This is a genomic window from Corynebacterium sp. 21KM1197 (assembly GCF_033783015.1).
Lineage (GTDB): Bacteria > Actinomycetota > Actinomycetes > Mycobacteriales > Mycobacteriaceae > Corynebacterium.
Genome location: NZ_CP123907.1, coordinates 227,380 through 339,870 on the forward strand (window position 1 = coordinate 227,380; position 112,491 = coordinate 339,870).

General features: G+C 64.9%; 109 protein-coding genes and 4 tRNA genes (1 of these 113 only partly in view). 85 read left to right on the plus strand and 28 right to left on the minus strand.

Going from position 1 to position 112,491, the window contains the following annotated elements:
* Positions 1-150: 150 nt before the first annotated feature.
* Complete coding sequence (locus OLW90_RS01090; RefSeq protein ID WP_319650467.1) at positions 151-1,359, plus strand: MFS transporter; 1,209 nt, start codon at positions 151-153, stop codon at positions 1,357-1,359.
* 10 nt (positions 1,360-1,369) lie between these two features.
* Positions 1,370-2,302: an NAD-dependent epimerase/dehydratase family protein gene (locus OLW90_RS01095; RefSeq protein ID WP_319650468.1), complete on the plus strand. Its 933-nt coding sequence runs from the start codon at positions 1,370-1,372 to the stop codon at positions 2,300-2,302.
* Here the strand turns inward: OLW90_RS01095 and OLW90_RS01100 are convergent.
* Genes OLW90_RS01100 through OLW90_RS01120 form a run of 5 tightly spaced genes read right to left on the minus strand, consistent with a single transcriptional unit; the run spans position 2,299 to position 6,574 of the window.
* Positions 2,299-3,273: a DsbA family protein gene (locus OLW90_RS01100; RefSeq protein ID WP_319650469.1), complete on the minus strand. Its 975-nt coding sequence runs from the start codon at positions 3,271-3,273 to the stop codon at positions 2,299-2,301. The genes OLW90_RS01095 and OLW90_RS01100 overlap by 4 nt on opposite strands.
* Before the next feature lie 18 nt (positions 3,274-3,291).
* Positions 3,292-3,645, minus strand: a complete 354-nt coding sequence (locus OLW90_RS01105) for a DUF2304 domain-containing protein (RefSeq protein WP_319650470.1) — start codon at positions 3,643-3,645, stop codon at positions 3,292-3,294.
* A complete protein-coding gene (locus OLW90_RS01110) occupies positions 3,642-4,331 on the minus strand; it encodes a glycosyltransferase family 2 protein (protein WP_319650471.1) in 690 nt (229 codons plus the stop codon). Before OLW90_RS01110 ends, OLW90_RS01105 begins: the two co-directional genes overlap by 4 nt.
* Before the next feature lie 13 nt (positions 4,332-4,344).
* Positions 4,345-5,175: a glycosyltransferase gene (locus OLW90_RS01115; RefSeq protein ID WP_319650472.1), complete on the minus strand. Its 831-nt coding sequence runs from the start codon at positions 5,173-5,175 to the stop codon at positions 4,345-4,347.
* Between the two features lie 10 nt (positions 5,176-5,185).
* Complete coding sequence (locus tag OLW90_RS01120; protein WP_319650473.1) at positions 5,186-6,574, minus strand: hypothetical protein; 1,389 nt, start codon at positions 6,572-6,574, stop codon at positions 5,186-5,188.
* Between the two features lie 255 nt (positions 6,575-6,829).
* Here OLW90_RS01120 and OLW90_RS01125 point away from each other — a divergent pair, with 255 nt between their 5' ends.
* Complete coding sequence (locus OLW90_RS01125; protein WP_319650474.1) at positions 6,830-7,285, plus strand: hypothetical protein; 456 nt, start codon at positions 6,830-6,832, stop codon at positions 7,283-7,285.
* Between the two features lie 202 nt (positions 7,286-7,487).
* Positions 7,488-8,213, plus strand: coding sequence for a class F sortase (locus OLW90_RS01130; RefSeq protein ID WP_319650476.1), 726 nt, complete (start codon positions 7,488-7,490; stop codon positions 8,211-8,213).
* 332 nt (positions 8,214-8,545) lie between these two features.
* Here OLW90_RS01130 and OLW90_RS01135 read toward each other — a convergent pair whose 3' ends face one another.
* Together OLW90_RS01135 and OLW90_RS01140 are read right to left on the minus strand one after the other, a co-directional pair.
* Positions 8,546-9,643 carry an alpha/beta hydrolase family protein gene (locus OLW90_RS01135; protein ID WP_319650477.1) on the minus strand — a complete coding sequence of 366 codons (1,098 nt, stop codon included), beginning with the start codon at positions 9,641-9,643 and terminating at the stop codon, positions 8,546-8,548.
* A gap of 118 nt (positions 9,644-9,761) precedes the next feature.
* Positions 9,762-10,520: a hypothetical protein gene (locus OLW90_RS01140; protein WP_319650478.1), complete on the minus strand. Its 759-nt coding sequence runs from the start codon at positions 10,518-10,520 to the stop codon at positions 9,762-9,764.
* Between the two features lie 510 nt (positions 10,521-11,030).
* Between OLW90_RS01140 and lpdA the strand changes: the two genes are divergently transcribed.
* The 9 genes from lpdA (at position 11,031) to OLW90_RS01185 (ending at position 19,611) form a co-directional block, all read left to right on the plus strand.
* Positions 11,031-12,440 (plus strand): dihydrolipoyl dehydrogenase, encoded by a 1,410-nt coding sequence (lpdA, locus tag OLW90_RS01145; protein ID WP_319650479.1) that lies wholly within the window; start codon positions 11,031-11,033, stop codon positions 12,438-12,440.
* 372 nt (positions 12,441-12,812) lie between these two features.
* Entirely contained in the window at positions 12,813-13,568 is a 756-nt protein-coding gene (locus tag OLW90_RS01150; RefSeq protein WP_319650480.1) for a succinate dehydrogenase cytochrome b subunit, read from the plus strand.
* Positions 13,569-13,599: 31 nt separating this feature from the next.
* On the plus strand, positions 13,600-15,594 hold the full coding sequence (locus tag OLW90_RS01155; RefSeq protein ID WP_319650483.1) for a fumarate reductase/succinate dehydrogenase flavoprotein subunit: 1,995 nt from the start codon (positions 13,600-13,602) through the stop codon (positions 15,592-15,594).
* Positions 15,594-16,343 carry a succinate dehydrogenase/fumarate reductase iron-sulfur subunit gene (locus tag OLW90_RS01160; protein WP_319650484.1) on the plus strand — a complete coding sequence of 250 codons (750 nt, stop codon included), beginning with the start codon at positions 15,594-15,596 and terminating at the stop codon, positions 16,341-16,343. The genes OLW90_RS01155 and OLW90_RS01160 overlap by 1 nt, the downstream gene beginning before the upstream one ends.
* A 65-nt stretch (positions 16,344-16,408) precedes the next feature.
* Positions 16,409-16,747, plus strand: coding sequence for a hypothetical protein (locus OLW90_RS01165; RefSeq protein WP_319650485.1), 339 nt, complete (start codon positions 16,409-16,411; stop codon positions 16,745-16,747).
* Positions 16,748-16,948: 201 nt separating this feature from the next.
* Positions 16,949-18,319 carry a DUF445 domain-containing protein gene (locus OLW90_RS01170; protein ID WP_319650486.1) on the plus strand — a complete coding sequence of 457 codons (1,371 nt, stop codon included), beginning with the start codon at positions 16,949-16,951 and terminating at the stop codon, positions 18,317-18,319.
* 68 nt (positions 18,320-18,387) lie between these two features.
* A complete protein-coding gene (locus OLW90_RS01175; RefSeq protein ID WP_319650487.1) occupies positions 18,388-18,870 on the plus strand; it encodes a hypothetical protein in 483 nt (160 codons plus the stop codon).
* The gene (locus OLW90_RS01180) at positions 18,863-19,174 is read left to right on the plus strand and encodes a DUF2516 family protein (RefSeq protein WP_319650488.1); all 312 of its coding nucleotides are present in this window, start codon (positions 18,863-18,865) and stop codon (positions 19,172-19,174) included. The genes OLW90_RS01175 and OLW90_RS01180 overlap by 8 nt, the downstream gene beginning before the upstream one ends.
* Positions 19,174-19,611, plus strand: coding sequence for a hypothetical protein (locus tag OLW90_RS01185; RefSeq protein ID WP_319650489.1), 438 nt, complete (start codon positions 19,174-19,176; stop codon positions 19,609-19,611). Before OLW90_RS01180 ends, OLW90_RS01185 begins: the two co-directional genes overlap by 1 nt.
* On the opposite strand, the gene OLW90_RS01190 is transcribed toward OLW90_RS01185, so the two are convergent.
* Genes OLW90_RS01190 through OLW90_RS01200 form a run of 3 tightly spaced genes read right to left on the minus strand, consistent with a single transcriptional unit; the run spans position 19,584 to position 21,704 of the window.
* Positions 19,584-20,360, minus strand: a complete 777-nt coding sequence (locus OLW90_RS01190; protein WP_319650490.1) for a DUF2993 domain-containing protein — start codon at positions 20,358-20,360, stop codon at positions 19,584-19,586. The genes OLW90_RS01185 and OLW90_RS01190 overlap by 28 nt on opposite strands.
* A gap of 27 nt (positions 20,361-20,387) precedes the next feature.
* Positions 20,388-21,200 carry a class I SAM-dependent methyltransferase gene (locus OLW90_RS01195; RefSeq protein ID WP_319650491.1) on the minus strand — a complete coding sequence of 271 codons (813 nt, stop codon included), beginning with the start codon at positions 21,198-21,200 and terminating at the stop codon, positions 20,388-20,390.
* Positions 21,201-21,704 (minus strand): DUF2505 domain-containing protein, encoded by a 504-nt coding sequence (locus tag OLW90_RS01200; protein WP_319650492.1) that lies wholly within the window; start codon positions 21,702-21,704, stop codon positions 21,201-21,203.
* A 24-nt stretch (positions 21,705-21,728) separates the two neighbouring features.
* On the opposite strand from OLW90_RS01200, the gene OLW90_RS01205 reads away from it, so the two are divergent.
* Positions 21,729-22,823, plus strand: coding sequence for a UDP-N-acetylmuramate dehydrogenase (locus tag OLW90_RS01205; protein WP_319650493.1), 1,095 nt, complete (start codon positions 21,729-21,731; stop codon positions 22,821-22,823).
* Positions 22,824-22,864: 41 nt separating this feature from the next.
* A complete protein-coding gene (locus OLW90_RS01210) occupies positions 22,865-23,536 on the plus strand; it encodes a hypothetical protein (RefSeq protein ID WP_319650494.1) in 672 nt (223 codons plus the stop codon).
* A gap of 125 nt (positions 23,537-23,661) precedes the next feature.
* Here the strand turns inward: OLW90_RS01210 and OLW90_RS01215 are convergent, their stop codons facing one another.
* The gene (locus OLW90_RS01215; RefSeq protein ID WP_319650495.1) at positions 23,662-25,377 is read right to left on the minus strand and encodes a long-chain-fatty-acid--CoA ligase; all 1,716 of its coding nucleotides are present in this window, start codon (positions 25,375-25,377) and stop codon (positions 23,662-23,664) included.
* Between the two features lie 246 nt (positions 25,378-25,623).
* On the opposite strand from OLW90_RS01215, the gene mshA reads away from it, so the two are divergent.
* Genes mshA through OLW90_RS01235 form a run of 4 tightly spaced genes read left to right on the plus strand, consistent with a single transcriptional unit; the run spans position 25,624 to position 29,661 of the window.
* A complete protein-coding gene (mshA, locus tag OLW90_RS01220) occupies positions 25,624-26,889 on the plus strand; it encodes a D-inositol-3-phosphate glycosyltransferase (RefSeq protein WP_319650496.1) in 1,266 nt (421 codons plus the stop codon).
* A 55-nt stretch (positions 26,890-26,944) separates the two neighbouring features.
* Positions 26,945-27,694, plus strand: coding sequence for a phosphoglyceromutase (locus OLW90_RS01225; protein ID WP_319650498.1), 750 nt, complete (start codon positions 26,945-26,947; stop codon positions 27,692-27,694).
* Between the two features lie 15 nt (positions 27,695-27,709).
* Entirely contained in the window at positions 27,710-28,960 is a 1,251-nt protein-coding gene (locus OLW90_RS01230; RefSeq protein WP_319650500.1) for a sensor histidine kinase, read from the plus strand.
* Positions 28,957-29,661, plus strand: a complete 705-nt coding sequence (locus OLW90_RS01235) for a response regulator transcription factor (RefSeq protein WP_319650501.1) — start codon at positions 28,957-28,959, stop codon at positions 29,659-29,661. The genes OLW90_RS01230 and OLW90_RS01235 overlap by 4 nt, the downstream gene beginning before the upstream one ends.
* Positions 29,662-29,667: 6 nt before the next feature.
* Here the strand turns inward: OLW90_RS01235 and OLW90_RS01240 are convergent, their stop codons facing one another.
* Positions 29,668-30,579, minus strand: a complete 912-nt coding sequence (locus OLW90_RS01240; protein ID WP_319650502.1) for a hypothetical protein — start codon at positions 30,577-30,579, stop codon at positions 29,668-29,670.
* A 34-nt stretch (positions 30,580-30,613) separates the two neighbouring features.
* On the opposite strand from OLW90_RS01240, the gene OLW90_RS01245 reads away from it, so the two are divergent.
* From OLW90_RS01245 to OLW90_RS01265, 5 genes are all read left to right on the plus strand, one after another.
* Positions 30,614-31,561 (plus strand): Ppx/GppA phosphatase family protein, encoded by a 948-nt coding sequence (locus OLW90_RS01245; protein ID WP_319650503.1) that lies wholly within the window; start codon positions 30,614-30,616, stop codon positions 31,559-31,561.
* Positions 31,558-33,327 (plus strand): hypothetical protein, encoded by a 1,770-nt coding sequence (locus OLW90_RS01250; protein ID WP_319650505.1) that lies wholly within the window; start codon positions 31,558-31,560, stop codon positions 33,325-33,327. The genes OLW90_RS01245 and OLW90_RS01250 overlap by 4 nt, the downstream gene beginning before the upstream one ends.
* Before the next feature lie 188 nt (positions 33,328-33,515).
* Positions 33,516-34,349, plus strand: coding sequence for a pyrroline-5-carboxylate reductase (proC, locus tag OLW90_RS01255; protein ID WP_319650506.1), 834 nt, complete (start codon positions 33,516-33,518; stop codon positions 34,347-34,349).
* Positions 34,350-34,555: 206 nt separating this feature from the next.
* Positions 34,556-34,747, plus strand: coding sequence for a helix-turn-helix domain-containing protein (locus OLW90_RS01260; RefSeq protein ID WP_055122352.1), 192 nt, complete (start codon positions 34,556-34,558; stop codon positions 34,745-34,747).
* Positions 34,748-34,954: 207 nt separating this feature from the next.
* Positions 34,955-35,056 (plus strand): 30S ribosomal protein bS22, encoded by a 102-nt coding sequence (locus OLW90_RS01265; protein ID WP_003855542.1) that lies wholly within the window; start codon positions 34,955-34,957, stop codon positions 35,054-35,056.
* Between the two features lie 205 nt (positions 35,057-35,261).
* Here the strand turns inward: OLW90_RS01265 and OLW90_RS01270 are convergent, their stop codons facing one another.
* The 3 genes from OLW90_RS01270 to OLW90_RS01280 all read right to left on the minus strand — a co-directional run bounded on the left by OLW90_RS01270 (position 35,262) and on the right by OLW90_RS01280 (position 37,404).
* Positions 35,262-35,669, minus strand: coding sequence for a hypothetical protein (locus OLW90_RS01270; protein WP_319650517.1), 408 nt, complete (start codon positions 35,667-35,669; stop codon positions 35,262-35,264).
* Positions 35,669-36,196 (minus strand): ImmA/IrrE family metallo-endopeptidase, encoded by a 528-nt coding sequence (locus OLW90_RS01275; RefSeq protein WP_319650518.1) that lies wholly within the window; start codon positions 36,194-36,196, stop codon positions 35,669-35,671. The genes OLW90_RS01270 and OLW90_RS01275 overlap by 1 nt, the downstream gene beginning before the upstream one ends.
* A 149-nt stretch (positions 36,197-36,345) precedes the next feature.
* Positions 36,346-37,404 carry an HAD-IB family hydrolase gene (locus OLW90_RS01280; RefSeq protein WP_319651802.1) on the minus strand — a complete coding sequence of 353 codons (1,059 nt, stop codon included), beginning with the start codon at positions 37,402-37,404 and terminating at the stop codon, positions 36,346-36,348.
* 24 nt (positions 37,405-37,428) lie between these two features.
* Here OLW90_RS01280 and OLW90_RS01285 point away from each other — a divergent pair, with 24 nt between their 5' ends.
* The 24 genes from OLW90_RS01285 to OLW90_RS01400 all read left to right on the plus strand — a co-directional run bounded on the left by OLW90_RS01285 (position 37,429) and on the right by OLW90_RS01400 (position 61,690).
* A complete protein-coding gene (locus OLW90_RS01285) occupies positions 37,429-37,671 on the plus strand; it encodes a glutaredoxin family protein (RefSeq protein WP_319650520.1) in 243 nt (80 codons plus the stop codon).
* Between the two features lie 94 nt (positions 37,672-37,765).
* Complete coding sequence (locus OLW90_RS01290) at positions 37,766-39,097, plus strand: glutamyl-tRNA reductase (protein WP_319651803.1); 1,332 nt, start codon at positions 37,766-37,768, stop codon at positions 39,095-39,097.
* Positions 39,098-39,118: 21 nt separating this feature from the next.
* Positions 39,119-40,021 carry a hydroxymethylbilane synthase gene (gene hemC / locus OLW90_RS01295; RefSeq protein WP_319650521.1) on the plus strand — a complete coding sequence of 301 codons (903 nt, stop codon included), beginning with the start codon at positions 39,119-39,121 and terminating at the stop codon, positions 40,019-40,021.
* Between the two features lie 67 nt (positions 40,022-40,088).
* Positions 40,089-40,493: a hypothetical protein gene (locus OLW90_RS01300; protein ID WP_319650523.1), complete on the plus strand. Its 405-nt coding sequence runs from the start codon at positions 40,089-40,091 to the stop codon at positions 40,491-40,493.
* Positions 40,494-40,701: 208 nt separating this feature from the next.
* A complete protein-coding gene (locus OLW90_RS01305; RefSeq protein WP_319651804.1) occupies positions 40,702-42,390 on the plus strand; it encodes a bifunctional uroporphyrinogen-III C-methyltransferase/uroporphyrinogen-III synthase in 1,689 nt (562 codons plus the stop codon).
* Positions 42,391-42,404: 14 nt separating this feature from the next.
* Entirely contained in the window at positions 42,405-43,448 is a 1,044-nt protein-coding gene (gene hemB / locus OLW90_RS01310; protein WP_319650525.1) for a porphobilinogen synthase, read from the plus strand.
* Between the two features lie 97 nt (positions 43,449-43,545).
* The gene (locus OLW90_RS01315; protein WP_319650526.1) at positions 43,546-44,094 is read left to right on the plus strand and encodes a hypothetical protein; all 549 of its coding nucleotides are present in this window, start codon (positions 43,546-43,548) and stop codon (positions 44,092-44,094) included.
* 231 nt (positions 44,095-44,325) lie between these two features.
* The gene (locus OLW90_RS01320; RefSeq protein ID WP_319650527.1) at positions 44,326-44,733 is read left to right on the plus strand and encodes a hypothetical protein; all 408 of its coding nucleotides are present in this window, start codon (positions 44,326-44,328) and stop codon (positions 44,731-44,733) included.
* Between the two features lie 90 nt (positions 44,734-44,823).
* Positions 44,824-47,424, plus strand: coding sequence for a heavy metal translocating P-type ATPase (locus tag OLW90_RS01325; protein WP_319650531.1), 2,601 nt, complete (start codon positions 44,824-44,826; stop codon positions 47,422-47,424).
* A 15-nt stretch (positions 47,425-47,439) separates the two neighbouring features.
* Positions 47,440-48,510, plus strand: a complete 1,071-nt coding sequence (gene hemE, locus OLW90_RS01330; protein ID WP_319650533.1) for a uroporphyrinogen decarboxylase — start codon at positions 47,440-47,442, stop codon at positions 48,508-48,510.
* Positions 48,511-48,515: 5 nt separating this feature from the next.
* Positions 48,516-49,907 (plus strand): protoporphyrinogen oxidase, encoded by a 1,392-nt coding sequence (locus tag OLW90_RS01335; protein WP_319650535.1) that lies wholly within the window; start codon positions 48,516-48,518, stop codon positions 49,905-49,907.
* A 657-nt stretch (positions 49,908-50,564) separates the two neighbouring features.
* Entirely contained in the window at positions 50,565-50,735 is a 171-nt protein-coding gene (locus tag OLW90_RS11625) for a toxin-antitoxin system HicB family antitoxin (RefSeq protein WP_413464481.1), read from the plus strand.
* A gap of 239 nt (positions 50,736-50,974) precedes the next feature.
* Entirely contained in the window at positions 50,975-51,277 is a 303-nt protein-coding gene (locus tag OLW90_RS01345) for an urease subunit gamma (protein ID WP_319650537.1), read from the plus strand.
* A gap of 12 nt (positions 51,278-51,289) precedes the next feature.
* The gene (locus OLW90_RS01350) at positions 51,290-51,613 is read left to right on the plus strand and encodes an urease subunit beta (RefSeq protein WP_319650540.1); all 324 of its coding nucleotides are present in this window, start codon (positions 51,290-51,292) and stop codon (positions 51,611-51,613) included.
* Complete coding sequence (ureC, locus tag OLW90_RS01355) at positions 51,610-53,337, plus strand: urease subunit alpha (protein ID WP_319650541.1); 1,728 nt, start codon at positions 51,610-51,612, stop codon at positions 53,335-53,337. Before OLW90_RS01350 ends, ureC begins: the two co-directional genes overlap by 4 nt.
* 9 nt (positions 53,338-53,346) lie before the next feature.
* On the plus strand, positions 53,347-53,802 hold the full coding sequence (gene ureE, locus OLW90_RS01360; RefSeq protein WP_319650542.1) for an urease accessory protein UreE: 456 nt from the start codon (positions 53,347-53,349) through the stop codon (positions 53,800-53,802).
* Positions 53,802-54,485, plus strand: coding sequence for an urease accessory protein UreF (locus OLW90_RS01365; RefSeq protein WP_319650545.1), 684 nt, complete (start codon positions 53,802-53,804; stop codon positions 54,483-54,485). Before ureE ends, OLW90_RS01365 begins: the two co-directional genes overlap by 1 nt.
* Before the next feature lie 38 nt (positions 54,486-54,523).
* The gene (gene ureG / locus OLW90_RS01370; RefSeq protein WP_319650548.1) at positions 54,524-55,153 is read left to right on the plus strand and encodes an urease accessory protein UreG; all 630 of its coding nucleotides are present in this window, start codon (positions 54,524-54,526) and stop codon (positions 55,151-55,153) included.
* 55 nt (positions 55,154-55,208) lie between these two features.
* The gene (locus OLW90_RS01375; protein ID WP_319650550.1) at positions 55,209-56,069 is read left to right on the plus strand and encodes an urease accessory protein UreD; all 861 of its coding nucleotides are present in this window, start codon (positions 55,209-55,211) and stop codon (positions 56,067-56,069) included.
* A complete protein-coding gene (locus OLW90_RS01380) occupies positions 56,069-57,076 on the plus strand; it encodes an urea transporter (protein ID WP_319650551.1) in 1,008 nt (335 codons plus the stop codon). Before OLW90_RS01375 ends, OLW90_RS01380 begins: the two co-directional genes overlap by 1 nt.
* Positions 57,066-58,097: an iron ABC transporter permease gene (locus OLW90_RS01385; protein WP_319650556.1), complete on the plus strand. Its 1,032-nt coding sequence runs from the start codon at positions 57,066-57,068 to the stop codon at positions 58,095-58,097. Before OLW90_RS01380 ends, OLW90_RS01385 begins: the two co-directional genes overlap by 11 nt.
* Positions 58,098-58,116: 19 nt before the next feature.
* Positions 58,117-59,127 carry an ABC transporter substrate-binding protein gene (locus OLW90_RS01390; RefSeq protein WP_319650561.1) on the plus strand — a complete coding sequence of 337 codons (1,011 nt, stop codon included), beginning with the start codon at positions 58,117-58,119 and terminating at the stop codon, positions 59,125-59,127.
* A complete protein-coding gene (locus OLW90_RS01395; protein ID WP_319650566.1) occupies positions 59,124-59,879 on the plus strand; it encodes an ABC transporter ATP-binding protein in 756 nt (251 codons plus the stop codon). The genes OLW90_RS01390 and OLW90_RS01395 overlap by 4 nt, the downstream gene beginning before the upstream one ends.
* A gap of 98 nt (positions 59,880-59,977) precedes the next feature.
* Positions 59,978-61,690: an ATP-binding protein gene (locus OLW90_RS01400; protein WP_319650567.1), complete on the plus strand. Its 1,713-nt coding sequence runs from the start codon at positions 59,978-59,980 to the stop codon at positions 61,688-61,690.
* 397 nt (positions 61,691-62,087) lie between these two features.
* Here OLW90_RS01400 and OLW90_RS01405 read toward each other — a convergent pair whose 3' ends face one another.
* Entirely contained in the window at positions 62,088-62,537 is a 450-nt protein-coding gene (locus tag OLW90_RS01405) for a DUF2283 domain-containing protein (protein ID WP_319650570.1), read from the minus strand.
* 66 nt (positions 62,538-62,603) lie between these two features.
* On the opposite strand from OLW90_RS01405, the gene hemL reads away from it, so the two are divergent.
* From hemL to rfbA, 10 genes are all read left to right on the plus strand, one after another.
* Positions 62,604-63,932, plus strand: coding sequence for a glutamate-1-semialdehyde 2,1-aminomutase (gene hemL, locus OLW90_RS01410; RefSeq protein WP_319650571.1), 1,329 nt, complete (start codon positions 62,604-62,606; stop codon positions 63,930-63,932).
* Between the two features lie 145 nt (positions 63,933-64,077).
* Positions 64,078-64,686 (plus strand): histidine phosphatase family protein, encoded by a 609-nt coding sequence (locus OLW90_RS01415; protein ID WP_319650572.1) that lies wholly within the window; start codon positions 64,078-64,080, stop codon positions 64,684-64,686.
* 40 nt (positions 64,687-64,726) lie between these two features.
* A complete protein-coding gene (locus OLW90_RS01420; protein WP_319650573.1) occupies positions 64,727-65,332 on the plus strand; it encodes a TlpA disulfide reductase family protein in 606 nt (201 codons plus the stop codon).
* 4 nt (positions 65,333-65,336) lie between these two features.
* Entirely contained in the window at positions 65,337-66,122 is a 786-nt protein-coding gene (locus OLW90_RS01425; RefSeq protein WP_319650576.1) for a cytochrome c biogenesis CcdA family protein, read from the plus strand.
* A gap of 30 nt (positions 66,123-66,152) precedes the next feature.
* A complete protein-coding gene (locus tag OLW90_RS01430; protein WP_319650578.1) occupies positions 66,153-67,772 on the plus strand; it encodes a cytochrome c biogenesis protein ResB in 1,620 nt (539 codons plus the stop codon).
* A gap of 60 nt (positions 67,773-67,832) precedes the next feature.
* Complete coding sequence (ccsB, locus tag OLW90_RS01435; protein WP_319650579.1) at positions 67,833-68,840, plus strand: c-type cytochrome biogenesis protein CcsB; 1,008 nt, start codon at positions 67,833-67,835, stop codon at positions 68,838-68,840.
* Positions 68,841-69,174: 334 nt separating this feature from the next.
* Entirely contained in the window at positions 69,175-69,423 is a 249-nt protein-coding gene (locus tag OLW90_RS01440) for a helix-turn-helix transcriptional regulator (RefSeq protein WP_319650581.1), read from the plus strand.
* Positions 69,424-69,512: 89 nt separating this feature from the next.
* Positions 69,513-70,517: a dTDP-glucose 4,6-dehydratase gene (gene rfbB / locus OLW90_RS01445; RefSeq protein ID WP_319650582.1), complete on the plus strand. Its 1,005-nt coding sequence runs from the start codon at positions 69,513-69,515 to the stop codon at positions 70,515-70,517.
* Between the two features lie 10 nt (positions 70,518-70,527).
* Positions 70,528-71,160: a dTDP-4-dehydrorhamnose 3,5-epimerase gene (gene rfbC, locus OLW90_RS01450; RefSeq protein WP_319650584.1), complete on the plus strand. Its 633-nt coding sequence runs from the start codon at positions 70,528-70,530 to the stop codon at positions 71,158-71,160.
* The gene (gene rfbA, locus OLW90_RS01455) at positions 71,157-72,038 is read left to right on the plus strand and encodes a glucose-1-phosphate thymidylyltransferase RfbA (protein WP_319650587.1); all 882 of its coding nucleotides are present in this window, start codon (positions 71,157-71,159) and stop codon (positions 72,036-72,038) included. Before rfbC ends, rfbA begins: the two co-directional genes overlap by 4 nt.
* A gap of 6 nt (positions 72,039-72,044) precedes the next feature.
* Here rfbA and OLW90_RS01460 read toward each other — a convergent pair whose 3' ends face one another.
* Positions 72,045-72,353, minus strand: coding sequence for a hypothetical protein (locus tag OLW90_RS01460; RefSeq protein ID WP_319650589.1), 309 nt, complete (start codon positions 72,351-72,353; stop codon positions 72,045-72,047).
* 36 nt (positions 72,354-72,389) lie between these two features.
* Between OLW90_RS01460 and OLW90_RS01465 the strand changes: the two genes are divergently transcribed.
* Positions 72,390-72,692: a DUF4229 domain-containing protein gene (locus OLW90_RS01465; protein WP_319650593.1), complete on the plus strand. Its 303-nt coding sequence runs from the start codon at positions 72,390-72,392 to the stop codon at positions 72,690-72,692.
* A 111-nt stretch (positions 72,693-72,803) separates the two neighbouring features.
* Positions 72,804-73,775: an enoyl-CoA hydratase/isomerase family protein gene (locus tag OLW90_RS01470; RefSeq protein ID WP_319650595.1), complete on the plus strand. Its 972-nt coding sequence runs from the start codon at positions 72,804-72,806 to the stop codon at positions 73,773-73,775.
* 417 nt (positions 73,776-74,192) lie between these two features.
* On the opposite strand, the gene OLW90_RS01475 is transcribed toward OLW90_RS01470, so the two are convergent.
* Positions 74,193-75,827, minus strand: a complete 1,635-nt coding sequence (locus tag OLW90_RS01475; RefSeq protein ID WP_319650598.1) for a hypothetical protein — start codon at positions 75,825-75,827, stop codon at positions 74,193-74,195.
* A gap of 43 nt (positions 75,828-75,870) precedes the next feature.
* On the opposite strand from OLW90_RS01475, the gene OLW90_RS01480 reads away from it, so the two are divergent.
* Positions 75,871-76,089: a DUF4177 domain-containing protein gene (locus tag OLW90_RS01480; protein ID WP_319650601.1), complete on the plus strand. Its 219-nt coding sequence runs from the start codon at positions 75,871-75,873 to the stop codon at positions 76,087-76,089.
* A gap of 9 nt (positions 76,090-76,098) precedes the next feature.
* Here the strand turns inward: OLW90_RS01480 and OLW90_RS01485 are convergent, their stop codons facing one another.
* The 3 genes from OLW90_RS01485 to OLW90_RS01495 form a co-directional block, all read right to left on the minus strand.
* Positions 76,099-77,052, minus strand: a complete 954-nt coding sequence (locus OLW90_RS01485) for an AEC family transporter (protein ID WP_319650603.1) — start codon at positions 77,050-77,052, stop codon at positions 76,099-76,101.
* 19 nt (positions 77,053-77,071) lie between these two features.
* Positions 77,072-77,968, minus strand: a complete 897-nt coding sequence (locus tag OLW90_RS01490) for a 1,4-dihydroxy-2-naphthoate polyprenyltransferase (protein ID WP_319650607.1) — start codon at positions 77,966-77,968, stop codon at positions 77,072-77,074.
* A gap of 272 nt (positions 77,969-78,240) precedes the next feature.
* Positions 78,241-78,822, minus strand: a complete 582-nt coding sequence (locus OLW90_RS01495) for a DUF417 family protein (protein ID WP_319650608.1) — start codon at positions 78,820-78,822, stop codon at positions 78,241-78,243.
* Positions 78,823-79,140: 318 nt separating this feature from the next.
* Between OLW90_RS01495 and OLW90_RS01500 the strand changes: the two genes are divergently transcribed.
* Positions 79,141-80,028, plus strand: a complete 888-nt coding sequence (locus OLW90_RS01500; protein ID WP_319650609.1) for a glycosyltransferase — start codon at positions 79,141-79,143, stop codon at positions 80,026-80,028.
* On the opposite strand, the gene menE is transcribed toward OLW90_RS01500, so the two are convergent.
* Genes menE through OLW90_RS01520 form a run of 4 tightly spaced genes read right to left on the minus strand, consistent with a single transcriptional unit; the run spans position 80,025 to position 83,461 of the window.
* A complete protein-coding gene (gene menE, locus OLW90_RS01505) occupies positions 80,025-81,164 on the minus strand; it encodes an o-succinylbenzoate--CoA ligase (protein WP_319650612.1) in 1,140 nt (379 codons plus the stop codon). The genes OLW90_RS01500 and menE overlap by 4 nt on opposite strands.
* Positions 81,165-81,183: 19 nt before the next feature.
* Positions 81,184-81,648 carry a DoxX family protein gene (locus tag OLW90_RS01510; RefSeq protein ID WP_413464495.1) on the minus strand — a complete coding sequence of 155 codons (465 nt, stop codon included), beginning with the start codon at positions 81,646-81,648 and terminating at the stop codon, positions 81,184-81,186.
* Entirely contained in the window at positions 81,645-82,580 is a 936-nt protein-coding gene (locus OLW90_RS01515; protein ID WP_319650618.1) for a 1,4-dihydroxy-2-naphthoyl-CoA synthase, read from the minus strand. The genes OLW90_RS01510 and OLW90_RS01515 overlap by 4 nt, the downstream gene beginning before the upstream one ends.
* Complete coding sequence (locus OLW90_RS01520) at positions 82,577-83,461, minus strand: DUF559 domain-containing protein (protein WP_319650620.1); 885 nt, start codon at positions 83,459-83,461, stop codon at positions 82,577-82,579. The genes OLW90_RS01515 and OLW90_RS01520 overlap by 4 nt, the downstream gene beginning before the upstream one ends.
* A gap of 245 nt (positions 83,462-83,706) precedes the next feature.
* On the opposite strand from OLW90_RS01520, the gene OLW90_RS01525 reads away from it, so the two are divergent.
* From OLW90_RS01525 to OLW90_RS01550, 6 genes are read left to right on the plus strand one after another with little or no spacing between them, the layout of a single operon-like run.
* Positions 83,707-84,693 (plus strand): o-succinylbenzoate synthase, encoded by a 987-nt coding sequence (locus OLW90_RS01525; protein WP_319650621.1) that lies wholly within the window; start codon positions 83,707-83,709, stop codon positions 84,691-84,693.
* 5 nt (positions 84,694-84,698) lie between these two features.
* Complete coding sequence (locus tag OLW90_RS01530; protein WP_319650624.1) at positions 84,699-85,274, plus strand: hypothetical protein; 576 nt, start codon at positions 84,699-84,701, stop codon at positions 85,272-85,274.
* A complete protein-coding gene (gene menD, locus OLW90_RS01535; RefSeq protein ID WP_319650626.1) occupies positions 85,271-86,899 on the plus strand; it encodes a 2-succinyl-5-enolpyruvyl-6-hydroxy-3-cyclohexene-1-carboxylic-acid synthase in 1,629 nt (542 codons plus the stop codon). Before OLW90_RS01530 ends, menD begins: the two co-directional genes overlap by 4 nt.
* A complete protein-coding gene (locus tag OLW90_RS01540; protein ID WP_319650628.1) occupies positions 86,896-87,333 on the plus strand; it encodes a DUF3592 domain-containing protein in 438 nt (145 codons plus the stop codon). The genes menD and OLW90_RS01540 overlap by 4 nt, the downstream gene beginning before the upstream one ends.
* Positions 87,334-87,374: 41 nt before the next feature.
* Positions 87,375-88,559 carry a glycosyltransferase family 1 protein gene (locus tag OLW90_RS01545; RefSeq protein WP_319650631.1) on the plus strand — a complete coding sequence of 395 codons (1,185 nt, stop codon included), beginning with the start codon at positions 87,375-87,377 and terminating at the stop codon, positions 88,557-88,559.
* Positions 88,560-88,570: 11 nt separating this feature from the next.
* Positions 88,571-89,260, plus strand: a complete 690-nt coding sequence (locus OLW90_RS01550; protein WP_319650632.1) for a demethylmenaquinone methyltransferase — start codon at positions 88,571-88,573, stop codon at positions 89,258-89,260.
* Here the strand turns inward: OLW90_RS01550 and OLW90_RS01555 are convergent.
* On the minus strand, positions 89,257-90,498 hold the full coding sequence (locus OLW90_RS01555) for a geranylgeranyl reductase family protein (RefSeq protein WP_319650636.1): 1,242 nt from the start codon (positions 90,496-90,498) through the stop codon (positions 89,257-89,259). The two genes, OLW90_RS01550 and OLW90_RS01555, sit on opposite strands and share 4 nt — an antisense overlap.
* Positions 90,499-90,617: 119 nt before the next feature.
* Between OLW90_RS01555 and OLW90_RS01560 the strand changes: the two genes are divergently transcribed.
* The 9 genes from OLW90_RS01560 (at position 90,618) to rplA (ending at position 95,250) form a co-directional block, all read left to right on the plus strand.
* Positions 90,618-91,640 (plus strand): polyprenyl synthetase family protein, encoded by a 1,023-nt coding sequence (locus OLW90_RS01560; RefSeq protein WP_319650639.1) that lies wholly within the window; start codon positions 90,618-90,620, stop codon positions 91,638-91,640.
* 66 nt (positions 91,641-91,706) lie between these two features.
* Positions 91,707-91,791 (plus strand) — tRNA-Tyr (locus OLW90_RS01565).
* A gap of 237 nt (positions 91,792-92,028) precedes the next feature.
* A tRNA-Thr gene (locus OLW90_RS01570) sits at positions 92,029-92,101 on the plus strand.
* A gap of 43 nt (positions 92,102-92,144) precedes the next feature.
* A tRNA-Met gene (locus tag OLW90_RS01575) sits at positions 92,145-92,216 on the plus strand.
* 119 nt (positions 92,217-92,335) lie between these two features.
* Positions 92,336-92,411: transfer RNA gene (locus OLW90_RS01580), tRNA-Trp, on the plus strand.
* A gap of 26 nt (positions 92,412-92,437) precedes the next feature.
* Positions 92,438-92,761 carry a preprotein translocase subunit SecE gene (gene secE, locus OLW90_RS01585; protein WP_319650641.1) on the plus strand — a complete coding sequence of 108 codons (324 nt, stop codon included), beginning with the start codon at positions 92,438-92,440 and terminating at the stop codon, positions 92,759-92,761.
* A 217-nt stretch (positions 92,762-92,978) separates the two neighbouring features.
* Positions 92,979-93,833, plus strand: a complete 855-nt coding sequence (nusG, locus tag OLW90_RS01590; RefSeq protein ID WP_319650653.1) for a transcription termination/antitermination protein NusG — start codon at positions 92,979-92,981, stop codon at positions 93,831-93,833.
* A 213-nt stretch (positions 93,834-94,046) separates the two neighbouring features.
* On the plus strand, positions 94,047-94,478 hold the full coding sequence (gene rplK / locus OLW90_RS01595) for a 50S ribosomal protein L11 (protein ID WP_018119277.1): 432 nt from the start codon (positions 94,047-94,049) through the stop codon (positions 94,476-94,478).
* Positions 94,479-94,545: 67 nt separating this feature from the next.
* Positions 94,546-95,250 (plus strand): 50S ribosomal protein L1, encoded by a 705-nt coding sequence (gene rplA, locus OLW90_RS01600; protein WP_319650661.1) that lies wholly within the window; start codon positions 94,546-94,548, stop codon positions 95,248-95,250.
* A gap of 187 nt (positions 95,251-95,437) precedes the next feature.
* On the opposite strand, the gene OLW90_RS01605 is transcribed toward rplA, so the two are convergent.
* Positions 95,438-96,400, minus strand: a complete 963-nt coding sequence (locus OLW90_RS01605; RefSeq protein ID WP_319650665.1) for an esterase/lipase family protein — start codon at positions 96,398-96,400, stop codon at positions 95,438-95,440.
* Between the two features lie 340 nt (positions 96,401-96,740).
* On the opposite strand from OLW90_RS01605, the gene rplJ reads away from it, so the two are divergent.
* The 4 genes from rplJ to OLW90_RS01625 all read left to right on the plus strand — a co-directional run bounded on the left by rplJ (position 96,741) and on the right by OLW90_RS01625 (position 99,810).
* A complete protein-coding gene (gene rplJ, locus OLW90_RS01610; RefSeq protein WP_319650668.1) occupies positions 96,741-97,256 on the plus strand; it encodes a 50S ribosomal protein L10 in 516 nt (171 codons plus the stop codon).
* A 76-nt stretch (positions 97,257-97,332) separates the two neighbouring features.
* Entirely contained in the window at positions 97,333-97,719 is a 387-nt protein-coding gene (gene rplL / locus OLW90_RS01615) for a 50S ribosomal protein L7/L12 (protein WP_319650670.1), read from the plus strand.
* A gap of 200 nt (positions 97,720-97,919) precedes the next feature.
* A complete protein-coding gene (locus OLW90_RS01620; protein WP_319650673.1) occupies positions 97,920-98,162 on the plus strand; it encodes a hypothetical protein in 243 nt (80 codons plus the stop codon).
* 1,132 nt (positions 98,163-99,294) lie between these two features.
* Positions 99,295-99,810, plus strand: coding sequence for a hypothetical protein (locus tag OLW90_RS01625; protein ID WP_319650674.1), 516 nt, complete (start codon positions 99,295-99,297; stop codon positions 99,808-99,810).
* Here OLW90_RS01625 and OLW90_RS01630 read toward each other — a convergent pair.
* Positions 99,761-101,104 (minus strand): IS256 family transposase, encoded by a 1,344-nt coding sequence (locus OLW90_RS01630; protein WP_319649700.1) that lies wholly within the window; start codon positions 101,102-101,104, stop codon positions 99,761-99,763. The two genes, OLW90_RS01625 and OLW90_RS01630, sit on opposite strands and share 50 nt — an antisense overlap.
* A gap of 85 nt (positions 101,105-101,189) precedes the next feature.
* Here OLW90_RS01630 and OLW90_RS01635 point away from each other — a divergent pair, with 85 nt between their 5' ends.
* The 4 genes from OLW90_RS01635 to OLW90_RS01650 form a co-directional block, all read left to right on the plus strand.
* Positions 101,190-103,460, plus strand: a complete 2,271-nt coding sequence (locus tag OLW90_RS01635) for a VaFE repeat-containing surface-anchored protein (RefSeq protein ID WP_319650676.1) — start codon at positions 101,190-101,192, stop codon at positions 103,458-103,460.
* 162 nt (positions 103,461-103,622) lie between these two features.
* Entirely contained in the window at positions 103,623-104,606 is a 984-nt protein-coding gene (locus OLW90_RS01640; protein WP_319650679.1) for a DUF3068 domain-containing protein, read from the plus strand.
* A 320-nt stretch (positions 104,607-104,926) separates the two neighbouring features.
* Positions 104,927-108,421, plus strand: coding sequence for a DNA-directed RNA polymerase subunit beta (locus OLW90_RS01645; RefSeq protein WP_319650681.1), 3,495 nt, complete (start codon positions 104,927-104,929; stop codon positions 108,419-108,421).
* A gap of 69 nt (positions 108,422-108,490) precedes the next feature.
* Positions 108,491-112,491: the 5' portion of a DNA-directed RNA polymerase subunit beta' gene (locus tag OLW90_RS01650; protein WP_319650682.1), read on the plus strand. It continues 1 nt past the right edge of the window; only the first 4,001 of its 4,002 coding nucleotides appear in the window; the start codon lies at positions 108,491-108,493; only part of the stop codon is in view: it crosses the right edge, with 2 bases visible at positions 112,490-112,491.

Genomic DNA, 112,491 nt, shown 5'->3' on the forward strand with positions numbered 1-112,491 from the left:
GCGGCGGGTGCGTGTCCGGCTCCGGGGGTGTAGGGGTTCTTGCGCGCAGCCATGAGGTCTCCCTGATGAGATTATTTCGTGCACATCGTAGTCTATGGGGCCCGGCGCAGATAAAAAGTGCCCAGTATCACTCTGAGGTAGAGTCTCAGCATGGCTAACAAGGAGTTATCCCCCCACCTCTGGTGGCGCGTGGCGCTCAGCATGTTCGTGGTGGCCTGGGGCGGAAACCAGTTCACCTCCATGATCGTGTTCTATCGCGGTGAGGGCGAGTTTGCGGATCTCTTTGTGGACTCCATGCTGGCGATTTATGCCGTGGGGGTGGGCGTGGGGCTGCTCGGCGCAGGCACCCTGGCGGATCACTGGGGGCGCAAGGCGATCATGCTTCCGGCCCCGGCGCTGGCCATTACGGGTTCCGTGCTCATTGCCGCCGGGGAGCACCAGGCGGCCCTCCTGGCCACGGGGCGCTTCGTGGCCGGGCTAGCCCTGGGCATCGCCATGACGGCAGGCGGCAGTTGGGTCAAGGAACTCTCCATGCCACCCTATGAGCCCAAGGCGCGTGCCTCGGCGGGAGCTAAGCGTGCCTCCATGACGCTGACCACGGGCCTGGCCCTGGGTCCGGTTACCGCCGGGATCCTGGCCCAGTGGGCGGCGTACCCGGGGCAGCTCATTTATGTGGTGCACATCGCGCTCACGCTGGCGGTGTACCCGTGGCTGTTCCGCACCCCGGAGACGTATCGGAGCAGGGGGACGTCGATAAGCCATATCCTGAGCGACTTCGCGGTGCCCTCGCTGCGCAGCAGGCGTTTTCTCACGGTGGTGGTGCCGATGGCCCCGTGGGTATTTGGCTGCTCCTTTACCGCGCAGACCATCGTGACCTCGCGGTTGCAGGCGGGGATCGAGCACGCGGTGGCGTACACGGGCATGATCTCGCTGATCACGATGGGCTGCGGCTTTGCCATTCAGCAGATTGGGCCGCGCTTTGACACCGGCGGGCGGCGCGGCCCGATGAGCGCGATGGCCCTGGCGGCCCTGGGTATGGCGTGCGCGATGTTCACGGCCATGCACCCCACGATGTGGGGCGGGATCGTGTGTGCGGTGGTGCTGGGCCTGGCCTACGGCCTGGGCATGTTCATCGGCCTGGCGGAGACCCAGCGCATCGCCCTGCCGGAGGACCTTGGCGCGCTGACCGGCATTTATTACTGCTTCACGTACCTGGGCATGATGTTCCCGGCGCTGCTGACGTTCCTTGGAGGCACGTTTACGTACCCGCAAATGCTGGGCTTCGGGCTCGTCATGGCGTGCTCGGGCATGGCGTGGGCGGGGTGGGCGGCGCGACGTCGCCCGCTGGGGCACCGCTAAGGTGGTACCCATGCACACACTCGTCACCGGCGGCGCCGGGTTCATCGGTTCCAACCTTTGCGACGCCCTCCTTGACCTCGGGCACAGTGTGGTAGCGCTGGACAACCTTTCCTCCGGCAAGCGGGAAAACCTGCGCCAGGCCCAGGAGACGGGCCGCTTCACCCTCGTGGAGGGCGACGTGCGCACCATCGACCTGGACGCCCTGCTTGCGCAGCACCGCCCCGAGGTGATCTTCCACCTCGCCGCGCAGATCGACGTTCGCGCCTCCGTGGCGGACCCCGTGGTGGACGCAGAGACCAATATCCTCGCCACCATTCGGCTTGCCGACGCCGCCCGCCGCCACAGCGTGCGCAAGATCGTGCATACCTCCTCCGGCGGCTCCATCTACGGCGAACCCGCCGAGTTCCCGGTGGGGGAGGATACGCCGGTCGATCCCCATTCCCCCTACGCGGCCTCGAAGTTCGCGGGCGAGACCTACCTCAATACCTTCCGACACCTCTACGGTTTGGACTGCACCCACATCGCCCCGGCCAACGTGTATGGCCCGCGCCAAAACCCCCACGGCGAGGCCGGTGTGGTGGCGATCTTCTCCCAGCGCCTCCTGGCGGGGCAGTCCACCAAGGTCTTTGGGCGGGGCGAGAACACCCGAGATTACGTGTACGTGGGCGACGTGGTGCGCGCGTTCTGCTTGGCCGCCGGGGATCAGGGCGGAGGAATGCGCTTTAACATCGGCACCTCGGTGGAAACCTCGGACCGCCAGTTGCACACCCTCGTGGCCCGGGCCGCCGGTGCCCCCGATTCCCCCGAGTACGCCCCCGCGCGCCTCGGGGACGTGCCGCGTTCCGCCCTGAGCTATCGACGCGCCCAGGAGGTTCTGGGCTGGGAGCCGCAGGTGAGCCTGGACGAGGGCGTGCGGCGCACCGTGGAGTTCTTCCGGGGCTAGTGCGGGTGGGAGTGCTCTTCGGTGGAGTGCTCTGCCGGGGGTTCCTGCTCGTCCGGCTTGCCCTTCTCTAAGGATTGTTCGATGGCGTCCTTGAGCACGTCGTACTCGGTGTCGCCCTGAATCACCACGCCATTGACCACAAAGGTCGGGGTGCCGCTCACGCCCAGGTATCCGCCGTAGATGAGGGCCTGCATGACCGTGCTGGCGTACTTGCCGCTGTCCAGGTCCGCGCGGAACTCGTCGAGGTTGGATACCCCGGCCTGCTTGGCAAAGCCCACGAGGTCATCCACGGTGTACGTGGGGCGTCCTTCCGCACCGAAGCCGTCATACACGGCCTTCTTGTACTCCCAGAACTTGCCCTGCGCGGCGGCGGCGCGGCCGCCCTGGGCGGCGAGCCGGGAATCCTTGCTGAGGAAGGGGAAATCGTTCCACTCTATGCGCACCAGGCCCTTATCCACGTATTCCTCGACGAGCTTGGGCTCGATGCTCTGGGTGTAATAGGCGCACACCGGGCAGGTGAGATCCGCAAAGTAGGAGATCACCACCTTGGCGTCCTCCGAGCCGATGGCAAAGGGATCATCGGGATTAACGCGGTGTACGTCATCGAGGGAGTCCAGGGTTCCGCTGGGCCCGCCGATATAGGCGGCCCCAGCCTCGGGGAGCGAGGAGGTAGCGGAGTTCTTGCCCAGGGCATAACCGCCCGCTCCCGCCGCCACAGCGATCACCGCGAGGGCGCCGATGGCGGCTTTGGCCCAGCCGGGGGTGGTGGGCTTATTCGAGGGCGTGGAGGCCCCGGGATCTGCCGTGGAGGTGGGTACCGCACCGGCATCGGAGGCCTGAGTGCCCTCGGTGGCCTTGCTGGCCGGTTCTTGTTCCGACGAACCGGGCTGTTCGGATTTAGTAGGGGGCTCGGGCCGCGTAGGCTGAGCCGGAATGTCCGCAGCATTATTTGGTTTATGCTCATCGCTCATGCGCATGAGTGTAGCGGTTTAGCGGGTGAGTTCGTCCTCCGGGCGGATGGCATTTTGCAGGGCCACGGAGCGCGCCAAGCGGGAATACCGCAACTCCAACTCGCGGAAGCGCACGTAGGTGGACATGGTGACGAACATGAAGGCCACCACCACCCCGTAGAGCAGCAGGTCCGTGCCGCGATCCACGCCCACCCAGTTAGCCACCACGGTGAGGTCATCGGGGCGCAGCACCGCCCAGATGCACACGGCGATGAAGAGGACAAAAAAGATCTTCACGTAAGCCTTGGCCCGAGCCTTGCGGCGGTGGCTGATGAAGTACCACACCAGGCCGATGGTGGCCAGAAGCAGAATGATCTGGATCAGGGCGGTCATGGCAGCCTCCTTGCGAGTAACTCATCGGCCAGGATGTTCACGCCATTGAACAGGGATTGTCCCTTGCTCATGGAGTACTCCGTGTACAAAATATCCACCGGCTGCTCCGCCACGCGCCACTCCAGCTCGTCCATGAGGGAAACGAACTCCGAGGCGTGGGACATGCCGTTCATGCGCAGGTTGAGTTCCCCGGCCACCTTGCGATTGAAGGCGCGCAGGCCATTGTGGGCGTCGGTAAGCCCCAGGCGGCGCGTGCGGGGGGAGAGGGCCACCACCGTTTTGAGCACCACCCGCTTAATCCAGGGCACTTGATCCGTCTCGGTGCGGGGGCGACCAAAGCGGGTGCCCACCACGATGTCGATGGGCTCGGTGCGCAGCCGTTCCACCATGGCCAGCACGTCCTTGACCTGGTGCTGCCCGTCCGCGTCAAAGGTGACAAAGTATTCCGCGCCGGGCTGCCTGCGGGCGTACTCCACACCCGTTTGAATGGCTGCTCCCTGGCCCAGATTCACGGGGTGATTGACCAGGTGCGCGCCCGCCTGGTGGATAGCCTCGGCGGAGTTATCCGCGGAGCCGTCATTGACGGCCACGATGCGCGGAAAGGTCTCGCGGGCTTGGCTGATGACGTCACCGATCACGGTGCCCTCGTTGAAGCAAGGGATAATCAACCACGTATCTTCATTCATGATGCCCCATATACTAATGGGCTTTGGGCTTTCTATGGAATAACCATGCGTGGGCGCGCCGCAGCAACGCCGGGGGCAGGAGGCGGTAGGTGTTGCGCGCCACGAGGTTGAACCAGGACCTCGGCTTGCTGATGAGCCCGTAGGAAACGAGGTTGCGCTGCATACGCCGTTCCACGGCAAGCATCTCCCGGCTGGTGCGCCGCTGGAACTGCGCGGCGGAAACCCGGAAGTAGGTCAGCGGCTCGGGGAGGTTATGAAAGCGCGCCCCGGTGGCCAGCGCCCGGGCGAAGAGGTCGTAATCCTCCATGAAGTGAACCTCGCGGTAGTTGCCAGCCTTGTGGACGGCGCGGGCGCGCATCATCACCGAGGGATGGTTGATGGGGGAACGCATTTTTGCGTAGCGGGCGATCTCCTCGTGGCGCTCCGGGAGGCTGCGTATCGCCGTGACCTGATCCGGGGAATGCTCGAACTCGGCCACCGCGGTGCCCAGAATGTCGATCTCGGGGTGGCGGTCGAGGAAGGCGTATTGCTTTTCAAAGCGCTGCGGGGCCGCGATGTCGTCCGTGTCGAGCCGGGCGATGAGGTCGTCGGAAAGCGCCTCCACTCCGGCTGCGGAGGCGAGCGCTCCGCCCACGTTGGCGGGCAGGCGCACGATGGTCGCCTCGGAGTGCTCGGCCGCGAATTCCTCGATGACCTGGGTGAGCTGTGGGGAGACGGGGCCGTCCTGGATGATTGCGATGTGATCCGCGCGGTGGGTCTGGGCGGCAAGAGACTCAAGGGAGGCGCGCACTTGATCGGGCACGGAACCGTGGTAGAGAAGGGCGAAAACTCCGAGGGTGGGCATGCCGCTCATGTTAGTGTCGGCGGCCGCTTGCCCGTTCGGAGAGGGTGGGCTTGGGGCTCTCAGTGCTCTTTGTGGCCGCCGTGTCCCAGCTGTCGGTGGCATTCCGCCGCGATCCGGCCCTCAGGGCGCTGAGGTGCACGAGCGCGCCGAGGAGGGGGCCGAGGATCAGAGCAAATGGGATGGTGCGCAGTGGGTCGGAGCCGTACCACAGCACGGCGCATACCGCACCGGAGGCCATCACCCACCCGGCGACGTAGAGCCGGTGCCGCTCGGCTGCGATGCTGGCGGTTCCGGTAATCATCAGCACGCCGGTGCAGGAGGAGGCGAAGGTGAGCGCGGCCAGCAGCGGGCCGGGCACGGCGTAGGCGGGATCGTGATCCCACCCCACCGCGAGGATCCACGGCCCAAGCAGCCAGGCCAGGCCCGCTCCGAGCGCGCCCGCGCCCAGCACTCCGGCCGCCGGGGGCAGTACCGCCTGGCGCATGCGCTCGCGGTGTCGCACGAAGTACACGATCAGGGCGGACTGGAACCGCTGCAAGGGCATCAGTATCGGTGCGCGGGTGAGGGAGACCGCCAGCATGATTCCGGCGAGGGCCACGCCGCTTTCTGACTGCGGCTCCTCCATCGTGGCATTGATCAGCGGCGCGATGCCGGTGATGATCGCGGCGGAGGCACCCGTGGCGATCATGGCGGAGCCTGCGCGCCGGGCGAAGCCCCCCAGGGTGAGCGGCAGCGGCCTGCGCGCGTGGGCGCGGGCCGAGGGGTCGGCGGCGAGGATCAGCACCCAACTGGCGCTGCCGATCACCGTGATAACGAAGAACGGCATGAGGGTCCACCCGAATAGGGCCGCGAGCGCCACGAGGAGGAAGCGCACCCCGGAATCCAGGGCGATGAGGCGCGCGTAGGAGGGCCACCGCTCCCAGCCGGATAGTACGCCGGACAATATCGCCTGAAAGGCGTACAGGAGGAGCCCCAGCGCCATCAGGCCGCTGCCCGCCATACCGTGCTCCCCGCCAATGACCAGCGGCGCCCAGACGGGTTCAAACAGCAGGCTCAGCGCCGCCGCCACGAGGCCCACGAGGAGGGCAAAGTGCCAGTGGGCATAGGTGTGCTTTGCGACGCCCCCGTGGTTTCCGTGGGCGGTGGCCTGCGGCTGGTTGGGTTCGCGGCGCTCACCGTGTGCAGTATGCTCCCGACGCTCTCGGTATTCTCGGTGGGCTGAGACGGTGCGGGTGGTTTCCTGCATGAGGCCGTCCAGGATCCCGGTGCAGGCGAAGAAAAGCCCCCAGTATGCCTGAAAAAGCTTGGCGGCCTCCTCATCGAGAATGCGGGTGGCGATGATGATGACGAGGAAGCCCGAGAGAGCTGCAAAAACGGTGGCTACGCTGAGGGATCTCAACGGTACACTCCTGACCCTATGGCGGTTGGAGAAGCAGGGTAAACGGAAGGTAACATCTCCGGTAATCATACGCACGGAAAATTTTTTCTCCGTGTGGGCCTGTAGCACTTGCGCAGGGGAAGATGTCTGCTAACTTATAGAGCATATTGTTTTCCTGAGCGGCCTCACTGGGCGGAAGTGCAGCGGGTCGTTAGCGAGTATTAAGCCAGGTTGCGCCGTAGGTGCGGCCGCAACGAGACGAAAGTGAACACGAGTATGCAGAAGACGAAGAAGCTTACTGCCGGTTTCGCCGCTGGCCTTTGTGCTCTGGCGATTGGCGTTACCCCGGCCCACGCGGCCACCTCGATGTACGTGGAGGAGGGTTCTTACTCCTACGTTGCTCGTTACATCATGATGGTGCCCACCGACGTGGTGATCTCCGTGGCTGAGGTTTTCAACGACGGCTCCTCCGCTGAGGCCACCCCCGAGGCCGAGGTTGTTCCTGATGCTGAGGTTCAGTCCAGCGAGGGCGTGGACGTGAGCACCCTGAGCGAGGGCGATACCTTTGCTAGCCAGATGGTGGAGCTTGCAGACAAGGCCATTGAGAACGCCACCAGCAGCAAGGGCCGCGGCGGTATCGTGAACGCCGTGACCACCTACAGCGATGGCACCACCCTCAGCTTCACCAAGGAAGCCGGTGCCGCCGAGTACAAGCTCGTGGGTGTCGAGTAAATCTGAACCACGCTAGATTTTCTAGAGCGTGAAGGGGCATGGCCTGCGGGCTATGCCCCTTTTTTATGCGGTGAGTGAGGAAGGGAACCATGCTTGCGCCCCCATGGGGCCTCCAGGATAATGGTTCTCTGAATTAGCCCCGCGCTCCTCCCCGTGCATGGGAGGGCATGTACCCGTCCATCTTGAAGGATAGAAAGACTATATGAGCAGTATGAATAACGTCCCTCAACAACCGCAGCCGCCCAGTTCCGGGGCCACCAAGGCGGATAGTGGTGAGCAGAAGAAGCGCTGGCCCGCGGTGCTCATCGGCGTGGTGATCTTTGCCATCATCGTGATCGCCGCCGTGTGGGCCCTGGTGGGGGGGAATAAGAGCGATGACGCGGCTCAGGACAATGCAGCGTCCACTCCCACCAGCGCCTATGTGGACGATTCTGGCGAGCAAGAACATGAAATGGAGATGGCACCGGGTGAGTCCGATGACGTCTCCGAGATGTCCATTTCCGTGGGCGGCGCGGAGAGCGCCCCGGTGGACTCCATCCAGGTGACCGATGAAGGTGCCCTCATCCCGCCGCAGGACGTTTCCCGCCTGGGTTGGTACTCCGCCTCCGCTGTGCCGGGAGCGAAGGGGAACGTGGGCTCCTCCGTGATTACCGGCCACGTGAACTTTGCCGGACAGGGAGAAGGCTACGCCGCTAAGTTCGTGCACATGGAAGAGGGCGAGACCTTCACCATCGCGGTAAACGGTGAGGACCGCGAGTTCCGCGTGACCAAGGCTCCCTACCACGTGACCAAGGGCGCGGACTTTGCCGACGTGATGGACGACCAGGACGGTAAGAACCGCGTGGTGCTGGTGACCTGCGGCGGCGACTTCGTGGGTGGTTCGCTGGGCTACGCCGATAACGTTATTACGATTGCCGAGCCGGTGTAACCCGCCGTTTGGGTGATCCCCGATTCCCCACGCTCCGGGCCTTGGGCCGGTGAGCGTGGGGTTTCTCTTTGTCCCGAGGTGAGTTGTCATTATCTTCTGTGGGGTCGGTGGGTGCGTGCTTGAGGGGGCTCCTGTGGCACTCTGCGGGGCTGTGGTCCCCTAACAAGGGGTGTGCAATGGGACCGGGGTATGAAAAACACGGCCCATGCCCCTGTTCCCTTGTGTGGGAACCGAGGAATGAGCCGCGATGTTTCTAGATGCCTTAGGGGCGCGGTACGCCCACGGCGCGGACGGAGCGCGCAGGGCGTGATTCCGCTCCGTGGGGAGGGGCGTTACACCCCGAGGCCGCGCGCGATGGTGGGCCAGGAGGCGCGCAGATCCTGCTGCCAGTAACCCCAGGAGTGTGTGCCGGTGTTGTGGAAGTTAAAGTCCGCCGGGATATTCAGGGAGTCCATCTTGGCCTTGAGGTTGTGGGTGCACATATTGGTCCCGCCCTCGATGATCCCGCCCAGGCCGATGGTCTGAGCCATGGCCCAGGCCTTCTGGACGTCGTTGTAATCCTTGAAGCGGGGCCCGTTGGGCATGTCATTCTCCCCGGCGGTGCCAGAGCCATTGGACACGTACACCTGGGTGCCCGCCAACTTGTCCGCGTTTAGCAGGGCGTCGTTATAGCGGTTTACCTCGCCGCCGCGTGCGCCCCACATCTTTTCAAAGGAAAGTCCCTTGAGGTTGTTGTGATCCAGGGTCAGCGCCACGGAGGCGTAACCGAGGGGCGTGGAGGTTTCGGCGCAGCCGGAGAAGGAACCCACGGCGTCATAAAAGCCCGGGTTGTGCTGGGCCAGGAGCAGGGAGGACGTGGCGGACATGGACATACCAGCGATGGCGCGCTGGCCGTTGGCCTGAAGATAATCCTCCACGGCTCCGGGGAGTTCCTTGGTGAGGAAGGTCTCCCACTTCTGCGGGCCACCCAGGGCCTCCACGTCCTCGATCCAGTCCGTGTAATAGGAGAACTTGCCGGACATGGGAATCACCACGTTGATCCCCTTCTCCAGGTAGAACTCGATGGCGTCGGTCTGCTGCACCCAGTTGGCGGTGCCCTCGCCGCCGTCGCCTCCGTTGAGGAGGTACAGGGTGGGAGCGTCCGGGCGATCGGCCTTAATCAGGGCCAGGGGTACGTGGCGGTTCATGGCCGGGGAAAAGGCGCTGACCTCTTCCACGCGCTCGCCGTGCTCGCGCACGATCGTGCGCCACAGCGGTGAGCCCTCCGGTGCGGGGCTGGGCACGGGAGTGATGGTGGCGGGGGCGGTGTCACCAGCCACCTGTGCGGCCGTTAGTTCGGCGGCGGTTGCCGGAACGGTGGCCGTCATGGCTGCCGCAGCAATCGCGGTGACGGCGAGCGGGGCGGCGAGGGCGGTTTTGAGGAACTTCATGCTGGAACCCTTGGTGGAAGTAAGTCGGTGCGGGGATAACGTATGAGAAAACGGGTAAAACCCCGGTGGGGAGTCCACCAGGGTTTTTAACCAAGCCGTGAGGGCATGTGCCGCAGACTTAGATGGACTGCGGGATCTCCGGGAGGTCCAGGTTACCGTCCAGATCCAGGAGATCGGAGAGATCCAGGTCCAGGATGTCGGAGGAACCGTTGTTGCCGGACAGCTCGGTCAGGTCAGCGACATCGGAGGAGCCGTTGTCACCGGAGGACAGCTCGGAGAAGTCACCCAGGAAGTCGGTGGAGCCCTGGTTGTCGCCGGAAGAAAGCTCGCTCAGGAAGTTGGAGGAGCCGTTGTCACCGGAGGACAGCTCGGAGAAGTCACCCAGGAAGTCCGTGGAGAGCTGGTTGTCACCGGAAGAAAGCTCGGAGAGATCCAGGAAGTCGGTGGAACCCTGGTTATCGCCGGAGGACAGCTCGCTCAGGAAGTTGGAGGAACCGAAGTCATTGTCGCCGGAGGACAGCTCGGAGATGTTCGTGTCACCGAAGAGGTCGGTGGAGAACTCGCCCTGGTTGTCACCGGAGGACAGCTCGGAGAGGAAGTTCGAGGAGCCGTTATCGCCCGTGGACAGCTCGCTCAGCAGGTTGGAGGAGCCGTTGTCACCGGAGGACATCTCGGCGGGAGAGAAGTCACCGAAGGTGGAGCCCAGGTCACCCACCTGGATGTTCTCGGGCAGGGTGAGCTGCGGGGTCAGATTGATGTCCGGGAGCGCCGGGAGGCCCGGAAGCTCGGGGAACTGAATGCCGCCGGTACGCAGCTGGACGAGCAGGTCGCCGATGGGGCCCTGAACGAACTCGTTGATCTTAAGCAGGAAATCCATGTGTGCAAGTACTCCTTGTTAGCCCTGGGCTGGAACAGATGGGAGCAGCGTAACAAGGCCGGAAAGATCACGCAATGGTTACGGGTGGAAACGCGGGGGTACCTACCCCGACCGTTACCCCTGCGCAGCGTGGTGGGAGGATACTTAGGGGCTTATCGACGCCCCGCCGGGGTTCGATGGGAGAGGAAAGGGCAGGAAAGTGACCCCCATAACGTAGTTCAAGTCACTTTTTATATATATTGTGTTATATCGCCGCATTAAGGGAAATGTATAGGCAATATGCCCCCGTTAGGGGGTGGCGTATCCTCATGCGTGCAGATCTTCCCTAGAGAAAGGAAACCTCATGACCCCGCTGGAGAACCTCACCGTGACCATCAGCGATTTTCTGGGCGGTGCCGCCAACTTCGGTTCCTCAAATATCGCGGAACTCTCCGTGGCGCTTCACCTTTTCTAGGGGGTTGCGGGGGCCGTCCGGGACAACGTGAGCGCTCTTACGTATTCTTGGAAACCATGAGCGAACATTTTGACGTAGTTGTCCTCGGTGCCGGCCCCGGCGGGTATGTTGCCGCCATCCGCGCTGCTCAACTGGGTAAAAAGGTGGCAGTGGTGGAAAAGCAGTATTGGGGCGGCGTGTGCCTCAACGTGGGCTGCATCCCCTCTAAGTCCCTGTTGAAGAACGCCGAGGTGGCCCACATCTTTAATAAGGAGGCCAAGACCTTCGGCATCTCGGGGGAGGTTTCCTTTGACTTCGGCGCCGCTCACCAGCGCTCCCGCAAGGTCTCCGCGGGGATTGTCAAGGGCGTGCACTACCTGATGAAGAAGAACTCCATCACGGAGATTGATGGCCTGGGTTCCTTCAAGGACGCCTCCACCATCGAGATCGTGGAGGGCAAGGACGCCGGTAAGACCGTGACCTTCGATGACGTCATCATCGCCACCGGTTCCGTGGTGCGCACCCTGCCGGGCGTGGAACTCTCCGAGAACGTCGTTTCCTTCGAGGAGCAGATCCTCAATGAGAAACTCCCGGAGAAGATGGTGGTGGTTGGTGGCGGTGCCATCGGCATGGAGTTTGCCTATGTGCTGGCCAACTACGGCGTGGAGATCACCATCGTGGAGTTCATGGACCGCGTGCTGCCCAATGAGGAGCCCGAGGTGTCCAAGGAGATCGCCAAGCAGTACAAGAAGCTCGGCGTCAAGCTCCTCACCGGGTACAAGACCACGGCGGTGCGGGATCACGGTTCCTCCGTGGAGGTGGACGTGGAATCCAAGGATGGTTCCAAGAAGGACACCCTGACGGTGGATCGCGTGCTCGTCTCCGTGGGCTTTGCCCCGCGCACCGAGGGCTATGGCCTGGAGAACACCGGCGTGAAGCTCACCGAGCGCGGTGCCATCGATATTGACGAGCGCATGCGTACCAACGTGGATCACATTTACGCGATTGGTGACGTCACGGCCAAGCTGCAACTCGCGCACGTCGCGGAGGCTCAGGGCGTGGTGGCCGCAGAGACCATCGCCGGGGCGGAGACGCAGGAACTGGGCGATTACATGATGATGCCGCGTGCCACGTTCTGTAATCCGCAGGTGGCCTCCTTTGGTTATACCGAGGCGGCGGCCAAGGAGAAGTGGCCGGATCGGGAGATCAAGACGGCCGTGTTCCCCTTTAGTGCCAACGGTAAAGCAGCGGGCCTGGCGGAGACGGCGGGCTTTGCCAAGATCGTGGCGGACGCGGAGTACGGGGAGTTGCTGGGTGGCCACTTGGTGGGTGCCAACGTCTCCGAGATGCTGGCCGAGCTGACCCTGGCGCAGCGCTTTGATCTCACGGCCACGGAGATCGGGCGCAACGTCCACATCCACCCGACGATGTCCGAGGCGATCAAGGAGGCCGCCGAGGGTATCGAGGGGCATATGATTAACCTGTAAGTCGCAGGAGGGTTGAAAGGGGCTGCCTATCGGCAGTCCCTTTTTTCTGCGCCTGGTTCGGCGCGTGCTTGGCGCGGTGACCAGCACCGACGAAAGTTTGACGCCTTACGGGGCTAGTGTCCCCCGCGTCCCGCCCGCGACCGTCGATAAGTGACAAAACTCACTTTATCTGACACCGATGAAACTTCCGTCAAAGTCTTTGCACCTCGTGGCCGATAAGGTAAACCTCACGCCGTCAAACTTAAAGGTAACCCTCACCTAAGAAAAGGTGGGATATTTCATAAAAAAGCCGCTGTGGCGTGCTGGAACCTGTCTTGAGACTGTGAGTTTTGTCCGCCGCGCACTTATGGTTGAGACGACATTGGAGGTGCCATGACTGTAAAGAATCCAGACCGTGAGGCAGTCCGTCACGGCAAAATCACCGAAGAGCCGCTGCGGCAGGCTCCTAAAGTCCCCTCGTGGGCGCTCAAGCTCGGCATGGCCGTCACCGGCCTGATTTTTGGCGGCTTTGTGCTCGTGCACATGGTGGGCAACCTGAAGCTGTTTATGCCCGATCACGCGGGCGTTCCCGCCATCAACGAGTACGGCGAGTACCTGCGCACGATGGGCGAGCCGATCTTCCCGCGCGAGTCCATCCTGTGGATCTTCCGCATCGTGCTGCTGGCTTCCCTGATCATCCACATCTACGGAGCCATTGCGCTGCACAGCCGCTCGCGCGCTTCGCGCGGCAAGTTCCGTCGCACCAACCTGCTGGGCGGCATGAACTCCTTTACCACCCGGACCATGCTGGTCACCGGCGTGGTGCTGCTGCTCTTCATCATCTTCCACATCATGGACCTGACCCTGGGTGTGGAGCCGGCCGCCAGCGCCGTGTTTGAGCACGGTGAGGTATACGCGAACATCCTGGCGAGCTTTAGCCGTTGGCCGGTGGCGATCTTCTACATCCTGAGCATGGTGATCCTCTTCCTGCACCTTTCTCACGGCATTTGGCTGGCGGTGAGCGACCTCGGCATCACCGGCCAGCGCACCCGCTCCGTGCTGCTCTTTGTGGCATACCTGGTGCCTGCCGTGGTCATGCTCGGCAACATCATCATGCCGCTCTCCGTGGCCGCCGGTTGGATCAGTTAAGGCAAGGAAGTAAGGGTTACAAGGATTCAAGATGAGCAACCAAAAGCAATTCACCGCCCCTGATTCCACCGTGGCGGGCGTGACCGTGGGCCGGGTTTTGGACGCCCACGAGCCCAAGGGCGTGCCCACCAAGGACATGTGGGAGTACCAGAAGGACCACATGAACCTGGTCTCGCCGCTGAACCGCCGCAAGTTCACGGTGCTGATCGTGGGCACCGGCCTCTCCGGTGGCGCGGCTGCGGCCGCCCTGGGCGAGCTGGGCTACAACGTGAAGGTCTTTACCTACCACGACGCCCCCCGCCGCGCTCACTCCATCGCCGCCCAGGGTGGCGTGAACTCCGCCCGTGGCAAGAAGGTGGACAACGATGGCGCCTACCGCCACGTCAAGGACACCGTGAAGGGCGGCGATTACCGCTGCCGCGAGTCCGATTGCTGGCGCCTGGCGTATGAGTCCGTGCGCGTGATCGACCACATGAACGCCATCGGCGCGCCCTTCGCCCGCGAGTACGGCGGCACCCTGGCCACCCGTTCCTTCGGTGGTGTGCAGGTTTCCCGCACGTACTACACCCGTGGTCAAACGGGTCAGCAGTTGCAGCTCTCCACGGCCTCGGCCTTGCAGCGCCAGATTCACCTGGGTTCCGTGGAGATCTTCACCCACAATGACTTCCAGGACCTCATCGTCACGGAGGAAAACGGCACCAAGCGCGTGCGCGGCCTGGTCACCCGCAACCTCATCACCGGCGAGCTGGCGGCTTTTACCGGGCACGCCGTGGTGCTGGCCACCGGCGGTTACGGCAACGTCTACGGCATGACCACGCTGGCGATTAACTCCAACTCGTCCGCGATGATGCGCGCCTACGAGCACGGCGCGTACATGGCCTCTCCGGCGTTCATTCAGTTCCACCCCACGGGCCTGCCCATCAACGCCGATTGGCAGTCCAAGACGATCCTGATGTCCGAGTCCCTGCGTAACGATGGCCGCGTGTGGCTGCCCAAGGAAAAGGACGATCAGCGCGATCCGAACAGCATTCCCGAGGAGGAGCGCGATTACTTCCTGGAGCGCCGCTACCCGGCCTTCGGTAACCTCGTGCCCCGCGACGTCGCTTCCCGCGCCATCTCCCAGCAGATCAATGTCGGCTATGGCGTGGGCCCCAAGAAGAACTCCGCCTACCTGGACTTCCGCGACGCCTTCGAGCGACTGGGCCGCGCCACCGTGGACGAGCGCTACTCCAACCTCTTCAAGATGTACGAGGAGGCCATCGGCGAGGACCCGCACAATGCCCCCATGCGCATCGCCCCCACCGTGCACTTCACGATGGGCGGCCTGTGGACGGACTTCAACGAGATGACCTCCATTGACGGCCTCTTTGCCGCCGGTGAGTGCTCCTGGACCTACCACGGCGCGAACCGCCTGGGCGCCAACTCGCTGCTTTCCGCCTCCGTGGATGGCTGGTTCACGATTCCCTTTACGGTGCCTAACTACCTGGCCAACCACCTCAACGAGCCGCTGTTGCCCGACGATGACGCCGCGGTGACCGAGGCCCTGGATCGCGCCCAGGCCCGCCTGGATCGCCTGATGAACACCCAGGGCACCGATCCGCACGGCCCGGAGTACTACCACAACCAGTTGGGCGATCTGCTCTACAAGGCCTGCGGCGTAGCCCGCAACGTGAAGGACATGAGCGAGGGCATTGAGGCTATCCGCGCCCTGCGCGAGGAGTTCTTTGCCAACGTGCGCATCCCCGGCAGCCAGCATGAGATGAACCAGGTGCTTGAGCGCGCCACCCGCGTGGCGGATTACCTCAACCTGGCCGAGCTGATGTGCGTGGACGCGCTGGATCGCGATGAGTCCTGCGGTGCGCACTACCGCGAGGATCACCTCTCCGAGGAGGGCGAGGCCGAGCGCGACGATGAAAACTGGTGCTTCGTCTCTGCCTGGGAGCCCGATGGCGAGAACCGCTTTATCCGCCATGCCGAGCCGCTGTACTTTGAATCCATCCCGCTCCAGACAAGGAACTACAAGTAATGAAGCTTCATCTTGAGATCTGGCGTCAGGCCGGACCGACCACCGACGGCGCTTTCGAGAGCGTTGATGTGGACGACGCCGAGGAGCAGATGTCGATCCTGGAACTCCTCGACTTTGTCAATGACAAGCTCATCGAGGAGGGCAAGGAGCCCTACGCCTTTGCCTCGGACTGCCGTGAGGGCATCTGCGGCACCTGCGGTCTGCTGGTTAATGGCCGCCCGCACGGCGCGGCCAAGAACTCCCCGGCCTGCCAGCAGCGCCTGTTCAACTATTCCGACGGTGACACCCTGAAGATCGAGCCGCTGCGCTCCGCCGCCTACCCCGTGATCAAGGACATGGTGGTGGACCGCTCCGCGCTGGATCGCGTCATGCAGCAGGGCGGGTACGTCTCCATCAACGCCGGTACCGCGCCGGACGCGGACACCCTGCACCTCAACCACCAGACAGCGGAGTGGGCCCTGGATCACGCCGCTTGCATCGGCTGCGGTGCGTGCGTGGCGGCCTGCCCCAACGGCGCGGCGCACCTGTTCACCGGCGCTAAGCTGGTGCACCTGTCCAAGCTGCCGCTTGGCTCCGAGGAGCGCGGCAAGCGCGCCCGCAAGATGGTGGACGAGCTGGAAACCAACTTCGGCCACTGCTCGCTGTACGGCGAGTGCGCGGACGTGTGCCCGGCGGGTATCCCGCTCACGGCCGTGGCCGCCGTGACCAAGGAAAGGGCGCGAGCTGCTTTCCGAGGCAAGGACGATTAAACTTAAGGGTCATTGAACCTACAGAGTCTGTAGACCTGCACGAGTAGAAAGCGAGTACGACGCTCATGTCTAACGCGCATACCCCGGAAGCCGTGGGGCGCATGCACTACATCGACGGCTATGAGCCAGTGAGCTATGAGGCCCCTCATTCCTCCCTGCTCCGCACCGAGACCTGGGTGGGCATGGGGCTCGTACTCGCCTCGCTCTGCCCGGCGGGCATCGCCCTTTTTGCGGTGGGCCTCATGGTTTTTGGTAACACCGGCCAAGCGGATGTTAATCCTAACCTGCTCCTGTGGATCGGCATTGTGCTGACCGTGGTGCTGCTGGTGGCTGGTTCCCTGATGATCAGCTATGGTCGCCGCTACTACAAGCAGTACGTGAAGGAAACCGGACGGAAGAACTAAATCCCGGTATCCCCGTACACGGCGCGCGAAGCGCGCAGGCGGGCCGTTTCTCCCCCGAGCTGGGGAGGGGCGGCCCGCTTTTCTACACTGTCATGTATGCAACGCAAGATATTGCTCGTGGCCACCGGACTCATCAGCCTGATTACCGGCCTGAGCCTCATTATTTCCGGCTTCCAGGGCCTATAGGAGGGAGCGGAGTTCATGGCAGAACACGCGCGCGCGGAGAGCGTGAGGCGGGAGCGCACGGGGAGTACGAAACCCGCCGTAATTACGGCTGGTACCGGGAGCCCGGCGCGCTCCGTGCCCGGCCCTAACCCCGAGGTGGAGGAGGAGCGCCGTCGCGCCCTGCGGAAACACAAGGCGCTGGTCACCGGACTGCTGATCGTGGCGGCTCTCATCTTCCTGGCCTGCTCCTGGTGGCAGCACCAGCCCGGCGGCGCCCCGGTGTGGGTGGGGTACGTGCGGGCGGCGTCGGAAGCCGGCATGGTGGGTGGCCTGGCGGATTGGTTCGCCGTTACCGCGCTCTTTAGGCACCCGATGGGCCTGCCCATTCCGCACACCGCGCTGATTCCCAAGAAGAAGGATCAGTTGGGCGATTCTCTTTCCGGGTTCGTGGGGGAGAACTTCCTCAACGCGGAACTCATCACGGAGAAGGTGGCCACCGCCGATCTTCCCCTCCATGCCGGGCGCTGGTTGGCCGATCCCGCCCACGCGCAGCGCGTCTCCGCCGAGGCCGGGCGGCTGGCCAATAATGCGCTTCAGGCCATTGATCCGCAGGACGCCGAGGCCCTGATCCGCCGCCTGCTGGTGGACAAGGCCGCCGAGCCGCAGTGGGGGCCGCCCGCCGGGCGCGCGCTGGAACAACTCATCGAGGACGGCAAGACGGAGCCGCTTATCGACGACGCCATTGCCTGGCTGCATGGCAAGGTACAGGGCTCCCAGGATCTGATTATCCGCCTGCTGGACGAGCGCAAGCCGGTGTGGGCGCCGCGCTTTGTCAATGACTTGGTGGGCGAGAAGATCTACCGCGAGTTGGTCAATTGGACCGCCGACGTCTCCGCCGATCCCGAGCACGAGGCGCGCCGCGCCCTGCGGCGCTTCCTGGGGCAATTGGCGCAGGACTTGCAGCACGATCCGCAGATGATCGAGCGAGTGGAGGGCTGGAAGGCGGAGATCATGGCCTCGCGCCCCGTGGCCCAGGCCGCCCCCGCGCTGTGGCGCGCCGCCTCCACCTCGCTGATCCAGGCGGTGAATGATCCCGATTCCCTGCTGCGCCGCACCGTGGCGGATTATGCCCTGCACTGGGGGCAGCGCCTGGAGGCAGAGCCGGAGTTGCGCGCGGAGGTAAACCGCAAGGTGGTGGCCGCCGCGGCCTTTGTGGCCAATAACTATTCCGGCCAGATCACCGCCATTATCTCCGATACCGTGCGGGCCTGGGACGCCCAGGAGGCCAGCGAGAAGATCGAACTGATGGTGGGCAAGGACCTGCAATTCATTCGCCTCAACGGCACCATCGTGGGGGCGTTGGCGGGCCTGGTGATCTATGCGGTGTCTCAGTTGCTCTTTGGCTAATTGCTTGGTTCATTCGGGTTTTATTCGGGCCGGGTTTTCTGGGGGAAACCCCGGCTATACTCGTCCTCATGAGTTCAGGGAAGAACCGCGTTTCTGAGATTTTGCGCGCCGGGCGTGAGGCCGCCCGCAGTACGGGGGAGGTGCTCGGGGAGTTCAGCGAGAATCTGCGCCAACCCGAGGACCGGGGGCGGCACGCCCTGGAGGAGGAGACGGTGGTGGAACACCTGCGTGAGGCGGCCCAGGGCATCGCGGATCAGCGCAGCGTGGATTCCCTGAGGGAGGGCGCCAGCCGGGTGGCGGGAGCCACGGGTGAGGCCTTAAGTTCCCTCGTGGAGAGGGTGGGCCGGGCTACCGCCTCCACGCGGGACTCCGAGGCGGCGGCCAAGGCCGGGCAGGCCTATCAGCGCGTGGGGGAGACGGTGAGTGAGGCGGCCAGGGAGGCCTGGGATTCCCAGCGCCAGGGGGCGAATGAGGAGGGCCAGCCGCAGGATATTATCGACGGCGAAGTGCTCTCGGAGACGATCCACGAGGAAGGAAACCACCGTGACTGACATTTTGTGGCAGATACTGAAGGGCGTGATGTACCTGGAACCCATCCTGTACTGGGGCGTTGCGATGGCGGGCCTGGTGGGAATCGTGATGCTCGCCTTTACTCGGCCGGACGCTTTCTTTGCCGCGGATCGTCAGAGCAAGATGACGTGGCTGGGCCTCCTGGCGGCGGGCACTGTCGCCTGCCTGATCGGGGCGCAGTTTGCCTTCCTCGGCATCATCGGCGTGGTGATCGTGGGGCTGTACTGGTGGGATCTGCGCCCGCAATTGCGCGATCTGCTCGGTGGCCAGCAGGGCGGTTGGTGATGCGGGATCTCACCCGCGCGGAGTCTCCCCGAGCCGTGCAGGAGGCCCTGGCGGCGGGAGAGAAAGATTTACTGGTACCCGCCTCCTGGGTTCCAGCGGAGGTGCCGGAGGGGGTTTCCATGATGGTGGCCTGTGGCTTTCCCACCGGCCGCCATCACCCCCTCATCAAGGCCTCCGAGGCGCGCCTGGCGGTGCAGAGCGGGGTGACCGGGGCGTTGATCGTGGTGGACGCCTCCGCCGGGGAATATTCCTGGACGATGGACATCGTGACCGCTCGCGAGGCCATCACCGATCAGGTGCGCTTGGCGGTGGGGATTGACGCCCAGGCCCCCAACCGGGCCGAGATAGAGCGGGTGGCGCGGCGCGCGGGGGCGGAGGCCGTGCTGTTGATTGAGCAGACGGAATCTGGTTACGGGGTGCGCAGGTCGGAGACGTGAACGCCCTCGCCGCTCACGGTGGCCCGCAGGCCCTCCCCGGTGACCTCGGCATTGGTGATGGAAAGCCCCCCGGAGGCCAGCAATTGCTCTTCCACGCCCTGCTGCAACTGGCGGGAAATCTCCTCGGTCACGGTGGGGGGAAGGTCAAAGCCCAAGACCTTGGTGTTGAGCACCTCGAAGTGGGTGCGGCCCTCGGCGGTGGTGGGGCTAAAGTCCAGGCTGCCCGCGCCGTTGCTGAACTCCACGCTGATGGTATTGGTATCCGGGTTGGAGGATACGCCGGTGACCTGCACCAACTGCCGCAGGAAAGCCGCCCCAATATCGTTGGAGTTCTCCGCAGTGCCGTTGAGGTTTTGCTGCAAGAGCGCCAGCAGGAACTCGTTGCTCAGGTGGGCCGTGGCCTCCAGGTGCCCGGCCACGGGGTCGGTGCGATCTGCGATATTGAGGTTCTGCATGGAAATATCCGCCGCCGGGTTCCCGGAGGCCACGCCGTTATCCACGCGCAGGGTGGAGGGTGTGTGCACGGATACCTGGCCTAGCTCCTTGCTGAGCAGCCCCAGCAGCACCGGGGAGGCGCCAAAGGAGATGGAGGGGTCCTCGGTGAGTTCCACGCCGCCGGACTGAGCCTGGGCGCGGAATTCCTCAGCCAGATCCCTATTGACGATCCACCGCGCGCCAAACTCCGCGGCGACCAGCAGGAGGATCAGGACAACGACGATCGTGCTAAAAATCTTGGCCGTTTTAGACATAGAGACAGTCTACGGCTCCCGCCGGGGCTATGCCGGGCTGCCGACGGCTCCCCACGGCACCGTGAGCACATTATCGCGCAGGAGGCGGCGCTGCCGATCCACGGGCAGGCCGCGCTCGCGGAGAAGTTCCTTGGTCTTGCGCCAGCGCACCCGTGGCCCGTAGGGCGACCAACCTGCGCAGTGATCCCAGGCGGCGTCGCACTCGCGGAGCAGGCGGTGAATGGCCTCGCCGGGGATATTGCGGTGAATGAGAATCTTGGGTAGGCGCTCGGCCACATCCGAGGGGCGCTCCACATCAAAGGGATCCCAGGCCAGGGTGAGGCTCCGGGGGCCGTGACGATCGAGCACGATCCAGGCGGCGCGCCGACCAACCTCATCGCAGGTGCCCTCCACAAAGAGGCCGCCGGGGGCCAGCCGAGAGGTAACGGATTGCCAGGCGTGGTGGACGTCCGCGACGTCGTATTGCCGCAGCACATTAAAGGCGCGCACCAGGTGGGGGCGGTGCCCGGCGAGTTCAAAGCCGCCGAGGCCAAAGGTCACCCCGCCCTGGGGCGGGAGCACGCGCGCGGGATCGATTTCCAGGCCGAGCACCCGCACGTCCGCGCGGGTGCGGCGCAGCCACCTGGCCCACTCCACGGTGGTGGTGTGGCTGGCCCCGTAGCCGAGGTCGATGGCTAGGGGGGAATCGGCGCGCAGAAGAACGCGCCGTGCGGGTTCGTGGTGATAAAGCCAACGATCGCAGCGGCGCAGCCGGTTATATCCGGTGGTTCCCCTGGTGATCACGCCCACGGGGCCCTGCGTGGGAAATTGCGTCCGCAGGTTATGGGCGTGATCGGCCATTTAGAGGTTCTCGTTGATCCAGGTGGAGATCAGTTCGCCCTCGTTGTTGAAGATCTCACCCAGGGCGTCGGCCACCTTGGGCTCGATAGCGCCACCCATGAACGGAATGTTCACGGACACCTCGTTCTCATAATCGAAGGTGGTGGTCTGGTCATCGCCGGAGATGGTGGCCTCGCCCTTGTAGTCCACGGGGGTGCCCTTGACGTCGGCGGTGTATTCCAGCTCCGCGCGGCCGTCGGTCAGCGGGCCCACGGTGACCACGCGCTTGACCTTGAGGGCCTGGGAGACCATGGAGCGCACGGCCTCGGGCAGGACGTCGAGGGGCAGAACCTCGAAGAGGGTGGCCTCGCCGCCGCCGTTGTTCTCGGTGAACTCGTGCACCTCGCCCGGCTCGGGGGAGAGGCGGGCAACGTCATAGGCCCAGAAGTCGGCGTTGGTGAGCGCGGCGTGGACCTTCTCCACCGGCTGATTGATCGTTACAGTGTTCTCACTACGAGTAGCCATGCCCTAGAGACTACCGTGAGAGGGGTGAGTGATGTAGCCCTGACCCAGCGCCTCAATAATGTCCACGGTGCCACCTGCGAGACCTCCCTGAGCCTCGCGGAACTCACCACTTTACGTCTAGGTGGGCGGCCCCGCTTCACGGTGCGCTGTGCCACCGCCGAGGCCACCGCCGAGGTGGTGCGCGTTCTCGACGAGGCCGGGGTGCCCCTGCTCATCGTGGGAGGCGGCTCGAACCTCGTGGTGGCCGATGGTGACCTCGACCTCGCGGTGGTGCTGCTGGAGGATTCGCGCGTGCACATCGACCGGGAGACGGGGCTGGTGCGCGCGGCGGCCGGGGCGGTGTGGGACGACGTGGTGCGTGCCTCGGTGGAGGCCGGGCTGGGTGGATTGGAGTGCCTGTCCGGGATTCCCGGCTGCGCGGGGGCCACGCCGGTACAAAACGTGGGGGCCTATGGCGTGGAGGTTTCCGACGTGCTCACGCGGGTGCGGCTGTGGGATCGCGGCACCGAAAAAGACGAGTGGGTGAGCGCTAAATCACTTGATTTGGGCTACCGTTATTCAAATCTCAAGTTCACCAACCGGGCCGTGGTGCTGGAGGTGGAGTTCCAGCTATCCACGGACGGTCTCTCCGCGCCGTTGCGCTTCGGTGCCCTGGCGCGGGAGGTGGGGGCCACCGAACCCGGGCAGCGCCTTCCGGCCCGGCAGGTGCGCGAGGCGGTGCTGCGCGTGCGCCGGGGCAAGGCGATGGTGCTCGACGCGGAGGATCACGATACTTGGTCCGCGGGCTCCTTTTTCACTAACCCCGTGGTCAGCGAGGCGCTTGCCGACGCCGCCTTTGCCAAAGTAGGAGAGGAAACCATGCCGCGTTTCCCGGCGGGGGAGGGCAAGGTCAAACTGTCCGCCGCGTGGCTGATTGAGCGTGCCGGGTTCCCGCGCGGCTACCCGGGGGAGGGGGCACCCGTGCGGTTGTCCACCCGGCACACGCTGGCCCTGACTAATCGGGGCGGGGCGAAAACCGTCGATTTGGTCTCCCTCGCTCGGGAGGTTATCGCCGGGGTTAAGGGGTACTTTGGTATCGAATTGGTCTCGGAGCCGGTGTGGGTGGGGGCGAAACTGTGAGAACCCTTGCCATGACTGGGGTCGGCTGTAGTGTTTAACCCATGCAACTATCTTCTCGGACCGCAATGAAGTCCGCCGCCCTGATCGGGGCCGCGGCCCTTTCTGTGGGCGTTGTCGCTCCGGTAGCCTCCGCAAGTGAAGGCCAGACTATCGTTTTGACCTCTTATGGCGCTTTCTCGCGCGACCACAACTCCTCCGGAGAGGTCGCCCAGCAGGCCAAGGAGATCCTTGAGCAGGACGGCTACAACATCGTCTATCAGGAGATCGCCACGGACTGGAGCACTTTCGCCTCCGACCTGGACTCCCTGGTGGAGGCCAACGATCCTGACGCCATCATCAGCCTTGGCGAGACTACCGGCATCCCGGCTCCGGCCGTGGAGCTGATGGGCTACAACAAGCGCGAGGGCGTGGACGCCAACGGCAACCGCGGCGAGGGCGCCGTGGATGAGAACGACCCCTCCGAGCGCCGCGCTCCCGCCGAGAACAAGGCCGCCCAGCAGGCCACCAAGCAGGCCGGGCACCGCGTGATCCCCAGCTACGACGCTGGCCGTTACCTGTGCAACGCGGCCCTGTACACCAACCTCGGCTTCCTGGAGGAGGGCCGCGTGGACCACGCCGCCTTCGTCCACGTGCCGGCTCGCGCTGCGGGTGCCGCTCAGACCCAGTCCGACGCCGAGGGCGTGGCTGAGTTTGTGAAGAACCTGGTGGGCTAAGGCTCAACGGGGGCTCGACAGCTCATAAAAAGGGGCGGGCCTTCCGGTCATAATGATCGGAAGGCCCGCCCCTTATTTAGGCTCTTATCTGTGCCGTGGGGCGGGGGACGTCGATAAGCCTAGCCCTATGCCCCCTTGGCGTTCAGGTTTTCTAGGAGATCGGCCTGCACCTGGCGGCGTCGAATCTTGCCCATCTGATCCCGCGCCAATTCCTCAAAGTGATAGAACGTGCGGGGAACCTTGTACCTGGTTAGGCGCTCGCGCGCGTACTGCTTGAGGCCCTCGGGATCGAGGGCCGCGCCGGGATTGAGGGTAATGCAGGCCACCACGGACTCGGAGCCGTCCTGGCGGGGCACGCCCACCACCGCGATGTCCGCGATGTCCGGGTGATCCCGCATGACCTCCTCCACCTCGCTGGGGTACACGTTGAAGCCGCCAGTGATGATGATCTCTTTAATGCGCGCCACCAGGCGGATAAAGCCGTCCGGCTCCATCACGCCCACGTCGCCGGTGCGGTACCAATCCTCGTGGAAGGATTTTTCCGTGGCCTCGGGGTTGTTCAGGTACCCCTTGAACACCTGCGGGCCGCGCACCAGAACCTCGCCCTCGGTGCCGTCGGGCACGGTGCGGGAGAGGTCCTCGGGGTCGGCAATGCGCACCTCGGTGTCGGGGAAGGGAATGCCCACGTAGCCGGGGCGGCGCTGCTTGGACATGGGGTTGCCCACGATGATGGGGGAGGTTTCCGTGAGGCCGTAGCCCTCCACGAGCAGCCCGCCGGTCATGGATTCCCAGCGCTCCACGGTGCTCACCGGCAGGGTGGAGGCCCCGGAGAAGGAACTGCGCACGCCCTTGATGGTGATGTCCGCCTCGGCGGCGGCCTCCACGATCTTTTCGTAGAGCGTGGGCACGCCCGGAACCCACGTGGGGGTGTGCTTTTTCATCACATCCATGATCAGCGGCACTTGGGGGCTGGGCAGCAGGATCAACTCGCCGCCGATGAGGAAGGCCAGGGTGGCGTTCATGGTGAGGCCGTAGGCGTGGAACATGGGCAGCGCGGCGAGCATGCGCTCGTCCTGGTCGCCCAGGCCCGGTACCCAGGCTTTGCCCTGGAGAATATTGGCGTAGAGGTTGCCGTGGGAGAGTTGCGCGCCCTTGGGAGCGCCGGTGGTGCCGGAGGTATAGAGGATGAGGGCGATGGTGTCCTTGGTGACCGTTTCCAGGGAGACCACCTCCGAGCCGTCCCCGCCCAGTTGCGGGGAGAGCAGCATGTCCCAGGGGATCGTGTTGGGCGCCGGGGCGGTGAGTTGCGCGCGGGTCTTTTTGATCTTCGGGATCGGCAGGCGCAGCGCCAGGCGCTTGAGCGGCGGCATGGCGTCCACCATGTTCACGGAGATGATGGTTTCCAGCTGGGTGCTGCCGCGCAGCTTCTCAAACACATCGGCGGACTTATCCCAGGTGACCACCACTCGCGCCCCGTGGTCGAGGAAGGGGTGTTCAAGCTCGTGGGCGGTATAGAGGGGATTGTGTTCCACCACCGTGGCGCCGAGTTTGAGGATGGCGTAGAAGATCACGATGTGCTGGGGGCAGTTGGGCAGTGCCACGGCCACGTTATCGCCGGGGCGCACACCCAGGGCGCGCAGGCCGGCTGCGGCGGCGCGCACCTGCTCGTCTATGGCGGAGTAGGTTTGGCTGCGGCCAAAGAACCAGGTGGCGGGCTTTTCCGGCTTGGTGGCCAGGGTGTGATCATACATGTCGAGCAGGGTGGTATCCCCGTAATCGAGGTGGTGGGGCGTCCACTCCGGGTAGTGCTTGAGCCACGCTTGTTCTTCTGCGGCAGACATCGGTCTCCCTTCCTGTAGCGCCCTGGGCGGCGCGCGTTGGGCAACAAAACAATAAGTTTCCTTCACTTGACTATACGCGCCGCTTAGCGCTCCCGCCGGGCGGGAGGGGCGCCGGGGCGAGGGCCGAGGTGAGGCGGGGTGGGGAGGGCTGGAACGGAATGGGAACGCCGCCGGAGTGCCGCCGGAACGCCGCCGGAACACCGCAGGAAGGCCGCGCTCGGCGGGAGCGTCGTAGCATGGGGCTTCATGCGTATCGCCATGATTTCCATGCACACCTCGCCCCTGCAACAACCGGGTTCCGGGGACGCCGGTGGCATGAACGTCTACGTGCTTTCCACTGCCACGCAGTTGGCCCGGCTGGGGGTGGAGGTGGACGTGTACACCCGCGCCACGCGCCCCAGCCAGGGGGAGATCGTGGAGGTGGAGCCGCGCCTGCGGGTGATCAACGTGGTGGCCGGGCCTTACGAGGGCCTGGCCAAGGAGGAACTGCCCACGCAGTTAGCGGCCTTTGCCGGGGGCATGCTGCAATTCGCGCGCTGCCACGGGCTGACCTATGACCTGGTTCATTCCCATTACTGGCTCTCCGGGCAGGTGGGCTGGCTGGTGCGGGATCTATGGGGGGTGCCGCTGGTGCACACCGCGCACACGCTCGCGGCGGTGAAGAACCTGCACCGCGCTGCGCACGATTCCGCGGAGACGGAGGCCCGCCGCATCTGCGAGCAGCAACTAGTGGATAACGCGGACGTGCTGGTGGTGAATACCAAGGAGGAGCGCGCCGATCTGGTCTCGCATTACGACGCCCCCACGCAGCGCATCGAGGTGGTCTCCCCGGGGGCGGACACGGAGTTATTCACCCCCGGCACCGACCGCAATACCGAGCGCGCCCGCCGGGAACTTGGCGTGCCCCTGCACGCCAAGGTGATCGCCTTTGTGGGCAGGCTTCAGGAGTTTAAGGGGCCGCAGGTGTTGATCCGGGCGGTAGCGCGACTGTTGGAACAGGCCCCCGAGCGCAACCTCCGGGTGCTCATCTGCGGCGGGGCCTCCGGAGCCGAGGCCACGGCCTCGCGCTACCGCGAGCTAGCCAGGGAATTGGGGGTGGCCCACCGCGTGCGCTTTTTAGAACCGCGCCCCCCGCAGGAGTTGGTGACGGTGTATCAGGCCGCCGATGTGGTGGCCGTGCCCAGCTACAACGAATCCTTTGGGCTGGTGGCCCTGGAGGCCCAGGCCACGGGAACCCCCGTGGTGGCCGCGCGCGCGGGTGGGCTGCCCATTGCGGTGGCGGAGGGCACCACGGGGATACTCGTGGACGGGCACGACCCCGCCGATTGGGCTCGCGCCCTGGGGGAGGTGCTTGACGACGATCCCGGGCGTATCCGCATGGGGGAGCAGGCCGTGCGGCACGCCGCCGCCTTTTCCTGGGGGGTGACCGCGCAGCGCCTGGAGGAGGTCTATGCCACGGCTATGGAGATCTCCGCCGAGGACTGCCGGGCGCGGCGCGCCTCGGGGCTATGAGGGCGCGGCTAAGCAGCCCCGGCAGAGCCGGAAGGATTGTGGAATGCTGGAGGGCATGAGTAACGGAAAGTTGATCCTGCTGCGTCACGGCCAGAGCGAGTGGAACGCCTCCAACCAGTTCACCGGCTGGGTGGACGTGAACCTCACCGAGAAGGGCGAGGCCGAGGCGCGCCGGGGCGGCGAGCTGATCAAGGAATCCGGGCTGAAGCCGCAGGTGCTGTACACCTCGCTGCTGCGCCGTGCGATCCGCACCGCGAATATTGCCCTCGACGCCGCGGATCGCCTGTGGATTCCCGTGGAGCGCGATTGGCGGCTCAACGAGCGCCACTACGGCGCATTGCAGGGCCTGAACAAGGCGGAGACCCGCGAGAAGTACGGTGACGAGCAGTTCATGGAGTGGCGTCGTTCCTACGGCACCCCGCCGCCCGAGCTGGCGGCGGATGCTGAGTACTCCCAGGCAAACGACCCCCGCTACGCCGATCTCCCCCAGGTGCCCGCCACGGAGTGCCTCAAGGACGTGGTGGAGCGCCTGGTGCCCTACTTCGAGGAGGAAATCCTGCCGCGCGTGAAGCGGGGCGAGGAGGTCATGGTGGCTGCGCACGGCAACTCCCTGCGCGCGCTGGTGAAGTACCTGGACAAGATCTCCGATGAGGACATCGCGGAGCTGAACATCCCCACGGGTATCCCGCTGGTCTACGAGATCGACGCCGAGGGCACCGTGGCCAACCCCGGTGGCACCTACCTCGACCCGGAGGCCGCCGCAGCCGGTGCCGCCGCCGTGGCCTCCCAGGGCGCGCAGAAGTAATAGCGCCGCTTTAAGGTGTCCTGGTCCCTCGTCCTCGCCTTCGGGGCGGGGGCCGCCCTCGCAGGTGGCCTCCCCCCGCTTTTTTCGCGCCTGCGCTCCGCCACGCGCCGCTACCGGGCGGCGGCCACCCTGGAGGAAAACCAGGTGACCACCATCGGCCAGGTGCTGCACCTGGCCATTCAGGGTTCCCCCACGGGCCTGGTGGTGATCGACCGGCGCGGCGAGGTGCTGCTCTCCAACGCGCGGGGGCACGAGATGGGCTTGGTGCACGATCGCACGCTGAACCCGGAGGTGTGGGAGGTGGCCCAGCGCGTTCACGAGGACAAGGAAACGCACGTGCTGAGCCTGGTGACCTCGGAGCGACGCACGGGCTCACGGGTGACCAACGTGCGGGCGGTGGTCAAGCCGCTCACGCTTATCGACGACCGCTTTGTGATCGTCTACAGCACCGACGAGTCCGAGTACGTGCGCATGGAATCCGCGCGGCGCGACTTTGTGGCTAACGTCTCTCACGAACTTAAAACCCCCGTTGGTGGCATGGCCCTGCTGGCCGAGGCCCTGGTGGAGTCCGCCGATGACCCCGAGCAGGTGGATTACTTTGGCACCCGCCTGCGCAAAGAGGCACTGCGTATGTCCGACCTCATCAACGAGCTGATCTCGCTTTCCAAGTTGCAGGGGGCCGAGGCCCTGCCGGACATGGAGCCGGTGCTGGTGGATGACGTGATTACCGAGGCCATGGCGCGCAACCAGGTGGCTGCCGACGGCCACTCCATCCCCCTGCTGCGCGGAGCGCCGTCGGGAGTGTGGGTCAATGCCAATAAATCCCTGCTGGTTACCGCCGTATCCAACCTGGTGAGCAACGCCATTAACTATTCCGGCACCTCCGCGCCCGTCTCGCTTTCCCAGCGCGTGGTGGACGGGGAGGCCGTGCAGATTCGGGTGACCGATCGCGGAATTGGCATTGCGCTGGAGGATCAAAAGCGCGTGTTCGAGCGATTCTTCCGGGTGGACAAGGCGCGTTCCCGCTCCACCGGGGGAACCGGGCTGGGCTTAGCCATAGTCAAACACGTGGTGGCCAATCATGGCGGTACGATTAAGGTGTGGTCGAAGCCCGGCACGGGCTCGACGTTTACCATTGAGCTTCCGATTTACACACCGGAGCAGGTGGATCTGCCGCCCGCCCCGGAGGACGACGATGCGACCGAGCCGCCCTTGCTCAAGGCAGTCTCGCGCGTGACGAACCGGCGAAAGGACAAAACTTCATGACAACCGTTTTGATCGTTGAAGACGAAGAATCGCTGTCCGATCCACTCGCCTTTCTGCTGCGCAAAGAGGGGTTTGACACGATCATCGCCGGCGATGGTCAAACGGCCCTGGAGGAGTTTGCCAACAATGAGGTGGACATCGTCCTGCTCGATCTCATGCTGCCCGGAATGTCCGGCACCGACGTATGCCGGGAACTGCGTGCCACCTCCAACGTGCCGGTGATCATGGTGACAGCCCGCGACGCCGAGATTGACAAGGTGGTGGGCCTGGAACTCGGCGCGGACGATTACGTGACCAAGCCGTATTCCTCCCGCGAACTCATCGCCCGAATCCGCGCGGTACTGCGCCGCAACGGCGGAGTGGAACTCAACGCGGTGGACGTGGAGGAAGAGGCCAGCGGGGATATTCTCTACGCCGGGCAGGTGCGCATGGACGTGGAGCGCCACACCGTGAGTGTGGCCGGGCGCGAGGTGAATATGCCGCTCAAGGAGTTTGAACTCCTGGAGTTTTTCCTGCGTAACTCTGGGCGGGTGCTCACCCGGGGCCAACTGATCGACCGCGTGTGGGGGGCCAACTATGTGGGCGATACCAAGACCCTCGACGTGCACGTGAAGCGGCTGCGAGCCAAGATCGAGCGGGAGCCCTCGCAGCCCACGCGCCTGGTGACGGTTCGGGGGCTGGGGTATAAGTTCGAGCGTTAGGAGGCTCTAGGGGGTGGAGCCTTGGGCTTTGTGGAGCGCCTCCCTCGTCGCCGGGTGTATGGGCAACACCCCCTCCGGTACCTGCTCGCGCGCGCGTAGGTGCGCGGCCAGCACCTCGTAGGCGGAATCGCCCATGAGGGCACGCAGTTCCGCCTCCTGGCTGATCCACACCGGCGTATCGGAGGTGTGGCAGCCGGGCGCGCTAGAGCAGTACCAGTCAAAATCCTCCCCGCCGTTGCCCCAGCCGCGGCGATCGTATTCCCCGATGGTGGTGCGCAGGATCTCGGTGCCGTCGGCACGCTCCTCCCATTCCTCGGTGCGCCGCAGCGGGAGTTGCCAGCACACCTCGGGCTTGTCCACGGTGAGGTCGCGGCCCTCGGCCACGCACCACTGGTGAATGGCGCAGCCGGCCCCGGTGGGCCAGCCGCGTCGGTTGGCAAAGATGCAGGCCCCGTCCACCACCTTGGTTTTGAGGGCGGGCTCGGGGTTGCCCTCCTCGTCATCGAGTTCGTCCCACACCAGCCAGGGCTCCAGGTCCTCGGGCTCGCCGTGAGCGAGGTATTCCTCTACCCCTGCCGGGCGCAACTGCCAGTAGCGGGCGGGGAGGGCGGAGACGGCGTCGTAAAGCTGATCGCGGTCCACCTCGTCGGAGAGGAAGGCTCCGTGGTTGCAGCAGCCGACGTCGGGAAGCTCCGCGCTGATGCCGTGGCAGGCGCTGGTGCCAAAGGTGCAGTGCCAGTGCGATTCCATCCAGGTGAGGTCGATGCTAAACACGTGGTGGGGATCGGTGGGGTGGGTGAACTCAAACCACTCCCGGGGGAAATCCGGGGCCTTTTCCACACCGCTGGCCACGGACTTCCCGGCGGGGGAGGAGGCGGGAAAACCGAGAAAAACCTGGGTGGATTGTGGGTGATTCACACCTGATGAGGGTAGACCGTCTACCCTATAGGGTGTGCGATTAGGTGTATTGGATGTGGGCAGCAACACTGTTCATTTGGTAGCGGTGGATGCCAAGCCCGGCGGGCGGCCCACTCCGATGAGCGATTGGAAGACCGCGATCAAACTCGTGGAACTCCTTGACGCTCAGGGGGCCATCCACGATAAGGGGATTAAGAAGCTCACCAAGGCGGTGAGCGAGTCCGCCGATCTGGCCCGGCAACTGGGCTGCGAGGAATTGATCGCCTTTGCTACCTCGGCGGTGCGCTCCGCCACCAACTCCGAGGACGTGCTCGCCCACGTGCACAAGGAAACCGGCGTGCGGCTGGAGGTGCTCTCCGGGGAGGACGAGGCGCGCCTGACCTTCCTGGCGGTGCGCCGCTGGCACGGCTGGTCCGCCGGGCGGATCACCAACCTGGACATCGGCGGCGGCTCCCTGGAAATCTCCACGGGCTCGGACGAGCAGCCGGACGCCGCTTTTTCGCTCAACCTCGGAGCGGGTAGATTGACCCACGAGTGGTTTGATACCGATCCGCCCGAGCGGAAAAAGATCAATCTGCTGCGCGACTTCATTGACGCCGAGTTGGTGGAACCGGCCCGCCAGGTGCGTAGTTTTGGCCCCGCCCGCATCGCCGTGGGCACCTCCAAGACGTTCCGCACCCTGGCCCGGCTCACGGGTGCCGCGCCGTCCGCGGAGGGGCCCTACGTGACGCGCACGCTCACCGCTCCCGGCCTGCGCCAACTGATCGCCTTCATCTCCCGCATGACGGCCTCGGATCGCGCGGAACTAGAGGGCGTGAGTTCGGATAGGTCGCATCAGATCGTGGCGGGAGCGCTGGTGGCCGAGGCCGCCATGCGCGCCCTGGGCTTGGAAAAGATTGATATTTGCCCGTGGGCGCTGCGCGAGGGCGTTATTCTACAGCGGATAGACAAGGGACTGGAAAGAGGAGAGGAAGCACGATGAGTGACGAGGAAAAGCAACTCACCGTTGCCGAGCTTTTAGAACGCGCCCAGGCCAACCGTGGCGGCGCTGCCCAGCGTTCCACCGGGCGACGTCGCCGCCGCAGCCTGGAGGACGGCGGCATCTCCGTGGCGGAACTCACGGGCTCCCTCTCCCGCGTGAAGGACAAGCCCGCCGAGTCCCGCCACTCCTCGGTGCCCATTGATACCCCGGAGTCCGAGCGGCGCCCCCGCTCCTCCTCCACGCCCTCGGTGACCGGATTTAAGCCCACGCCCACCCCCGCTCGGGGGCAGGGCGTGCAGTCCGCCCCGCGTCCGGCTTCGGGCGGGTCTGCTACATCGTCTGGTTCCGCTACCGGCGCGGCTCCGGAGAGCGTTCGACGCACCCCCGCCGCCACCAGCCCCGTTAAGCCCGCGCCGGGTGTTGCTCCCGGTTCTGCTTCTCGACGCCCCGGTGGTGCCACGGGGGCTTCTTCTTCGGGTGCTCCGAGTTCTGGTGCTTCGGCTTCTGCCTCGGGTGTGGCGGCGCGCGGTGGTGCCTCCGGCTCGGCAGCCTCCCGGGGTGTTATGGACCAGGCACCTTCGGCCGCCGCCAAGAAACCGGCTGGGCGAACCCAGGGTGTGCCGCAGGCCTCTGGTACACCGCAAGCCTCGGGTGCTAAGACTCCGAGTGCGGGGAAATCTACCCCTGCGGCGCGCCCCGGTGCTCAGCGTTCGGGCGGCCCGCAGGCGGGTTACCAGCGTCCGGGGGCTCAGCCTGGTACGAAGCCCGCTGCGCAGAAGCCGGGTGCTCAGCAGTCCGGCCCGCAGCGGCCTGGTTCTCAACGTTCTAGCGCCCAAGGTTCTAGTTCTCAGGGCTCTAGTGCCCAACGGGCGGGTTCTGCGGGGCCTCAGCGCTCGGGCTCCTCGCAGACGAGCGTGAACCAGGGAACCAGGGGAACCCAGGGAGTAACGCCCCAGGGCGCGCAGGGAGTGGTGCCGCAGGGCAAGGCCGCGTGGCCCATTCCCGATTCCGCGCGCCGGGCCGGGCAGCGCCCCGGTCAGGGCTCGACTCAGAGTACGCAGAGCACGGCGGGTGCCGCGCAGGGCAGTAAGCCCGGTGCCCGCCCGGCTGCGGGGATTCCGGGTGCCGCTGGTGCCCAGAAGCCCGTCTCGGCCGTGGAGCCCTCGGCGGAGGAAACCGCCGTGATCTTGCGCGTGGGTGGCACTAACGCGCAGAAGCAGGCCAAGAACGCTTCCCAGACCGCCGGAAAGGCGGGCAGCGCTGCGGGCGCTCAGACCAAGGGGGCCAAGGCCTCCGCGCAGGAGAACGCTGCGGAGGAGACCGGGCGTATCCCCCGCGTGGGAGACAAAAACTCCGCTCCGGTGGCCAGCCTTTACCAGCGTCCTGAGAAGGACGCGGAGGCCGGTGCCGCGAGCGGGGAAAAGAAGTCCGAGGACTCCGCCAAGGGCAAGAAGCCGCAGAAGCCCGGCGAGGGCGCGAAGAAGAAGCGCGAGCCGGAGCCCCGCACTGGGGCTGGCTCGGCGGTGCTCCTGGCCGTGATGGGCGTGGTGCTCGGTGCCCTGGTGTTCATCGGCTTTGATCAACTGTGGTCCTCCGGGCTGAGCCGCATTCTGGTGGGCGTGCTGGCAATTGCCGTCACCGGGATCATGGTGGGCGTGGTACACGCCCTGCGCACCGCGCGCGATGGCGTTTCCATGAGCCTGGCGGCCGTGGTGGGCCTGCTGATGACCTTTGGCCCCTATATTCCGCATATGCTTCAGGGATAGTTCACTGAGGCGGCCTTATTGGTGAGGTCGTGGAAGCCGGGCGGTTGGCTGACCGCCCGGCTTTTCTATGGCTGGGGGCACGTGGGTTTAGGTGGCTGAGGCTCGCGTGCTGGCTGCGGCGCGGCGGTGGCTGCTGTGCTGTGATGCCTCTGCTGCGCGGCGCGTGCACCTATGGCAGGGTGGGGTGCATGACTTCAATCGCAGTAATTGGCGGCGGAAAAATCGGTGAGGCCCTCGTAGGCGGCCTCGTGGCGGCGGGCACTAGCCCCGCACAGATCGTGGTGACCAACCGTTCCTCGGAGCGCAGCGAATACCTCCGCGAGCGCTACGGCGTGGAAACCACCTCGGATAACACCCAGGCGGCTTCCGGGGCGGAGACGGTGTTTCTGTGTGTGAAGCCCAAGATGATCGGCGGCGTGCTGCGCGAGATCGCGGAAACCATCAACGATAACGATGCAGACACCACCGTGGTCTCTATGGCGGCTGGTCTTTCCCTGGCCTCCCTCCAGGAGGATCTTTCCGCGGGCACGGCCATCGTGCGCGTCATGCCCAATACCCCCATGATGGTGGGCAAGGGCGTGTGCGCGGTGGCCTCGGGGCGCTTCGTGAGTGAGGAGCAGGCCAGCGCCGTCAAGGAACTGCTCAGCGCCGTGGGCACCGTGGTGGAGGTGGCCGAGGAGGACATGGACGCCGTGACGGCCCTGGCGGGTTCCTCCCCGGCCTACGTGTACCTGGTTGCGGAGGCGCTTATCGACGCCGGGGTGAGCCTTGGCCTCACGCGCGACGTGGCCACGAGGCTGGCTTCCGGTGCGATCGAGGGAGCGGGGGCCATGCTGGCCCAGGAGGGGGCCGACGCCACGACGCTGCGCGCTAATGTCTCCTCCCCGGCGGGAACCACCGTGGCGGCTCTGCGGGAGTTGGAGGAATCGGGGATCCGGGGTGCGTTCTTCCGCGCGGCGGAGGCTTGCGCGCTGCGTTCCAAGGAACTGGGTGCCCCGGTGGCGCCTCCTGTGGAGGACTAAGGCCTGTGGGGCTGGGGCTGCTCGTGGCTGTTTGTGGTGCCCCATGAGGCACTTTCCGCAGCACCAGGCCCCTTTGGGCACCCGGCATGGACTCAGGTCGCACCAGTCACACATTTCACGCTAAACTTGTTGCAGCACGTGCGTGATTCGTTCTGTGGGAGGGGAAGCCTACAGCGCGCCACCTGCTTGTGAAGGGTTAGGTAACTATGGCTAATGAAGATAAAGGAACTTTTCTGACGGTCGCGGAGGTCGCGGAGATCATGCGCGTTTCCAAGATGACCGTGTACCGCCTGGTGCACTCCGGTGAACTGCCCGCCGTGCGCGTGGGTCGCTCCTTCCGCGTGCACGACAAGGCGGTGAACGAGTACCTGGACTCCTCGTACTACGAGGTGGGGTAGAGTTCCCTTTGATCTAGACCGCCCGCCGCGTCCTATCGGGGCTTGCTGGGTCCGAGGCTCTACTTGGCTTGCTTCTGTGTGGGGCGTGGCGGGTGTGATTTTTGGTAGCACCTAGTGCTGCCGCTAAAGTGGAGAGCATTCGTGCCAGCACAGGTGCGCGTGCTCGGCAGAACAGAAGTACAACAACGAGGTAAGTGAGGTAGCCCTATGGGTTCCGTGATTAAGAAGCGCCGCAAGCGCATGTCCAAGAAGAAGCACCGCAAGATGCTGCGACGCACGCGCGTGCAGCGTCGTAAGTTGGGCAAGTAAAGCCTTCTTGGGCTGTTTGCTGCGATATACGGCATAGCAGCATAGGGCAATGCCTCTGGGGAGACCACCATCGGCGGTCTCCCCAGAGGCGTTTGTGTTTTAGATGGTAGATAAGTGGGGTCTGCTATCAAAACTGTCTCTACGGTGTGAACTTTTCTTGGGAACAGACGTCTACAGTTGTTGCGCTAGGGTAAACATCCTAGCGCTATTCACCGTATCTATGATGATGCCCAGGTTCATGGGTCCAGTTGGATCCAGCCCCAGGGAAAAGGTATTTTGTCACCACCATCGCCAGACCAATCACTTGAGCGATGGTGGTGGTGATCCAAGCGATGATGATGGAATCGGAGAGTGGAAGACTTCTATCGATCACCTGTATGTAGGCATATCCGATAAAAACGATGTCCATCACAATCAGCTGTAAAAGGACAAGGATTGGTATTCCGTATCCTAAGACCTTTTTGAGTCGGGAATCGAGCCGGTGATCCTCTATCTTGAGTTTATTTAACTCTTCTGAATAGGAGGCAAGGCTATTCCTTCCGGTCTTGTCACTTGTAGCCCCGGAGCTTTCCTTGGAGCTGGCGATGGCGTCATCCACCTCTGAGTTTGCCATCAGATCAGCCTTAGATTCTTTAACCGATACTCCATGGAGGGTTTAGAGACGCCAAAGAATGAGGCGAGTGAGAATAAATCCGCGCCCAGCTGCCACAGTTGCCTGACGGCATAGCCTGGCATGAGGAGTTCTGCGGCAAAAGCGTTGGCATACACTTCGTGGGGATCGCTCCCTTTGGCGGAATTATCATCCCTACGACGGTCAATCTGGGAGGTTTCCCCATCCTCCACCATGTGCCCTAACTCGTGCGCGCAGGTGAACCGCTGCCGAACAAAAGAGTAATCCGTGTCTACCCAGATTTGGGGGAGTTTGTATTGGTCCCCCTTGGGGCGGAACAATCCCTCTACGTCTTCGGGCATGTCCCCTCGATGGACTTCCGCTCCATACCGTGTGGCGATCTCAAATGGATCGACCGGAAATGTATCGGTATCCCAGTACTTCTCAAGGATGTTGGTTGCAGCGTCCGTAGCCTCACGGCGGATCGCGGCCACCTGTTCCGGGGCCAAACGCTCTGCAAACGCAGGCATCTGCCTCACCCCTTTCCCTCTCCCTGTGCTCTGATTTGGATATTACGCATCATGCTTCGTGCGGCGCGTACTCATAACCCCGTCTACCCCCAAGTTTTCCCCTGTGTTCTAGGAGGATATTACACGTCAGGCTCGCCTGCCAGGCACCCCTACCCCGCCCACCCCCGCCGCAACCTCCACCCCAGCAGACTGAACCCGGCCGTCGCCAGCCCCGGCAGCCCGTAGGTGCGGATCGCCTTGCGCACGTTGCGGTAGTCGCGCACCAGCCAGCCGCGCCGGTGGGCGGCGCGTCGCAAAGCGCGGTCGGGGTTGATCGCCACGGCGGTGCCCACCATGCTGAGCATGGGGATGTCATTGGAGGAATCCGAGTACGCGGTGCAGCGCTCCAGATCGAGTTTTTCCAGGGCCGCCAGGGCCGCCACGGCGTGTTTCTTGCCGGGCCCGTGGAGAATATCGCCCACGAGTTTCCCGGTGAATTTGCCGTCCTTGACCTCGGCTACGGTACCGAGTGCCCCGGTGAAGCCAAAGCGCTGGGCGAGGATCTGGGCAAGTTGCACCGGCGTGGCGGTGACCAGCCATACCTGCTGGCCCGCCGCGAGGTGCATGGCGGCGAGATCGCGGGTGCCAGGGAAGGCTTTGTCGAGCATGTGGCGGTCCACGATCTCCTCGCAGAGTTCGGTGAGTTCCGCCACGCTGCGGCCCTTGATGAACTCTAGGGCCTGATTGCGCCCGGCGGCCATGTCCTCGGCGTTTTCGGAGCCGGTGAGGCGGAACTTGAGCTGCTTCCATGCCATCGGAATGATCTCGGTGAGCCGGAAGTAGCGCTTGCGGGCCAGGCCAAAGGCCAGGGCCACCAGGGAGGAGCCCTGAATGAGGGTGTTGTCCACGTCGAAGAAGGCGGCCACGCCGGCGTCCTGGGGCACCTCGGGGTCGGTGGGGGAGAGGCGCAGGGAGCCTGCGGCCTCGATGGAGCCGCTGACGGATTCGATGCCGGAGTGGAAGGATTCCAGTGAGATCCCGTAGTTCTGTTCCACCGCGGCGGCCGCGGCGGCGCGCCCTGCCTCTTCCTGCTGGTCGTCGCCAAGCGGGGGCAGCGCGGTGCTGGCGAGGAAGCGCCGCAGGTTGCCGTGGCTGATGGACCAATTGACCAGGAAGTCGCGCGGCGAGGCGGGAAAGGAGGGCGGGTGGATCTCATGCACGCCCACCATCGTAGGCCTGGTAGGACGGAGAGTGTGCAGAAACATCGTGTTCAGTTGATGGTGCGCTCCACCTGTGGCTCGTGTGCGCGGGTGGAGGCGCAGATTAGGCCGTTGTTGGAGCGGCATGGGGTACCCTTGGAGATCTGCGACGTGGACTCCGATGTGGAGTGGGCGGCGGAGTTTGGGGATCGGGTGCCCGTGGTGGTGCTGGACGGGGAGGAGTTTGCCTGCTGGGAGGTGGATAACGAGGAGTTAGGCCACGCTTTGTTGGTCTGAGGGGAGAAAGCCTATTACGGTTGGCCTCAACTGAAAGATTCCCCTATTATCCGCCTAAAGTTGGGGGATGTGGCAGAAAGCGGTGAATGGCAACGTGAGTGTGCTCGTGGTGGGCATGTCGCACCGATCGGCTCCGGTGGAATTGCTGGAAAAGCTGAGCATGGATGATGCCGTGCGGGAGGAGGCCACCTCCCTGTTGCTGGAGCGCCCGGCGCTCTCCGAGGCCATGATTATCTCCACCTGCAACCGCCTGGAGGTATATTCCGTGGCCACCGGCTTCCACCCGGGGGTGCAGGACGTGGTGAGCGTGCTGCACGAGGTCTCCGGGGTGGACATGGATACCCTGCGCGGCTACCTGTATGTGCGCTACGCCGAGGCCGCCGCCGAGCACATGATGGAGGTGGCCTCCGGGCTGGATTCCATGGTGGTGGGCGAGCAGCAGATCATCGGCCAGGTGCGCAGCGCCTACCAGGAGGCCACGCAGAAAGGCACGGTGGGCCAGGCGCTGCATGGGCTAACCCAGGCGGCCCTGCACGCGGGCAAGCGCGTGCACGCGGAGACGAGCATCGACGATGAGGGGGCCTCGATGGTCACCCTGGCGATGGAGGAGGCCCTGGCCGCGCAGGGTTTGGGCGGCCCCCACCCGTTAGAAGGCCGCTCGGCCCTGGTGCTGGGGGCCGGGGCGATGGCCTCCCTGGCTGCCACGCACCTGGGCAGGCTGGGAGTGGGCAGGTTGGTGCTGGCCAATCGCACCCGTTCCCGCGCCGAGCGCCTGGCCGAGCACGCCCGCGAGGCCGGGGTGACGGCCGAGGTGGTGGACTTCGAGCAGCGCGGCGCGGTGATCGGGCAGGTGGACATGGTGGTCTCCGCCACCGGCGCGGATTATTTCACGGTGACGCCGGGGGACGTCGCTAAGCTGCCCGGGCCGCTCACCCTCATCGACCTTTCCCTGCCGCGCGATATTGCGCCGCACGTGGGAAATATCGAGGGCATGCACCTGGTAAACATCGAGCGGCTGCACCGGCGAGGCACGCAGGCCACCAGCGCGGTGGAGGAGCAGGCGCGCGCGATCGTGGACGAGGAAATGCAGCGTTTTACCTCGGAGCAGCGCGTGCGCGACGTCGCCCCCGCCGTGACTGCCTTACGACGCCACGCCGCCGACCTCATCGACGCCGAGCTGGAGCGCCTGCGCGGCCGCGCCCCGGACATGGCGGAGGGGGAGTACCAGGAGGTCTCGCGCACCGTGCGCCGCGTGGTGGATAAACTGCTGCACGCCCCCACGGTGCGGGTGAAGGAACTGGCGGTGACCTCCGGCGTGGTCTCCTACGAGTCCGCCTTGCAGGAACTCTTTAACCTCGAACCCACCCCCGCGCGCAGCGTGGCGCTGCCCGCCAGTGACCTGCCGCGCAGCGATTTCCCGCAGTAATAAATAAGGAGCAGGCTTCCCATGACCCACACACCGCTGACCCTGGGCACGCGCGGAAGCGTGCTGGCCACCACCCAGGCCGGGCACGTGCGCGACGCCCTCATCGCTGCCGGTACTCCCGCCGAGTTGCACATCGTGACCACGGAAGGGGACGTGAACATGGCCCCGGTGGAGCGCATCGGTGTGGGCGTGTTCACCCAGGCCCTGCGCGAGGCGATGGCGGCCGGGGAGTGCGCTGCGGCCATTCACTCCTTCAAGGATCTGCCCACCGCCCCCGACCCCCGCTTTCACCTCGTGGTGCCGCCCAGGGAGGACCCCCGCGAGGCCCTGATCGCGCGCGACGGCCTCACTCTCAGTGATCTCCCCGAGGGCGCGCGCGTGGGTACCTCCGCGCCCCGGCGCATTTCCCAACTCCGCGCCCTGCGCCCGGACCTCGATATTCGTCCCCTGCGCGGCAACATTGATACCCGCATGGGCAAGGTCGCCTCCGGGGAACTGGACGCGATCGTGCTGGCCTACGCCGGGCTGCTCCGCGTGGGCAAGCAGGACCGCGCCACCGAGGTCTTTGACCCCGAGGTATTCCTGCCCGCCCCCGCCCAGGGTGCGCTGGCCGTGGAGTGCCGCGCCGAGGACGCCCCCGCCGTGGCGGCCCTTGACGCCCTGACCCACCCCGAATCCGCCGACCGCGCCCGCGCCGAGCGTTCCCTGCTCGCCACCCTGGAGGCTGGGTGTACCGCCCCGGTGGCGGCCCACGCCGTGATCGAGGGCGAGGAACTGGTGCTGCGCGCCGGGGTCTTTGCCCTCGATGGCTCCCAGCGCCTGCTGGTGGAGCACCGCGCGCCCCGGAACCAGGCCACGGAGTTGGGCCGGGAAGCCGCCCGCGTGCTCCTGGCCGAGGGGGCGGCGGAGGTCATGGCGGGGTAGTCTGTGTGCGCCGGGGCCGCGTCCCGCTGGGATTAGCGTGCCCGGGCGCTTACACTGGGTACCCACCATGGCTTATTTACAGATCACCGATACTCAGGTGACCATTACTTTGGACTGGTGGGAAAAGATCGCCGCGCACCGCTCCCACCTCACCGTCCCCGTGCGCGCCATCGTGGGCGCCCGCGCGGTGGACGATGTGTTTGCGCTCCCGGAGATTAAGTCTGCCGCCCAGGCCTCCGGGCCGGGGGTCTCGGCCACCAGGATCAAGGGTTTGACCACCACGGGGACGTTCCACACCCCGCAGGGCACCGTTTTTGCCGTGTGTCACTCCGGTTCGGGGGCCAAGGGCGGTCGCGCCGGGCTGGTGATTGCCCTGGATAAGGCCACGGTGGATTACATCGTGGTGACCACCCCGCTGGCGCGGCGCTATGCGGCGCAACTTGACCCGCAAGGGCAGCGCCGCGCGGCATAGGGAGCCGAGCCGGTTTCCTATTTATCCGGCCATATTTTATGGTGTTAATACCACACTGTGATTCTGCGGTGGCGACCGGGGCATGAAGATCGCCCTGCGGAATCGAAGCTAACGCCTCGCGCTGTAGTCCGGCACGCCCACGTGGTGCCGCGCAGCCCGCGAGGCGTCCTTTGACCCTGTCCAAGAACTAGAAAAGAAGCATATGAGTATGGCCCACCAGGCTTGTGCGCCTCAGAGCACGCCGCAGACCCCCCAGCCGGGCACGGTCATCTTTGTTGGCGCAGGACCGGGCAATCCAGATTTGCTGACCATTCGGGCCCGCGAGGTGCTGGCGGAAACCGCCGTGGCCTATACGGACGCGGAGGTGCTCAGCGGCGTGCGGGAGATCGTGGCCGCCAACCTCCCGGTGCCGCAGGAGAAGATCGACGCCGCGGAAAAGGAATACGAGGCCCTGGTGGAGGAGGCCCGCACCCAGGGGGCGCGCCGCAAGCCGCCGCGCCCCGCGCCCCCCACCGCCGCCGATATTCGGGAGGTGGCCGACCCCAACCCGGCCGAGATTGCCGCGAACCTGGCCGAGGCCGTGCAGGGCGGCGAGGACGTGATTCGCCTGGTGGCGGGCAACCCCTTGTCCCGGGAATCCGTGCTGGCGGAGATCTCCGCCGTGGCGGAGACTGGGGCGGAGTTCCAGGTGGTGCCGGGAATGTCCTTGCCCTCCACCGTTCCGGCCTTTGCCGGAATCGCCCTGGGTTCCACGTTCACGGAAACGGACGTCACCGGCGGTGGCGCGGACTGGGACCAGTTGGCCGCCGCCCCGCAACCGCTGGTGCTTCAGGCCACCCGCGAGGATCTGGGCATCATCGCGGAGGAACTCCTGGCCAGGGGGCTGGGCGCGGGCACTCCGGCCTCCGTCACGGTCAATGGCACCACGCGCTTGCAGCGCACCTTTGACGCCACCCTGGGTACCCTGGCCAAGCTCGATGTGGAGTTGCCGGGCCGCCTGGTGATTACCCTGGGTACCGCCGTGGACGATCGCTCCAAGTACTCCTGGTGGGAAAACCGCCCCCTGTATGGCTGGCGGGTGCTGGTGCCGCGCGCCAAGTCCCAGGCCGGGCCCATGAGCGCGCGCCTGGCCAGCCACGGCGCGATCCCCCAGGAGGTGCCCACCATCTCCTTAGAACCCCCGCGCAACCCGGCGCAGATGGAGCGCGCCATTAAGGGCATCGTGGAGGGCCGCTACCAGTGGATCATCTTCACCTCCGTCAATGCCGTGGAGGCGGTGTGGGATAAGATCACCGCCTTTGGGCTGGATGCGCGCGCCTTTGCCGGCGTGCACCTGGCGGCGGTGGGCCGCAAGACCTCCCAGGCCATTAAGGCCCTGGGGCTCACCCCGGAGGTCACCCCGCCCGCCACCAAGCAGAACGCTCAGGGCCTGGTGGAGGTGTTCCCCGAGTACGTGGAGGACCTCGATCCGGTGGGCCGCGTGCTGCTCCCGCGCGCCGATCTGGGCAGCGACCTCCTGGTGGAGGGCCTGCACCATGCCGGGTGGGAGGTGGACGACGTGGTGGCCTACCGCACCGTGCGCGCCGCCCCGCCGAGCGCCGAGGTGCGGGACATGATTAAGACCGGCGGGTTTGATGCCGTGTGCTTCACCTCCGGCTCCACCGTGAAGAACCTGGTGGGGATCGCGGGCAAGCCGCACCGCCGCACCATCATCGCCGTGATCGGCCCGGCTACCGCCCAGGTGGCGCGCGAGATGGGCTTGCGCGTCGATGTCATGCCGGAGGAGGCGGACGTTCCCGCCCTGGTGGACGCGCTCGCGGCCCACGTGGCCTCTCTGCGCGCCGCCGGGCAGTTGCCGCCGCCGAGGAAGAAGCGCAGGGCGCGTCGTAAAGCATAGGTGGCGGGCTTAGGATGGGACACGGCCTTATCCCCGACCGCGATTGGAAGATACCCGTGTCCAGCCTGACCCCTCCGGTGCGCAGGCCGCGCCGACTGCGCACCACCCCCGCTATGCGGGAACTGGTGGCCGAGACCGCCCTGCGTCCGGCCGATCTGATCCTGCCGATGTTCCTGGCCGAGGGCCTGGAGCAACCCAGGGAGATCGCCTCCATGCCGGGCGTACACCAGCACACCACGGACTCCCTGCTGCGCGCCGCCCACGAGGCCCTGGACGCCGGGGTGCGCTGCGTGGACCTCTTTGGGGTGCCGCTGCCGGAGAACAAGGACGCCACCGGTTCCGTGGCCTGGGACCCCGAGGGAGTGCTCAACCGGGGGGTGCGCGCGCTGCGCGAGGAGTTCGGTGACGACCTCCTGGTGATGGCCGATACCTGCCTGGACGAGTTCACCGATCACGGCCACTGCGGGGTGCTGGGCACCGACCGCTACGGGGTGAGCATCGTGGATAACGACGCCACCCTGCCGCTCTATCAGGACATGGCGGTGGCCCAGGCGTGGGCCGGGGCGCACATCGTCAGCCCGTCCGGCATGATGGACGGGCAGATCGCCGCGATCCGCGAGGCCCTGGACGCCCAGGGCTTTAGCGACGTGGCGATCATGGCCTACTCAGCCAAGTACGCCTCCGCTTTCTTCGGCCCCTTCCGCGAGGCCGTGGGCTCCTCCCTGGAGGGGGATCGCCGCGCCTACCAGCAGGATCCCGCCAACGCGCGGGAATCCCTGCTGGAGGTGGAACTGGACGTGGCCGAGGGCGCGGACTTCGTGATGGTCAAACCCGCCCTGCCCTACCTGGACATTCTGCGCCAGGTGGCCGATGCCTCCCCGGTGCCGGTGGCCGCCTACCAGGTATCCGGCGAGTACGCCATGATCCAGGCCGCGGGCCAGCGCGGCTGGGTGGACGGGCAGCGCGTGATGATGGAATCGCTGCTCTCCATCAAGCGCGCCGGGGCGGATCAGATCCTCACCTACTTTGCCACCGAGGCCGCCCGCTTGCTGCGCTAATGAGTTTTGCGTTTATGACCTCTCTTCACACTGCCCCTCAAACCGCTCCTCAGTGAGCCCCTCCGCAATGAGCCCTACGAGAATAAGAAAGATCCCCGTGCACCCAACACAACAACACGCCGATACCACCCCACCCGCCCGGCCCGAGAGCATAAGCCTCCTGGCGCGGGTATGGGGGCTGGTGCTGGGCGCGGAACTGCTCCACCAGGTGCTCTCCGTGGTGATGACGCTCATGGATACCTCCGCGCTCAAGGCCGCCACCAAGGAGATCGCGGAAACGCAGGGCGTGGGCGAGGAAATCCCGGAGTCCCTGCTCACCACCGCCACCTACCTGGGGGTGAGCCTTTCCGGGATGATCGCCATTGGCATAGTGGCGCTGCTGACCTGGCTGCTGCGCGTGCTGCACACCGGGCACAAGTGGGCCCCCGCCGCGCGCCGGGTGACCATGATCTTTGCCTTCTACTTCGTGGTACGCGCTGTGATGATCTTCTCCCTGACCCCGGGGCACACCAATATCCCTGTGGGCTTCTACGCTGCGGACGGCTCCTTGCAGATCCTCGCCGGGGTGGGCGCGGCGGTGGCCCTGGTCTTTGTGTTCCGCCGCGAGACCCTGGTGTGGACGGGGGAACTCAAGAGCGCGGAGTAGGGCTGTGCTTATTGGGGCTTATCGACGTCGCGGGGGTGCGGCGTCGATTTTTCTTTGCAGGTGTGCCTGTGTGGGTCCGGGGCGTCGATAAGCACTTTTCTCTGCCACCGTGTGACGCGTGTGATTCACTCCTGCCCCACACCGCAGCGAAGTGATTTTTCCTCGCCTCTGTGTGACTGGTGTGACTCCCACCAGCCCCACACCACCCCCGAGGCGGTAGGATCACCTGACATGTCGGTTGATGATCGATCCGTACCCCCGGCCCTCAAGGCGGCCTTTGGGCTGTGCCTGGTGGCGGCGGTGCTCATGCTGCTGGCCGCCTTCGCGGCGCTGAGCGATCTGCCCCGCGCCACCGGAACCACGATCCGCCTCAATCTCGGGGTCGTAGGCGGGGTGAATCTCCTGGTGGCGCTCATCATGGCGGCCGTGGTGCCCCGGCTGCGCACGCCGGGGAAGGCCGGGCTGGGCGCGCGGCGTGCGCTGGCCCTCGGTGGCGCGGCGAGCATCGCGGTGAGCGTGTTGGGGTTGGTCACGCAGACGGTGGGGGTGGCGATTCTGGGGCACGTGATTGTGCTGGCGTTTGCGATGTTGGCGTTGTATCGTCCCGCAGTCAGCGCTTTTCTGCGGGCAGCGCGGTGATACGCAGGGGCAACGCAGTGAGCGCGGCGAACACGGTGGGCTCAGGAAACACGGTGAGATAGGTGTGAAAGAAGGAAGAAGCGTGCGGGAATGGCCGATGAGGTAGCCCAGGCGATCAACCAGGCCAAGGAGGCCGCCGCCGAGGCGGGTTTTGGGGATCCGCAGGCGCTGGGGGAATCGGGGCGCAAGATCTCCCTGTCCTTTGATCTGGTGGGGCTCACGGATGCTCCGGAGATCGCCCAGATTGAGCGCGCCCTGGGGGAGATACCCGGGGTGCGGGCGCGGATCGTGTATCACAGCGCGATGGCGTGGATCACCGCCCCGGAGGGGCTGGTGCCCAATCAGATCGTGGAGGTGTGCGCCCGCTTTGGGGTGCAGGCGGTGCTCACCGATGACGCCCTGCGCCGCCAGAGTCTCTATCGGGCCGAGGACGTCGCTCCCGGGCAGGTTCCGCGTCGATTGCCACGCGGGAAGCACGGGCGGCGTCGCGCCGAGGCCGAGCGCCGCGATCTCGAACGGGCGCGGGCGGCGGGGTTCTTTCACCCGGATTCGGTGTGGCCCACCCCGGAACCGGGAGCCGCGCGGGAGCCCAGGGGCGCGGAAAAGCGCGCCGGTGATGTGCTCTATACCGCGCGCGATCTCATCACCACCCCGCGCCTGATCGTAGCCCTGCTGCTCACTCTGCCGGTGGTGGCGCTCAGTTATATTCCCCAGGCGCAGTTCCCGGGCTGGCAGTGGGCGTGCGCGCTGCTTTCCATTCCCGTGGTGAGTTGGTGCGCCTGGCCCTTTCACCGGGCGCTGGCCGGCGGCGTGCGCCGGGGTGCGGTGGCGCTGGACGGGGCGAGTTCCCTGGCGATCCTCGCGGCCTTCGCGTGGTCGGTGGGCACGCTGCTGTTCACGGAGGCCGGTTCCCTGGGCTGGCGGGGCACCCCGGATGTGTTTGCGCTCACCGCGCAGCGCTTCAACGAGGCGGAGTTGTTCTTTGACGTGGCCTGCGGCACCACGCTGCTGCTGTTGATCGGGCGCAAACTCTCCATTCAGGCGCGTTCCTCGCTGCTCGATGACCTCGCGGCACAGCGCGTGGAGCCGCAGTCCCAGGTGGTGCTGGTGAGCCACAACCGCGCCACGGGTAAGCCGGTGATGGAGGAGGTCTCCGTCAGCGAGATCAATGTGGGCGATGACATTTTGGTGCAGCCCGGCCAGCGGATTCCCGTGGACGGCGTGGTGATCGGCGGCAGCGGCACGGTGCGCCCCGGCGTGGTGGAGACGGTACTGCCCACCTCCAGCGGCCTGGTGCCGGTGGAGGTGGATTCCCCGGTGCGCGCCGGGGCGATCAACGTGGGCCAGCGGATCAAGGTGCGGGTACAGCGCACCGGGCACCGCACCCGCATCGCCGGGGTGGAGCGCTGGATCTCCGGGGTGAACGCCCTGCAAAACACGGCGGTGATGCTCTCCACCCGCTCCGCTCGGCTGTTGATCCCGGCGGCGGTGAGCGTGGCGGTGCTGAGCTTTGCCGGGTGGGTGCTGGGCACGGGCAATCCCGCGCTGGCCTTTGGCACGGCGTTGGCGGTGCTGGCCTGCGTGGCCCCTGCGGCGCTGGCTCTTTCCTCCGCGCTGGCCCTGCGCCTGGGCGTGGAGACGGCCGCCCGGCACGGCATGCTCCTGCGCGAGGGGGCGGTGATGCGCCGCTTGCAGGGGGTGGACACGGTGATCTTCAACCGGGTGGGGGCGCTTTCCCACTCGGACATGACGGTGGAGACCGTCACGGCGGACGTGGGGGAGAACCCCGATCTGGTGCTGCGGGTGGCGGCGGCGCTGTGCCTGGAATCGGAGCACACGGCCTCGCGCGCCATCGTGCATGCCGCCCGCCAGGCCCGCGATCACGATTCCGGCGGGGACATTCCGCACTGGATCGACGTGAATCACGCGCACATCGATGAGGACGGCACCTTTCACGCCCAGATCGACCTCCCGGTGCGCGATGCCCACGGCCAGCACTCCCGTCAGGTCAGCGCCAGCCTGTGGCGGCCGCACAACCTCTCCGAACTTTCCGGCAGGCTTGCCGACGCCGCCTTTAGCGGCGGCACGCCCCTGGTGGTGCGATGGAACGGCCGCGATCGGGGCGTGATCTCCCTGCACGACACCGTGCGCGAGGACGCCGCCGAGGCGGTGGCGCAGTTGGAGTCGATGGGCCTGGAAACCATGATGCTCACCCGCGATGCGTACCCCGTGGGGCGTCGTTTTGCGCGTCGATTAGGCATCTCCCAGGTGCTCGCGGGGATCTCCGCAGGCCGCAAGCCCTACGCCGTGCGCGGGGTACACAACCGGGGCGCGCGGGTGGCGATGGTGGGCGATTCCTCCGTGAGCGAGTGCCTGAAGGTGGCGGACGTCGGCGTGCTTATCGACGCCGAGGCGCAACTGGACAAGGCCAGCCGCTCGGAATCCACGGGGGCCGACGTGGTGCTGCTGCGCCGCGACGTGAGTGCCATCGCCCAGTTGATGGGCCTGGCCCGCAAGGTATGCACGGTGGTGGATCGCAATATCCTCTTCGCCTGGGCCTATAACGCGGTAGCGGTGGTGGCCTCCGTGGCGGGGCTGCTGCACCCGATGGCGGCCACAGTGCTCATGCTCGCGGCGTCGCTGGTCATCGAGGCGCGCTCGAACTCGGTGCGCAAGTATCCGGCCGCGTAGGGCAGAATCGGGGGCATGAGTTCACCCGCACGCCGCTTACTGCACGCCGCCCCGCTTCTCGACGCCGCCGCAGGCCGCACCCCCACCCGCACCCCGGTGTGGTTCATGCGCCAGGCCGGGCGCTCCCTCCCGGAATACCGCAAGGTGCGCGAGGGCATAGCGATGCTGGATTCCTGCTTCATGCCGGAACTCCTCGCGGAGATCACCTTGCAGCCGGTGCGACGGCACGATGTGGACGCTGCCATTCTCTTCTCCGATATTGTGGTGCCGCTCAAGGCCGCCGGGGTGGGGGTGGACATCGTGGCCGGGCGGGGCCCGGTGATGGAGCACCCCGTGCGCAGCCGCGCGGACGTGGAGGCGCTACCGCCCCTGGAGGCCCCGGTGCCGGGGTTGAGCGAGGGAATCGCGGGCGTGCTGGAGGAGTTGCGCGCGGATCAGGTGCTCATTGGCTTTGCCGGAGCCCCCTTTACCCTGGCCAGTTACCTGATCGAGGGCGGCCCCTCCAAGGCCCACCAGCGCACCAAGGCGCTCATGCACACGGAGCCGGAGACCTGGCACCTCCTCATGGATCGCCTGGCCGATACCGTGGTGGCCTTCCTGCGCCAGCAGATCGAGGCGGGCATTGACATGCTCCAACTCTTCGATTCTTGGGCTGGCTACCTCAGCCAGCGGGAATACCGGGAGTTTGTGCTGCCCTATTCCACCCGCATCTTCTCCGAGGTGGCCCAGGCGGGGATTCCCCGGATTCACTTTGGGGTGACCACCGGGGAGTTGCTGGGCGATATGGCCCTGGCCGGGCCGGACGTGATGGGGGTGGACTGGCGCGTGCCCCTGGATACCGCCGCCGAGCGTATCCACGCCGTCGCCGGGCCCAAGGTACTTCAAGGCAACCTCGATCCCGCCATGCTCTTTAACGGCGAGGAGGTACTGCGCGCCGAGGTGCGCCGCGTGAAGGAGGAGGCGCGCCGGGCGGTGGCGGCGGGGCATGCTACCGGACACATCTTCAACCTGGGCCACGGGGTGCTGCCGGATACCCCGGCGGAGGCGATCACCAAGGCCGTGGCCCTGATCCACGAGGAGGCTTAACACTCATGCGCTACGCCATCATCGGGGCCGGTCTGGCCGGACTGACCTGCGCCTACGAGATCACCCGCCAAGATCCCCAGGCCGCCGTGGAGGTCTACGAGGCCGCCGACCGCATCGGCGGCAAACTTCTCACCGTGCCCTTTGAAACCGGCCCGGTGGACATGGGCGCGGAGGCCTTTGTGGCCCGGGACGCTGCCGCCGTGGAGTTCTTTCAGGAACTGGGACTGGGCGAGCACCTGGTGTACCCCTCTGCCCTGCGCTCCCTGCTCTACACGGGTGGCGCGAGCGTGGAATTGCCCCGCGATACCCTCATGGGCATTCCGGCCACCAGCGCCGCCGTGGCGCACCTGGTGGGCGAGGAGACGGCGCGGCGTATCGACGCCGAGGCTACCGCACCCGCCATCGCCTGGGAGCCGGGCGCGGAGGTGAGCGTGGGCGCCCTGGTGCGCGAGCGCTACGGGGACGAGGTGGCCGATCGCTGCGTGTCCGCGCTGCTCGGCGGGGTGTATTCCTGCGCGGCCGATGACCTCGGGCTGCGGGCCACCATTCCGGCCCTGGCCGAGGCGATGGATGATCTGGCGTGCGCGGGAACCCCGGTGACGCTCTCCGGGGCGGTGGCGGCGGTATTGGAGCGCCGCCCCGGCGGCACGCTGGACAAGCCCGTCTTTGCCACCTTTGCGGGCGGCTACGCGGAACTCTACGAGGCCCTGGCACAGCGCTGCGCGGAGCGGGGCGCACAGATTTACGTGGATGCCTTTGTGGCCGGGCTCGGCCGCAGCGGGCCGGGATTCAACCTCAAGGGCGCGGGCGAGGGCACCTATGACCGCGTGGTGCTGGCCACCCCCGCCCCCACCACGGCGCTCCTGCTTAATGGCGTGGCCCCGCAGGCCTCGGCGGCGCTGCGCGGGGTGCGCCTGGCCAGCAGCGCGGTGGTGGGCATGAGGTTCGATTCCGCCGAGGGCCTGCCGGAGAACTCCGGGGTGCTCGTGGCGGCTGATGAACCTGGTATTCGGGTTAAGGCGTTCACCTTGTCCTCGAAGAAGTGGCCGCACCTGGACGCGCGCGGTGGCGCGGTGGTGCGCGCCAGCTTTGGCCGCCTGGGGCAGGATGATCTGGTGCGTGCCGAGGAGGATGATCTGGTGGATTATGCCCTCGATGACTTGCAGAAGATCACCGGCTTCGATGGCCGTGCGGCGGGCCTGAGCGAGATCTTTGTGCAGCGGTGGTTTGGTGGGCTGCCCTGCTATGGGCCGGAGCACTTGGACACGGTGGCGCGGGTGCGCGCCGCGCTGGCGGAGGTGCCGGGCGTGGACGTGACCGGGGCCTGGGTCGGGGGAGTGGGGGTACCGGCGGTGCTGCGCGACGCCCGAGCGGCGGGGGAGCGGGTGAGCGAGTAGGGGGAGATGGGTAAGTAAGTGTGTATGTAAGTAGGTAAGTAAGTGGTTTGCCGCAGAGGGGAGAGGGAACCGCATGAGCAGTATGGCTATGACCACGGAGGAACTGCTTATTCGTGCGCGTTCTTCGCGGGCGGAGGCCACGTGAGCGGGGTCTGAGCCGGGGTACCTCCCATCGCCACTGTGGGCCTACATATAGCATCGTTTTATCTCGTAGGGGATAAAAGTGCTCAACTCATGGAACGCGTGAAGAATGCTTCGGCGGACATGGCGTTTCGGGACGTGCAGAAGGTATGCGATTACTTTTTGAGGCTCGCCCTTCAAGGGGTACATCGCACCGTTCGTATAAGACATTATGGCTGGGAGATCCTCGTGTGAATATTCAAAATCATCACGGGAAGGCTAAGGCGCATCAGGTTCGTCAAGTTATTCAAGCGGTAGATCGTCTGGAAAATATCGGATTAAGGTGCGTCAGTGAAAGGGCGGACGATCATGGATGCTGAGAAGTACATGTACCAAGTGACCTGGTCGGGGGGATGGGGAATATGTGGCTACCGCCTTAGAGTTTTCCTCCTTGTCGTGGCTCGCGCCCCGGCGGCGAGAAGCGGAGGATGGGTTGGTGGCCCTCGTCGAGGAAGTGCTCGCTGATATGGAGGGGCAGTGTTGCAGCGACCCCCTGAACCCACGGGGCAACGGTCTTATTCGGGAAAGTTTCAGGTGCGAACCTCGCGCCTTGTTCATCGCAATTTGGTGATGGAGGCCGCTAGTGAGGGTATTTCCCTGAATGTTCTGGTGAATAAGAAGCTCATGCGTAGTTGGCGTGCCGTGTGAGGCGAATAGCAGCGTGAGGGGGCAATCTCCGAGAGAAAGCGTCGCGGGGTGTGGGGGAGATGTGCGTTCTGTGGGGTATGGCCTAGATATTTGCTCTAAGGATCGGCCACTTTCGGGGGTGGGGGCGCGAACTGAAGGGGAATAAATACTTTTCTTATCTAATTATTGTGCCCCCGAACGTGCCGCGCGGCGGAGGGGTGTATCCTACATTCTATCGCTGTATAGAAAAGGGGAGAGGTATGCACCTACAACCTCGTGAGCAGGAAAAACTCCTGATCGTGGTGGCCGCGGACCTGGCCAGGAGGCGTCAGGCCCGGGGATTGAAGCTGAACTATCCCGAGGCCGTGGCCATCATCACCTATGAGTTGATGGAGGGAGCGCGCGATGGGCGCACGGTGGCGGACCTGATGAGTTGGGGCACCACCATCCTGAAGGCCGAGGATGTCTTAGAGGGGGTGCCCCAGATGATCGAGGACGTTCAGGTGGAGGCCACCTTCCCCGATGGCACCAAGCTCGTCACCGTCCACCACCCCATCCGATAGGAGGCGTCCCCGATGATTCCCGGAGAATACGTGCTGGTCACCGAGCCGCTGATGTACAACAAGGGCAGCCGGGCGATCCGCATAGAGGTGACCAATACCGGCGATCGCCCGGTGCAGGTGGGCTCGCACTATCACTTCGCGGAGGCCAACCCCGCGCTGGTCTTTGATCGCGCGGCGGCCACGGGGCGTCGCCTGGATATTCCGGCGGGCACCGCCATGCGCCTGGAACCGGGGGATACCACCACGGTGGCGCTCATCGAGTTGGGAGGGCGTCGAATAGCACGCGGCTTCCGCAACATGTTCAACGGCCCGGTGGACAAGGGGGAACGAGCATGAGTTTTGAAATGAGCAGGGCACAGCACGCCGCGCTGTACGGCCCCACGGTGGGGGACATGGTGCGCCTGGGAGATACCGAGTTGTTCGCCCGCGTGGAGCGGGATCTCACCGCCGATGGTGAGGAGGCCGTGTTTGGCGGCGGGAAGATGATCCGCGTGGGCATGGGCCAAAACGGCGAGCACCGCCGCGAGGAGGACCCGGACATGCCCGACCTGGTAATCACGAACGCCCTGGTGGTGGACCATACCGGCGTGTATAAGGCGGACGTGGCGGTGCGCGATGGGCACATCTGCGGGATCGGGCACTCGGGCAACCCGGACATGATGGACGATGTGACCATTCCCATCGGGGTGTCCACGGACGTGATCGCGGGGGAGGGGAAGATCCTCACCGCCGGGGGCATTGATACCCACATTCACTTCATTAGCCCCGATCAGATCGAAACGGCCCTGACCTCCGGGATCACCACCATGATCGGCGGCGGCACCGGCCCCTCGGAGTCCTCCAAGGCCACCACGATCACCCCCGGCCCGTGGAATATCCACGCCATGTTGCGCTCCCTTGATGGCCTCCCCATGAACTTCGGCCTGCTGGGCAAGGGGCACGCCACGCACACCCGCGCCCTGGCCGAGCAGATCGAGGCCGGGGCCATCGGCCTGAAAGTCCACGAGGACTGGGGCGCCACCCCCGCCACCATCGACCTCGCGCTGCGGGTGGCGGATGAATACGACATCCAGGTTGCCATTCACACCGATACCCTCAACGAGGCGGGTTTTGTGGAGTCCACCAAGGCGGCTATCGACGGCCGCGTGATCCACACCTTCCACACCGAGGGCGCGGGCGGCGGGCACGCCCCGGACATCATCACTCTGGCCGGGGAACCCAACGTGCTCCCGGCCTCCACCAACCCCACCCTGCCGTACACCCAGAACACGGCGGAGGAACACCTGGACATGCTCATGGTCTGCCACCACCTGCGCCCGGATCTGCCGGAGGACGTGGCCTTTGCGGACTCGCGCATTCGCACGGAGACCATCGCGGCGGAGGACGTCCTGCACGATATGGGCGTGTTCTCCATCACCTCCTCGGACTCGCAGGCGATGGGCCGGGTGGGGGAGACGATCCTGCGCACCTGGCAGGTGGCCGATTCCATGAAGCGCCAGCGCGGCCGCCTCCCGGAGGACGAGGCCTCCGGGGAGCCGGGTGATAACGTGCGGATTCGCCGCTACGTGGCTAAATACACCATCAATCCGGCCCTGGCCCACGGGATCGCGGATTCCGTGGGCTCGGTGGAGGTAGGCAAGTTTGCCGATCTGGTGCTGTGGGAACCCAAGTTCTTTGGGGCCAAGCCGGACGCGATTATCAAGGGCGGGCAGATCGTGAGCAGCGTGGTGGGTGACCCCAACGCCTCCATTCCCACCCCGCAGCCCGCGCTGTACCGCTACGCCTTTGGCGGCTACGGCACAGCCCCACAGCAGAACTCCCTCACTTTTCTTTCCCAGGCCGCCGTGGCGGCCGGGGTGCCGCAGCGGGTGGGACTGCGCAAGCAGATCCGCGCCTGCTCGGGTATCCGCACCCTGAGCAAGAAGGATCTCAAACTCAACGGCGCCACTCCACACCTGAGCGTGGACCCGGAAACCTACGAGGTCCGCGTGAATGGGGAACTCATCACCAGTACACCCGCGCAGCGCCTTCCCCTGGCGCAGCGTTACTTTCTCTTCTAAGGAGCAGCGATGATTATTACCGCCATCGTGGGCAACCTCCGGGACAACCCGGATCTGATTCCCTCGGAGGATCACCGGGAGATCGTGTGGCTCGACGATCAAGCCCGCACCAAGCGCACCCAGCGGCTCACCACCGATCACGGCACCGAGGTGGGGCTGCGCCTGCCGGCGGGGCACCCCGACCTGCGCGACGGCGACGTGCTGCTGTGTGGTGGGGGACAGGCGATCGTCGTGAAGGCCCGGCCCAGCGACGTCCTGGTGATCGCCCCGCGCAGTATTCACGAGATGGGCGTGGTGGCGCACTCTCTGGGCAACCGGCACCTGCCCGCGCAGTTCGATGAGGAGCGGATGGTGGTGCAGTGGGATTCCACGGTGGTGGACTTCTTGGAGCACCACCGGGTGCCCTATCGCCGCGAGGAGCGCGTCATGCCCGTGCCGTTCCGCCACGCTGAGCACACCCACTGATGGTGAGTCTGCACGCCCGCCTGGCGCTCATGCAGCTGGCGGACTCCGCCCTACCCACCGGCGCGTTTAGCCACTCGCTTGGGTTCGAGGGATACATGGACGCCGGAGTGATCTCCGGCCCGGAGGAGTTCGCCGCCTGGTTGGAGATGTTCGTGCGCGCCCAGTTGGCCTCCACCGAGGCCGTGATCGTGCGCGAGGCCTACCGGGCGCGCAGCCAGGAAGAGGTGCGCGACCTCGATGACCTCGCCACCGCAGCCGCGTTGCCCGCCGAGGTGCGCCGCGCCGGGATCACCATGGGCACGCGCCTGCTCAACATCGCGGAGCAATCCGACGCCGGGGAATGGCTCACGCCCTATGCCCGGGCGGTGCGGGAGGGCGAGGCCTACGGGCACCAGTCCGTGACCTGGGGCCTGCTGTGCCGCCAACTGGGAATCCCCGAGGACGAGGCGGTGGCCGCCCACCTGCATGCCACGGTGATCTCGCTGACCCAAAACGCCGTGCGCGGGGTGCCGCTGGGGCAGGACGCCGGGCAGCGGATCATCGCGCGGGCGCGCGCGTGGGTGGAAAGCGCCACCGAGGACTCCGCCCGGTGGGGCCGCGAGGACATCGGGGCCATGCCGCCGGGGCTGGAGATCGCCCAGATGAGGCACGAGGTTCAGCGCGCTCGCATGTTTATGAGTTGAAGAATGGGCCTTACCGAGAGCAAATAAGGCGTAACAACATGGCAGAACATACCCAGAGCACCCCCGTGCGCATTGGCATCGGCGGCCCCGTGGGGGCGGGAAAGACGCAACTGGTGGAACGCCTCACCCGCGCCCTGGACGGGGAACTGTCCATGGCGGCGGTGACCAATGACATTTACACCATCGAGGACGCCAAGATCTTAGCCCGCAATAGCGTGCTGGCACCGGAGCGGATCGTGGGCATTGAGACCGGGGGCTGTCCGCACACCGCGATCCGCGAGGACCCCTCCATGAATGAAGCCGCCGTGCGGGCATTACAGGAGAAGTTCCCGGATCTGGACCTGGTGTTCATCGAGTCCGGCGGCGATAACCTCTCCGCCACCTTTTCCCCGGAGCTGGTGGACTTTTCCATATACATCATCGACGTGGCCCAGGGAGAGAAGATTCCGCGCAAGGCGGGCCAGGGCATGATCAAGTCCGATCTCTTCCTCATTAATAAGACCGACCTCGCCCCCTACGTGGGCGCGGACCTAGACGTGATGGTGGCCGACGCCCGCGAGTTCCGCCGCGATAAGCCCTTTGCCCTGACCAACCTGCGCACCGACGAGGGCCTGAGCACTGTGATCGAGTGGATCAAGCGCGACGTGCTCATGCTGGACCTGCGGTAGCGGACGGGCCAGTGGGTAACCAGTGGGCAACCAGGAAGAGGAGGCGGGAGCGGCCATGACCCCCAGCACGACCTATACCGGGGAACTGGACCTGGGCGTGGCCCTGCGCCCGGGGCCCGGCGGCGCGTCGCACAGCGTGGCCACCCACCAGTACCACCGAGGGGCGCTCAGCGTGCTGCGCCCGCACTACCTGGATGACTCCGGTCAGGCCATGTACACCGTGCTCAACCCCGGCGGGGGATTTTTGGGCGGGGATTCCTATCGCCTGGGGGTGCGGGTGGCGCAGGGGGCGTCGTTACTGCTGAGCAGCCAGTCCGCCACCAAGGTCTACCGCAGCCCCCAGGGGCCGGCCACCCAGGACATGCGGGTGCGCCTGGAGGAGGGCGCGGTGCTGGAATACGTGCCGGATCAATTGATCGTGTACCGCGAGGGACGCTACCGCCAGCGCGCCCTGGTGGACATGCACCCCGGTTCCTCCCTGCTGCTCACGGACATCGTGACCCCCGGCTGGGCACCCGATGGCTCCATCTTCGGGTGGCGGGAACTCAGCCTGCGCACCGAGGTGCGGTGCTCCGGGCGCAGGCTGGCCGTGGATCACCTGCGCCTGCTGCCCGGCGAGGGGGTGACCGGCCTGGGGCACATGGAGGGATACACCCACGCCGGAACCCTCATGGCGGTGGACGCGCGCCTCAACGACGAAGCCGTGGCGCAGATCGCCGCCCTGGTGCGCGCCGAGGAACACACACGCAGCGGCATGAGCCGGTTGCTGGAGGCACCGGGCCTCCCGGCCGGATTCGTGGTGCGCTCCCTGGCCCGCAACACCGGGCACCTGCGCGATCTTCACCTGGCCATCGCCGCGTGCCTGCGCGCCCACCTGCGTGGCCAGGGCCCGATTGAGATGCGGAAGTACCAGTGATGAGCCTATTTTCTTCCCTCTCCCAGATATACCTCGTCTCCTCGTGGCGGGCGGGGGTGGTGATCGCCCTGGCCCTGGCGTTGTTCTCTCCGGCCCTAGCGGCCGGTGCCCTCACCGGAGCGGTGCTGGGCATCGCGTGCCACGTCGTTTTCTCCTGGTGGCGGCGGTGGAGCCCGCGCCTTACCGGTACGGCCCCCGCTGTCACGGCTATCGACGCTCCCTTCACCCAACGCGCCCGTTCCGGCCTCCTGGGTTATAACGGCGCGCTCATCGGCGCGCTGGTGCTCACCCGTTGCGAATGGACCATGGCCGCCCTGGTCTGGATGCTTCTGGGTGTGCTCGGTGCGGTGGCGGTGCAGGTGCCGCTGGAACGCTTCCTTGCGTGTTGTCCCGGTACGGCGGGATTGCCGGTGCTCACCGCCCCGTTCTGCGCGATGGGTACCGTCTTGTCCCTGACGCTACCCGCAGCGGTGGCTGCGCCGCCTGCGGGGGAGATGTCTCTGGGCTTCGCTCTCCTGGGAATCCCGGCCGCCTTTGCCCAGGTGAGCCTGGGTTCCGGGTGGCTTGTGGGGCTGTTGATCCTGGTGGCCCTGGCCAATGCTGTTCCCAGGACCGCCGCCTGGGGTACGGGCGCTGCGGCGCTGACCCTGCCGGTATTGTTCTGGATTCCCGTGGTGGACTTTGCCAGCGGGGCGTGGAGTTACTGCGCGGCTCTGGTGGGAATCGCCGTGGGGGCCACGTTCACCGGAGAACCGGATAGGGCGGTGAATAGGGCGGCGGGCCCCGCTGCGACTTCTGCTGGAGGGAGCGTTGATCGGGGCGCTGACCGGAGTATGAGGGGCACGGGTGTGTGGCGTCACCGCGTGATTCCGGTCATGGCGGCGGTGGCTCTTGCCCTGCTGATACAGGCTGCGTTCCTATGGGCGGGGTGGCCGGTGCTCACGTGGCCCTTTGTGATCTCCACCTGGGCGGTGTTGATTGTGCAAGGATTACGCTATGGCCGATGAGTTAGGTCTTGGCGCGGCCCGTCGCCGCGCCCGGTTCTGGGCGCTGGGCCTGGCGCTGACGCTGGTAGCGGTGGCGATCCTGGGCGTGCTCGTGGGATCGGTATGGCTCCCGCCGAGTGCCCTCTACGGGCTGATCACGGGGCAGGACGCCGGGATCCACGGCACCATCGTGGGGCAGGTGCGCCTGCCCAGGGTGCTCCTGGGCCTGACGGTGGGCGCAGGCCTGGGGGCCTGCGGGGCGGCCTTGCAGGCGATGGTGCGCAACGACCTTGCCGATCCCCACCTGCTCGGCATCAGTTCCGGGGCCTCCTGCGGGGCGGCGTTGGCGATCCTGCTGGGGCTGGGCGCGGGGTGGCTGGAACACGCCCTGCAAGTGATGGCCTTCCTCGGGGCGCTCCTCGCCGGGCTGCTGGTGTACCTCACCGCGCGCGCCGGGGGCAGGCTCACCGCCCTGCGCCTGGTGTTATCCGGGGTGGCGGTGGGCTACGCACTCTCAGCGGTGACCAGTTTCCTCATCATGGCCGTGGGCAACACGGAGGGCACCCGCTCGGTGATGTTTTGGCTGCTCGGCTCCCTGGGGCTGGCGCAGTGGAACTCGCCGCTGCTGGTGTCCGTGGCGGTCACCGCCGTGGTCGTGGTGGGCTTGACGCTTTCGGCCCGGCAGCTCGACGCCCTGGCTATTGGCGACGCCACCGCCCACGCCGTGGGCCTGTCCCCGCAGCGCGTGCGCGCCCGGCTGCTGGTGCTCGTGGCCGCCTGCGTGGGGGTGCTGGTGGCGGCGTCGGGAAGCATCGGCTTTGTGGGCCTGGTGATTCCGCACCTGGCGCGCCGGGCGGTGGGGGCGGCGCACAGGTACGTGATTCCCATTTCCGCGCTGATGGGCGCGGTGCTGGTGGTGGGCGCGGATATTCTGGCGCGCACCGTGCTGTCTCCCAGGGAGATACCCGTGGGCGTGATTACCGCCTTGATCGGCGCGCCCTTTTTATGGAGCGTGATCCGCAAGGGTCGCGCCGCTTATTAAAAAATTAAGGAGAATGAAGATGCTTCATCGCAGGACCGCCTCCCGCACGGTGCTCGCCGTGGGGATTGGTGCTACGTTGCTGGGCGCGAGCGCGTGCTCGACCTCTCCGGACACCAGCGCCCAGGCCCCGGGCGTGGAGGGCTATCCCGTGACGGTGCACAACTGCGGCCAGGACGTGACCTTCGAGCAGGCCCCCAATAACGCGCTGCTGCTCGATAGCGCCCCGGTGTCCACGCTGAGCGCCCTGGGTGTGCTGGAGAGCGTGACCGCGCGGGCGGGTGCCTACCCGGAGGAGTATTACTCCACGGAGGATAACGCCCGGCTGGCGGCCATGACCTCGCTGACCGATCAGGTGGATGGCACCGGCCACATTCAACTCTCCAAGGACGTGGTGCTCGCCCAGGGGGCGGACGCGGTGTTTGGGCACCTGGACAACGTGGATCGGGAATCCCTCGACCGCGCCGGAATCCCGGAGATCATCGAGCCGATCTTCTGCCACTCCCGCACCACCCCGGCCAGCATGGAGGACGTGTACGAGCAGGTGAGCCTCTATGGGCAGATCTACGGAATCCCGGAGAAGGCCGAGGAGGTCAATCAATCCCTGCGTGAGCGCGTGGTGGCCGCCAGCGCCAGGGCTCAGGAGGATGACCGCCCGGAGAAGCCCACCACCGCCGCCGTGCTCTATCCCACCGTGGGTGGCGGGGCCACCTTTGCCTACGGGGCGCGCTCCATGGCCACCCCGCAGTTGGCGGCCGCGGGCCTGGATAACGTCTTTGCGGACATGAGCGAGCGCATCGCGGAAATCAACGTGGAGGAATTAATCCGCCGCGACCCGGACGCCATCGTTTTGCTCTACACCGAGGGCGATCCCCAGCGCGTGCGTCAGGCGCTCGAAGCCCTGCCCGGGGCCGATCAACTCACCGCCGTGCGCGAGGGCAATGTGATGGTGCAGTTAATGAACTACACCGAGCCCGGCACGCCGCAGGCGGTAGACGGGCTGGAAAAGATCGTGGAGAGGTTCCACCCGTGATCCAGGCCCGGGGCCTGCGGTTTTCCTACGGCGCGCGCCCGGTGCTTCACGACGTCTCCCTGGCCACGCGAGGCGGCGAGGTGTTGGGCATCATCGGGCCCAACGGCAGCGGCAAAAGCACCCTGCTTGGGGTGCTCGGCGGTTCTCTCAACCCCTCCGCCGGGGAAGTAACAGTGGATGGGCGGACGCTCAGCGACCTGCGCCCCAAGGAACGCGCCCGCCGCATGGCCGTGGTGATCCAGGAGGCCGAGCCAGCGCTGGGACTCAGCGCGGCCGAGGTGGTGCTGCTCGGCCGCAACCCCCACCTGGGGGACTTCCAACGCCCCGGAACCATCGACGAGCGCGCCGCCGCCACCGCCCTGGGCGAGGTGGGGCTGGCGGATCGAGCAGGGTGCAGCCTTTCCGAACTCTCCGGCGGAGAACGGCAGCGCGTGGCCATCGCCCGCGCCCTGGCCGCGCAGGCTCCCCACCTGCTTTTCGACGAACCCACCAACCACCTCGACGTGCGCTACCAGCACGAGGTGCTGGCGCTGATTCGCCGCAGCGAGGCCACCGTGGTGGTGAGCCTGCACGACCTCAACCTGGCGGCGCGATATTGCGATCGCCTGGTGCTCCTGCATCACGGGGAGGCCGTGGCGCAGGGCGCGCCGGAGGAGGTGCTGGAACCGGGGCTGATCGGGGAGGTCTACGGCCTGCGGGTGCACCGCGTGGCGGTGGGTGGTGTGGTGCAGTTGCTCTTTGAGTTGCAGTGAGCACAAAGTTGCGATGTGGTCTTGAACTGGGGTTTTGAGGCCACACTGCAAAAAGTTGCGGTGTGTTTTTGCAGTGTTGCGGTCTAGACTGCAACTTTATGAAGTGGACGAGTGACGATGTGGCGCGAGTGTTGGCCGATATGCGCGATTGGGGCGATGATTTCACCCTGATTGAGGCGAAGGCGGCGGCAGGGGGACTGCCGGAAAACTTGCCGGAAACCATGTGCGCCTTTGCCAACATGCCGCAGGGTGGAACGGTGCTCTTAGGCGTGGACCAGCGCAGAAACTTCGAGGTGGTAGGGGTATCTGCGCCTGCGGACATAATCCAGGGGCTCTTGAGCCAAGTACGCAACGAGATACTCCCGGCACCGCCGGTGAATACCTATCCTCTTGAGATCGAGGGGAAAACGATAGTGGTGGCGGAGGTGAGTGGACTTTCTCCACGCCAGAAGCCCGCTCGCTTCCGGGGGCGGGCGTATCTGCGCCAGGCAGACGGGGACTATGTGATGAATCCCAATGACCTCGCAATGATCGAGGTTGAGCGAGTCCACGAGGCTGAGCGCGTGGAATATGACGCCATGCCGGTCCGAGGAACCACCAGTGAGGATCTCGATTCTGCTTTGGTGTCCGAATATCTTGCCTCGGTGCGGCGCGGCAGTCGGAGGCTGCGTGAGGTATCGGACGAGGACATTCTGCGTATTACGGCGGTGACAACACCCGAAGGCGAACTGACGGTGGCGGGATTGTACGCCCTGGGGTACTACCCTCAAGGGCAACGACCAGCTTTAGCCGTGACCGCTGCGGTACGGTTACCACACGATGGAAGCGGTATCCGCAATCAGAATCGACAGGATTTTGATGGCCCGCTGCCGGTGTTGCTTGACGATATTCAGCAATGGGTTATGGCGAATATCGGTACCACGGACGTGTATCGGGCGGACGGAGGCATGGAACATCGACCGGATTTTCCGTTGCGTGCTGTGCGTGAAATTGTGGCCAATGCGTTAGTGCATCGCGACCTCGGGCCACACACCGTGGGGGCGGGGGCGAGAGTGCAGATCAGAATACTTCCTGAAAAGATGATTGTGGTCAGTCCCGGCGGTTTGAAGAACCTTTCCGTGGACGAACTAAGGTCGGGTGAGTTCCGTCCACGAGCGGTGAATCAGCGTCTTTATGAGATGTGCAAGCACTTACACACGGACAGCGGTGCGGGAGTGATCGAGGGGGAAGGAGGAGGTATCCGAGAGGCCCTTGCGGAAACTCGCGACGCCGACTTGCGCCGTCCCCGCTTCATCGATCGCGGAGTGGACTTTACAGTCATGCTGCGCGGTGGATCGGTGTTTTCCCGCGAGGACGAGCGCGTTCTGCATAACCTGGCCCCGGGGATATACCTCAGCCATGTGCAAAAGGCGCTTTTGCTTTCTCTTTCTACGGGAGAATCGTGGAGCGTAGCCAGAATGGTGTCTGAGTTTTCTCCCCTCACCAGGACGGAGGCCGATAACGCACTGGCATTATTGCTCCAATTGGGTTTGGTGGCGGTGACTCCACAGGGGATACGGCTTATGCGGGAACCGATCTTCCAGGGGGCCAGGGGACAATCCTTGCCACGGGACATCACCAAGAACGGTCCCGCGATATTGGCAGCAATGCCAGAGGATAAGGCGGTGACGTTCCAGGAACTTGGTCAGGGGACGGGTCTGGCGCCCGGGGCGATTCGATATGCGATCAATAAATTAATAGAGGCGGGCTACGTGGTGCGAGATGGTGGCCAGGGTGACCGTTCCACGAGCTATCGGCGTATCAAGCCTTGATGCCTGCCCTGGCAATGACTATTCTGGTGTACTGACAGCCCACCTTGACTGTCGCAAACGGCGAGAACCCTCACCCATTGGCTTAGGATAAGTGAGGGTTCTTGTGAGACTAGCTGAGCAGTCCGATAACCGCTTCTACGATTGCGCGAGCGATTACGTTTTCTGCCAGCCGCCCCAGGTACCGTCGCATGGAGTTGCCTCTCCTGCGGCGGTTCCTTTTATCTTCGCTTTCGCGTCGATGGTGGGCCATTCGTCTCACCTCCTCCCTGTCAGTCGAAGGTGCTACCTCGTCGGGTGCGTGCCTCCGCCAGGTGGTGGAGACTTATCGCACCACCAGGAGGAACCAGGAAGTTTCCCGGCAAAAATAGCGTACACCGGGAGCGTGACCAGGGGAGTGCTATTCCTGCTCCCAGGCGATCTTTTCCCGGTGGTGCTGGCGCTGCGGCCGTATCAGGTATGTCACCTCGGCGTGGGCTGGCAGGTCCGTCCTTTCGCCCTCCATGAGGGGAGCGGAAAACTCCCGCGTGTCCCCGGGCGGTATGCCCTCCCATGCGGCCGCGAACGTGCGGCCTTGCTCATCGCGGGCGTCGGGGCAGCACAACATCACCTCGTGCAGGGTCTCGCTGCTGGTGTTGATGATCGTCCACGTTCCGGGCCGTCCCGGGGCCAGCTTCACACGATGAGTCCCTGCCGGAAGCAGCCGCGAGACGTGTGGGATCTCGATGGCCAGGAGGCGTCCGTGGGCATCGAAGTGGCAGCGCACGGTCATGTCGGCGGTGGAGGACGCCGGTGCCGAGGAGAGGGAAAGCAGGGCGGTGTCCGAGGGGGCGTCGTAACGCAGGTGCATGAGAATAACGGTATTCGAACACGCGCTCAGGGCCCCGCGTCCCGTCCTCCCTCTACAATGGCCCTCATGACTGATCTGCCTGCCACTTCTGCTCATACTCAGGAATCCGCGCGCTGGTTGGAGCGCACCTCGCAGTTCATTCCCGGCGGGGTGAACTCCCCGGTGCGCGCCTTTGGCTCGGTGGGAGGCCAGGCGCGGGTGATCCGGGAGGCCAAGGGTTCGAGGCTTATCGACGTGGATGGAAACGAGTACGTCGATCTGGTGTGTTCCTGGGGCCCCATGCTGATGGGCAATGCCCTTCCCTCCATCGTGGAGGCCGTGCGCGAGGCCGCGCTGAGCGGCTTGTCCTTCGGCGCGCCGTCGATAGCCGAGGCGGAGTTGGCGCAGGTGATTGTGGAGCGTACCGCCGCCGAGCAGGTGCGCCTGGTGAACTCCGGCACGGAGGCCACGATGTCGGCGGTGCGCCTGGCGCGGGGATTCACCGGGCGGACCAAGATCGTGAAGTTTGAGGGCTGCTATCACGGGCACGTGGACGCGCTGCTGGCCTCGGCGGGTTCGGGCGTGGCCACCCTGGGGCTACCGGATTCGCCAGGGGTGACGGGCGCGGCGGCCGCGGATACCATCGTGGTGCCCTATAACGATCTGGACGCGGTGCGTCGCGTCTTTGCCGAGCACCCTGGTCAGATCGCGGCGATTATCGCGGAGGCGGCGGCGGGCAACATGGGCACGGTGGCTCCTCAGGAGGGGTTCAACGCTGCGCTCAAGGAGATCGCGCACGCCGATGGCGCCCTGCTGATTCTCGATGAGGTCATGACCGGCTTCCGCACCTCCTATAACGGCTGGTACGGGGTGGATCGCGTGGCCGGTGACCTGGTGACCTTCGGCAAGGTGGTCTCCGGTGGCCTGCCCGCGGCGGCCTTTGGTGGGCGGCGTGACGTGATGGAGCACCTGGCCCCGCTGGGCCCGGTGTATCAGGCGGGCACGCTCTCGGGGAACCCCGTGGCGGTGGCGGCGGGGCTGGCCTCGCTGCGCGCGGCCACGGAGGAGGTGTATGACGCGGTGGGTTCGCACGCCAACCGCCTCGCCATCCTGCTGCACAAGGCCCTGGAGCGCGAGGGCGTGGCACACCATATCCAGCGCGCCTCCTCCATGCTTTCCGTGCGCTTCGCGGAGGGTGAGGGACGCAACTTCCAGGACATGCAGGCGGCGGAGACCTTCCGGTACCCGGCCTTTTTCCACGCTTTGTTGGACGCGGGAGTGTACGCTCCCCCGAGTGTCTTTGAGACGTGGTTTGTGTCCAGCGCGCTAAGCGACGATGATTTTGAGCGGATTGAGCGCGCCCTCGTACCCGCGGCCAAGGCGGCTGCGGCGGCCACGGCGGCGGATACCGTCTAGGTCAGTAAGGTCAGGGCGGAAGGCCCGCCTCCGCGCCCTTGTCTTAGGGTGTCGCCTTAGAGCATGAGCGCAGGCGGTGAAAAATACTGCCGAGCGCGCTGTGCCCCGGCGCACCAGAACCGCAACCTTAAAGAGAAAGCGACCCATGAGCACCACCATTGTCCACCTGGTCCGCCACGGCGAGGTGTATAACCCCGCCAAGATTCTCTATGGCCGGTTGCCGGGATACCACCTCTCCTCCAGGGGGCAGAGCCAGGCGGCATGCACGGCCCGCGCCTTCGAGGGGCATGAGGTGGCCTATCTCGCCGCGTCCCCGATGGAGCGGGTGCAGGAGACTTCTGCACCCATCAAGGAGGTCACCGGCTGCGAGATTCGAACCGATGACGCCCTGCTCGAGGCGGGGAACCGCTTTGAGGGACTGCGCGTCAAGGGGTGGCGTTCTCAGCTATGGAATCCGGTGCGGTGGCCGCTCATGGTCAATCCCACCCTGCCGAGCTGGGGCGAGCACTATGATGCGATCTTGGAGCGCATGAAGGGCGCGATCGAGCGCGCCAGGGTGGCGGCGGAGGGCCGCGAGGCGATCCTGGTGAGCCACCAGTTGCCCATCGTGATGGTGCAGCGGTGGGCGGCCGATAAGCCCCTGGCCCACAATCCGGCCACGCGCCGCTGCGACCTGGCCTCCGTGACCTCCCTGATTTTCCAGGACGATCAGTTGGTGGAGCACCGCTACAGCGAGCCCGCCCGAGAGATATAGGGCCAGGATATTGAGGGACAAGGTACAGGGGAGCGCGGCCGTGAATGATGGGAAGAGGACTCTTGCCGCCGTGCTCGTCGCGGGAGCGGTGGCGGGCCTGGCGGCGTGTAGCGCGGAACAGACCGCCGGGCAAAACGCCGTGAGTCAGGGCGAGGGTTCCTTTTCCTTTTATTCCCCGGGTGGGGCCACGGAGATCTTCTACGAGCCGCAGGATCGCCAGCCCGTGCAGGACTTCTCCGGGGATTCCCTCATGGAGGAGGGAACCACGGTTGCGCTCTCGGACTTTGAGGATCAGGTGGTGGTGCTTAACTCCTGGGGCCAGTGGTGCGCCCCGTGCCGCTCCGAGGTGGATGACCTGGAGGAAACTCAGGAGGCGATCACTCCGCTGGGGGCCACGGTGCTGGGCATTAACGTCCGGGATTATAACCGGCAGATCGCCCAGGACTTCGTCAAAGATAACGGCGTGACCTACCCCTCCCTTTACGATCCGCCCTTCCGCACCGCCGCCGCCCTCGGTGGCGTTCCGGCCAGCGTCGTCCCCACCACCATCGTGTTGGATCGCCAGCATCGCCCCGCGGCGGTGTTTCTGCGAGCGATCACGGCGGGGGAGCTTATCGACGTCGTGACGCGTATCGCCCAGGAGTAGCACCGTGGGAGAATACCTAGCCGACCTCACCACCTCCGGGCCCCTGATCCTGGGGGTGCTGGCCGCCGCCCTCGCCGGGTTGGTGTCCTTTGCCTCCCCCTGCGTGGTGCCCCTAGTGCCGGGATACCTTTCCTATCTGACGGGCACCGTGGGCGGGGAGATGAACTACGAGGGGGAGCACGGGCCCCAGGTGGGCAAGCGCAGGCAGTGGGCAGTGGTGCTCGCGGCGTTGCTCTTTGTTCTGGGCTTTACCGTGGTCTTTTTGCTGGCCACGGTTACGGTCTTTGGCGTGATCGGCACGCTGGCGGTGCAGGCGGAAACCCTGATGAGGATAGGCGGTGTGGTCACCATTCTCATGGGCCTGGTGTTCATGGGCCTGGTGCCGGGCCTGCAACGCGATACCCGCATGAACCCGCAGCGCTGGACCACCTGGCTGGGAGCCCCCCTGCTGGGCGGGGTCTTTGCGCTGGGGTGGACGCCCTGCCTGGGCCCCACGCTGACGGCCATCATCTCGGTGTCAGTGGGCACCGAGGGCATGACGGCCGCGCGCGGCGTGGTACTCATCATCGGCTACTGCCTGGGCCTGGGCCTGCCTTTTATCCTGCTGGCCCTGGGTTCGGGTGCGGCGCTGCGTGGTGTGGGCTGGCTGCGCAGGCACACCAGGGGAATGCAGATTTTCGGTGGGGTGCTCATGGTGCTCATCGGCCTGGCGCTGGTCACGGGCCTGTGGGCGGAGTTTATTACCTGGGTGCGCCAGTGGACCGTGGAATACGGCGCCACGCTGGTATAGGCCCTTGACGTTTAAGGAGGAAAGCACACGATGAAGCACGCGGCGAGGTACCTGCGGCGGGCCTGGAATTGGCTCACCAGTATGCGCACGGCCCTGGTGCTGCTGTTCCTCCTGGCGGTGGCGGCCATTCCCGGTGCGCTGTTGCCCCAGCGCAATCTGAGCCTGGCCAACGTGGAGGAGTACCTCGCGGAGAACGGCCAGTTGGCGCAGATCTATGATCGCCTGCAACTCTTTGACGTATTTAGTTCCACCTGGTTCACCGCCATTTATGTGTTGCTGATGATCTCGCTCGTGGGCTGCATTATCCCGCGCAGCCTGGAGCACTATAAGGCCATGCGCACACCCCCGGTGCGCCCGCCCAAGCGCCTGGAGCGGATGCCGCACCACAGCTCGGACGTGGACACGCGCGAGGTATTGGAGTTGGAGTCCGTGGTGCGGGAGCGGTTTTCCCGGTGGCGGGTGGCGGAGTACTCCCCGCAGGAGGATCGCGCGGGCAAGCGCGCCTTCTCCGCTGAGCGCGGTTATGCGCACGAGTTCTTCAACCTCGTTTTCCACCTCTCCCTGGTGGCGCTGCTGATCACGGTGGGCCTGGGCAGGATGGTGTACTACGAGGGGCACGTCATCGTGGTCACGGAGTCCGGCTCGAATGACGCGCTGGCGCTCAACCAGTCCACGGAGTTCTGCAATACCTCCCCGGCCAACTTTGATTCCTTCCGCGCCGGGCCGCTTTTCGACGGCACCGGCCTCAACCCCTTCTGCTTCCATGCTCATGACTTCACCGCCGATTACCTGCCCAGTGGCCAGGCGGAGATGTTTAGCTCCAATATCTCCTACGCGGAGGGGGAGGACATCACCAAGGACCCCGCCACCTGGGAGGATTATGAACTCAAGGTGAATCACCCGCTGCGCATGTCCGGGGATCGCCTCTATCTCCAGGGGCACGGCTTCGCACCCACGTTCACGGTGACGTGGCCCAATGGCGAGCAGCGCACGCAGACCCTGCAATGGCGGCCGGACGATCCCACTTTCTTCCTCTCCTCCGGCGCCATGCGCTTTGACCCCCCGGCGGGCATGTACCCGGATCTGTACGAGCGCCGCCAGAACCAGCTGGCCATTCAGGGCCTCTTTGCCCCCACCGCGCAGTGGTCGGGTGAGAACGGGGAGTTGCTTACCTCCGCCTTCCCCACCATGCGCGATCCCGCCGTGGCTATCGACGTCTACCGGGGCGATAACGGCCTGGACACCGGCGTGGGACAGAACATCTTTACCCTCGACCCCACGCTGATCCACGCGGGGCAACTCCAAAAGATCGACCGGGTGAACCTCAGCCAGGGCCAGTCCGTGACGCTGGACGATGGCACCGTGGTGACCTTCGAGGGCGCCAACGAGTACGCCAACTACGTGGTGGCCTCCGACCCCACGCAGATCTGGGTGTTGGTGTCCGCGGTGTCCATGCTCGGCTCCCTGGTGGCCTCGCTCATGGTGAAGCGCCGCCGCGTGTGGGTACGCCTCTCCCCGGCGTCGGGTGGCGGAACCCTGGTGGAGATGGCGGGCCTCGCGCGCACGGATCGCGCCGGGTGGGGAGCGGAGTTCGAGGTGTTGCGCCGCCGTATCTTAGGCCTGTCGGAGGAGGACGAGGAAGAGGAATAGGCTGAGGTTGGTCTGGTAGCGTCTGCTGTCAGTACACGTTCGTGGAGGAAGAAGCCAAAAATGTCTGTGAATACCAGCCTGGCGGGCCTGTCTGATAATACGTTCCAGGCCGCGTTTCTGGTGTACTCGGTGGCCCTGGTGGCCTCCTTGTTTTATTACGTGAAGATGCAGGGAATCATTCGCCTGCGCAGGGCGGAAAAGGCCGTTCCGGTGATGGCGGGGGCACCGGCGGTATCGGACTCCAAGACCGATGCCCCGCCGCAGGAAGGCGGCCCAACCCTGGAGGAGCGCGAGGCCAGCGCCGCAAAATGGGCCGGGGCCACCCAGGCCCTGGTGTGGACGGGCATTATCCTTCATGTGATTTCCGCCGTCACGCGCGGCCTTTCCGCCGGGCGCTTCCCCCTGGGTAATCTCTACGAGTACGTGCTGGTGGTTTCCTGCATCACCCTCGCGGTGGCGGCCGTGGTGGTGCAGCGCCGTGGGCAGCAGGTGGTGTGGCCGTGGATTCTCACGCCGCTGCTGGTGCTGATGTTTATCGGTGCCACCAAACTCTATGCCGATTCCGCCCCGGTGGTGCCGGCCCTGCAATCCTATTGGCTGCCGGTGCACGTGACCACGGTGTCCACGGGTGCCTCCATCGGCATCGTCTCCGGCGTGTTTTCCCTGCTGTATCTGCTTCGGGTGTGGCAGGCCCCGGGCAAGGAGGCCCAGGGGGGCGTGGCCGGGTTCTTCGGCTCGATGGCCGCGCCGCTGCCCTCTGCGGAAAAACTGGATTCTATCGCCTATAAGTTAGCTGTGTTTACCCTGCCAATTCTGGGCATGGGTATTATTTTCGGCGCGATTTGGGCGGAGGACGCCTGGACGCGATTTTGGGGTTGGGACCCCAAGGAGACGTTCTCCTTTATCTCCTGGATTCTCTACGCCGCTTACCTGCACGCACGGGCCACGGCGGGCTGGAAGGTCGGGGCAGCCTGGGTGAATATCTTGGCGATGGGGACGATGGTATTCAATCTCTTTTTCATTAACCTGGTGGTCTCGGGTTTGCACTCTTATGCAGGTTTGAATTAAAAGTTCCGCCTATTAGGATTCGAAATATGGCGGTTATTGCAGGGAGTTTAAGGCGGGCGGGTTTGTGGTTTTTATGATGAAGTATACCGTTTTGTCCATCGCTCGGGAACTCTCTGGTCTATGTCTGAAAGCATGGTCAGACGTCAGGTTAGGGCCATAATTTCATACATTTCGCCTGGGAGGGTGGGGTGCGCCGTGGAGAGGCGTTGCCCCGCCCTCCTTTTGGTATAGATGGGGGTGGGGGTGGGAGAAGTTGGCGCAAAGCGCGCTTATCGGTGTAATGTCTCGCTGTAAATGAAAAATGCTTAGGGCATGGAAGAGGTGGGTGAAGGCTATGGCGTTACCTCGGCGGAAAACCGGCAAGCCGGCAGGGGATGTGCCGGAGCTACTGGAGCTGGGCACGCAGTTGGCCGAGCGGCGGCGTCAGCTTGGCCGCCTTCAGCAGGAGGTGGCCGATGGGGCCGGGGTCTCCCGTTCCACCCTGCACGCCATCGAGCACGGGGCCTCGGGCGTCCGGTGGGAGAAGGTCGTAGCCGTGGCGCGGGAGTTGAAGCTGGCCATGAAGTTCGTCGAGAATGCTTAACTCCGAGGGTGCTTAAGCCTTTGCCGCAGCCCGGAGGCCACCCCACGGCGATCCTGCGTTCCGGGGCGGCGTCGCGTTAGCCTGGTTCCATGCACATTCTGGTTACCGGCGGGGCCGGTTTCATCGGATCCAACTTTGTGTTGCGCACCTTGGAGCGCACGGATCACACCCTCACCGTTCTGGACGCGATGACTTACGCCGCCAACCCCACCAGCCTGGTGGGGTTCCCGGAGGAGCGCCTGCGCCTGGTCAAGGCCTCCGTCACGGACGAGGACACCGTGAATGACCTCGTGGCGCAGGCCGATCTGGTGGTGCACTTTGCCGCCGAATCCCATAATGATCGTTCCTTGCGTTCCCCGCTGGATTTTGTGCGCACCAACGTGGAGGGCACGGCGGTGCTGCTGGCCGCCGCGGTGCGGCACAAGGTGCGTTTTCATCACATCTCCACCGATGAGGTCTTTGGTGACCTCGCCCTGGAGGACCCCGAGCGTTTCCGCCCGGATACCCCGTATCGCCCCTCCAGCCCGTATTCGGCCTCCAAGGCCGCCAGCGATCACCTGGTACGAGCGTGGGTTCGCAGTTTTGGCCTGGAGGCCACCATCTCCAACTGTTCCAATAACTATGGGCCGCGCCAGCACCCGGAGAAGTTCATTCCCCGGCAGATCCTGAATCTCCTCGGCGGGGAGCCGCCGCGCGTGTACGGCACCGGACGCAACGTGCGCGATTGGATTCACGTGGACGATCACAATGATGCCGTGTGGGCGATCATCGAGCGCGGTACTCCCGGTGAGACGTACCTCATCGGCGCGGACGGCGAGCGCAGCAATATGGAGGTGGTACGCGAACTCAATAGGATCTTTGACCGCGATCCCGATGATTTCCTGCACGTCACCGACCGCCCTGGCCACGATCGTCGGTACGCAATCGATCCCTCCTCCACCCGCGCGCTCGGCTGGGCGCCCGCGCACGCGGACTTTGCCCGGGGCCTGCGGGAGACGGTGGAGTGGTACCGGGAGAACCCGCGGTGGTGGGGGGAGGCCTTCGCGGCGTCGGAAAGCAATTATCGGCGCGGCGAGCGGCAGTTCCCGCACTAGAATGGCGGGCATGTTTGAACCCGTAGCAGGATGTGAGGGCGCTCTGCGCCTGGTGCCCACCGTGTATCCCGATGAGCGGGGAACCTTCCACGAATGGTTCAAGGCCAGCGAGTTCGAGCAGGCCACGGGCTATCCGCTGGATGTGCAGCAGGCCAATATGTCCACCTCCAAGGCCGGTGTGCTGCGCGGACTGCATTACGCGGAGGTGCCGCCGGGGCAGGGGAAATTGGTGATGTGCCCGGCGGGGGCGATTTTTGACGTGCTGTTGGATGTGCGCGTGGGTTCGGAGAGCTTTGGCCGCTGGGCGGGCTTTGAGCTCAACGAGGAAAACCGTCAGGGCCTCTACATTCCCGCGGGGTTTGCCCACGGCTTCCTGGCCCTGCGCGATTCCACGGTGGCGTACCTCACCACCTCGGAGTATCAGCCGGAGGTGGAACACGGCATTGATCCTTATGATTCTCAGGTGGGCATCGCCTGGCCCGAGGTTTCCGCGTCGGTGCTGCTTTCCGCCAAGGATCGCCAGGCCCCCGGTCTTGCGGAGGCGCGCGAACAGGGGATTCTGCCCAGCGCGGAGGAGTGCCGCGCTTATCACACGGAGTTGCGCAACGCCTGGGCCGTGGCCAATGAGGAGGCCGGGCTGTGAAGGGGATCATCCTGGCCGGCGGCACGGGCTCGCGGCTGCGCCCCATTACCTTTGGCGTGTCCAAACAGCTCGTGCCGGTGTATGACAAGCCCATGATCTATTACCCGCTGAGCACGCTCATGCTCGCGGGGATTACGGAGATCCTGGTGATTAGCACCCCGCAGGACCGCCCGCAGTTCGAGCGGCTGCTGGGCGATGGCTCCCAGTTTGGTATCCGGCTCACCTTTGCCACCCAGGATGCCCCCCGGGGGCTTGCCGACGCCTTCCGCCTCGGCGCAGAGCACATCGGCACCGACTCCGTGGCCCTGGTGCTGGGGGATAACATTTTCTACGGCGCGGGCCTGGGCACCCAACTGCGCCGCTACGCGGACGTGCGCGGCGGGGCGATCTTTGCCTACTGGGTGGCCAATCCCCAGGCCTATGGGGTGGTCTCCTTTGACGAGCAGGGCCGGGCTACCTCCCTGGAGGAAAAACCGCGTCACCCCCGCTCTCACTTTGCCGTGCCGGGGCTGTACTTCTATGACAACTCCGTGGTGGAGATCGCGCGGGGGCTAAGCCCCAGTGCCCGGGGGGAACTGGAGATCACGGACATTAATAATGAATACCTGCGCCGAGGCGAATTACAGGTGGAGGTGCTGCCGCGCGGCACCGCCTGGTTGGACACCGGCACGGTGGACATGCTCATGGCCGCCGGGGACTTTGTGCGCACCATCGAGCAGCGCCAGGGGCTCAAGATCGGCGCGCCGGAGGAGGTGGCCTGGCGCATGGGGTATATCAGCGGGGCGGAACTGCGGGAGCGTGCCGAGGAATTGCGCGCCTCCGGGTACGGGGAATATCTGATGGAGATTCTGCTTCGGGACGGCCCAGTGGGGCGCTGAGCGGAGTTAGGCTTCCCCTCCGGTTTCGTCGGTGCCGTCCGTGGGGTCCTCGGGCTTCTTGTCCCGATCCTGCCGGTTATTCCGGCGTTCCTCCTTGCGCTTGGCCTCCTCGGCCTGCTCGCGGGCGCGGCGCTCCTTAAAGCGTTGCTTATCAATGTTCCACAGGAAATCGGGATCGTCATCCGGCCCTTTGATCGCGGGCGGTTGTGGCGACCTCTTGAGCGGGTTGGGGCGGTTCCAGGTGCCGGGGCCAAAGGCCTTCCACAGCAGCACCACGGCGACCACGATCAGGGCGATGAGTATAAGACGGCCCACGTATTCATTCCTCCTTGACGTTGCCACCATAGTAGCGTGGGGTGGGTGAAAGACGATCAACTGCTGCGCAAGAATGCCAACCGTGCCCTGCTCAAATACGGATTGGCACGGTTGGGGCTTTTTATGGCTCTTACTGCGGTGATTCAGACGGTGGCGTGGCTGGTGGGAAGCCCGTTTCCGCTGTTGGCCTCGGCCACGGGTGCGCTCTTGATCGCGTTTCCGCTCTCCATGCTCATCTTCCCCAGGATGAGGGTGGAGGCCAACGAGGCGGTGGCGGCCTGGGCGCAACGACGCCGCGAGCGCAAGGAATGGATCGCTCAGGAGTTGTCCGAGCGCTAGAGGAGGATATTCATCAGCGGGCTGGGGATACTGGGCGCTGCTGAGTTTATAATATATACTCAGATGTGGTTGGAGATTTTCCCGCCGAGACACCCACCGAAAGGCGCAAGCATGGCACGCAAGGCAACCGGCAAGATCACCGTGGAGGAACGCGGACCCGTCCTCCTCGCCCACATGGACGGGGGTGAATTGCAAGAGTTTGGCCCGATCCTGGCCCAGGAACTGGAAAAGGTCGTGGATCGCGCTGATGCGGACCCCAATATCCACGCCGTGGTGTTCACCGGCACTCACCCGGATCGCTTCATGGGGCACGCCGAGGTGCGTTGGTTGCAGGAGGGCGGCGCGACGGTCCCCTCGGTAGGGGTTAAGGGGGCCTCGGCGCTCTCAAGCGTGGCCCGCGGGGTAAACAACCTGGGCGGCATGGAATCCGTGGTGGGCAAGACCCCGCTGTGGCCCGCCATCGAGCTGGAGCGCACGCACGAGACCTTCCTGAAGATGAACCGCAGCGGCGTGATCTTCATAGCCGCGCTCAATGGCTCGGCGCTCGGCCTGGGTGCGGAGTTTGCCTGGGCTAACGACGTCCGCATTTTCGCCGATGGTGACCACATGCTCGGCCAGCCCGAGGTGCTCTTTGGGATCATGCCCGGTGGTGGCGGCACCCAGCGCCTCACCCGGCTCATTGGTACCCACCGCTCCCTCATGGCCGTTCTGGAGGGCAAGCCCTTCTCCCCGGCGGAGGCCCTGGAGATCGGCGCGGTGGACGCGGTGGTCTTGCCGGAGGAACTCATCGACACGGCCATCGCCTATGGCGAGCGCCTGGGCAGCCGGGCCAAGACCTCGCTGGCCGCGATCAAGCGTTCCATTTACTTTGGTGGTTCCGATGATCTAGAATCCGGCCTGCATGTGGAGCGGGCGGAGTTCCTGGCCACCGCCCTGTCCAAGGAGGGTCAGGCGGGAATGCTTGATTACATGGCTGCCACGGATCGGGCCGGTGAACTCCCGTTGTACCAGCCGGGTGGGTATGAGGCGGCCCTGCGCGAGGGGACGGTGCGCGCCGCCACGCGGGGGTCGGGAGAGGAATGATCGGCTCATCGTAGAAGCGTGATGAAAGGGGAGCCTTTGAAGCTCCTTTTTGGGGTGAGGTGGTTACGTTGGCTTTCTTTTCGATCTAAAATTATGTGTGCTGGATCAGCACGCTGATGCCAGTGCAAACCCTTCGGTGGTGCCAGTCTCCACCACGGGTGGGGGAAGATGGCCCTGTCAAAGAAGCGGAACCACCGCGAGGATGGCAGTCCTGTGTGATGGTTCCTGGATCGGGTTGTAGCCAACGTCCTCGCGGGGTATATCCGTGACGGCGTTACCTGGCTTATCAACCTTATCTAGCCTCACCGAGAATCCTCACTTGCTTAGGGGACGGGTGGGGATTCTCTTATTTTCACTCCTAGTGAGGAGGACGCCTTTCAGCTTAAAACGGTCTCCCCGCGATGGGAACAGTCCTCCCTACTCTCCCAACACCCCCACGGAGCTGCGGCTAAAGCACACGCCGGGGGCGTCGATAAGCAGGTGGGTGCCGCCCCCGCTCACCTGCACGTAGGTGCTGTGCAGGCCGGGTTCCAGGGAGACGGTGACGGGTGCGCCGTCGAGAGCGAGCGTGCCGGTGGTGTGCTCCGGGGCGAAGTAGTTGAGGCGCACCACCCATTCGCGGTCGAGGAGGGGGCCGTCGAGGGGTAGTTCAGGACCAGGGGCGCACTGCTGTGGGGAGGCGGTGGCGCGCATTTCGTGGAGGTTCGTGGGGTGCAGGGTGCCGTCCGCGCCGATGATGACGGGCTCGGGGGTGGCGCTGGCCACGCGGTCGCTGTAATGGGAAAGGCGATTGTAGGGGTGCGTGACGGGCAGCAGCACCTCCAGCGGAAGATCCTGATCAAGCAGGGGGGCCTCGTGCCTTTCTAGGGAGGCGCGCAGGCCGTGGAAGAAATCGCGGCTGGGTTGCTGCGCCCAGGACTGGGCAAAGGTCACCGTGCTCACCAGGCTGGATACCAGCCACGCCGCGCCGAGTACCCGCCCCACCCTGGGCAGCGGCGAGGGCAGGCTATGGGCGAGAGCCACGGCTGCGAGCACCGCCACCTCGCTGACGTGGCGCAGCGTTTGGGTGATCTCCCAGGCGGTATCCGGCCCCGAGCGGGCCAGCGCCAGCGCCACAAACGGTAGCGGCGGATAGAGCACCGCCGGAACCCAGGCGCTCGCGCGGCGCACAGTGAGCGCAAGTAGGGCGCACCCGGCGGCGGCCCCCAGGACAATCGCCCCGGTGTGCGGGGCGGCCCACGGCGGGCCGGGGTGCCAGCGCTCCCAGTGCCAGGGGCCACCCGCCAGCGTGGGCAGCAGCCCCTGGCCGTAGCCGTGGGTAAAAAACGGCAGCGGGTTTGTCGGGGAGGTGCGCGGATCGCCCACGATCAGGGCGTATATCCCGGCCCACAGGAGGGTGGGCAGGATCAGGCAAAGCGCAAGGAAGGTGCTGCGGGCGGCGGGCAGGTCGCGCAGGTGGCCGCAACACAGCAGCACGAGCAGCACTACGGGGGCGAAGAAGAGGGCGCGCTCGCTAAAAAGGGCCCCGCACAGCAGCGCCGCTCCGGAGAGCAGCGCCCAGCGCGTGGCTTGCCCGGTGGAGGAAGCCCGCGCGGCGCGGAGCGCGGACCCCAGGCACAGCGCCAGCGCCGCGTGCAGGGGGAGCGTATTGATGGCCGCCGCGAGCCACGTGGAGGTGCTCAGAGTGACGGGGGTAAAGAGGTACGCGGCCAGGGGAATGAGGCTGCGGCTCAGCGGGCGATACGCCCAGGCTACCGACGCCCCCGCAACCAAGCCTCCCAGCGCCAGCGCGAGCACGGACACCGGCCAGTTCAGGGGTGCGGCGTGGGCCAAGATCCAGACGATGAGCCAGGAACCGGGCATGAGGTGGCCGTCATGCGGGCGCAGCAGCAGCGCGAGGTCGGGGAGGCGGTGCTCCCTGGCCTGGGCGTAAAGCGTGAGGTCGTCATAGTAAAACCAGCCCTGGGCCGCCACCGTGGTGCGCACCAGCACGCCGATGACCAGGAGGGCGGCGAGGGGCAGGATTCGGTGTGATGGGCGCGGGGCGGGCACGCAGCCACGGTAGCAAAAGGGGCGATGAGGCTACGATGAGGCAATGGGCGATAACAATAAGCAGTACGTGGTGTTGCAGGTGGTGCTCAAGGAGAAACTTTTGGGCACGGGCTCCGGGAATATCTCCGAGCTGGAGTCGGTGATGAATAAGCAGGCAGCCAAGGGGTATCGGCTGCACACCATCACCACCTCCTCCTCCGGCAGCAAGGGATGGGGCGGGGGCGACCGGGTGCAGGCCACCTTGGTTTTTGAGCGCCTGTAGCGCTCGCGCTTACCTTCCGCTGAGCACCGCGATGGTCAGCATCACCGGCAGGGAGGTAAAGGTGGTGAGCAGCACGGTATCGCGCGCCACGATGGTGCCCTTCTGGAACGTGGCGGCGTAGTTATACACGTTCTGCGCGGTGGGCAGCGCCGCCAGAATGATCGCGGCGTAGCGTTCCTCGCCTTCCAGCCCCAGACCCAGGGTGAGTAACCAGGCCAGCAGCGGCATGACCAGGGTTTTCAACCCCGTGGCCAGGAGCACCCGCGAGCGATCCTTGGGCGAATCAAGCACCGTGGTGGTGTTCAGGGAGGCCCCAAAGCTCATCAGAATCATCGGGATCGAGGCCCCGCCCAGGATCTCCAGGGGAGCCATCACCGGCTCGGGCACGGTGATCGAGGTCAGGCACACCACCAGGCCCGCCACGGAGGCCAGCACGATGGGGCTGAGCAGCGCGGTGCGGATGGCGCCCAGCACTGCGCGAGTGGTGCTCCCGTGGCTCCCGCCGCCCGCCCCGCTGGCCCCCAACACGGAGAGCAGCAGCGGCGTGAGCAGCGCCATCTGAATCACCAGAATGGGCGGGATATACGCCGCGCTGCCCAGCACATACATGCTCACCGGCAGGCCGATGTTATTGGAATTAACGTACGACGCCGCTGCCGCGCCCATCGCGGTATCCGCAGCGCTGTGCTGCTGGCGGCCCGGGAGCACGCGCGCCACGACCAGAAACACCGCTCCGGTGAGCAGTGTGGCCAGCAGGCTCACCGCGATCACGGGCGAGAAAAGGGCCTGCGGCGGGGAGGTGGAGACCACCGTGAAGAGCAGCGCCGGGGTGGCCGCGTAGAACGCCACGCGGTTGAGCATGAGGCGGGCCTCGCCCGGCGGGATGATCTTGATCCGGCCCAGAACGTAGCCCACGGCGATCACCACCATGATGATGGCAAACCCGGTGATCACGCCGATCATGCTGCTGAGATCTCCTCTCCTAGGCGAGCAGGAAGCCCACGAACATCGCCACCGACCACACCAACATAGCCCGCCCCGTGCTCCCCAGCACCGGAATGAGCGCGGCCCCCGTCGCCCCACGGCGCACCGGCTGCGTGCCGACGACCCCCAGCGGCACCGCAAGCAGCCCCAACAGCGCCCACCACGTTGCGCTCACCGCGAGGACGAGGGAAACCACGAAGGGCACGGCGACGAGGGCGCAGAAGAGGCGGCGCGTGGGGGCGTCGCCAAGCCGGACGGCGAGGGTGATCTTGCCGCTGGCGGAATCGGAGGGAATATCGCGCAGGTTATTAGCCAGGTTTACCGCGGCGGAGATGGAGCCCACGCCCACGGCGCAGGCCAGCCCCACCCAGGACGCCGCCCCGGCCTGAGTGTATTCCGTGCCCAGCACGGCCACCAGGCCAAAGAACACGAACACCGCCACCTCGCCCAGGCCCCGGTAACCATAGGGGCGGGAACCGCCGGTGTAGAACCAGGCACCGGCAATGCACCCCGCACCCACCAGGATCAGCCACCAACTGCTGCTCAGGCTCAGGGCGATGCCCGCCACACCGGCCACGGCAAAGGAAAGGAAGGCCGCGCGCTTCACCGCCTGCGGGGTGGCCAGGCCGGAGCCGGTGAGCCGCAGGGGGCCGGAGCGATCGTCATCGGTGCCGCGGATACCGTCGGAGTAATCGTTGGCGTAGTTCACCCCGATGATCAGCGCCCAGGCCACCGCGAGGGCGAGCAGGGCGCGCCACCAACTCGCGCCGCCCTGGAACGCGGCGGCCCCGGTGCCTGCGATGACGGGGGCGAGGGCATTGGCCCAGGTGTGGGGGCGGGCGCCGGCCCACCAATCGGCGGGGGTGGCGCTGCGGTGCTGCGGGGAGGAAGGCATGGGGCTTATTGTCTCACTCGGACTGGGGCTGAAGGGCGGTGAGGGGGAGCCTATGCTGGCTTGTGACAGTCCACCTTGATTGTCACAAGAACGGCGAGGAGCCCCACCCGGCCGGTGAAACCAAGTGAGGCTCCTCGTGAGACTAGCTGAGTGCCTCGATAATCGCGTTTGCTATTACTCGTGCGATTACGTTGATACTCAGCCTTCCTAATGAACCGTCGCATGGAGTTGCTGCTCCGGCGGCGGTTTTGGGGATTTTGCGTAAATTAAGGTTACCCCTCCGTCACCCCCGCCTGCGGGTTCCGGCGCACCGCGATTCGCGCAAAGTCCGCCGCGCTCCACAGCGAGGCGCCGATCATGATGGCGTCTTTAATCACCAGCCTGCCGGGCGCGGCCAGAAGCGGGAAGCCGCCCTCTCCGCCGCCCTTGTCGGACACCCATACTTCCGGCGTGGTCACCAGGAAGGAGAGGGTGACCACGCTCATGCCCACCAGGAGCAGGGAGCCGATCACGCCCACCTTGGGCCAGATCCAGCCCAGGGCGATGAGCACGCCGATGGTCACGATGGTGCCGCCGATGAGCAGGGCGATGGTATAGGTGCCGTTGGCCTCGTGCCAGGCGTGGGCGGCGGCATCGGCTGCGCCCTCGGGGATTTTGTTGGCGGCGTAGTTTTCCGGGTCGCGCATGAGCCAGGACATAAAGGGGCTATTGGCCACAAAGGGGATAATGCCCTGTGCCTCGTAATCAAAGATTTTAAGGGCGCCGATCCATACGGTGACGATGATCAAGCCGAGCCGGGTGAGCGTGGCTCCCACGCGCTCTAATCCGGCGATTTTGGTCAATATAGTGTGCATGTGGGGAAATACCCTCCTTGGGGCATTGATTATGGGGGCGCAGGGGCTCCCTGGTTTTTCATGGGGGCGGAAACTATAAGGCGGGAACGCGAGGTTTATGAACGCGAGTCCCGCCGAGTTCCACCAAGGGCCGATACTGTACCGAGGGACCCTCTCTTACCGCAAAGCGCCGCAGTGCATGGGGGTACACGGGGAGAAAAGTGTGCTAAAGCAAACTTTATGGGAGGGGAACCGTGTAGGGTGGGGTGGTCTTGCGGTCAGTGAGAACGTGCAGAGGGAACACGGTGGGCGCGGTGCGCTCGGATAAGCGGAGGCGCCATGTGGATCAGGTATGTTACCGGCCAGGTGGTCAGTTTCTTTTTCACGCTTTTCCGTCTTATCCCGCTGCGCTGGAATAATCGCTTTTCTCGGTCGCGCATTCCCGCGTGGAAAGAGCACGATCGCAGCGAGGTGCTCATCTCCTTGACCACGCACGGCCACCGTTTGCGCACGGTATTTTTGGCTATTGAATCGGTCATGCGTGGCTCGCACCGGGTGCCCATTGTGTTGTGGCTCGATCCCGAGGATTATGACCGTCGGGAGGCCTGGCCGCTCAGCCTCAAGCGGCTGGTACGCCGTGGCCTGACCGTGCGCCGAGGTGATGGAGGGCTGGGCCCGCACGCCAAGTATTGGAATCAATTTCGCGTGGTGGCGGGCTCGGATACCCGCGTGATCACCATTGACGATGACGTGATCTACCCCGAGTGGTTCGTCGATCGCCTGCTCACCATTGGAAATCTGCGCCTGGACGCGGTGGTGGCGTATCGGGCCCACCGCATCGAACTGCGCGAGGGGCGCTTGCTGCCGTACATGAAGTGGAGCCCCGCCGATACCAGTGAGGCCAGCCTGCTGCACTTTGCCACCGGGGTTTCGGGTGTGTGCTACCCACCCGCCTTCATCGAATACGTGGTGGCGCAGGGCATGAGGTTCCGGGAGGTGGCCCCGCGTGCGGATGACGTTTGGCTGCACGTGTGCGCGTTGCGTTCCGGTCACCCGGTGCGCCAGGTCTTTGCCAATCCGCGCAACTTTGCCGTCATTCCCTCCGCCCAATTAAGCGCCCTGATCGTGAGTAATGGCATGGGTGGCGGAAACGATGATCAAATCGAGAGGGCCTATACCCCGCAGGACGTGGCCCGTCTGGTGGAAATCAGCGAGCAGGAGGATTAGCCCCTAGTCAGGAGGTCCGTCACACCCGCGCGGTGAATCTTTCCGGAGCCGGTGCGCGGCAGGGAGGCCACTCGCCGCAGTTCCTTGGGTAGTTGCCAGCGCGGAAGATCGTCCAGGGCCTCGATGAGATTGCCGGGTTCCGCGCTGCCGGTATAGGCCACGGCGATGGCCTGGCCCAGGCGCGGGTGGGGCACCCCCACCACGCAGGCCTCCGTCACACCGGGTACCTCGCGCAGGTGCTGCTCGAGCACCTCCGGGTGGAGTTTGAGCCCCCCGGAATCGATCACCGCGTCGAGCCTGCCGCGCACGGTGAGCATATCGGCGTCGTCAAGCGCCCCGGCGTCGCTCGTGGCAAACCAGCCTTCCTCGGCAAAGGCCTCGTGGCCGGGGGCGTTGCGGTATCCGCGCGCGATCATCGGCCCGCCCAGGTGAATCCGATCGCCCTCGCCCAGGCGCACGTGCGCGCCGGGAAGCGGGTGGCCGTCGTACACGCAGCCCCCGGAGGTCTCGGAGGCCCCGTAGGTGCGCACCACGCGGATTCCCAGCCCGGCGGCCGCGCGGGCGTCGGCGGCGCGCAGGGGAGCCCCGCCCACGAGCACGGCGTTAAAGGTACGCAGCGCCTCGATCCCCTCCAGATAATCCAGGGCCTTGAGTAACTGCGCAGGGGTGAGCGCGGTGTAGGCCCGCCCGCCCGCTAATCGACGCACCGCCCGGGCAAAGGTGGGCACGTGAAAACCGGAGCGCAGGTCGAGGCACACCGGTTCGGTGCCCGCCACGAGGGAGCGCACCAGAACCTGAAGCCCCGCGATGTAGTGCCCCGGCATGGCGAGCAGCCAGGTGCCCTCACCCCCGAGGGCCTGGTGGGTGGCGTCCGCGCTGCTCACGAGGTTGAGCGCGGTGAGTTCCGCCCCCTTGGGCGTACCCGTGGACCCCGAGGTACCCACCACCAGGGCCACCTCGGGGTCGATCTCCTGCCCCGCGCGCTGTGTGGTGCGCAGAAGTTGCGCCCGGGCGGGATCGTTATCCGGCAGGGGCAGGAGGCTGCGCTGCCCGGCGATGGCCTCTTGAAGATCGGGCAGGATCGCGGCGGGATCGGCGCTGGGAATGACGAGGGGTTCGAGAATGCGCTCGGTCATTCCTCGTAGGGTAGTGCGTTTATGCCTCTGCGGTGGCAGTGGCGGAGCGGGAGCGGAACAGGAAGGCGTCCGCGGCGATGCGGCCCGGCCCGGCCACGGCCAGGACAAGCGCGCAGGCGCCGATTGCGCCGGGGAGTTCCCAACCGCCGTCGGAGGCGAGCACGCCGTTACCCATGTGCGCGATGAGCGCGGCGCCCAGCATGTTCAGGGCTGCCAGCACGCCGACGACCGGGGTAAGCAGGCCCAGGATCAGGGCGATGCCGCCGCCGAACTCGATGGCAGCGGCGATGAGCGCGCTGACCTGGGGAAGTGGTACGCCCATGCCCTCGAACATGCCCTGAACGGAGCTGATGTCGCTCACCTTTTGCCAGCCGTGGGCAATCAGGATGGTGCCCAGGAGCAGGCGGGCGATGAGGAGTCCAAAATCTTTAATTATTGAAACGACAACAAACTCTATGGGGCTGGGACTCCCCGCGCAAGTCAGTAGTAGAAGGGGAAGCCGGACCAATCCGGTTCGCGCTTGTTCAGGAACGCCTCCTTGCCCTCCACGGCCTCGTCCGTCATGTACGCCAGGCGGGTGGCCTCACCGGCAAAAACCTGTTGTCCCATCAGGCCGTCATCGGTGAGATTGAAGGCGAACTTCAACATGCGCTGCGCCGTGGGGGACTTCCCATTGATCTCCCGGGCCACCTGGATTGCCTCCGCCTCTAACTCCCCGTGATCGGCCACGATGTTCACCGCCCCCATGCGCTGCATGGTCTCGGCATCGTAGGCGCGCCCGAGGAAGAAGATTTCTCTGGCAAACTTCTGCCCCACCTGCTTGGCCAGGTAGGCGCTGCCGTAGCCGGCGTCGAAGGAGCCCACGTCCGCGTCCGTTTGCTTGAAGCGGGCCTCTTGGCGAGAGGCGATGGTGAGATCGCACACCACGTGCAGCGAGTGGCCCCCACCGGCGGCCCAGCCATTGACCACCGCGATCACCACCTTGGGCATGGTGCGGATCAGGCGCTGCACCTCCAAGATATGCAGGCGGCCACCCTCCACCTGCACTCGCTGCTCATCCACGGTCTCAGCGGTTTCCCCCTCCGCGTACTGATACCCGGAACGGCCCCTAATCCGCTGATCGCCCCCCGAGCAGAAGGCCCAGCCGCCGTCCTTGGTGCTGGGGCCATTTCCGGTGAGCAGTACCACGCCCACGTCCGGGGTGCGGCGGGCGTGGTCGAGCGCACGATACAACTCGTCCACGGTGTGCGGGCGGAAGGCGTTGCGCACCTCGGGGCGGTCAAAGGCGATGCGCACCATGCCATCGCGGCGGTGTTCGCCCACGTGGCGGTGATAGGTAATGTCCGTGAGGTCCTCAAAGCCCTCCACGGCGCGCCACTGATCGGGGTCAAAGGGCTGCTGGGTGCTGTAACTCATGGAGACGAGTGTAGGGCGCGGTGCCATTTGTGCACCGCTTGGACATCGCTGTGCAGCTGTATCCCCGGGGACCGCGCCGTGTGAAGGATCTGCGCCACCACATCATCAAGCGCATAATCCACACACGTATCGGAGTACCTCAACACAAGGTATCCCGCCCGCTGTGCCGCGTTGGACTTCCATCTATCGCGGACGAAGACGTCCGTGGCGGTGTGAAACTGCTGGCCGTCCACCTCCACCAGAATTGGTTGTCCCACCACCTTGAGGTCAAACACGTACGGCCCCACCCGGACATTGGACTGGGTAAAGAGGTTTTCCTCGGCGAGTGCGTGAGCCAACCGACGCTCCGTTTGACTCGACGCGCCAATGATGGCCGAACCCGCTATCTTCCGCATGACATTCTTCGCAGCAGGATTTAGCGCGGCGAAATCCCGATGATACTGCTCGGATCCCGTCAGACCGGAGTAGGAGCGCTCCAGAAAATTGAGGATTTTTGCGCGCGGCCACGCCTGAATAAGCCCCTGCGCCGTGAACACAGGTGAGGTCACTCGCAGATCTTGCTGCACGCGCGTGCGGCTTATCGACGCCCTGCTCAACCTCACCGTGTCCGTCTCAATGGGTGATCCCTGGCGGGGCAATAGTCCAGAAATCGGCCACGATAGTTTCTCCCACCCGTACAGATAAGCCGCCGTGAGGCCGGAGAAAACCACGTGGGGCCAGCGATGCCGAATCGCCCGTAAGCGCGTGAGATCATTCGCTTTGGGGCTGACGTAGAGGCCGTGGGCCAATCGCTCTAGGCTGCCCTGCGCGATGTGTTTTCTTATCTCACGCGGAGAAAGACCGCCGCGGCGAAGATCCTTGGTGGTCCAAAAATCAGTCATGCTTGCCTTAGACGGCGCTGAGCGGGTGGGCGGTTCCGATGTGCTGTATTTTTCCTCGCCGGTGTGTGACAGGAGTGAACCGCACCCATCCCTAAGCGCAATGAGCGTATCTTTCCCTGCCGCTGTGTGACAGGAGTGAACCCCACCAGCCACCAAGCGAAAGAAAAGCACCCAACCCCACCACTGTGGGAAAACTGTGGGAAACACGTGATACCCAAGAGCCACCCACCACTACCATGACCCCCATGACACCTTCTCCCTCCCTCGATGATCTCCTGGACAGAATCCACGTCGTCGCCCTCCCCATGCGGGCCCGTTTTCGGGGCGTGACCACCAGGGAGGCCCTGCTCATCGAGGGGCCGCAGGGGTGGGGGGAGTGGGCCCCGTTCGTGGAGTACTCCGATGAGGAGGCCGCCACCTGGCTGGCCGGTGCGCTGGAAGCCGCGTTCATGGGATTGCCGCCGACAACGCAGGGGTATGTGGAGGTCAATGCCACCATTCCCGCCGTGGAACCCCAGCGAGTGCCGGAGTTATTGGCCCGGTACCCGGGTTGCCGCACGGTGAAGATCAAGGTGGCGGAAAAGGGGCAGACCCTGACCGATGATGTGGCCCGGGTGGAGGCGGTGCGCGCGGAGATCCCCCAGGCCCGGATACGGGTGGATGCCAATAGGGGCTGGACTCTCCACCAAGCCCTGGAGGCCGCCCGGCATCTGGGTTCCCTGGATTATATGGAGCAGCCCTGCGCCACGGTGGAGGAATTGGCGGCTCTGCGGGAGGCCTTGGGGGAGAAGAACCTTAACACCCGTGTGGCGGCCGATGAGTCGATTCGTCGGGCGCGTGATCCGTACCGCGTGGCGCAACTCCATGCGGCGGACGTGGCGGTGTTGAAGGTCGCCCCCCTGGGCGGGGTGCGGAGGCTATTGGACATTGCTCGTCACATGGGGGAACACGCGATGAGCGTGACGGTGGCCAGCGCCCTGGATACAGCCGTGGGGATGAACGCCGGGTTGGTTGCGGCGGCGGCCCTGCCGCACCCCCAGGCGCCCGCGGGTTTGGGCACGCAGAGCCTTTTTATTGAGGACGTCGCCGCGCCGCGTAGCCTCGTCGATGGTCGCCTGAGTACCGCCGCTGTGGTCCCCGAGGAAGCGCGGTTGCGGGGGCTTGCGGCATCGGCGGAGCGTCGGCAGTGGTGGATCGAGCGCCTGGGGCGGTGCCTGGATCACCTACACTGACCCGTATGGATGATAATGAGACCCGCTATTTAGGCCCCACGGGTAACCGGGGCGAGCAGGGTAATCAGGGTCGCCCCACCCCGCGGCCTCGCCAGCACTTTCCGGAGCAGCAGCACTCGGAAGAGCAGTACTCCACCCAGCAGTATCAAAATTATGCCGATGGGTACCCGCCGGAGTATGCGGATAATTTCCAGGATGCCTCCCCGGAGCCGGAGGCGGATAAGGGCTCCAAGGGCGGCAGCGCGATGGCGATCGCCGGGGTGATTGCCGCCATCTTGATTTCCGCCGGGGTGTTCTTTTTCCTCGGTCGCGCCGCGGGCGAGGGCCAGGTGCAAAGGGAGGTGGTGACGGAGACGCAGGTGTCCACCGTGACGGTCACGGAGACGGTGACGGAGGATTCCGGGCTGCGGCTACCGGAATTGCCCAGCGAGATTCCCTCGATCCCCGAGGTGCAGATGCCCTCCTGGTTGCAGGATCTCTTGGGCGGCACCGAGCAGACAGACACCGAGCAAGGCACTGGGCAGGGCGCCGAACAAGGTGTAGACCAGGAGGTACCGCAGTATCAGGAGCCGCAACTGTGAGCGCTCCACTTTTGGCCCGAGAGGTGGCCGCAGCGGTAGCGCCGTATGTCACGGACGTGGTGCTGTGCCCCGGATCGCGCAATTCCGCGCTCACGCTGGCCCTCCTGGCTCGCCGTGACCTGCGGGTACACGTGCGCATTGATGAGCGCAGCGCGGCTTTCCTGGCGCTGGGTATGGCGCGGCAGCAGCGTCGCCCGGTGGCGGTGGTGATGACCTCGGGCACGGCGGTGGCCAATTGCCTGCCCGCGGTGATCGAGGCGGCGCAGTCGCACGTTCCGCTGGTGGTGCTCAGCGCGGATCGTCCCAGGGCACTGGTGGGCACGGGGGCGAGCCAGACGATTGATCAGGTGGGTCTTTTTGGCTCCTACGCTCCCACGGTGCAGGTGGAGGCTCCCGAGGACATGGGCCAGATCCACCAGGCCCTGGCCGATTTCCCCCAGGTGCACCTCAACGTCGCCTTTGACATCCCGCTGGTGCCGGAGGCCCTGCCCGCGCGGGAGGGTGAGGCGCATCGACTCCGTCCCACGAGGACCACGGAGGTGGATCACGGCGAGGTGGAGGTGGATCTGAGTCGCCCCACCCTGGTGATCGCGGGCGATGAGGCCTGGGAGGTGGAGGAACTCGCGGAGGTGCCCACCATCGCGGAACCTTCCGCGCCCACTCCGTTTCACCCGGTGCACCCGTTGGCGGCGCACCTGCTCATCGGCACCATCGGTGGCCAGGAGGGAGTGGAGAGCGTCACCACCAAGCCCGAGCAGGTGATCGTGGTGGGTCATCCCACCCTGCACCGCCCGGTGCTGGCCCTCTTGGAGGATCCCGAGGTGGAGGTCACGGTGCTCAGCCGCACCGCCACGATCACCGATCCGGGACGTCATGCGCGCCGGGTGGCCAGCCGGGTGAAAGCCACGGGGCAGACCCCGCAACGCTGGTACTCGATTACCCAGGCGGCCTCGGAGATGGGGGCGCAGGCGGTGCGGGAGGCGGTGTCCAGCCAGGAGCACGGGTTCACCGGGTTGCACGTGGCGGCAGCCGTGGCCGATAGCGTGGCGGTGGGGGATTCGTTGTTCCTCGCGGCGTCGAACGCGGTGCGCGATGCCTCCTTTGTGGGTTTGCCGTTTAGCGGCGTGGATACCCACACCCCCCGGGGCGCGGCGGGCATTGATGGCACGGTTTCCCAGGCGGTGGGCGTGGCCCTGGCCGCTCAGGCGGCGGAGCCGGATGCCGTGCGCGCCCCGCGCACCGTGGGATTGCTGGGGGATCTGGCTTTGCTTCACGACGCCGGCGGTATGCTCATCGGCCCGATGGAGCCGCGCCCGGAGAACCTCACGCTGGTGGTGGCCAATGACGACGGCGGCGGGATCTTCGAGACCCTGGAGATGGGCGCGCCCGCGCTGCGCGATTCCTTCGAGCGTGGCTTTGGCACCCCGCACGGGGCGCGGATCGAGGACCTGTGCGCGGCCTATGGCGTGGACTACGCCCGAGCGGAGAGCCTGCCGGAACTCCTGGCGGCCCTGGATGAGTCCGAGGAGGCGGGTGGTTTCCGGGTGATCGAGGCCCGCACGCGGCGCGATACCCGCCGGGATTTGCACGCTGCCCTGGAACGCGCGGTGCGGGTGCGGCAATGAGATCGCGGGTGTTGCACCGCACCCGGCAGGCGGTGATCGGGGCCTATGTGTTGGCGCTGCTGGGGTGCGTGGCCATGCTGGTGGGGCCGTGGTTGAACGATCGCACCATCGAGCAGGATCCCGGCCGCGCCCTGGCCACGGTCACGGGCGTGACCACCTGGCGCACCACGGTGGAGTATCAGGACGAGCAGGGCATGTATCACCTCCCCGCCACAGGCCTGCTGTATCCCTCGGGCCTGGGGGAGGGGCAAAACGTGTGGGTCACCTATGCGCGCACCGATCCCGATCTGGTGAAGGTGGAGGGGCGTGAGTGGACGCTCGCGGTGGTGCCTGCCGCCTCCGTGGCCCTCGCGGCCACGCTGCTGGCGGGGCTATGGTGGTGGGCGGCCGGGGTCGCGTTCCGTTCACCAAAAGTTCGCGATTCTGTTACCTGATGATCAACTTTTCGTAGCATTCGGCGGAAAAGATGGGGATTATGCGGATTGGCATTGTGTCAGAGTCGTTTCTTCCTAACATCAACGGTGTGGTCAATTCCGTGCTCCGGGTGCTGGAATACGCCAAGGCGCATGGACACGAGGCCTTTGTGATCGCCCCGGGGGCGCGAGACTTCCAGGAGGAGGTCCCGGATTACCTCGGATTCCCCATTCACCGGGTGCCCACGGTGATGGTGCCCCTGATTGATTCCCTCCCAGTGGGAATACCGGGTCCCTCGGTGGCGGCCACTCTCAAGGAGCAGCAGCCGGACGTGGTGCACCTGGCCTCGCCCTTTGTGCTGGGGGCCGCCGGGGCCTTCGCCGCCCGCCAACTCAAGATTCCCGCCGTGGCCGTGTATCAGACGGACGTGGCGGGTTTTTCCACTCGCTATCACCTGGGGCCGCTGGCGGCGGCCTCCTGGGAGTGGACGCGCACCTTCCACAACGTGTGCCAGCGCACCCTGGCCCCCTCCTCGCCCACGATCGAGGAGTTGCGTTCCCACGGCATCAAGAACGTCTACCGCTGGGGCCGGGGCGTGGACGCGCGGCGCTTCCACCCGGAGCACCGCAGCGCCGCGCTGCGCCGCCAGTGGGATCCCACGGGCCGAAAGAAGATCGTGGGATTTGTGGGGCGCCTGGCGGCGGAAAAGGGCGTGCATCGCTTGGCCTCCCTGGCGCACCAGGATTCGATTCAACTGGTGATCGTGGGCGATGGCCCGGAGCGCCACGAGCTAGAGCGCATGCTTCCGCGCGCGGTGTTCACCGGGCAGCTCGGCGGCGAGGAATTGGCCCGCGCCTATGCCTCCCTGGATCTTTTCATACACCCCGGCGAGTTCGAGACGTTCTGCCAGACCGTGCAGGAGGCTCAGGCCTCCGGCGTGCCCACCATCGGGCCGCGCGCTGGCGGACCGATCGACCTCATCACGGAGGGACGCAACGGGCTGCTTCTCGACGTCCCCACCTTCGCCCACGAGTTGCCCTCCGCCGTGCAGTGGGTGCTGGATGATTCCCGCTACGAGCGGCTGCGCCGTCAGGCCCGCGAGGACGTGGAGGGGCGCACCTGGGAGGCCCAGTGCGAGAAACTCATGGGGCATTATCGGGAGGTCATCGAGGAACACCGCCGTGGCGCTCGGGGTCTGGGCGTGCTGTGGGGTGGTGCCCCGCTGGCGGTGCGCAGTCGGGTCTAGACTGGTGCCTTGTGGCTAAGGCATCACTGGATAAAAAGCCCCTGGACGTCGCCGCGATGTTCGATGACGTGGGCGAAAACTATGACCTCACCAATACCGTCTTGTCCTTCGGGCAGGATCGGCGGTGGCGGCGGCGAACCAGGCAGCGCCTTGACCTCAAACCGGGGGAGAGGGTGCTCGATTTGGCGGCGGGCACGGCCGTGTCCACCGTGGAGTTGGCCAAGTCCGGGGCGTGGTGCGTGGCCTGTGATTTCTCTCAGGGAATGTTGGCGGCCGGGGCGCACCGCCCGGTGCCCAAGGTGGTGGGCGATGGCATGAACCTCCCCTTTGCGGATAACACCTTTGACGCCGTGACCATCTCCTATGGCCTACGTAATATCCACGATTTCCGCGCCGGCCTGCGAGAGATGGCCAGGGTCACCCGCCCCGGCGGACGGCTCACGGTCAGCGAGTTCTCCACCCCCGTGGTGCCGGTGTTCGGCACGGTGTACAAGGAATACCTCATGCGGTTGCTCCCGGCGGTGGCGCGGGTGGTGTCCTCCAACCCGGAGGCCTATGAGTACCTGGCGGATTCCATTCGCGCCTGGCCGGATCAGGAGGGGCTGGCCCGGGAGATCAATGCCAATGGCTGGCAGGAGTGCGGTTGGCAGAACCTCACCCTGGGGATCGTGGCCATGCACTCCGCGATCAAGCCGGGCTAACCCCACAGCGGGCGACGCCCCGGCCAGCGCGCGGCCGCCCACCCGGCCCCGCGCCAGGCGCGGGCAATAAGGTCACGATCCTCCTCCGTGACGAGGTTGCCCATCAGGCGCGCGGCTGCGGGCATGAGCCGCTTGCCCAGGGGGCCGCGCAGGGCCAGTGGCCCCACGGCGGGAAGCAGGCGCGGATAGGTGAGCAATCGGGCTGCGGCGCGGGCGAGGGCAAAGGCCTCCCCGTAGTGAGAGCGCAGCGTATCCGGCCAGGCGCGGCGATAATCGGAGAGGCCCACCAGCAGCACCGCTAGTTCGGCGGTTTCCAGGGCGTAGTCAATTCCCTCGCCGTTGAGGGGATTGACGCAGGCGGCGGCGTCGCCAAGCAGCATCCAGTTGCGCCCGGCCACGGTGCTTATGGCACCACCCATCGGCAGCAGTGCGGAGGTCACGCGCTGCGGTGCCTCTAGTTCCCATTCCTCGCGGTGCTGCTGGGCGTAGTGCTCCAGGAGTTTCTTGGTATTGACCTTGGCGCGCCGGGTGGTGGTGGAAAGCGCCCCGCAGCCCAGGTTCACCTCCCCGTTGCCCAGGGGGAAGATCCAGCCGTATCCCGGCTGCGCGGTGCCCTGGGCGTCGCGCAGTTCCAGGTGGGAGTGAATCCAGGGCTCGCGGTGGCGCGGGGTGCGGCAGTAGGAACGCGCCGCGATGCCGTACACCTCCTCCTGGTGCCAGGTGCGGCCCAGTTGCTTGCCAAAGGGGGAGCGCACCCCGTCCGCCACCAGCACGGAGGCGGGGCGGATGCGTTTTTCCTCGCCCTCGTGGCGCACCACCACTGCGGAGAGGCGATCCCCGGTGAACTCGGGACGTAGCGCCTGGGCTCCCTGCCACACGGTGGCTCCGGCCCGCCGCGCGGTGTTCAGCAGCAGGTGATCGAGGTCGGTGCGGGGCATGGCGGAACCCACCGCGCCGAAGGTACCGCTCGGCCAGGGGGCGGTGACGGAGCCACCAAAGCCGTGGAGTTTGAGGCCCCTGTTGCTGTAGTTATCGAGTATTTCCGTGGCCAGGCCCAGGCGATCGAGTTGGTGCATGGCGCGGGGGGTGAGGCCGTCGCCGCAGGTTTTATCGCGGGGGAAGGAGGCGGCGTCGATAAGCAAGACCTCAAAGCCGCGCGCGGCGGCCCAGGTGGCTGCGGCGGAACCCGCGGGGCCCGCGCCGACGATGAGCAGGTAGGGGGAAAGAGGGGAACTCACACCCCGGAGTGTATCTGTGGGGGTGATTCCGCTACGGTTGAGTCCGAGCTAACGTTACTCTCCAGGATTGGGGTGCCACCTGGCCCGGAGATACAAATCACCTGCGAGGACACCGAGACATGACCAATGGGCGCGAGGCGGCAACGCCTGGGGTGGTAGCGGGATCGCTGAACCTCGGAGATGAGGCGCTGAACGAGCGCGTGGGGCGCGGCCTGAGCCTGGTGGAGGAAACGCTCTATGCGCACCTGAGCCAGGGCGATGAGATCCTCCAGGACAAGGTCATGCACCTGGTGCGCGCGGGCGGCAAGCGCTTCCGCCCCATGTTTGCCCTCCTGGCCTCGGAATATGGGGAAAAACCCATGTGCGAGGACGTGGTGCGCGCCGCCGCCGTGGTGGAGATGACGCACCTGGCCACGCTGTATCACGATGACGTGATGGACGAGGCCGCCCGGCGGCGCGGGGTGGAATCCGCCAACGCCCGTTGGGGTAATTCCGTAGCGATCCTCGCCGGGGATCACCTGCTGGCACAGGCCTCCGGGATCATGGCGGAGCTGGGCACGGACACGGTGAAGCACTTTGCGGAGACCTTTGGCACCCTGGTCACCGGGCAAATGCGGGAGACGGTGGGCGCGCAGGGGGGCGACCCGATTGCGCATTACACCCGCGTGATCGAGGAGAAAACCGGCGTGCTTATCGCCTCGGCCGGGTATCTGGGTGCGCTGCACGGCGGCGCGCAAGCGGAGCACGTGCGGGCGTTGCAGGGGTATGGGCACACCATCGGCATGGTGTTCCAGATCGTCGATGACATCATCGACCTCTTTTCCACGCCGGAGGAGTCCGGCAAGGTGCGGGGCACCGACCTGCGCGAGGGCGTGTTCACGCTGCCGGTGCTCTATGCGCTCAGTGAGGAGGGCGAGGTGGGGGAGCGCCTGCGCGAGATCCTCACTGGGCCGGTGACCTCGGAGGAGGCCCTGAGCGAGGTGCTGGGCCTGCTGGAGCGCTCGGAGGGGCGCGCAAAGGCGGCTGCCGACGCCGCCGTGTGGGCGCAGCGCGCCCGCGAGCACCTGGAGGTGCTTCCCGACGCCCCGGCCACGCGGGCTCTCGACGCCCTGGTGCAGTACACCGCCGAGCGCCTGGGCTGACCAGCAGATTTGCTTGGTTGGGGTGGTGGCATAGTAAAGTATCCCCCGCACCGCATGGTGTGGTTTGCCAGGTTGCCCGAGCGGCCAAAGGGAGCGGACTGTAAATCCGCCGGCATTGCCTTCAGAAGTTCGAATCTTCTACCTGGCACCACGTACCGCCGCCGTGATTCTTTCCTTAGCGGGAAGGGTTGCGGCGGCGGTTTTGCGTTGCGCGGAGTGGGGGTGGGTAATGGTTTTCCGGGTGTGTCGAGTTTCCTCGGCTAAACGGTGAAAAACCGTTGTGTGCTGGGGATTTGTGGTTGTTGGGGGTGGCGGGTTAATCTTTGTGAGGCTTCAACGGAGCGGCCAGGAACTTTCTAGGAAGGTTCTGGATGTGAAGATGTAGCACGCCCCCTTAGCTCAGTCGGCAGAGCGTTTCCATGGTAAGGAAAAGGTCAACAGTTCGATTCTGTTAGGGGGCTCTGTTGTTCTTTCCGGTGCTGAATGGCGCGGGAGGGGATACGCGGCGGTGTAGCTCAGTGGTAGAGCAAGCGACTCATAATCGCTGTGTCGCGAGTTCAATTCTCGCCATCGCTACTGGAACGCAAGGGCCGGGCCATGTGCCTGGCTTTCGTTCTAGATCCACGAGGTACCCGTCCCGCACGGGATGGGGGCCTCTGGTAGGGTAGTTCCTGCCGCGCAAGCGGTGAGAACAAAGGGGCGTGGCGCAATTGGTAGCGCAACGGTCTCCAAAACCGTAGGTTGCAGGTTCGAGTCCTGTCGCCCCTGCCATTACTTTTCAAACTCTAAGGAGTGCTGTGAGCGAGGATCGCGCAAACCAGACGGGGGCTGCCCAGCCCACGGGTAAGCGTCAGCGCACAGGTGCAAGCACCACCACGACGTCCTCCTACGAGGCCCAAAAATCCGCTCCCCAGAGCCCCGAGGACACCAAGCCCGGTGGTGGCCCGCTGCGGTTCCTGCCCGAGGTGGGCGCTGAGATCAAGAAGGTCATTTGGCCCACCGCCTCCCAGATGGTCACGTACACCCTCGTGGTGTTTGCCTTCCTCATCGTGCTCACTGCCCTGGTTTCCGGCGTGGACTTCGTGGTGGGCCTGGGAGTTGAGAAGGTCCTGGCTCCGTAGTAGAGTTTCACTCACGCTTTTAAAGAGAAATTATCCCGCTGCCCGCCTGGGTGGCGGGATAATTCTTTGACTGTGGCACATGCGGTGGCCCCGTCTGATTCTTCCTTCCCCGACCGCTCGCGCGGCGGGAAGCCCGGAGGGGAATCAAGGAGGGCTAAAATGGTCACCGCGTTTCCACGCCCCGGATAAACACGTATCTCAACCCCAGGAGCACACGATGAGCGAGGATTACACCTCTCAGAACGATTCCGAATCCCCCCTGTTTGCCGCCGCGCGGGAGGCGATTCAGGATTCCGTGGAGGCCGAGGGAGCCACCGAGACTGCTGAAGCCACTGAGGCCCCCGCCGAGGAGCGCTCGGATTCCGCCGCTGGGATTGAGGAGGCCGCGCAGGCCCCCGAAGCCGCCGAGTCCGAGGAGGATACCTCCGACGTCGAGTATCGTCGCCGCCTGCGCGAGTTCACCCGTGATCTGAAGAAGAAGCCGGGCCAGTGGTACATCATTCAGTGCTATTCCGGGTATGAGAACAAGGTCAAGACCAACCTTGACATGCGCGCGCAGACCCTGGAGGTGGAGGATTCCATCTACGATGTGGTGGTGCCCGTGGAGCAGGCCATCGAACTGCGCGACGGCAAGCGCAAGATGGTCAAGCGCAAGTTGCTGCCCGGCTACGTGCTGGTGCGCATGGACATCAATGACCGCGCGTGGTCCGTGGTGCGCGAGACTCCCGGTGTGACCAGCTTTGTGGGTAACGAGGGCAATGCCACCCCGGTGCGCCACCGCGATGTGGCCAAGTTCCTCATGCCGCGCGCTGCCGTGGAGGGCGAGCAGAAGGCCTCCGCGAACGAGGTGGAGCAGGTGGTGGCCATGCCGGAGGAGAAGGCCGCGCCGAAGCAGCAGATCGACTTTGAGGTGGGCGAGGCCGTGACGATCCTCACGGGTGCCCTTGCCTCCGTGTCCGCCACGATCTCGGACATCGACTATGAGACGGGCAAGTTGCAGGCCCTGGTGTCCATCTTCGGCCGCGAGACTCCGGTGGAACTCACCGCGGATCAGGTGGAGAAGATCATCTAAGTCCGCCGCTTGAAAGCATTTGTACCTGGGTCTATGGCCCAGGTACACTGTCTTTTCGCGTGTGTTCAGCGCGCGCAGAAAACGTATTCATCCCCGGTGGCCGGGTTACGCGGAGAAACAGCATCAAGCTGCGAGCGGGGCCCGGCATCCGGACGGTAGGGGCGGCGCGGCCGTCGATACGCCCCGGCCGGTACCTAGGAAAGAGAGTGTGCGATGGCAAAGAAGAAGAAGGTCACTGGCTTTATCAAGCTCCAGATCGAGGCCGGTGCCGCTAACCCGGCTCCGCCCGTGGGCCCCGCCCTGGGTGCGCACGGCGTGAACATCATGGAGTTCTGCAAGGCGTACAACGCCGCCACCGAGAGCCAGCGCGGCAACGTGATCCCGGTGGAGATCACCGTGTACGAGGATCGCAGCTTTGATTTCAAGCTCAAGACCCCTCCGGCAGCCAAGCTGCTGCTCAAGGCCGCGGGCCTCCAGAAGGGCTCCGGCGTGCCGCACACCAACAAGGTGGGTTCCGTGACGATGGCGCAGGTCAAGGAGATCGCCGAGCAGAAGAAGCCGGACCTCAACGCCCGCGACATCGACGCTGCCGCCAAGATCATCGCCGGTACCGCCCGCTCCATGGGCATCACCGTCGAGGACTAATTTTTCCCACGTGGCAGGGCCAGCTTCGGCCCGCTAGACCACAAGATTTTTTAAGGATCTTTGAACTATGAGCAAGAAGTCTAAGGCTTTCCGCGCCGCCGCCGAGGCCGTGGATCAGAGCCACCTGTACAGCCCCCTCCAGGCCGCCAAGCTGGTCAAGGAGACCTCCTCCAAGAACTTTGACGCCACCGTGGACGTGGCCGTGCGCCTGGGCGTGGACCCCCGCAAGGCCGATCAGCTGGTGCGTGGCACCGTGAGCCTGCCCAACGGCACGGGTAAGACCGTGCGCGTGGTGGTGTTCGCGGAGGGCCCGAACGCCACCGCCGCCGAGGAGGCTGGCGCTGACGTGGTGGGCACCGCGGAGCTGATTGAGCGCATTCAGGGCGGCTGGACGGACTTTGACGCCGCCATTGCCACCCCGGATCAGATGGCCAAGGTGGGCCGCGTGGCCCGCGTGCTCGGCCCCCGTGGCCTCATGCCGAACCCCAAGACCGGCACCGTGACCACCGATGTGGCCAAGGCCGTCAAGGAGATCAAGGGCGGTAAGATTTCCTTCCGCGTGGACAAGGCCGCTAACCTGCACGCCGCGATCGGTAAGGCCTCCTTCACCGAGCAGCAGCTTGCGCAGAACTACGGCGCGCTGATGGAGGAGCTGAACCGCCTCAAGCCCTCTTCTGCCAAGGGCATCTACATGAAGAAGATCACCCTCTCCTCCACGATGGGCCCCGGTGTGCCGGTGGACCCCTCCGTGCAGAAGAACTTTGACGCCTAAGGCGCTCTAAGAAAGCCGCTCCCCGGTGCGTCCGGGAAGCGGTTTTTTCATGCCCACGGCCACCGGAAGCAAGAAACGAGCAAGAAAAACTTTCCGCAGGTCAAGAGGGTAAAAAATGGTGAAACGGGGTGGAAAATGGGGGTTCTGCGGGATATGGAGCAAGAAAAATTCCGCCCCGCGCCGTAACTTAGGCCCGCTTGCGCTTCCACTGCGGCAGCGCGCCGTACCCGGGGAGTACCGTGCCTCGCACGATGGGGTTGGTGGTGCGATATTCCCCGGTGACGTCCAGTTCCTCCAGGATGAAGTCAATGACGCGGGGGGAGTAAAGGATGGCCAGGTGATCGCTGAAGTCGCGCACGGCACCCTCCTGCACCAGCACGTTGCGGACGGTGGCACCGGGGCCCTCCTCAAGGAATTGATTGCGCCAGGGGGTCACGATCTCGTCGAAGCGGGTGCACAGGGTGGTGTAGCTGACCCCCGGCATGGTATCGCCCTCGCGGTTGATGTGACTCATCGCCTCGGAGCCTACGAGTTGATCCAGGGCGGCGTCGCCAAGCGTTTTCTTGACCACGCTGCGCAGGGTGGGCCAGCGCTTTTCAATCTTGAGCCCCAGGGAACCGAAACCGGAGAGCGTGGTGCCGTGGTGGCTGGGAGTGATGGCGATGACCTTGCGCACGCGGTTCAGGGTGGGGTCCTCGGCGTTGGCTCCGCCGGAATCGGAGAGGTAGAGCCGGGCCTGGCTCATGCCCTGGGAGTGTGCCAGCAGATCTACCTGCGGTGCGCCGGTGCGCTCCAGGACGCTGTTGATAAAGGCGGCCACTTCGGGCTGGGCTTCGAGGATTGACTGGGTGCCGTAGATAGCGCGGGGGCGGCCGGTGAGAGAGGAGGTATCGCGTCCGTAGTTGAAGGCAAATACGCGGTGCCCGGCGGCGGCGAGTTCCGGGGCGATTCTTGACCACGTGTTATAGCTATTCAGCCAGGTTCCGTGCACCAGCACCACGGGCACTTGTCCCTCTTCCAGGGGGGTATCCCAATCGTTGATTCCGTGGGGCATCCACTCGGGGTGCTTGATCGAGCGGAGGAAGGCGGCAAGAAAGTTCTTGGAGGCCCGGACGTTTTCCTGGGAGGAGACCTGAAGCTTTGTTGTCATGAAGAACACCATACAAAGATTCGCGGGATTTTGTTAGACTTTGCCTAGAAAAATAGGGATTTTGTTCTTTCCTGCGCTTGAGGTAGGGTATCCCTCGAAGTTTGAACGATCGCGCGTCCGCGCGCCTAGCTCAAGTTTCACCTAAGACCGTCGGTTATCCGCTCCCCGCGGATCGAAGGTTCCCGGCTTGCCGGGGCAACCCACGCAGGAGACACTTTCGAGCCACCGCCTTTCTATTGGGAAGGCCTCGGCCCCTGTGCTTCCTGCACGGGGGCTTTTTCTTACGAGAGAGTCTCCGGGCGGAAAACACGACAAGTTCAAGAGGAAGGAGGCGAAGTACATGGCTAACCCGAAGAACGAGGCGGATCTCAAGGAACTGAAGAACCGCTTTGCCGAGGCGGACAGCGTGGTGCTCACCGAGTACCGCGGCCTGAGTGTTGCGCAGACCACCGAGCTGCGCACGGCCCTGGGTGATGACGTCCAGTACTCCGTCGCCAAGAACACCCTTCTGAAGCTGGCCGCCAAGGACAGCGGCATCGAGGGTCTCGACGATTACCTCACCGGTCCCACCGCCATCGCCTTCATCAAGGGCGAGGCCGTGGATGCCGCCAAGGCGATGAAGAAGTTTGCCGAGGATAACAAGGCATTCATCGTCAAGGGTGGCTACATGGACGGTGCTGCTCTGACCCCGGAGCAGGTTCAGGCCATTGCGGATCTGGACAACCGCGAGACCACGCTGGCCAAGCTGGCTGGCGCTATGAAGGGCAACTTGGCCAAGGCCGCAGGCCTGTTCAACGCCCCCGCTTCTCAGGTGGCACGCCTTGCCAGCGCGCTGCAAGAGAAGAAGGAAGCCTAAGACACCGCGCATTACCGCGCACCATTAAACCCACACCGCGAGCCACGGCGGCTCGCACAATAGAAAGGATGCCATTATGGCTAAGCTTTCCAAGGACGAGCTGATCGAGGCCTTCAAGGAGATGACCCTGATCGAGCTCTCCGAGTTCGTCAAGGAGTTCGAAGAGGTCTTCGAGGTTACCGCTGCCGCTCCGGTGGCCGTGGCTGCTGCCGGTGCCCCCGCTGAGGGCGCCGCTGCCGCTGAGGAGAAGGACGAGTTCGACGTCGTGCTGGAGGACGCCGGCGCTAAGAAGATTGGCGTGATCAAGGCCGTGCGCGAGATCGTCTCCGGCCTGGGCCTGAAGGAGGCTAAGGAGCTGGTGGAGTCCGCTCCCAAGGCTATCCTCGAGGGCGCTAACAAGGATGACGCCGAGGCCGCCAAGACCAAGCTGGAAGAGGCTGGCGCGAAGGTCTCCCTCAAGTAATCTCCCGGAGATACTTTCACCCGGTTCTATCGCTGCGGCGATGGGGCCGGGTTTTCTTATGCGCACCTTTTCATGTGGCCTGTATTGATTGGAGATGGTGGGCGGCGGGTGTAACTTTTCCTTACGATAGAAAACATTTTGCGGTTCGCCTGCTCCGCTCTGGGGTAGCAATGCGCCCTGGAAGATGAGGCGGATATTGTATGAATGATAAAACAAGCCGCAATCACTTCTGTCATGCCGATTATCGCCGGTGGTTTCTAGCGGAGACGTCCTTGGAGTTCTCGGCAAGCATGGGCTTGGCGACGACCCTCGTGTTAGTGCAGGTAACAGGATCGATTGCTGTTGCTGGAGTGATCGGTGAGGTATCGTGCCTGGTCAGCATGGTGGCTACGCTTCTGGGCGGGGCCTGGGGGATGCTCGATTTCGGCGCGGACTATTACTGAGAACGGGGGCGTGTGCCTTAGTTATTCAGTTTTTCCTCATTATTTTCTTCTTTTTGGAGATCTTCCCGGTCGGATGGTTTGATCGCCGTTTTGTGTGTTGGGGCTCAGGATTTGATGTCCTTCCGAGATCCGATAGTGGATGCTGCGCTTAAACAGATAATCAAGCCGGAGGAGTTGCCTCGCGCAATGAGCGCTGCGCAGGCGCGTTCCTCCGTGTTTTCTATGATGGGTGGCTTTTGCGGTAGGAGCGGTGCTTCCCTTTCTGGTGCGCGGAATCTGCGACGTAATTTTTACCTTGTTGATTCGTATTGCTCAAGCGGACCTTGGTCCCTGTGCGGAAGTGCGGGATAATTGGAATGTGGTGCGATCCTTCTGAGGGGCATGATTCGGGCACTGTTGGGTTGGCGTCGGCGGGGTTGTGGGAGCGGCGTTGGCTCCCGTGTTCACCGATCGCATACCCGCAGGTAGACTGGTCATAGCTGGGTTGGCGTGGGTCGTTGTTTTACTATCGACGATCTACCTGTTGCCACGTCCCCTCTGGGTACTGGCGATACGGGCCGCGCTCTCCATGATTCTCTCTCCTGCCTTAAATGGTGCCCTCTTTGGGTATGTATTTTCCGTGACGCATGAGGGATTGCAAGGCAGGTCATGGTGACCTTCTCCATCTTGGGTGGTGTGGGCACGGCTGTGGCTCCGGTACTGGTGAGTCGGGCGGTGGCCCGGGGGTATGATTCCCTACTCGGGTTGGGGCGGGGGTGGGGGCCGTCGGGGTGGTGTGGCTTGCTTGCTCTCGCGAAGTGAGGGGCATGGCTCTGTAGGATTCGGGTGCTTTAGGGCGGCGAAATTAGTTCTGCGAGTCACAATTTCTTCCAGCATGTGGAGGTGACTATAAGAGGTGATATGCGGGCCTACGCAGTTGCCTTGCAGGTGAGGGGGAGGATAGTATTTACGTGGAGTCTTGTCTCCTAGTCAAGTGTCACAATTTGATTAAGAAGATAAGCCTTTTACGATTGGGAAATATTGTGTTTCTTGAGTTTCCTCTTAAGGAATAAGATCCCTTCGCTATTCTTTTAGGTAGGTGGATGTATGGATGGAATAACTGGATTCTCCCTAAAGGGTGGGGAGGTGTAATATGAGAAACTCTGTTTTTGGTAGTCTGCGCGCTAAGCGGCACGGTGGCCTTTTGGTCACCTGTATTGTTTTGGTGATTGCGCTTGTTGCTTCCATGAGTTTTGCGGTGGTCAATGCCGGTAAGGCTAATGCTCTGGAAGATGGTTCCAGGGTTGCTGTCAGTGCGGTGGAAAACCGTGCTGGGCATGACCAGTACAACATGATTTATGATATGGACCCCAACATGCCGGATTCACTTCCCGGCATGCGCGTGGAAACTCCCGTGGGGGTGAGCCTGTTTGACTATGCAACGGGCGATGGGATCGTTGGTTTCTGTATTGACGTGACCAGGATTGCTCGTACGGGTGACCCCGGTACGGTCATGGGCTGGAAGGAATACTCGGCCCTGGGTGGTAATAACCGTGCTCCGGTGCAGAAGAGCCCGGAGAAGCGAGCGTGTCAAGTTGTTTGTGTGTGGGGCGGTTTTCTTAGAGGTATTGGTCGAAGCGGTCGGGGTAGGCCACGGCCATCTGGTTGATGGCTTGCTTCCAGCCTGAGACTTTCGCTCCTTCCACAAGCCTCCCGGCGGTAGCCGCGGCCTTTTTACCTTCCTTGGCCCTGCGAGCAGCGCGTTTGTCTTCAATATTGCAGATCATCAACCACAAGGTCTTCAACGCGGATTCGTCGTTCGTAAACTGCACGCGGTTGCGGGTGGCTTTGCGCAACTCGTTGTTAAACGACTCGATGGAATTGGTGGTGTAGATGACTTTGCGCGCTGCCGGAGGGAACTGCAAAAACGGCACGAACCTCTCCCATGCGTCCTGCCACACCTTGACTGACCTGGGATATTTCTGGCCAAGACCCGAAGAAGCAAACTCCTCGAGTGCAATGGCAGCACTGGAGCCATCAGGGGCGGTATAGACCTTCTTCAAGGCCGCTGAAACCGCCTTACGGTCCCCGTAGGCAACCCACCTGTTAGCAGCACGAATCAAGTGCACAACACAGGTTTGTACCATCGATCCCGGCCAGGATGCCTCCACAGCCTCAGGCAGGCCTTTGAGCCCGTCACAGCAGACAATGAAGACATCTTTGACCCCGCGATTAGCCAGATTCGAGCACACATGGGCCCAAAACGACGCGCCTTCTTCCCTCGCGATCCATAGCCCCAAGATGTGTTTGATGCCGTCGAGATCCACCCCAATGGCCATATACGCGGACTTGTTGACCACGCGCCCGCCCTCACGGACTTTAATGCGCAGCGCATCAAGGAAAATGACGGGGTAGAACTCATCTAACTGGCGGTTCTGCCACACCATGACCTCATCAAGGACAGCGTCAGTCACCGCAGAAATCGTCTCGTGGGAGATATCAACACGCATGGCAGTAGCCATATGGTGTTGGATATCGCGCACTGTCATGCCCCCGGCATACAAGCTCACAATCATGTCGTCAACATCGGTCAAACGCCGCGAGCCTTTCGGGACCATGGTCGGAACAAACGTCCCGGCCCGGTCCCTGGGAACCTCGACAGTTACCGGACCGTAGTGAGAATCCACGGTCTTTGGATACGCCCCGTTGCGGTGGTTGTCTGTGCCTAGTGCTGCTTTAGCGTCTCTATCCCCTGGCCGGTAGCCCAGGTGGGCATCCATCTCGGCGTTTAAACCCCTGGTAATCGAGGCTTGCAACATCCCACGCACCAAATCGTTGGCGTCGGTGGTTGAGGTGCCTAAATCATCAATGAGCTTCGCGATCTCAGGGTTTGCAAGCAGCTTTTTCTCAATCGCGTCAATCTTGGCCTTATCAGCCGGATCTCGTCGTGTCACAGTAGTCATTCTGGCTTGTCTCCTTATGCGGGATGGAATCCCACACACAAACCATCAGACACTCTCTGATGAGACGATTGATAACACCGCCGGTGTGGTTACTGACATCAAGGCTGAGGACTCTGACTCCGACGTCTTCGCTGGGCCGCTGAAGCCGGGTGAGACCACCACCTTCACGGGCAAGCTCGTGCTGGAGGAGGGCGGTCAGTACCATGCCGACCGCGCCAAGGCCGAGGGTGTTCCCCCGAGCCCGGATAACCCGGATGAGCCCGGTGAGGACGAGCCGAAGGTTCCGTCCGAGCCGAACGAGGGTCACGCCAAGACCCCGTCCGAGCCGAAGCTGGAGTTGAAGAAGTACATCAACGACAACGACGCTCAGGATTGGGATACCGCTGAGGAAGTCCTCCCGGAGGAGACCTCGACGGTGAAGTTCGTGGTGACCAACACGGGTGACGTTGATCTGTTCAACATCACGCTGTCTGATGAGACGGTCGAGGGCGTGGGCGATGTTGTGAACATCACCCCGGATCAGATCGACCGCCTCAACGTGGGTGAGTCTGCGGAGTTCATCGGTGAGCTGACGCTGACCGATGGCAACCAGACGCACAAGAACGTGGCCAAGGCCGAGGGTGTTCCGCCGAACCCGGAGAACCCGGATGAGCCTGGCTTGGATCAGCCGAAGGTGCCCTCTAACGAGGACCCCGCTCACGCTGAGACCCCGGAGAAGGACGTTAAGCCGAACCCGCGTCCGACGGAAGCAAATCCGTCGGCCGAGGAGAAGCCCGCCGATGAACCGGATCCGCAGGATGATTCCTCGGATGAGCCGCAGCCCACGGAGGATAAGCCTGCTCCGCAGCCGTCCTCCACGCAGTCCTCGGAGGAGGAGACTCCTAGCGAGCCTGTGACGGAGGAGCCCGCCGAGCCCACCAAGCCGGGTATGCCGAAGCTTGAGTTGAAGAAGTACATCGGTACGGAGGAGTTCACGGGTGAGGAGAAGCCGCAGGGTCAGCCTGGTGCTGATGGTGTGGTGGACGCTCAGGACGAGTCCAAGGCCTTCGAGGCTAAGGACGCCGGGCAGGATCTCACGGTGACCTTCGTGGTGACCAACACCGGCGATATGGACCTGAAGGATGTTTCCGTGGCCGATGAGCTTACCGACGCCATCAAGATTGGTGAGATCAGCCCGGCCAAGCAGGACATCAAGAAGGGCCAGTCGGTGAACTTCACTGCCACGCTGAAGGCTCCGGAGGCCGGGAAGCTGCACGCCGATGAGGCGAAGGCAAACGGTGTTCCGGTGGATGACGAGGGCAAGGAAGTCCCGTGGACCGATGAGGATGGCAACGAGCACAAGCCGGGCGAGCCGGTGGACTCTAACGAGGACCCCGCGCACGCTAAGACCCCGCAGCCTGGTGAGCCGAAGCTGGAGTTGAAGAAGTACATCAACGACAACGACGCTCAGGACTGGGACGCTGCGGAGAACCTCAAGGCCGGCGAGAAGGCCACGGTGAAGTTCGTGGTCACCAACACCGGTGGTGTGGATCTGTTCAACATCACTTTGACCGATGAGACGGTCGAGGGTGTGGGCGTGGTGGAGAACATCACCCCGGATCAGATTGATCGCCTCAACGTGGGGCAGTCTGCCGAGTTCACCGGTGAGCTGACGCTTGCGGAGAACGAGGAGCACAAGGACGTCGCTAAGGCGCAGGGTGTGGAGCCGAACCCGGAGAATCCGAACGAGCCCGGCGATAAGCCGGTGGAGTCCAACGAGGATCCGGCGCACGCTAAGACCCCGAAGCCCGGCGAGCCTGTGGTGCCGGTGCCGCCGAAGCCGGGTGAGCCGGAGCCGAAGATCACCACGGATGCCGCGATTGAGGGCAATGGGCCTTTGGTTGCTGGTGCCACGGTGGTTGATACGGTGAGCTTCACTGGTTTGAAGGTGGGCCAGCGTTACGAGCTGGAGGCTGCGTTGATGTGTAAGGCTTCTGGTGAGTCCACTGGTGCTACGGCGAAGGTGGCGTTTGTTCCGCAGGTTGCGGATGGTCAGATTAATGTGCCGATTTCGGTGACGGATGCTAACTGCTCTGAGCAGGTGGCGTTTGAGACTCTGCGTGATAAGTCTGGTGATGTGGTGGCTGTGCACCATGACATTAATGATGCTGCGCAGACGGTGACTGCTGAGGATGTGACGAAGCCTGCGCCTTCGCCGGAGACGGTGGAGAAGAAGCGGGATCGGAATGTGACGGTGGTTTCTGAGGGTGCGCCTGAGGTTGGTAAGGCTGTGGCGCCGAAGACGCCGCGTCGTTCGATTAAGGCGATTCCGTCTGGTTCCTTGGTGTTGGAGGAGGGTATGCCTTCTCGGATCTAAGGGATCTGATGGTGACCTGTTAGGTCTGTGAGTGTGGGGGTGTGTGGTCCCGGTTGGGGCTGGGCACCCCCACCACCCATATCCAGGGCCCGGAAGCGAGCCCACGGGGGATAGGGCCGGGCGAGGGCGCGAGAAGGTGCCTCGGCGGGTAACATCGCGGACATGCTTCCTACCTCTCGCGTCGTGTCCGTGCTTCTCATGGGGGTGGGCGCAGCGCTTTTTATTGCGGGGCTGATGGCCCCGCGTGTGATTGATCAGGACGCCAGGCTGCCGCTCGATATAGGAGAACTCACCTGGACTCTGCGCGATGAGGCGGCGGATTCGATGGTGCTGGTGGATCCGCAACGCCCGGTGGTGACCACCCCCGTGGTGCGCCAAATGCATGTGACCTTGGAGGAACCATCCACGCAGGAACAGGTGATGGTGCGGGTGGGCACCAGCGAACTGCGCGAAAGTCAGCAGCGGGAGGCGGATCGCCTGATCTCCGCCCAGGTGTGGAGTTACGGGGTGGATCGCACCTCGGGGACGGCCACGGGCCCTGCGGTGCTGAGCCAACAACTAGCCAGCCCCACCACGGAGGTGGCGGCTCCTGCCTCCTGGTGGAAGTTCCCCTCTCAGGTGCAGCAGCGTGCCTATGACGTGTTCGATGAGACGCTGCGCGCCTCCGCACCGGCGGAGTTCCAGGGGGCGGAGGAACGCGATGGCCGCGAGGTGTATCACTTCCGCCAGATCATCGAGCCCACTAACGTGGCGCAGCGCTATCCCGGTGTGTTTAATACCACGGAGTTTTCAGAGGGCGAGGCAGGGCGTGGCTTCCTTTTCCATTCGGCCACGCGGGATTACTATGTGGATCGAGTTTCCGGGTTGGTCATTGATGTGCACGAGCGGATTGATGATTATTATGGCACCGCAGACGGAGCAAAGCGGGAACAGGTTTTAGCATTTGAGGGTGGCCTCGTGGAGGGGCAATCCGAGGAGTTACTGGCAGCGGTGCGGCAGGTGACGGAGCAGCGGCACGTGGGAGCGTGGTCGTGGGCCGGTATCGTGATCGGCGTGGCGCTCGTGGCTCTGGGGACGCTGGGTGCCCTGCGCCCGGGTGCCAGAAAGACCCGGAAAGCGCAGAAGGCTCGGAAGCGGAGGCGCTAGGGAGCCGTGAGTGCCGGGTGGCAGCGGCCGACCTAGCATGAGGCGAGCCGCCCGCTAAGCCCCCGGTGCCCCGCGTGGGTGCCGCGAGGGGGCGTCGATAAGCATGAAACCTTGCGCTCCGGCTGAAAGTGGTATAGGCTACTTCGTTGCGCTGGAATCCGTCTCTAGGGCACCGGGTAACCTTGATCGGTTGGTGAGAAAAAGCCAATTTGACAAGGTGATTTTGTGCTATCTGGGGCGGGTATCCACAGCAGTGAAAATGCTAAAACTACCAGCGGATATGTCGGTTGTAGGCCCATGCAATCGGCGGTCCGCGTGAGGTGCTGGAAGGACCCATCTTGGCAGTCTCCCGCCAGACCAAGTCAGTGGCCGATACCCCCGGAGCTCCGAAGCGTTACTCCTTCGCTAAGTACTCGGAGCCTATTGAGATCCCGGGTCTCCTTGACGTGCAGCGTGATTCCTTCGACTGGCTCGTTGGCACGCCCGAGTGGCGCGCGCGCCAGCAGGAGGAGCGCGGCCCCGAGGCGCGCATCACCAGTGGTCTTGAGGATATTCTCGATGAACTCTCTCCGATTCAGGATTACTCCGGCAATATGTCGTTGTCCCTCTCGGAGCCTCGTTTTGAAGAGGTAAAGAACTCCATCGAGGAGTCCAAGGACAAGGACATTAACTATTCGGCTCCGCTGTACGTCACGGCCGAGTTTATTAATAACGATACCCAGGAGATTAAGTCCCAGACCGTGTTCATCGGTGATTTCCCGATGATGACGGATAAGGGCACGTTCATCGTGAACGGCACGGAGCGCGTGGTGGTCTCGCAGCTCGTGCGTTCTCCCGGTGTGTACTTCGATCAGACCATTGATAAGTCCACGGAGCGCCCGCTGCATTCCGTGAAGGTCATTCCTTCGCGCGGTGCCTGGCTGGAGTTCGACGTGGACAAGCGCGATACCGTCGGCGTGCGCATCGACCGCAAGCGCCGTCAGCCGGTGACGGTGCTGCTCAAGGCCCTGGGTTGGACGGCCGAGCAGATTCGGGAGCGCTTTGGCTTCTCCGAGATCATGATGTCCACGCTGGAAAACGACGGCGTGGAGAACACCGACCAGGCTCTGCTGGAGATTTACCGCAAGCAGCGCCCCGGCGAGCAGCCCACCCGCGAGCTGGCGCAGTCCCTGCTGGATAACGCCTTCTTCCGTGCCAAGCGCTACGACCTCGCTAAGGTGGGCCGGTACAAGGTGAACCGCAAGCTCGGCCTGGGCGGGGATCACGATGGCCTGATGACGCTCACGGAGGAGGACATCGCCACCACCCTGGAGTACCTCGTGCGCCTGCACGCGGGGGAGCGGACCATGACCTCGCCCACCGGCGAGGTGATTCCGGTGGCCACCGATGACATCGACCACTTTGGTAACCGCCGCCTGCGCACCGTGGGCGAGCTGATCCAGAACCAGGTGCGCGTGGGCCTTTCCCGCATGGAGCGCGTGGTGCGCGAGCGCATGACCACGCAGGACGCGGAATCCATCACGCCCACCTCGCTGATTAACGTGCGCCCGGTCTCCGCCGCGATCCGCGAGTTCTTTGGTACCTCGCAGCTCTCGCAGTTCATGGACCAGAACAACTCCCTCTCCGGCCTGACCCACAAGCGCCGCCTGTCCGCGCTGGGCCCTGGTGGCCTCTCCCGCGAGCGCGCGGGTATCGAGGTGCGCGACGTGCACCCCTCGCACTACGGCCGCATGTGCCCCATCGAGACTCCCGAGGGCCCGAACATCGGCCTGATCGGCTCGCTGGCCACCTACGCGCGGGTGAACCCCTTTGGCTTCATCGAGACGCCGTACCGCAAGGTCGTCGATGGCAAGGTCACCGACGAGGTGGAGTACCTCACCGCCGATGAGGAGGATCGCTTTGCCGTGGCCGAGGCCTCCACCGAGGTGGACGCCGAGGGCAACATCACGCAGGGCCGCATCGAGGTGCGCGTGAAGGACGGTGATATTCAGGTGACCAACGCCCAGGGCGTGGATTACCTGGACGTTTCCCCGCGCCAGATGGTGTCCGTGGGCACCGCCATGATTCCCTTCCTGGAGCACGATGACGCCAACCGTGCCCTCATGGGCGCGAACATGCAGAAGCAGGCCGTGCCGCTGCTGCGCTCCGAGGCCCCGCTGGTGGGCACCGGCATGGAGTACCGCGCGGCCTATGACGCGGGCGACCTCGTGATTGCCCCGCGCGCGGGCGTGGTGGAGAACGTCTCCGCGGACTTCATCACCATCATGGACGATCAGGGCCAGCGCGATACCTTCATGCTGCGCAAGTTCGAGCGCACCAACCAGGGCACCTGCTACAACCAGACCCCGCTGGTGAAGATTGGGCAGCGCGTGGAGGCAGGCGAGGTGCTTGCCGACGGCCCCGGTACCCACAACGGCGAGATGGCGCTGGGCCGTAACCTGCTCGTGGCGTTCATGCCGTGGGAGGGCCACAACTACGAGGACGCGATCATCCTCAACCAGCGCGTGGTGGAGGAGGACATCCTGACCTCCATCCACATCGAGGAGCACGAGATCGACGCCCGCGATACCAAGCTGGGCGCGGAGGAAATCACCCGAGAGATTCCCAACGTCTCCGAGGACGTGCTGCGCGACCTCGACGATCGCGGTATCGTGCGCATTGGCGCGGACGTGCGCGCGGGCGACATTCTGGTGGGTAAGGTCACCCCGAAGGGTGAGACGGAACTGACCCCCGAGGAGCGTCTGCTGCGCGCCATCTTTGGCGAGAAGGCCCGCGAGGTGCGCGACACCTCCCTGAAGGTGCCCCACGGCGAGACCGGCAAGGTGATCGGCGTGCGCCGCTTCTCCCGCGAGGACGATGACGATCTGGCCGCGGGTGTGAACGAGATGATCCGCGTGTACGTGGCGCAGAAGCGCAAGATCCAGGACGGCGATAAGCTGGCCGGCCGCCACGGCAACAAGGGCGTGGTGGGCAAGATCCTGCCCCCGGAGGATATGCCCTTCATGGCCGATGGCACCCCCGTGGACATCATTCTGAACACCCACGGCGTGCCGCGTCGTATGAACATCGGTCAGGTGCTGGAAACCCACCTTGGCTGGCTCGCCGCCGCGGGCTGGCAGGTGGACCCGGCCGATGAGAAGAACACCGAGCTGCTCAAGACGCTGCCTAAGGAGCTGTACGACGTCCCCGCCGGCTCGCTCACGGCCACCCCCGTGTTCGATGGCGCCACCAACACCGAGGTGGCGGGCCTGCTGGCGAACTCCCGCCCCAACCGCGACGGCGACGTCATGGTGGACGGCAACGGCAAGACCATGCTTCTCGACGGCCGTTCCGGCGAGCCCTTCCCGTATCCGGTGTCCGTGGGCTACATGTACATGCTCAAGCTGCACCACCTGGTGGACGAGAAGATTCACGCCCGCTCCACCGGCCCGTACTCGATGATTACCCAGCAGCCGCTCGGCGGTAAGGCCCAGTTCGGTGGCCAGCGCTTTGGTGAGATGGAGGTGTGGGCCATGCAGGCATACGGCGCGGCCTACACCCTCCAGGAACTGCTGACCATCAAGTCCGATGACGTGATGGGCCGCGTGAAGGTGTACGAGGCGATCGTGAAGGGCGAGAATATCCCGGACCCCGGTATCCCCGAGTCCTTCAAGGTGCTGCTCAAGGAGTTGCAGTCCCTGTGCCTGAACGTGGAGGTTCTCTCCGCCGACGGCACGCCGATGGAACTCTCCGGCTCCGATGACGACATGGAAGCGACGACGTCGCTGGGCATTAACCTGTCCCGCGATGAGCGCTCCGATGCCGACATCGCCTAAGCAAACCAACCCCTTTACTTTTATCCGCCATTTCAATCCCTCCCGATGGGGGAGGGGAAAGGGAGTTACGTGTTCGACGTAAACCTCTTCGACGAGCTTCGCATTGGCCTGGCCACTGCTGACGACATCCGTCGTTGGTCTAAGGGCGAGGTCAAGAAGCCGGAGACCATTAACTACCGCACCCTCAAGCCGGAGAAGGACGGCCTGTTCTGCGAGCGCATCTTTGGCCCCACCAGGGACTGGGAGTGCGCCTGCGGCAAGTACAAGCGCGTGCGCTACAAGGGCATCGTCTGTGAGCGCTGTGGCGTGGAGGTGACCAAGTCCAAGGTGCGCCGCGAGCGCATGGGCCACATTGAGCTCGCCGCACCCGTCACCCACATCTGGTACTTCAAGGGCGTTCCTTCCCGCCTGGGGTACCTGCTGGACCTCGCGCCCAAGGATCTGGAGCGCATCATCTACTTCGCCGCGAACATCATCACCTCGGTGGACGAGGAGGCGCGCCACGCCGATCAGTCCACCCTTGAGGCGGAGATGCTGCTGGAGAAGAAGGACGTGGAGGCCGATGCCGAGTCCGACATCGCCGATCGCGCCCAGAAATTGGAAGAGGATCTGGCCGAGCTGGAGGCCGCCGGTGCCAAGGCCGACGCCCGCCGCAAGGTGCAGAACGCTGCCAACAAGGAAATGCAGCACATCCGCGAGCGTGCCGAGCGCGAGGTGGAGCGCCTGGAGGAAATCTGGCAGACCTTCATCAAGCTCGCCCCGAAGCAGATGATCATTGATGAGACCATCTACTCCGAGCTGGTGGACCGCTACGAGGATTACTTCACCGGCGGCATGGGCGCCGAGGCGATCCAGACGCTGATTCGCAACTTTGACCTGGATGCCGAGGCCGAGGTCCTGCGCGAGATCATCAACAACGGCAAGGGCCAGAAGAAGATGCGTGCCCTGAAGCGCCTGAAGGTCGTGGCGGCCTTCCAGCGCTCCGGCAACGATCCCGCCGGTATGGTGCTGGACGCTATTCCGGTGATCCCCCCGGAGCTGCGCCCGATGGTGCAGCTCGACGGCGGCCGCTTTGCCACCTCGGACCTCAATGACCTGTACCGCCGCGTGATCAACCGCAACAACCGCCTCAAGCGCATGATCGATCTGGGTGCGCCCGAGATCATCGTGAACAATGAGAAGCGCATGTTGCAGGAGTCCGTGGACGCACTGTTCGATAACGGCCGTCGCGGTCGCCCCGTCACCGGCCCCGGTAACCGTCCGCTGAAGTCCCTGTCCGACCTCCTCAAGGGCAAGCAGGGCCGCTTCCGTCAGAACCTCCTGGGTAAGCGCGTGGACTACTCCGGCCGTTCCGTGATTATCGTCGGTCCGCAGCTCAAGCTGCACGAGTGCGGCCTGCCCAAGCTCATGGCTTTGGAGCTGTTCAAGCCCTTCGTGATGAAGCGCCTGGTGGAGCACGATTACGCGCAGAACATCAAGAGCGCCAAGCGCATGGTGGAGCGCCAGCGCCCTGAGGTGTGGGACGTGCTGGAAGAGGCCATTGCCGAGCACCCGGTGATGCTCAACCGCGCCCCCACCCTGCACCGCCTGGGTATTCAGGCCTTCGAGCCCAAGTTGGTGGAGGGTAAGGCCATTCAGCTGCACCCGCTGGCCTGTGAGGCCTTCAACGCCGACTTCGACGGCGACCAGATGGCCGTGCACCTGCCGCTGTCCGCCGAGGCTCAGGCCGAGGCCCGCGTGCTCATGCTCGCCTCGAACAACATTCTCTCCCCGGCCTCCGGTAAGCCGCTGGCCATGCCGCGTCTGGACATGGTGACCGGCCTGTACTTCCTCACCATGGATAAGCGAGAGGACGAGATCGGCGGCCAGGGCCGCTACACCCCGGCCACGGAGGAGCGCCCCGCAGAGGGCGAGTACACCTCCATGGCGGAGGCGATCATGGCCCGCGACCGCGGTGTGCTGGGCTTGCAGGCCCCGATCAAGGTGCGCATCTCGCACCTGCGCCCCCCGGAGGCCGTGGAGACGGAGCAGTTCCCCGAGGGTTGGGAGCGCGGCCAGGAATGGCTGGCGGATACCACCCTGGGCCGCATCATGTTCAACGAACTCCTGCCGTGGGATTACCCCTACCTGGAGGGCGTGATGGTGCGCAAGGGCGGTGGCTCCGGCAAGATCCTGCTGGGCGACGTGATTAATGACCTCGCCGCCAAGTACCCCATGATTACCGTGGCGCAGACCATGGACAAGATGAAGGATGCCGGCTTCTACTGGGCCACCCGCTCCGGCGTGACCATCTCCATGTCCGACGTGCTGGTGCTGCCCAACAAGACGGACATCCTGGAGCGCTACGAGGACGAGGCCCGCCAGATCGAGCGCAAGTACTGGCAGCAGGGTGCTCTCACCGAGCGCGAGCGCTACGACCGCCTGGTGGAACTGTGGCAGGCCGCCACCAACGAGGTGGGTGAGGCCGTGGAGGACCTGTACCCGGACGATAACCCGATCCCCATGATCGTGAAGTCCGGTGCCGCCGGTAACATGCGCCAGATCTGGACCCTGGCCGGCATGAAGGGCATGGTGGTGAACTCCAAGGGTGATTACATCACCCGACCGATCAAGACCTCCTTCCGCGAGGGCCTCTCGGTGCTGGAGTACTTCAACAACTCCCACGGTTCCCGTAAGGGCCTGGCCGATACCGCCCTGCGTACCGCCGACTCCGGCTACCTCACCCGTCGTCTGGTGGACGTGGCCCAGGACGTCATTGTGCGCGAGGATGACTGCGGCACCCGCCAGGGCGTGCGCGTCCCCGTGGCAGTGGCCGCCCCGGGCACCGAGACGGGCTACCGCGCCCACGAGTTCGTGGAGACCTCCGTGGCGGGCCGCGTGCTGGCCACCGACGTCAAGAACGCCGAGGGCGAGGTGGTGCTGGAAGCCGGTGCCGATCTCACCGAGGCCACCGTGGCGGGCCTGGTCTCCGCCGGAGTGGAGTGGGTCAAGGTGCGGTCCGTGATGACCTGCCAGACCCCCACCGGCGTGTGCGCCAAGTGTTACGGCAAGTCCATGGCTTCCGGCCACCTGGTGGACATCGGAGAGGCCGTGGGCATCGTGGCCGCCCAGTCCATTGGTGAGCCCGGCACCCAGCTCACCATGCGTACCTTCCACCAGGGTGGTGTGGGTGGTGACATCACCGGCGGTCTGCCCCGCGTGCAGGAACTCTTCGAGGCCCGCGTGCCCAAGAATCGCGCGCCCATCGCCTCGGTGGCGGGCACCATTCACCTGGAGGACGAGGGCAACTTCTACACGCTCACCATCACGCCGGACGACGGCAGCGATAACGTGGTGTATGAGAAGCTCTCCAAGCGCCAGGGCCTGGCCCAGGTGCGCCGCCCCATGGAGTCCAACCCGAACGCCATGATCGAGCGCGCCCTGCGCGAGGGCGACCACGTGGAGGTGGGCGAGCGCCTGCTGCGCGGTCCCGCCGACCCGCACGACGTGCTGGAGGTTCTGGGCCGCCGTGGTGTGGAAAAGCACCTCATCGACGAGGTGCAGGCCGTGTACCGCACGCAGGGCGTGGCGATCCACGATAAGCACATCGAGATCATCATCCGGCAGATGCTGCGCCGCGGCACCGTGATCGATTCCGGCTCCACCGAGTTCCTGCCCGGTACCCTCGTGGATCTTTCCGAGGCCAAGGCCGCCAACGCCGAGGCCCTCGCCGCAGGCGGCAACCCCGCCGAGCTGCGCAGCGAGATCATGGGTATCACCAAGGCCTCGCTGGCCACGGAGTCCTGGCTCTCGGCGGCCTCCTTCCAGGAGACCACCCGCGTGCTGACCGACGCCGCGATCAACAAGCGCTCCGACAAGCTCATTGGCCTGAAGGAGAACGTGATCATCGGTAAGTTGATCCCGGCCGGTACGGGTATCTCGCGCTACCGCAACATCACGGTCACGCCCACCGAGGAGGCCCGCAACGCCGCCTACGCGATCCCCACCTACGGGGAGGCGATCTACGGTGACGACGGCTTCGGTGAGTTCACCGGCGCCTCCGTGCCGCTGGACGAGGCGTTTGAATTGTA

What these genes read in the sequence shown, in the direction of transcription:
- OLW90_RS01090 (WP_319650467.1), top strand. Translation starts at nt 151, where the DNA reads ATGGCTAACAAGGAGTTATCCCCCCACCTCTGGTGGCGCGTGGCGCTC.
- OLW90_RS01095 (WP_319650468.1), top strand. Translation starts at nt 1,370, where the DNA reads ATGCACACACTCGTCACCGGCGGCGCCGGGTTCATCGGTTCCAACCTT.
- OLW90_RS01100 (WP_319650469.1), bottom strand. Translation starts at nt 3,273, where the DNA reads ATGAGCGATGAGCATAAACCAAATAATGCTGCGGACATTCCGGCTCAG.
- OLW90_RS01105 (WP_319650470.1), bottom strand. Translation starts at nt 3,645, where the DNA reads ATGACCGCCCTGATCCAGATCATTCTGCTTCTGGCCACCATCGGCCTG.
- OLW90_RS01110 (WP_319650471.1), bottom strand. Translation starts at nt 4,331, where the DNA reads ATGAATGAAGATACGTGGTTGATTATCCCTTGCTTCAACGAGGGCACC.
- OLW90_RS01115 (WP_319650472.1), bottom strand. Translation starts at nt 5,175, where the DNA reads ATGCCCACCCTCGGAGTTTTCGCCCTTCTCTACCACGGTTCCGTGCCC.
- OLW90_RS01125 (WP_319650474.1), top strand. Translation starts at nt 6,830, where the DNA reads ATGCAGAAGACGAAGAAGCTTACTGCCGGTTTCGCCGCTGGCCTTTGT.
- OLW90_RS01130 (WP_319650476.1), top strand. Translation starts at nt 7,488, where the DNA reads ATGAGCAGTATGAATAACGTCCCTCAACAACCGCAGCCGCCCAGTTCC.
- OLW90_RS01135 (WP_319650477.1), bottom strand. Translation starts at nt 9,643, where the DNA reads ATGAAGTTCCTCAAAACCGCCCTCGCCGCCCCGCTCGCCGTCACCGCG.
- OLW90_RS01140 (WP_319650478.1), bottom strand. Translation starts at nt 10,520, where the DNA reads ATGGATTTCCTGCTTAAGATCAACGAGTTCGTTCAGGGCCCCATCGGC.
- lpdA (WP_319650479.1), top strand. Translation starts at nt 11,031, where the DNA reads ATGAGCGAACATTTTGACGTAGTTGTCCTCGGTGCCGGCCCCGGCGGG.
- OLW90_RS01150 (WP_319650480.1), top strand. Translation starts at nt 12,813, where the DNA reads ATGACTGTAAAGAATCCAGACCGTGAGGCAGTCCGTCACGGCAAAATC.
- OLW90_RS01155 (WP_319650483.1), top strand. Translation starts at nt 13,600, where the DNA reads ATGAGCAACCAAAAGCAATTCACCGCCCCTGATTCCACCGTGGCGGGC.
- OLW90_RS01160 (WP_319650484.1), top strand. Translation starts at nt 15,594, where the DNA reads ATGAAGCTTCATCTTGAGATCTGGCGTCAGGCCGGACCGACCACCGAC.
- OLW90_RS01165 (WP_319650485.1), top strand. Translation starts at nt 16,409, where the DNA reads ATGTCTAACGCGCATACCCCGGAAGCCGTGGGGCGCATGCACTACATC.
- OLW90_RS01170 (WP_319650486.1), top strand. Translation starts at nt 16,949, where the DNA reads ATGGCAGAACACGCGCGCGCGGAGAGCGTGAGGCGGGAGCGCACGGGG.
- OLW90_RS01175 (WP_319650487.1), top strand. Translation starts at nt 18,388, where the DNA reads ATGAGTTCAGGGAAGAACCGCGTTTCTGAGATTTTGCGCGCCGGGCGT.
- OLW90_RS01185 (WP_319650489.1), top strand. Translation starts at nt 19,174, where the DNA reads ATGCGGGATCTCACCCGCGCGGAGTCTCCCCGAGCCGTGCAGGAGGCC.
- OLW90_RS01190 (WP_319650490.1), bottom strand. Translation starts at nt 20,360, where the DNA reads ATGTCTAAAACGGCCAAGATTTTTAGCACGATCGTCGTTGTCCTGATC.
- OLW90_RS01195 (WP_319650491.1), bottom strand. Translation starts at nt 21,200, where the DNA reads ATGGCCGATCACGCCCATAACCTGCGGACGCAATTTCCCACGCAGGGC.
- OLW90_RS01200 (WP_319650492.1), bottom strand. Translation starts at nt 21,704, where the DNA reads ATGGCTACTCGTAGTGAGAACACTGTAACGATCAATCAGCCGGTGGAG.
- OLW90_RS01210 (WP_319650494.1), top strand. Translation starts at nt 22,865, where the DNA reads ATGCAACTATCTTCTCGGACCGCAATGAAGTCCGCCGCCCTGATCGGG.
- OLW90_RS01215 (WP_319650495.1), bottom strand. Translation starts at nt 25,377, where the DNA reads ATGTCTGCCGCAGAAGAACAAGCGTGGCTCAAGCACTACCCGGAGTGG.
- mshA (WP_319650496.1), top strand. Translation starts at nt 25,624, where the DNA reads ATGCGTATCGCCATGATTTCCATGCACACCTCGCCCCTGCAACAACCG.
- OLW90_RS01225 (WP_319650498.1), top strand. Translation starts at nt 26,945, where the DNA reads ATGAGTAACGGAAAGTTGATCCTGCTGCGTCACGGCCAGAGCGAGTGG.
- OLW90_RS01235 (WP_319650501.1), top strand. Translation starts at nt 28,957, where the DNA reads ATGACAACCGTTTTGATCGTTGAAGACGAAGAATCGCTGTCCGATCCA.
- OLW90_RS01250 (WP_319650505.1), top strand. Translation starts at nt 31,558, where the DNA reads ATGAGTGACGAGGAAAAGCAACTCACCGTTGCCGAGCTTTTAGAACGC.
- proC (WP_319650506.1), top strand. Translation starts at nt 33,516, where the DNA reads ATGACTTCAATCGCAGTAATTGGCGGCGGAAAAATCGGTGAGGCCCTC.
- OLW90_RS01260 (WP_055122352.1), top strand. Translation starts at nt 34,556, where the DNA reads ATGGCTAATGAAGATAAAGGAACTTTTCTGACGGTCGCGGAGGTCGCG.
- OLW90_RS01265 (WP_003855542.1), top strand. Translation starts at nt 34,955, where the DNA reads ATGGGTTCCGTGATTAAGAAGCGCCGCAAGCGCATGTCCAAGAAGAAG.
- OLW90_RS01270 (WP_319650517.1), bottom strand. Translation starts at nt 35,669, where the DNA reads ATGGCAAACTCAGAGGTGGATGACGCCATCGCCAGCTCCAAGGAAAGC.
- OLW90_RS01275 (WP_319650518.1), bottom strand. Translation starts at nt 36,196, where the DNA reads ATGCCTGCGTTTGCAGAGCGTTTGGCCCCGGAACAGGTGGCCGCGATC.
- OLW90_RS01280 (WP_319651802.1), bottom strand. Translation starts at nt 37,404, where the DNA reads ATGGTGGGCGTGCATGAGATCCACCCGCCCTCCTTTCCCGCCTCGCCG.
- hemC (WP_319650521.1), top strand. Translation starts at nt 39,119, where the DNA reads ATGACCCACACACCGCTGACCCTGGGCACGCGCGGAAGCGTGCTGGCC.
- OLW90_RS01300 (WP_319650523.1), top strand. Translation starts at nt 40,089, where the DNA reads ATGGCTTATTTACAGATCACCGATACTCAGGTGACCATTACTTTGGAC.
- OLW90_RS01305 (WP_319651804.1), top strand. Translation starts at nt 40,702, where the DNA reads ATGGCCCACCAGGCTTGTGCGCCTCAGAGCACGCCGCAGACCCCCCAG.
- hemB (WP_319650525.1), top strand. Translation starts at nt 42,405, where the DNA reads ATGGGACACGGCCTTATCCCCGACCGCGATTGGAAGATACCCGTGTCC.
- OLW90_RS01320 (WP_319650527.1), top strand. Translation starts at nt 44,326, where the DNA reads ATGTCGGTTGATGATCGATCCGTACCCCCGGCCCTCAAGGCGGCCTTT.
- OLW90_RS01325 (WP_319650531.1), top strand. Translation starts at nt 44,824, where the DNA reads ATGGCCGATGAGGTAGCCCAGGCGATCAACCAGGCCAAGGAGGCCGCC.
- hemE (WP_319650533.1), top strand. Translation starts at nt 47,440, where the DNA reads ATGAGTTCACCCGCACGCCGCTTACTGCACGCCGCCCCGCTTCTCGAC.
- OLW90_RS01335 (WP_319650535.1), top strand. Translation starts at nt 48,516, where the DNA reads ATGCGCTACGCCATCATCGGGGCCGGTCTGGCCGGACTGACCTGCGCC.
- OLW90_RS01345 (WP_319650537.1), top strand. Translation starts at nt 50,975, where the DNA reads ATGCACCTACAACCTCGTGAGCAGGAAAAACTCCTGATCGTGGTGGCC.
- OLW90_RS01350 (WP_319650540.1), top strand. Translation starts at nt 51,290, where the DNA reads ATGATTCCCGGAGAATACGTGCTGGTCACCGAGCCGCTGATGTACAAC.
- ureC (WP_319650541.1), top strand. Translation starts at nt 51,610, where the DNA reads ATGAGTTTTGAAATGAGCAGGGCACAGCACGCCGCGCTGTACGGCCCC.
- ureE (WP_319650542.1), top strand. Translation starts at nt 53,347, where the DNA reads ATGATTATTACCGCCATCGTGGGCAACCTCCGGGACAACCCGGATCTG.
- OLW90_RS01365 (WP_319650545.1), top strand. Translation starts at nt 53,802, where the DNA reads ATGGTGAGTCTGCACGCCCGCCTGGCGCTCATGCAGCTGGCGGACTCC.
- ureG (WP_319650548.1), top strand. Translation starts at nt 54,524, where the DNA reads ATGGCAGAACATACCCAGAGCACCCCCGTGCGCATTGGCATCGGCGGC.
- OLW90_RS01375 (WP_319650550.1), top strand. Translation starts at nt 55,209, where the DNA reads ATGACCCCCAGCACGACCTATACCGGGGAACTGGACCTGGGCGTGGCC.
- OLW90_RS01380 (WP_319650551.1), top strand. Translation starts at nt 56,069, where the DNA reads ATGAGCCTATTTTCTTCCCTCTCCCAGATATACCTCGTCTCCTCGTGG.
- OLW90_RS01385 (WP_319650556.1), top strand. Translation starts at nt 57,066, where the DNA reads ATGGCCGATGAGTTAGGTCTTGGCGCGGCCCGTCGCCGCGCCCGGTTC.
- OLW90_RS01390 (WP_319650561.1), top strand. Translation starts at nt 58,117, where the DNA reads ATGCTTCATCGCAGGACCGCCTCCCGCACGGTGCTCGCCGTGGGGATT.
- OLW90_RS01400 (WP_319650567.1), top strand. Translation starts at nt 59,978, where the DNA reads ATGAAGTGGACGAGTGACGATGTGGCGCGAGTGTTGGCCGATATGCGC.
- OLW90_RS01405 (WP_319650570.1), bottom strand. Translation starts at nt 62,537, where the DNA reads ATGCACCTGCGTTACGACGCCCCCTCGGACACCGCCCTGCTTTCCCTC.
- hemL (WP_319650571.1), top strand. Translation starts at nt 62,604, where the DNA reads ATGACTGATCTGCCTGCCACTTCTGCTCATACTCAGGAATCCGCGCGC.
- OLW90_RS01415 (WP_319650572.1), top strand. Translation starts at nt 64,078, where the DNA reads ATGAGCACCACCATTGTCCACCTGGTCCGCCACGGCGAGGTGTATAAC.
- OLW90_RS01430 (WP_319650578.1), top strand. Translation starts at nt 66,153, where the DNA reads ATGAAGCACGCGGCGAGGTACCTGCGGCGGGCCTGGAATTGGCTCACC.
- ccsB (WP_319650579.1), top strand. Translation starts at nt 67,833, where the DNA reads ATGTCTGTGAATACCAGCCTGGCGGGCCTGTCTGATAATACGTTCCAG.
- OLW90_RS01440 (WP_319650581.1), top strand. Translation starts at nt 69,175, where the DNA reads ATGGCGTTACCTCGGCGGAAAACCGGCAAGCCGGCAGGGGATGTGCCG.
- rfbB (WP_319650582.1), top strand. Translation starts at nt 69,513, where the DNA reads ATGCACATTCTGGTTACCGGCGGGGCCGGTTTCATCGGATCCAACTTT.
- rfbC (WP_319650584.1), top strand. Translation starts at nt 70,528, where the DNA reads ATGTTTGAACCCGTAGCAGGATGTGAGGGCGCTCTGCGCCTGGTGCCC.
- OLW90_RS01470 (WP_319650595.1), top strand. Translation starts at nt 72,804, where the DNA reads ATGGCACGCAAGGCAACCGGCAAGATCACCGTGGAGGAACGCGGACCC.
- OLW90_RS01480 (WP_319650601.1), top strand. Translation starts at nt 75,871, where the DNA reads ATGGGCGATAACAATAAGCAGTACGTGGTGTTGCAGGTGGTGCTCAAG.
- OLW90_RS01485 (WP_319650603.1), bottom strand. Translation starts at nt 77,052, where the DNA reads ATGATCGGCGTGATCACCGGGTTTGCCATCATCATGGTGGTGATCGCC.
- OLW90_RS01490 (WP_319650607.1), bottom strand. Translation starts at nt 77,968, where the DNA reads ATGCCTTCCTCCCCGCAGCACCGCAGCGCCACCCCCGCCGATTGGTGG.
- OLW90_RS01495 (WP_319650608.1), bottom strand. Translation starts at nt 78,822, where the DNA reads ATGCACACTATATTGACCAAAATCGCCGGATTAGAGCGCGTGGGAGCC.
- OLW90_RS01500 (WP_319650609.1), top strand. Translation starts at nt 79,141, where the DNA reads ATGTGGATCAGGTATGTTACCGGCCAGGTGGTCAGTTTCTTTTTCACG.
- menE (WP_319650612.1), bottom strand. Translation starts at nt 81,164, where the DNA reads ATGACCGAGCGCATTCTCGAACCCCTCGTCATTCCCAGCGCCGATCCC.
- OLW90_RS01515 (WP_319650618.1), bottom strand. Translation starts at nt 82,580, where the DNA reads ATGAGTTACAGCACCCAGCAGCCCTTTGACCCCGATCAGTGGCGCGCC.
- OLW90_RS01520 (WP_319650620.1), bottom strand. Translation starts at nt 83,461, where the DNA reads ATGACTGATTTTTGGACCACCAAGGATCTTCGCCGCGGCGGTCTTTCT.
- OLW90_RS01525 (WP_319650621.1), top strand. Translation starts at nt 83,707, where the DNA reads ATGACACCTTCTCCCTCCCTCGATGATCTCCTGGACAGAATCCACGTC.
- OLW90_RS01530 (WP_319650624.1), top strand. Translation starts at nt 84,699, where the DNA reads ATGGATGATAATGAGACCCGCTATTTAGGCCCCACGGGTAACCGGGGC.
- OLW90_RS01540 (WP_319650628.1), top strand. Translation starts at nt 86,896, where the DNA reads ATGAGATCGCGGGTGTTGCACCGCACCCGGCAGGCGGTGATCGGGGCC.
- OLW90_RS01545 (WP_319650631.1), top strand. Translation starts at nt 87,375, where the DNA reads ATGCGGATTGGCATTGTGTCAGAGTCGTTTCTTCCTAACATCAACGGT.
- OLW90_RS01560 (WP_319650639.1), top strand. Translation starts at nt 90,618, where the DNA reads ATGACCAATGGGCGCGAGGCGGCAACGCCTGGGGTGGTAGCGGGATCG.
- nusG (WP_319650653.1), top strand. Translation starts at nt 92,979, where the DNA reads ATGAGCGAGGATTACACCTCTCAGAACGATTCCGAATCCCCCCTGTTT.
- rplK (WP_018119277.1), top strand. Translation starts at nt 94,047, where the DNA reads ATGGCAAAGAAGAAGAAGGTCACTGGCTTTATCAAGCTCCAGATCGAG.
- rplA (WP_319650661.1), top strand. Translation starts at nt 94,546, where the DNA reads ATGAGCAAGAAGTCTAAGGCTTTCCGCGCCGCCGCCGAGGCCGTGGAT.
- OLW90_RS01605 (WP_319650665.1), bottom strand. Translation starts at nt 96,400, where the DNA reads ATGACAACAAAGCTTCAGGTCTCCTCCCAGGAAAACGTCCGGGCCTCC.
- rplJ (WP_319650668.1), top strand. Translation starts at nt 96,741, where the DNA reads ATGGCTAACCCGAAGAACGAGGCGGATCTCAAGGAACTGAAGAACCGC.
- rplL (WP_319650670.1), top strand. Translation starts at nt 97,333, where the DNA reads ATGGCTAAGCTTTCCAAGGACGAGCTGATCGAGGCCTTCAAGGAGATG.
- OLW90_RS01620 (WP_319650673.1), top strand. Translation starts at nt 97,920, where the DNA reads ATGAATGATAAAACAAGCCGCAATCACTTCTGTCATGCCGATTATCGC.
- OLW90_RS01625 (WP_319650674.1), top strand. Translation starts at nt 99,295, where the DNA reads ATGAGAAACTCTGTTTTTGGTAGTCTGCGCGCTAAGCGGCACGGTGGC.
- OLW90_RS01630 (WP_319649700.1), bottom strand. Translation starts at nt 101,104, where the DNA reads ATGACTACTGTGACACGACGAGATCCGGCTGATAAGGCCAAGATTGAC.
- OLW90_RS01640 (WP_319650679.1), top strand. Translation starts at nt 103,623, where the DNA reads ATGCTTCCTACCTCTCGCGTCGTGTCCGTGCTTCTCATGGGGGTGGGC.